The organism is Kordiimonas aquimaris, assembly GCF_025574485.1.
In the GTDB taxonomy this organism is placed as follows: domain Bacteria; phylum Pseudomonadota; class Alphaproteobacteria; order Sphingomonadales; family Kordiimonadaceae; genus Kordiimonas; species Kordiimonas aquimaris.
Genome location: NZ_JAOBPO010000001.1, coordinates 524,502 through 639,844, shown reverse-complemented (window position 1 = coordinate 639,844; position 115,343 = coordinate 524,502). Strand labels below are relative to the sequence as shown.

The 115,343-nt window shown below is 47.6% G+C and carries 99 protein-coding genes and 2 tRNA genes (2 of these 101 cut by a window edge); 40 read left to right on the top strand and 61 right to left on the bottom strand.

Going from position 1 to position 115,343, the window contains the following annotated elements; all coding sequences use genetic code 11:
- The 4 genes from OEU88_RS03015 to OEU88_RS03000 all read right to left on the bottom strand — a co-directional run.
- Window positions 1-2,609: the 5' portion of an error-prone DNA polymerase gene (locus tag OEU88_RS03015; RefSeq protein ID WP_262693619.1), read on the bottom strand. Its footprint begins 673 nt before the window's first position; only the first 2,609 of its 3,282 coding nucleotides appear in the window; the start codon lies at window positions 2,607-2,609; its stop codon lies beyond the left edge, outside the window.
- Window positions 2,606-4,183 (bottom strand): Y-family DNA polymerase, encoded by a 1,578-nt coding sequence (locus tag OEU88_RS03010; protein WP_262693618.1) that lies wholly within the window; start codon window positions 4,181-4,183, stop codon window positions 2,606-2,608. The genes OEU88_RS03015 and OEU88_RS03010 overlap by 4 nt, the downstream gene beginning before the upstream one ends.
- Window positions 4,092-4,871 carry an ImuA family protein gene (locus tag OEU88_RS03005; RefSeq protein WP_262693617.1) on the bottom strand — a complete coding sequence of 260 codons (780 nt, stop codon included), beginning with the start codon at window positions 4,869-4,871 and terminating at the stop codon, window positions 4,092-4,094. Before OEU88_RS03005 ends, OEU88_RS03010 begins: the two co-directional genes overlap by 92 nt.
- Before the next feature lie 234 nt (window positions 4,872-5,105).
- Window positions 5,106-6,335, bottom strand: coding sequence for a tyrosine-type recombinase/integrase (locus OEU88_RS03000; RefSeq protein WP_262693616.1), 1,230 nt, complete (start codon window positions 6,333-6,335; stop codon window positions 5,106-5,108).
- A gap of 200 nt (window positions 6,336-6,535) precedes the next feature.
- Here OEU88_RS03000 and OEU88_RS17660 point away from each other — a divergent pair, with 200 nt between their 5' ends.
- Complete coding sequence (locus tag OEU88_RS17660) at window positions 6,536-6,736, top strand: helix-turn-helix domain-containing protein (protein ID WP_394805206.1); 201 nt, start codon at window positions 6,536-6,538, stop codon at window positions 6,734-6,736.
- Between the two features lie 154 nt (window positions 6,737-6,890).
- Here OEU88_RS17660 and OEU88_RS02995 read toward each other — a convergent pair.
- Window positions 6,891-6,967: transfer RNA gene (locus OEU88_RS02995), tRNA-Arg, on the bottom strand.
- 327 nt (window positions 6,968-7,294) lie between these two features.
- Here OEU88_RS02995 and OEU88_RS02990 point away from each other — a divergent pair.
- Window positions 7,295-7,663, top strand: a complete 369-nt coding sequence (locus tag OEU88_RS02990) for an energy transducer TonB (protein ID WP_262693615.1) — start codon at window positions 7,295-7,297, stop codon at window positions 7,661-7,663.
- 149 nt (window positions 7,664-7,812) lie between these two features.
- On the opposite strand, the gene nadB is transcribed toward OEU88_RS02990, so the two are convergent.
- Entirely contained in the window at window positions 7,813-9,447 is a 1,635-nt protein-coding gene (gene nadB / locus OEU88_RS02985) for an L-aspartate oxidase (protein ID WP_262693614.1), read from the bottom strand.
- Between the two features lies 1 nt (window position 9,448).
- On the bottom strand, window positions 9,449-10,438 hold the full coding sequence (locus OEU88_RS02980) for an ABC transporter ATP-binding protein (RefSeq protein WP_394805205.1): 990 nt from the start codon (window positions 10,436-10,438) through the stop codon (window positions 9,449-9,451).
- A 121-nt stretch (window positions 10,439-10,559) separates the two neighbouring features.
- Here OEU88_RS02980 and OEU88_RS02975 point away from each other — a divergent pair, with 121 nt between their 5' ends.
- Together OEU88_RS02975 and polA are read left to right on the top strand one after the other, a co-directional pair.
- Window positions 10,560-10,745: a zinc-finger domain-containing protein gene (locus tag OEU88_RS02975; protein ID WP_262693612.1), complete on the top strand. Its 186-nt coding sequence runs from the start codon at window positions 10,560-10,562 to the stop codon at window positions 10,743-10,745.
- A gap of 42 nt (window positions 10,746-10,787) precedes the next feature.
- Window positions 10,788-13,583 (top strand): DNA polymerase I, encoded by a 2,796-nt coding sequence (gene polA, locus OEU88_RS02970; protein WP_262693611.1) that lies wholly within the window; start codon window positions 10,788-10,790, stop codon window positions 13,581-13,583.
- Here polA and OEU88_RS02965 read toward each other — a convergent pair.
- From OEU88_RS02965 to OEU88_RS02945, 5 genes are all read right to left on the bottom strand, one after another.
- On the bottom strand, window positions 13,580-14,014 hold the full coding sequence (locus OEU88_RS02965; protein WP_262693610.1) for a BLUF domain-containing protein: 435 nt from the start codon (window positions 14,012-14,014) through the stop codon (window positions 13,580-13,582). The two genes, polA and OEU88_RS02965, sit on opposite strands and share 4 nt — an antisense overlap.
- 151 nt (window positions 14,015-14,165) lie before the next feature.
- Window positions 14,166-16,685 carry a TonB-dependent receptor gene (locus OEU88_RS02960; RefSeq protein ID WP_262693609.1) on the bottom strand — a complete coding sequence of 840 codons (2,520 nt, stop codon included), beginning with the start codon at window positions 16,683-16,685 and terminating at the stop codon, window positions 14,166-14,168.
- A gap of 281 nt (window positions 16,686-16,966) precedes the next feature.
- Window positions 16,967-19,621, bottom strand: coding sequence for a TonB-dependent receptor domain-containing protein (locus OEU88_RS02955; RefSeq protein ID WP_262693608.1), 2,655 nt, complete (start codon window positions 19,619-19,621; stop codon window positions 16,967-16,969).
- Window positions 19,622-19,792: 171 nt separating this feature from the next.
- Complete coding sequence (locus OEU88_RS02950) at window positions 19,793-20,158, bottom strand: conjugal transfer protein TraC (protein ID WP_262693607.1); 366 nt, start codon at window positions 20,156-20,158, stop codon at window positions 19,793-19,795.
- A gap of 550 nt (window positions 20,159-20,708) precedes the next feature.
- Window positions 20,709-23,717, bottom strand: coding sequence for an SBBP repeat-containing protein (locus OEU88_RS02945; protein ID WP_262693606.1), 3,009 nt, complete (start codon window positions 23,715-23,717; stop codon window positions 20,709-20,711).
- A gap of 238 nt (window positions 23,718-23,955) precedes the next feature.
- On the opposite strand from OEU88_RS02945, the gene OEU88_RS02940 reads away from it, so the two are divergent.
- From OEU88_RS02940 to OEU88_RS02915, 6 genes are all read left to right on the top strand, one after another.
- Window positions 23,956-24,258 carry a YggT family protein gene (locus OEU88_RS02940; protein ID WP_262693605.1) on the top strand — a complete coding sequence of 101 codons (303 nt, stop codon included), beginning with the start codon at window positions 23,956-23,958 and terminating at the stop codon, window positions 24,256-24,258.
- Window positions 24,248-24,589: a DUF167 domain-containing protein gene (locus tag OEU88_RS02935; RefSeq protein ID WP_262693604.1), complete on the top strand. Its 342-nt coding sequence runs from the start codon at window positions 24,248-24,250 to the stop codon at window positions 24,587-24,589. Before OEU88_RS02940 ends, OEU88_RS02935 begins: the two co-directional genes overlap by 11 nt.
- A gap of 43 nt (window positions 24,590-24,632) precedes the next feature.
- Window positions 24,633-25,529, top strand: a complete 897-nt coding sequence (gene folD, locus OEU88_RS02930; RefSeq protein ID WP_262693603.1) for a bifunctional methylenetetrahydrofolate dehydrogenase/methenyltetrahydrofolate cyclohydrolase FolD — start codon at window positions 24,633-24,635, stop codon at window positions 25,527-25,529.
- A gap of 47 nt (window positions 25,530-25,576) precedes the next feature.
- Window positions 25,577-26,197, top strand: coding sequence for a MarC family protein (locus OEU88_RS02925; RefSeq protein WP_262693602.1), 621 nt, complete (start codon window positions 25,577-25,579; stop codon window positions 26,195-26,197).
- A 72-nt stretch (window positions 26,198-26,269) separates the two neighbouring features.
- Window positions 26,270-27,961: a histidine kinase gene (locus OEU88_RS02920; RefSeq protein ID WP_262693601.1), complete on the top strand. Its 1,692-nt coding sequence runs from the start codon at window positions 26,270-26,272 to the stop codon at window positions 27,959-27,961.
- A gap of 6 nt (window positions 27,962-27,967) precedes the next feature.
- Window positions 27,968-28,684: a LytR/AlgR family response regulator transcription factor gene (locus tag OEU88_RS02915; RefSeq protein ID WP_262693600.1), complete on the top strand. Its 717-nt coding sequence runs from the start codon at window positions 27,968-27,970 to the stop codon at window positions 28,682-28,684.
- A gap of 16 nt (window positions 28,685-28,700) precedes the next feature.
- Here the strand turns inward: OEU88_RS02915 and OEU88_RS02910 are convergent, their stop codons facing one another.
- Window positions 28,701-29,495 (bottom strand): hypothetical protein, encoded by a 795-nt coding sequence (locus OEU88_RS02910; protein ID WP_262693599.1) that lies wholly within the window; start codon window positions 29,493-29,495, stop codon window positions 28,701-28,703.
- Between the two features lie 179 nt (window positions 29,496-29,674).
- On the opposite strand from OEU88_RS02910, the gene OEU88_RS02905 reads away from it, so the two are divergent.
- Window positions 29,675-31,315: a M28 family metallopeptidase gene (locus OEU88_RS02905; protein ID WP_262693598.1), complete on the top strand. Its 1,641-nt coding sequence runs from the start codon at window positions 29,675-29,677 to the stop codon at window positions 31,313-31,315.
- A gap of 61 nt (window positions 31,316-31,376) precedes the next feature.
- Here OEU88_RS02905 and OEU88_RS02900 read toward each other — a convergent pair whose 3' ends face one another.
- Window positions 31,377-31,967: a glutathione S-transferase N-terminal domain-containing protein gene (locus OEU88_RS02900; RefSeq protein ID WP_262693597.1), complete on the bottom strand. Its 591-nt coding sequence runs from the start codon at window positions 31,965-31,967 to the stop codon at window positions 31,377-31,379.
- 244 nt (window positions 31,968-32,211) lie between these two features.
- Between OEU88_RS02900 and OEU88_RS02895 the strand changes: the two genes are divergently transcribed.
- Window positions 32,212-32,433: a hypothetical protein gene (locus OEU88_RS02895; RefSeq protein ID WP_262693596.1), complete on the top strand. Its 222-nt coding sequence runs from the start codon at window positions 32,212-32,214 to the stop codon at window positions 32,431-32,433.
- Between the two features lie 6 nt (window positions 32,434-32,439).
- Window positions 32,440-32,928 carry a DUF3108 domain-containing protein gene (locus OEU88_RS02890; RefSeq protein ID WP_449543911.1) on the top strand — a complete coding sequence of 163 codons (489 nt, stop codon included), beginning with the start codon at window positions 32,440-32,442 and terminating at the stop codon, window positions 32,926-32,928.
- A 2-nt stretch (window positions 32,929-32,930) separates the two neighbouring features.
- Here OEU88_RS02890 and OEU88_RS02885 read toward each other — a convergent pair whose 3' ends face one another.
- The 3 genes from OEU88_RS02885 to OEU88_RS02875 form a co-directional block, all read right to left on the bottom strand.
- Window positions 32,931-33,863 carry an AEC family transporter gene (locus OEU88_RS02885; RefSeq protein WP_262693594.1) on the bottom strand — a complete coding sequence of 311 codons (933 nt, stop codon included), beginning with the start codon at window positions 33,861-33,863 and terminating at the stop codon, window positions 32,931-32,933.
- 60 nt (window positions 33,864-33,923) lie between these two features.
- A complete protein-coding gene (locus OEU88_RS02880) occupies window positions 33,924-35,159 on the bottom strand; it encodes an argininosuccinate synthase (protein WP_262693593.1) in 1,236 nt (411 codons plus the stop codon).
- A 196-nt stretch (window positions 35,160-35,355) separates the two neighbouring features.
- Window positions 35,356-36,015, bottom strand: coding sequence for a glutathione S-transferase family protein (locus tag OEU88_RS02875; protein WP_262693592.1), 660 nt, complete (start codon window positions 36,013-36,015; stop codon window positions 35,356-35,358).
- 184 nt (window positions 36,016-36,199) lie between these two features.
- On the opposite strand from OEU88_RS02875, the gene OEU88_RS02870 reads away from it, so the two are divergent.
- The 4 genes from OEU88_RS02870 (at window position 36,200) to OEU88_RS02855 (ending at window position 38,766) form a co-directional block, all read left to right on the top strand.
- Window positions 36,200-36,733: a DUF2878 domain-containing protein gene (locus tag OEU88_RS02870; protein ID WP_262693591.1), complete on the top strand. Its 534-nt coding sequence runs from the start codon at window positions 36,200-36,202 to the stop codon at window positions 36,731-36,733.
- A gap of 9 nt (window positions 36,734-36,742) precedes the next feature.
- A complete protein-coding gene (locus tag OEU88_RS02865; protein WP_262693590.1) occupies window positions 36,743-37,270 on the top strand; it encodes a DUF3833 domain-containing protein in 528 nt (175 codons plus the stop codon).
- Window positions 37,271-37,417: 147 nt separating this feature from the next.
- Entirely contained in the window at window positions 37,418-38,173 is a 756-nt protein-coding gene (locus OEU88_RS02860) for a MerR family transcriptional regulator (RefSeq protein ID WP_262693589.1), read from the top strand.
- Window positions 38,174-38,277: 104 nt separating this feature from the next.
- The gene (locus OEU88_RS02855; RefSeq protein WP_262693588.1) at window positions 38,278-38,766 is read left to right on the top strand and encodes a YHS domain-containing (seleno)protein; all 489 of its coding nucleotides are present in this window, start codon (window positions 38,278-38,280) and stop codon (window positions 38,764-38,766) included.
- Window positions 38,767-38,786: 20 nt separating this feature from the next.
- Here OEU88_RS02855 and OEU88_RS02850 read toward each other — a convergent pair whose 3' ends face one another.
- Window positions 38,787-40,232 carry an agmatinase family protein gene (locus OEU88_RS02850; protein ID WP_262693587.1) on the bottom strand — a complete coding sequence of 482 codons (1,446 nt, stop codon included), beginning with the start codon at window positions 40,230-40,232 and terminating at the stop codon, window positions 38,787-38,789.
- Window positions 40,233-40,443: 211 nt separating this feature from the next.
- Between OEU88_RS02850 and OEU88_RS02845 the strand changes: the two genes are divergently transcribed.
- Window positions 40,444-41,028: a hypothetical protein gene (locus OEU88_RS02845; RefSeq protein WP_262693586.1), complete on the top strand. Its 585-nt coding sequence runs from the start codon at window positions 40,444-40,446 to the stop codon at window positions 41,026-41,028.
- Window positions 41,029-41,033: 5 nt separating this feature from the next.
- Here OEU88_RS02845 and OEU88_RS02840 read toward each other — a convergent pair whose 3' ends face one another.
- From OEU88_RS02840 to rlmN, 3 genes are read right to left on the bottom strand one after another with little or no spacing between them, the layout of a single operon-like run.
- The gene (locus OEU88_RS02840) at window positions 41,034-41,501 is read right to left on the bottom strand and encodes a GNAT family N-acetyltransferase (RefSeq protein WP_262693585.1); all 468 of its coding nucleotides are present in this window, start codon (window positions 41,499-41,501) and stop codon (window positions 41,034-41,036) included.
- Window positions 41,498-41,917 (bottom strand): hypothetical protein, encoded by a 420-nt coding sequence (locus tag OEU88_RS02835; protein WP_262693584.1) that lies wholly within the window; start codon window positions 41,915-41,917, stop codon window positions 41,498-41,500. The genes OEU88_RS02840 and OEU88_RS02835 overlap by 4 nt, the downstream gene beginning before the upstream one ends.
- 4 nt (window positions 41,918-41,921) lie before the next feature.
- Window positions 41,922-43,148: a 23S rRNA (adenine(2503)-C(2))-methyltransferase RlmN gene (rlmN, locus tag OEU88_RS02830; protein WP_262693583.1), complete on the bottom strand. Its 1,227-nt coding sequence runs from the start codon at window positions 43,146-43,148 to the stop codon at window positions 41,922-41,924.
- Window positions 43,149-43,371: 223 nt separating this feature from the next.
- Between rlmN and bla the strand changes: the two genes are divergently transcribed.
- Complete coding sequence (gene bla / locus OEU88_RS02825; protein ID WP_262693582.1) at window positions 43,372-44,283, top strand: subclass B3 metallo-beta-lactamase; 912 nt, start codon at window positions 43,372-43,374, stop codon at window positions 44,281-44,283.
- A 107-nt stretch (window positions 44,284-44,390) separates the two neighbouring features.
- Here the strand turns inward: bla and OEU88_RS02820 are convergent, their stop codons facing one another.
- From OEU88_RS02820 to OEU88_RS02805, 4 genes are all read right to left on the bottom strand, one after another.
- Window positions 44,391-45,338, bottom strand: a complete 948-nt coding sequence (locus tag OEU88_RS02820) for a glutaminase (protein WP_262693581.1) — start codon at window positions 45,336-45,338, stop codon at window positions 44,391-44,393.
- 79 nt (window positions 45,339-45,417) lie between these two features.
- Window positions 45,418-45,945, bottom strand: coding sequence for an invasion associated locus B family protein (locus tag OEU88_RS02815; RefSeq protein ID WP_262693580.1), 528 nt, complete (start codon window positions 45,943-45,945; stop codon window positions 45,418-45,420).
- 70 nt (window positions 45,946-46,015) lie between these two features.
- Window positions 46,016-46,627, bottom strand: a complete 612-nt coding sequence (locus OEU88_RS02810) for an RNA methyltransferase (protein WP_262693579.1) — start codon at window positions 46,625-46,627, stop codon at window positions 46,016-46,018.
- Entirely contained in the window at window positions 46,627-47,958 is a 1,332-nt protein-coding gene (locus OEU88_RS02805; protein WP_262693578.1) for an MFS transporter, read from the bottom strand. The genes OEU88_RS02810 and OEU88_RS02805 overlap by 1 nt, the downstream gene beginning before the upstream one ends.
- Window positions 47,959-48,061: 103 nt before the next feature.
- On the opposite strand from OEU88_RS02805, the gene ispZ reads away from it, so the two are divergent.
- Window positions 48,062-48,700 (top strand): septation protein IspZ, encoded by a 639-nt coding sequence (gene ispZ, locus OEU88_RS02800; protein ID WP_262693577.1) that lies wholly within the window; start codon window positions 48,062-48,064, stop codon window positions 48,698-48,700.
- A gap of 7 nt (window positions 48,701-48,707) precedes the next feature.
- Here the strand turns inward: ispZ and OEU88_RS02795 are convergent, their stop codons facing one another.
- The 12 genes from OEU88_RS02795 to ccmA all read right to left on the bottom strand — a co-directional run bounded on the left by OEU88_RS02795 (window position 48,708) and on the right by ccmA (window position 57,465).
- Window positions 48,708-49,481: an FkbM family methyltransferase gene (locus tag OEU88_RS02795; RefSeq protein ID WP_262693576.1), complete on the bottom strand. Its 774-nt coding sequence runs from the start codon at window positions 49,479-49,481 to the stop codon at window positions 48,708-48,710.
- The gene (locus tag OEU88_RS02790) at window positions 49,474-50,043 is read right to left on the bottom strand and encodes an NUDIX hydrolase (RefSeq protein WP_262694178.1); all 570 of its coding nucleotides are present in this window, start codon (window positions 50,041-50,043) and stop codon (window positions 49,474-49,476) included. The genes OEU88_RS02795 and OEU88_RS02790 overlap by 8 nt, the downstream gene beginning before the upstream one ends.
- A 29-nt stretch (window positions 50,044-50,072) precedes the next feature.
- Entirely contained in the window at window positions 50,073-50,435 is a 363-nt protein-coding gene (locus OEU88_RS02785) for a hypothetical protein (RefSeq protein WP_262693575.1), read from the bottom strand.
- Window positions 50,436-50,556: 121 nt separating this feature from the next.
- Window positions 50,557-51,660 (bottom strand): c-type cytochrome biogenesis protein CcmI, encoded by a 1,104-nt coding sequence (ccmI, locus tag OEU88_RS02780; RefSeq protein WP_262693574.1) that lies wholly within the window; start codon window positions 51,658-51,660, stop codon window positions 50,557-50,559.
- Window positions 51,657-52,127: a cytochrome c-type biogenesis protein gene (locus OEU88_RS02775; RefSeq protein ID WP_262693573.1), complete on the bottom strand. Its 471-nt coding sequence runs from the start codon at window positions 52,125-52,127 to the stop codon at window positions 51,657-51,659. Before OEU88_RS02775 ends, ccmI begins: the two co-directional genes overlap by 4 nt.
- Complete coding sequence (locus tag OEU88_RS02770; protein ID WP_262693572.1) at window positions 52,124-52,654, bottom strand: DsbE family thiol:disulfide interchange protein; 531 nt, start codon at window positions 52,652-52,654, stop codon at window positions 52,124-52,126. Before OEU88_RS02770 ends, OEU88_RS02775 begins: the two co-directional genes overlap by 4 nt.
- Complete coding sequence (locus OEU88_RS02765) at window positions 52,654-54,630, bottom strand: heme lyase CcmF/NrfE family subunit (RefSeq protein WP_262693571.1); 1,977 nt, start codon at window positions 54,628-54,630, stop codon at window positions 52,654-52,656. Before OEU88_RS02765 ends, OEU88_RS02770 begins: the two co-directional genes overlap by 1 nt.
- 1 nt (window position 54,631) lies before the next feature.
- A complete protein-coding gene (gene ccmE, locus OEU88_RS02760; RefSeq protein ID WP_262693570.1) occupies window positions 54,632-55,129 on the bottom strand; it encodes a cytochrome c maturation protein CcmE in 498 nt (165 codons plus the stop codon).
- Window positions 55,129-55,293, bottom strand: coding sequence for a heme exporter protein CcmD (gene ccmD / locus OEU88_RS02755; protein WP_262693569.1), 165 nt, complete (start codon window positions 55,291-55,293; stop codon window positions 55,129-55,131). Before ccmD ends, ccmE begins: the two co-directional genes overlap by 1 nt.
- Entirely contained in the window at window positions 55,290-56,012 is a 723-nt protein-coding gene (locus tag OEU88_RS02750) for a heme ABC transporter permease (RefSeq protein ID WP_262693568.1), read from the bottom strand. The genes ccmD and OEU88_RS02750 overlap by 4 nt, the downstream gene beginning before the upstream one ends.
- Window positions 56,013-56,083: 71 nt before the next feature.
- The gene (ccmB, locus tag OEU88_RS02745) at window positions 56,084-56,782 is read right to left on the bottom strand and encodes a heme exporter protein CcmB (protein WP_262693567.1); all 699 of its coding nucleotides are present in this window, start codon (window positions 56,780-56,782) and stop codon (window positions 56,084-56,086) included.
- Window positions 56,779-57,465: a heme ABC exporter ATP-binding protein CcmA gene (ccmA, locus tag OEU88_RS02740; RefSeq protein WP_262693566.1), complete on the bottom strand. Its 687-nt coding sequence runs from the start codon at window positions 57,463-57,465 to the stop codon at window positions 56,779-56,781. The genes ccmB and ccmA overlap by 4 nt, the downstream gene beginning before the upstream one ends.
- 130 nt (window positions 57,466-57,595) lie before the next feature.
- Here ccmA and OEU88_RS02735 point away from each other — a divergent pair, with 130 nt between their 5' ends.
- Window positions 57,596-59,053: a phospholipase D-like domain-containing protein gene (locus OEU88_RS02735; RefSeq protein ID WP_262693565.1), complete on the top strand. Its 1,458-nt coding sequence runs from the start codon at window positions 57,596-57,598 to the stop codon at window positions 59,051-59,053.
- A 121-nt stretch (window positions 59,054-59,174) separates the two neighbouring features.
- The gene (locus OEU88_RS02730; protein WP_262693564.1) at window positions 59,175-60,296 is read left to right on the top strand and encodes an MBL fold metallo-hydrolase; all 1,122 of its coding nucleotides are present in this window, start codon (window positions 59,175-59,177) and stop codon (window positions 60,294-60,296) included.
- A 40-nt stretch (window positions 60,297-60,336) separates the two neighbouring features.
- Here the strand turns inward: OEU88_RS02730 and OEU88_RS02725 are convergent, their stop codons facing one another.
- Window positions 60,337-60,861, bottom strand: a complete 525-nt coding sequence (locus OEU88_RS02725) for an Mpo1 family 2-hydroxy fatty acid dioxygenase (RefSeq protein WP_262693563.1) — start codon at window positions 60,859-60,861, stop codon at window positions 60,337-60,339.
- A gap of 145 nt (window positions 60,862-61,006) precedes the next feature.
- On the opposite strand from OEU88_RS02725, the gene OEU88_RS02720 reads away from it, so the two are divergent.
- The 8 genes from OEU88_RS02720 to OEU88_RS02685 all read left to right on the top strand — a co-directional run bounded on the left by OEU88_RS02720 (window position 61,007) and on the right by OEU88_RS02685 (window position 71,470).
- On the top strand, window positions 61,007-61,870 hold the full coding sequence (locus OEU88_RS02720) for a crotonase/enoyl-CoA hydratase family protein (RefSeq protein ID WP_262693562.1): 864 nt from the start codon (window positions 61,007-61,009) through the stop codon (window positions 61,868-61,870).
- A 109-nt stretch (window positions 61,871-61,979) separates the two neighbouring features.
- Entirely contained in the window at window positions 61,980-62,921 is a 942-nt protein-coding gene (locus tag OEU88_RS02715; protein WP_262693561.1) for a winged helix-turn-helix transcriptional regulator, read from the top strand.
- Between the two features lie 103 nt (window positions 62,922-63,024).
- Window positions 63,025-64,524 (top strand): carotenoid oxygenase family protein, encoded by a 1,500-nt coding sequence (locus OEU88_RS02710; RefSeq protein ID WP_262693560.1) that lies wholly within the window; start codon window positions 63,025-63,027, stop codon window positions 64,522-64,524.
- A gap of 40 nt (window positions 64,525-64,564) precedes the next feature.
- Window positions 64,565-65,791, top strand: coding sequence for an acetyl-CoA acetyltransferase (locus OEU88_RS02705; protein WP_262693559.1), 1,227 nt, complete (start codon window positions 64,565-64,567; stop codon window positions 65,789-65,791).
- A 70-nt stretch (window positions 65,792-65,861) separates the two neighbouring features.
- On the top strand, window positions 65,862-66,722 hold the full coding sequence (locus OEU88_RS02700; protein WP_262693558.1) for a DUF1295 domain-containing protein: 861 nt from the start codon (window positions 65,862-65,864) through the stop codon (window positions 66,720-66,722).
- A gap of 119 nt (window positions 66,723-66,841) precedes the next feature.
- Complete coding sequence (locus OEU88_RS02695; RefSeq protein ID WP_262693557.1) at window positions 66,842-67,435, top strand: RNA polymerase sigma factor; 594 nt, start codon at window positions 66,842-66,844, stop codon at window positions 67,433-67,435.
- Window positions 67,428-68,477, top strand: a complete 1,050-nt coding sequence (locus OEU88_RS02690) for a FecR family protein (protein WP_262693556.1) — start codon at window positions 67,428-67,430, stop codon at window positions 68,475-68,477. Before OEU88_RS02695 ends, OEU88_RS02690 begins: the two co-directional genes overlap by 8 nt.
- A gap of 260 nt (window positions 68,478-68,737) precedes the next feature.
- Window positions 68,738-71,470 carry a TonB-dependent receptor gene (locus tag OEU88_RS02685; RefSeq protein WP_262693555.1) on the top strand — a complete coding sequence of 911 codons (2,733 nt, stop codon included), beginning with the start codon at window positions 68,738-68,740 and terminating at the stop codon, window positions 71,468-71,470.
- A 327-nt stretch (window positions 71,471-71,797) separates the two neighbouring features.
- Here the strand turns inward: OEU88_RS02685 and OEU88_RS02680 are convergent, their stop codons facing one another.
- The 3 genes from OEU88_RS02680 to OEU88_RS02670 all read right to left on the bottom strand — a co-directional run bounded on the left by OEU88_RS02680 (window position 71,798) and on the right by OEU88_RS02670 (window position 76,106).
- Window positions 71,798-72,844, bottom strand: a complete 1,047-nt coding sequence (locus tag OEU88_RS02680) for an EF-hand domain-containing protein (RefSeq protein ID WP_262693554.1) — start codon at window positions 72,842-72,844, stop codon at window positions 71,798-71,800.
- Window positions 72,845-73,007: 163 nt separating this feature from the next.
- Window positions 73,008-73,805 (bottom strand): SDR family oxidoreductase, encoded by a 798-nt coding sequence (locus OEU88_RS02675; RefSeq protein ID WP_262693553.1) that lies wholly within the window; start codon window positions 73,803-73,805, stop codon window positions 73,008-73,010.
- A gap of 114 nt (window positions 73,806-73,919) precedes the next feature.
- The gene (locus OEU88_RS02670) at window positions 73,920-76,106 is read right to left on the bottom strand and encodes a penicillin acylase family protein (RefSeq protein WP_262693552.1); all 2,187 of its coding nucleotides are present in this window, start codon (window positions 76,104-76,106) and stop codon (window positions 73,920-73,922) included.
- Window positions 76,107-76,266: 160 nt separating this feature from the next.
- Between OEU88_RS02670 and OEU88_RS02665 the strand changes: the two genes are divergently transcribed.
- The gene (locus OEU88_RS02665) at window positions 76,267-77,142 is read left to right on the top strand and encodes an alpha/beta hydrolase (protein WP_262693551.1); all 876 of its coding nucleotides are present in this window, start codon (window positions 76,267-76,269) and stop codon (window positions 77,140-77,142) included.
- A 4-nt stretch (window positions 77,143-77,146) separates the two neighbouring features.
- On the opposite strand, the gene OEU88_RS02660 is transcribed toward OEU88_RS02665, so the two are convergent.
- Window positions 77,147-78,112 carry a tetratricopeptide repeat protein gene (locus tag OEU88_RS02660; protein ID WP_262693550.1) on the bottom strand — a complete coding sequence of 322 codons (966 nt, stop codon included), beginning with the start codon at window positions 78,110-78,112 and terminating at the stop codon, window positions 77,147-77,149.
- A 155-nt stretch (window positions 78,113-78,267) separates the two neighbouring features.
- On the opposite strand from OEU88_RS02660, the gene OEU88_RS02655 reads away from it, so the two are divergent.
- The gene (locus OEU88_RS02655) at window positions 78,268-79,890 is read left to right on the top strand and encodes an amidohydrolase (RefSeq protein ID WP_262693549.1); all 1,623 of its coding nucleotides are present in this window, start codon (window positions 78,268-78,270) and stop codon (window positions 79,888-79,890) included.
- An 84-nt stretch (window positions 79,891-79,974) separates the two neighbouring features.
- On the opposite strand, the gene OEU88_RS02650 is transcribed toward OEU88_RS02655, so the two are convergent.
- The 4 genes from OEU88_RS02650 to OEU88_RS02635 all read right to left on the bottom strand — a co-directional run bounded on the left by OEU88_RS02650 (window position 79,975) and on the right by OEU88_RS02635 (window position 86,700).
- Complete coding sequence (locus OEU88_RS02650; protein ID WP_262693548.1) at window positions 79,975-80,895, bottom strand: cyclase family protein; 921 nt, start codon at window positions 80,893-80,895, stop codon at window positions 79,975-79,977.
- A gap of 27 nt (window positions 80,896-80,922) precedes the next feature.
- Entirely contained in the window at window positions 80,923-82,968 is a 2,046-nt protein-coding gene (locus OEU88_RS02645) for a redoxin domain-containing protein (protein WP_262693547.1), read from the bottom strand.
- A gap of 113 nt (window positions 82,969-83,081) precedes the next feature.
- Window positions 83,082-83,762: a nitroreductase gene (locus OEU88_RS02640; protein ID WP_262693546.1), complete on the bottom strand. Its 681-nt coding sequence runs from the start codon at window positions 83,760-83,762 to the stop codon at window positions 83,082-83,084.
- Window positions 83,763-83,883: 121 nt separating this feature from the next.
- Window positions 83,884-86,700, bottom strand: coding sequence for a M14 family zinc carboxypeptidase (locus tag OEU88_RS02635; protein ID WP_262693545.1), 2,817 nt, complete (start codon window positions 86,698-86,700; stop codon window positions 83,884-83,886).
- 293 nt (window positions 86,701-86,993) lie between these two features.
- Here OEU88_RS02635 and OEU88_RS02630 point away from each other — a divergent pair, with 293 nt between their 5' ends.
- Window positions 86,994-90,248, top strand: a complete 3,255-nt coding sequence (locus OEU88_RS02630) for a VPS10 domain-containing protein (protein ID WP_262693544.1) — start codon at window positions 86,994-86,996, stop codon at window positions 90,246-90,248.
- Window positions 90,249-90,360: 112 nt separating this feature from the next.
- Entirely contained in the window at window positions 90,361-92,097 is a 1,737-nt protein-coding gene (locus tag OEU88_RS02625) for a DUF885 domain-containing protein (RefSeq protein WP_262693543.1), read from the top strand.
- Window positions 92,098-92,129: 32 nt separating this feature from the next.
- Here OEU88_RS02625 and OEU88_RS02620 read toward each other — a convergent pair whose 3' ends face one another.
- On the bottom strand, window positions 92,130-92,471 hold the full coding sequence (locus OEU88_RS02620; RefSeq protein ID WP_262693542.1) for a zinc ribbon domain-containing protein YjdM: 342 nt from the start codon (window positions 92,469-92,471) through the stop codon (window positions 92,130-92,132).
- 187 nt (window positions 92,472-92,658) lie between these two features.
- On the opposite strand from OEU88_RS02620, the gene OEU88_RS02615 reads away from it, so the two are divergent.
- Entirely contained in the window at window positions 92,659-93,132 is a 474-nt protein-coding gene (locus OEU88_RS02615) for a YybH family protein (RefSeq protein WP_262693541.1), read from the top strand.
- Window positions 93,133-93,224: 92 nt separating this feature from the next.
- On the opposite strand, the gene OEU88_RS02610 is transcribed toward OEU88_RS02615, so the two are convergent.
- The 4 genes from OEU88_RS02610 to yghU form a co-directional block, all read right to left on the bottom strand.
- Complete coding sequence (locus OEU88_RS02610; protein ID WP_262693540.1) at window positions 93,225-94,460, bottom strand: methyl-accepting chemotaxis protein; 1,236 nt, start codon at window positions 94,458-94,460, stop codon at window positions 93,225-93,227.
- Window positions 94,453-94,992 carry a PAS domain-containing protein gene (locus tag OEU88_RS02605; protein ID WP_262693539.1) on the bottom strand — a complete coding sequence of 180 codons (540 nt, stop codon included), beginning with the start codon at window positions 94,990-94,992 and terminating at the stop codon, window positions 94,453-94,455. Before OEU88_RS02605 ends, OEU88_RS02610 begins: the two co-directional genes overlap by 8 nt.
- A gap of 186 nt (window positions 94,993-95,178) precedes the next feature.
- Window positions 95,179-95,255: transfer RNA gene (locus OEU88_RS02600), tRNA-Arg, on the bottom strand.
- A 62-nt stretch (window positions 95,256-95,317) separates the two neighbouring features.
- A complete protein-coding gene (gene yghU / locus OEU88_RS02595) occupies window positions 95,318-96,202 on the bottom strand; it encodes a glutathione-dependent disulfide-bond oxidoreductase (RefSeq protein ID WP_262693538.1) in 885 nt (294 codons plus the stop codon).
- Between the two features lie 438 nt (window positions 96,203-96,640).
- On the opposite strand from yghU, the gene OEU88_RS02590 reads away from it, so the two are divergent.
- Window positions 96,641-98,176 carry a sensor histidine kinase gene (locus tag OEU88_RS02590; protein WP_262693537.1) on the top strand — a complete coding sequence of 512 codons (1,536 nt, stop codon included), beginning with the start codon at window positions 96,641-96,643 and terminating at the stop codon, window positions 98,174-98,176.
- Window positions 98,177-98,235: 59 nt separating this feature from the next.
- Window positions 98,236-99,024 carry a thermonuclease family protein gene (locus OEU88_RS02585; protein ID WP_262693536.1) on the top strand — a complete coding sequence of 263 codons (789 nt, stop codon included), beginning with the start codon at window positions 98,236-98,238 and terminating at the stop codon, window positions 99,022-99,024.
- Between the two features lie 7 nt (window positions 99,025-99,031).
- Here OEU88_RS02585 and OEU88_RS02580 read toward each other — a convergent pair whose 3' ends face one another.
- The 5 genes from OEU88_RS02580 to OEU88_RS02560 all read right to left on the bottom strand — a co-directional run bounded on the left by OEU88_RS02580 (window position 99,032) and on the right by OEU88_RS02560 (window position 104,898).
- Window positions 99,032-99,913: an RNA polymerase factor sigma-32 gene (locus OEU88_RS02580; protein WP_262693535.1), complete on the bottom strand. Its 882-nt coding sequence runs from the start codon at window positions 99,911-99,913 to the stop codon at window positions 99,032-99,034.
- A gap of 180 nt (window positions 99,914-100,093) precedes the next feature.
- Window positions 100,094-100,594, bottom strand: coding sequence for a CarD family transcriptional regulator (locus OEU88_RS02575; RefSeq protein WP_262693534.1), 501 nt, complete (start codon window positions 100,592-100,594; stop codon window positions 100,094-100,096).
- A 517-nt stretch (window positions 100,595-101,111) separates the two neighbouring features.
- Window positions 101,112-101,447 (bottom strand): ferredoxin FdxA, encoded by a 336-nt coding sequence (fdxA, locus tag OEU88_RS02570; RefSeq protein WP_262693533.1) that lies wholly within the window; start codon window positions 101,445-101,447, stop codon window positions 101,112-101,114.
- 119 nt (window positions 101,448-101,566) lie between these two features.
- Entirely contained in the window at window positions 101,567-101,953 is a 387-nt protein-coding gene (locus tag OEU88_RS02565; RefSeq protein WP_262693532.1) for an RNA-binding S4 domain-containing protein, read from the bottom strand.
- A gap of 17 nt (window positions 101,954-101,970) precedes the next feature.
- Window positions 101,971-104,898 carry a helicase-related protein gene (locus OEU88_RS02560; RefSeq protein WP_262693531.1) on the bottom strand — a complete coding sequence of 976 codons (2,928 nt, stop codon included), beginning with the start codon at window positions 104,896-104,898 and terminating at the stop codon, window positions 101,971-101,973.
- Window positions 104,899-105,140: 242 nt separating this feature from the next.
- Here OEU88_RS02560 and OEU88_RS02555 point away from each other — a divergent pair, with 242 nt between their 5' ends.
- Complete coding sequence (locus OEU88_RS02555) at window positions 105,141-106,868, top strand: amidase (protein WP_262693530.1); 1,728 nt, start codon at window positions 105,141-105,143, stop codon at window positions 106,866-106,868.
- A 192-nt stretch (window positions 106,869-107,060) separates the two neighbouring features.
- Complete coding sequence (gene rpmB / locus OEU88_RS02550; RefSeq protein ID WP_317279123.1) at window positions 107,061-107,351, top strand: 50S ribosomal protein L28; 291 nt, start codon at window positions 107,061-107,063, stop codon at window positions 107,349-107,351.
- 87 nt (window positions 107,352-107,438) lie between these two features.
- Here rpmB and OEU88_RS02545 read toward each other — a convergent pair whose 3' ends face one another.
- The 4 genes from OEU88_RS02545 to cobS all read right to left on the bottom strand — a co-directional run bounded on the left by OEU88_RS02545 (window position 107,439) and on the right by cobS (window position 112,494).
- Window positions 107,439-108,473, bottom strand: a complete 1,035-nt coding sequence (locus OEU88_RS02545; RefSeq protein WP_262693529.1) for a nuclear transport factor 2 family protein — start codon at window positions 108,471-108,473, stop codon at window positions 107,439-107,441.
- 128 nt (window positions 108,474-108,601) lie between these two features.
- Window positions 108,602-109,588: an esterase-like activity of phytase family protein gene (locus OEU88_RS02540; protein WP_262693528.1), complete on the bottom strand. Its 987-nt coding sequence runs from the start codon at window positions 109,586-109,588 to the stop codon at window positions 108,602-108,604.
- Window positions 109,589-109,621: 33 nt separating this feature from the next.
- On the bottom strand, window positions 109,622-111,478 hold the full coding sequence (gene cobT, locus OEU88_RS02535) for a cobaltochelatase subunit CobT (RefSeq protein WP_262693527.1): 1,857 nt from the start codon (window positions 111,476-111,478) through the stop codon (window positions 109,622-109,624).
- 17 nt (window positions 111,479-111,495) lie between these two features.
- Window positions 111,496-112,494: a cobaltochelatase subunit CobS gene (gene cobS / locus OEU88_RS02530; protein WP_262693526.1), complete on the bottom strand. Its 999-nt coding sequence runs from the start codon at window positions 112,492-112,494 to the stop codon at window positions 111,496-111,498.
- A gap of 140 nt (window positions 112,495-112,634) precedes the next feature.
- On the opposite strand from cobS, the gene OEU88_RS02525 reads away from it, so the two are divergent.
- Entirely contained in the window at window positions 112,635-112,913 is a 279-nt protein-coding gene (locus tag OEU88_RS02525; RefSeq protein WP_262693525.1) for a BolA family protein, read from the top strand.
- Between the two features lie 495 nt (window positions 112,914-113,408).
- Here the strand turns inward: OEU88_RS02525 and OEU88_RS02520 are convergent, their stop codons facing one another.
- Window positions 113,409-115,343, bottom strand: partial view of a bifunctional aconitate hydratase 2/2-methylisocitrate dehydratase gene (locus OEU88_RS02520; protein ID WP_262693524.1) — the 3' portion only. Its footprint extends 852 nt past the window's final position; 1,935 of the gene's 2,787 nt are visible here — the last part of the coding sequence; the start codon falls outside the window, past its right edge; its stop codon occupies window positions 113,409-113,411.

The following is a 115,343-nucleotide window of genomic DNA, read 5'->3' as shown; positions in this document are numbered from 1 at the left end:
CACAGCGCATCACGTCTGTCGAGGCCGATTGAGCGGAAGCAGTCAGCGCGAGCGAGTTTCTCAATCGTTGCGACTGACAGGCCTGTCCTGAAGTACAAATCCCGCACACTGTCAAAGCCTGAACCTCTCACGTTTGTAAGAACCTCCGCTTCATGCTCGCTGACACCTTTGATTTGCCGAAGGCCGAGCCTCAGTGCCATGACACCGCCACCCTCAGGTGTTTGTGCTGCCATATTGTCTACTTTTTCAAGCAAGTGATCCCAAGTGCTGTAGTTGACATCAACGGCACGTACTTCGCCTTTGTGATCGCGAAAGTCGTGCACAAGTGATGAACTGGAATAGAACCCCATCGGGAGTGAGTTTAAGAGTGAACAGGTGAAGGCATCAGGATAATAGCATTTAATCCAGGACGATATGTAAGCAAGCAATGCAAAACTGGCTGAATGGCTTTCTGGAAAGCCGTAATCAGAAAAGCCTTCGATTTGCTTGAAACAGCGCTCAGCAAAGTCAGGTTCATAGCCATTGCCCACCATACCGTTCAGGAATTTTTCCTTAAAATCACCGATCTGCCCTGTGCGTTTGAAGGTCGCCATGGCCTTACGGAGTTTGTCAGCTTCGCCCGGCGTGAAACCCGCCCCAACAATAGCGATCTTCATCGCCTGTTCCTGAAACAGCGGCACGCCTTTCGTTTTATCAAGCACCTCTTTCAGGGCTTCAGAAGGATATGTTACTTCTTCCAAGCCGTTACGGCGCTTGAGGTACGGGTGCACCATGTCGCCTTGAATGGGCCCCGGCCGTACAATCGCGACTTCAATTACCAAGTCATAAAAGTTGCGCGGCTTAAGGCGCGGTAGCATCGACATCTGCGCTCTGCTCTCTATCTGGAACACGCCGATGGTGTCCGCCTTGCAGATCATATCGTAAACGCCGCTATCCTCAATCGGCACAGTCGCGAGTTCGTAAGGCTTACCGTAATGCTGCTTGATGAGCGTAAAGGCTTTACGGATAGCTGACAGCATACCAAGGGCAAGCACATCAACCTTCAAGATACCAAGCGCGTCCAGGTCGTCCTTATCCCATTCCACATAAGTGCGGTCTTTCATTGCCGCATTGGCAATGGGTATCACTTCTTCAAGTGGCCCGTCTGTCATGACGAATCCGCCCACATGCTGCGACAGATGGCGCGGAAACCCCGCAATTTCGTGGGTGAGCTTGATCGCTTGCATCAAGGTTGGGTCACTGGCGTCGAGCCCTAGCTCTGTGACGCGCTCGACCGCAAGGCCGCCTCTGCTCCAGCCTGATGCATTAGCGGACAAGGCGCTGACGGTATCAAGTGACAAGCCCATAGCTTTACCGACTTCGCGGATTGCACTGCGCGCGCGGTAGGTGATGACGGTTGCAGCAATACCGGCACGATGCCGACCGTATTTCGTGTAGATATACTGGATCACTTCTTCGCGGCGTTCGTGCTCGAAGTCCACATCGATATCTGGCGGCTCGCCTCGATCTGCAGAAACGAACCGTTCAAACAACAGGTCTATCTGGGTGGGGTCAACCGAGGTAATGCCGAGGCAGTAGCAAACGGCAGAGTTGGCGGCAGAGCCGCGTCCCTGGCACAGGATATCTTGGCCACGCGCATAGCGGACAATGTCATCAACGGTCAGGAAATACGGTGCATATTCCAGCTCCGCGATTAGTTTAAGTTCATGTGCAATTGTCTTTTTTACTTTGGGTGTAACACCGTCAGGATAGCGGCGTTTTGCCCCGATCCATGTAAGGCGCTCTAGCTCCTCTTGCGGTGTTGCACTTTTACCGGTTGGTTCCTTGGGATATTCATACTTCAGCTCATCAAGTGAAAACCTACACTGCGCTGCAATCTCTAGCGTGCGCGCCACAGAATCCTCATAACCTTTAAAGACCCTCTCAATCTCGTTGACGCCCTTGAGGTGCCGCTCTGCGTTAATGTTGAGGCACAATCCAGCTTCAGCAATGGTCGTGTGCTCCCGGATACAGGTGAGAATATCCTGTAGAGGCCTTCTGTTGGGGATGTGATAGTGCACATCGCCGATAGCAACGAGCGGTGCCTGCTTTTGACTGGATATCAATGCGAGCTTTTCGAGCCGTGCATCATCGTTGCCGCGGTAGAGCCGTGTCGCGCTGAGATAGACTGACCCAGGGAATAGCTCGCTAAGCCAGCCAAGATCCTGCTCGAATGGGGTGCTGAGTTTATAAGGTGATACCGCAATGAAGAGATGGTCACCCGCCAACTCATGCATGTCTTCTTTAGCGAGAATACAACTGCCCTTCTCTGCGCAGCGATTGCCTTTAGTGAGCAGTTTGGTGAGTCTGCCATAAGCGGCACGGTTCTTCGGGAAACACAGCGCCTCAAAACCGCAGGTGAGCACCAATCTCACACCGACGATAAACTGGATGCCTGCTTCTTTGGCAGCTGTATGACCGCGTACAATACCAGCAAGACTGTTTCTGTCGGTGATGGTGACAGCCTTGTAACCAAGCTTGGCGGCTTGCTCGACCAGCTCGTCTGGATGCGATGCACCGCGCAGGAACGAGAAATTGCTGGTGACGGAAAGCTCTGCATATCCGCTCATGCGAAAAATCCATGCATAAACCAGTGTGGGTTTTCACCGCGCTCATAAAGGCCTTGCCGGTAAAGCCAGTAACGATAGCCGTCACCGTCTTCTACGCGGTAATAGTCACGTGTGGGTTCAACACCTTTGGCAGGCCTCGCCCACCATTCAGGAGCGATACGCTCCGGTCCTTCAGCGCATATGATGCGATGCTTGAGGCGTCGCCACTCAAACACAACAGGTGGTCCGTCCGGCACTTCAGCAATAGCCGTGATAGGTTCCGGGCGCGGCAACAGTGCGACCGGGCGCCCCAGATGCGTGTCACCCTGCAATTGCTCCAGGAAAACATGCCAATCCGGCGGTGTTTTTGGCGCGTCTGCAACAGGCACCAAGCGTTCTGAGCGTTCCGGGATATAGCTTGCCTGCGGGATGAAGCGCCCGACACTCTCGCGGCCAAAACGGTTACTATAGCGGTCGAGCAGTGTTTGCAGCGCAATCTCTTTGTCACCTTCACTTTTACCAGTCAGGTCTGATTGGTTTTGTCCAATGCGCTCGCATTCAAAAGCCGCGAGGTTAAGCTGATCAATACCAAAGCCAACATCATAGGTTTCTGCGAAAAGTTTCAGTTTCTCAGTGTACAGGCGTTTAATCAGGGCTGTGTTTGATGTCAGTGCACTGCTTCTGATCATCACGGTGTGGGCAATACCGTCGACACGGTAGAGTGTCAGGTCAAAGCGCCTAGCCCCAACGGATGCTTCTTCCAGTTGGGTCGCAAGTGAGGCTATCAGGTCACCGAGGTTGACCTCAACTGCACCCAAATGCTGGATCGGCTCCATAAAGCTTGCTGACACCCGGTATTCTGGTGGCGCTGTGATCGGTGACAAGGCTTCACTTTTCAAGCCTAGTGCTTGATCAAGGCGTGTCATCAACTGTCTACCGTAGCGCGCGGCCAGCGGCGCGCGCGGCTTCTCTGTAATCATGCCAATGGTTTTAAGGCCCACCTGTGTGACACGCGCAGTGATCGCTTCGTCAACCCGCAAGGCTGAGATGGGGTATGGCTTGAGCGCTTGTGCCGTTTTATCGCTTTTTATAATCGTGAGCATATCGGTGCTATGACGCGCGAAAGCCCAGGCGGCGCCGATGGTAGCGGCAATAGCAACACGGCTTGTGACACCAAAATGGTGCAATCGGTGTATCAGGTCTTCGGCTAAGGCCATTTCGCCGTCCAGCAAGTGCGCACAGCCTGTGATATCCATGAATAAACCATCGGTGGGGTCATCGCTAACCCATGGGCTATAACGGGTCAGCCAAAAAGTGAGCCTCGTTAAAGCCGCTGCATCACCCGATGGATCATGGTCGGCAGCCTTAAGGGTTGGGCTGAGCAAGCGCGCATCCGCCAGTGATTGGCCGACACTAATACCTTCATGCTTTGCTTGATGGTTGGCTGCCATGACCCGAATACCGCCCTGGGCGGGGGCGACAAGAACAAAAGGGCCAGTAGCCTTATCCTGTTTGATGCTGGCTGGCTGGCTGAGGCGGCGACTGTGGCATTCGATTGCCCAGTTTGGTAGCCATACCGAGATGTAACGTTTCATGGTGCCAACGCACGTGATCAGAGCGCGGCTTCATGCCTCTGCTCTTGGTGAGGCTAAGCTGCCATTCAGGGTTGCCAAGACGTGCAAAGGCGCGTTCTTTAGCAAGCACCGTATGGCTGGCGCGGCTTGTAACCGCAAAGCGCATATCAGCAGCCGTGGTCCCGTTTGCCCGGTGGGAGCGCACAAGCAATGCCGGTATGCCTGCTTCAGCTGCACGGACGCGCAGTCGCTTGCTAGCGGTAAAATCGTATAGTTTTTCAGACCAGAGCACACCAGCAACAGCGCTTGCTGCATTGGACGCAATTGCTTCTTCCATGGCCCACAGCAGATCTTTCTCTGTTGCTAGTGTAACTTTGGTGATTTGTAGTGGGTCTATACCAAAAGCTGCCAGCCCTGGTGCATGCAGATGCAAACGGTCTGGATCTCGTAGCTGGCACCAAATAATCGTACCTCTGTTTTGCTGCAATATTCCTGAGAGGAAGGCCATAGTCGCACCAAGAGCCGCGACCCTATCACGGTACGTCGCTGGCAGGATTTCGCTTAAAGCGTTTTCTTTGATCAATTCAAATGAAGAGCTTTGGTTATCATATTTTTTATAATTCAGTTTATTTATTATATTACAACCAGTTGATTGCGCACCTTGAAGTGCCAAATTGTCCTTTCTGTCGTGTTGATTTGTTGCTGTCATGACTCGGGCTTTTCTCAGGGGAGTTTATTTGTTCTTCTTTTGTTCTAATACTGCATCTATGAGAACAGAGTCAAGATTGAAACGATGTATTGATTTTTTTGACGGTATTTTACCTCTTTTATTATGGCCAGTAACTATCACTTATCGGATGATAAATTGCCACGTTTTTGCCTGCCTTTGGAGCTTTACCGCCAAGCAGTCAGGCAAGCGAGGGCGCCCCCTCAGGCGGTGTTCTTAAATGCCATTTAAATGCGTTTTAAGAAGGCTTTTATCTCTTAAAAAATCATGACGCTCTGACCCAGAACGCGAAAATCGTGCTGCAAGTAGCTTTTCAAATGCGGAGCCATCTTGTCTTGTGAGATTTGGCACATAGCGCGAGTATACCCGAAACAACATCTCGGTTGTAGTGTGCCCCATCTGACGTGCAATCCATTCTGGACTTTCACCTGATGCCAACCATAGCGTGGCAGCAGTATGGCGTGTTTGATATGGCCGCCTAGCTTTCAAGCCTAATTGCTTAAGCAGTGGATACCATATACACCGCGTGACGTAACGGTTTGAATACGGTTGACCTGTACTACTTGCAAATACATATTCGCTGCAACCTTCAGCTCCTCTCTTGTGGCGAGCAAGCGCATCTAACACCATTGAGTTCATATCAATGTCACGCATAGAACCATCCGTTTTGGTGGGTACCATACGGCGTTGTACTAACGCTTCTCTCACCAATATCTGTTTGCGGTCGAAGTCAACATATTCCCACTTAAGGCCGTCGACTTCGCTGGAACGAAGACCCGTCAAGAAACGTACAATATAATAGGTACGATAATCTTGCCGTACACGCCGTAGTATCTGTTTCACTTCATCAAAACTAAATGGCTCCACCTGTACACGCGGCTCTTTCAGCGGCTTGATGTTCTGCCAAGGAGACACAAAACCATAACGGTCTGCTGCTTCCACCATAATCATACGAAGCGGTGTCATAATATGATTAATCCGTGATGGAGACATTGTAGAGGCGGCGCTCTTCCCAGCCAATTGCGCGAGTGTCACACGAAATTCAAGTATCTGAGCCTTTGTGATTTCTTCTACGGGTGTTTCGCCAAAAGTAGGAATTAAATACTTATCAATCGTGCCTCTAATCGTTTTCATATATGAGTAGCGCCACTCTACACGCTTCTCTACAAACCACTGCTCCGCAAATGTCTCGAAGCTAATTGAGGGCTCAACTTCAGCGTCACAACTTTCTACACCAAATATTTTCCGTAGCTTCTTACTGTTTGGAAAATGATCCACAGGATCAAAAATACCTATATCAATCTCGGCGAGAATTTTACGAAGTTTAGCTTCGCACAAACGCTTATTTTCACGATTTGTTTTGAGGCCTGAACTTTCACGTATGCGAACACCATGATAGCGCAAATCATACTGCAATATTTCGTTTCGAGTCTTAATACTGGCCATCAAAGTACCTCCTCATCAATCCAAGGAAGATCATTGGTCGCTACCGCAATACCAGTAGCATTAAGGTCAGTTATTATGTAGTATCACAGTCTGCAAACTGATTATCTATAAGGCACAATGATCTTCTAAAGACCAATATGCACACATTATGTATTTTATCAAGGATAAAATGATCTACAAGAGATCATTATGAATATAAAATGGTCAAAATAAACCTCTCTCGCCTAATGGGTGAACGCAAGCTCAAGATTTCAGATGTTGCGCGCGACACTGGACTTAATAGAGGTACAATCACTCGGCTCTACCATGAAACGGCAGAGCGAGTTGAACTTGAGGCAATAGAGAAACTTTGTATTTACTTAGAATGTGATGTCGAAGACCTGATTGAAATCCAAGAATAAAGCCTAGCGCTTCCGCTCGGCTAGAGGCTATTACCCGCTATTAGGCGCTCATGATAATTGGCGCAAATGGCCACACTTTTGGCCACACTCTGACCGAAAGCAAAAACCTCATTAAGTTCCGTCATCATAAGTCATTGATTTGATATAAAGAAAATGGCGCACCCTAGAGGATTCGAACCTCTGGCCTCTGCCTTCGGAGGGCAGCGCTCTATCCAGCTGAGCTAAGGGTGCGCATATAAAATATAGACGGCGCGGAAAGTACACGCCCATTCCAAACGGTGCAAGACTCTTAAAAAGAAACTTCAATAAAAGCGTTAAATTTCAGCTCCATACAATAGCCCGCTTCACAGCTTCGTGACCATAGTGGAAATTTTATTAAAAAAATAATCCATTAAATACAATATGTTGCGGGTATTTGCGTGTGATGCATAAAATTTTATCCTTTTGATTACCAGAGATTAACAACGCATCCGTATAACTAGCTCCACAAGCCCAGGGGTTGAAGTCACACAGTTCAAGGTCCAACGGGTACACGCAAACATACGAGTGGATGAAATCATGTTGAAGAAAATCAATAAAGTATTTGCTATCGCAATCGCATTAACTTTCGCCGTTGGCGGCACCAGTATGTCAGCAAGCGCTGACGAAATGGGTGACTGGAAACGCGCCGTCGCTAAAAAGGTTGCTAAAAAACAAAAATACCCACGCGCAGCTTTAGCGCGCGAAATTGAAGGTAAGGCGAAAATCCGCCTAACAGTAATGGCTGATGGTTCTATTTCCACACATGAAGTTGTGCAAGAAACAGGCGAGTCAATTCTGGACAAAGAAATTCCAAAGCTCGTGAAACGCCTTAACCCGCTTCCAGCACTTCCAGACGCCAAAACTGAATTGTCATTTGTGCTACCACTAAGCTGGACACTTAATTAAAAGCATTTTTTGTACGGAATTCAGTATTGAGTTTTGAGTAAAAACACCACCGTACAATGTGTGACGGCCCTCTTTCAGGAGAGGGCCGTATTTTTATGGCCCATTGCTACAATACAAACCTCAAGCGGCCCGACACCCAAAAAAAACCTTTATTCAACGCGGTCCGTAACTGATCGATTGAACGGTATCAGCGTAGTTTCGCGCGCATCCTCACCTAACAAAGGATAGTCAGCGGTATAATGCAGGCCACGCGACTCGCTACGTTTTTGGGCAGAGCGCACTATAAGATCCGCCACTGTTACAAGATTACGCAGTTCAAGCAGGTCGCCCGTAACACGGAAATTACCATAATACTCCTGAATTTCGCTTAACAGGAGATCAACCCGTCGTTTGGCGCGCGCCAAACGCTTGTCCGTTCGCACAATACCAACATAATCCCACATAAACCGGCGAAGCTCACGCCAGTTATGGCTCACCACTACTTCTTCATCTGAATTGGTAACCTTACTTTCATCCCAATCGCGCGCAATTGCCGGTGGCGGCATATTATCTTCACGAGCAAGAATGTCATCGGCAGCAGCGTTACCCATAACCAAACATTCAAGCAGACTATTGGAGGCCATGCGGTTCGCACCATGCAATCCGGTATGCGCACATTCGCCAATAGCATACAGCCGGTCCAGATCGGTTGCGGCATCCAAATTCACATCTATCCCACCGCATGTGTAATGCGCAGCCGGAACAACAGGGATCATATCTTTTGTGATATCAATGCCTAAACCCAGACAGTGCCGGTAAATATTCGGAAAATGTGAAATGACAAAGTCTGCATTTTTGTGCGTGATATCCAGCCAAACATTATCAACACCTGTGCGTTTCATTTCGCTATCAATCGCTCGCGCAACAACATCACGCGGCGCCAGTTCTGCACGATCACTGTCATAACGCAGCATAAACCGTTCACCACCTACACCGCGCAGATATGCGCCTTCACCGCGCATTGCCTCAGTTATCAAAAACGTTTTAGCCTCAGGGTGATACAAACAGGTTGGATGGAACTGGTTAAATTCCATATTTGTCACCTTGCAACCGGCGCGCCATGCCATGGCAATGCCATCCCCTGTACTGGCATCCGGGTTTGAGCTATAAAGGTAAACACGGCTTGCGCCGCCTGTGGCAATAATGGTTGAACGTGCAGCAAATGTTTCAACCCTATCCTTATTCAGATTCATCACATAAACACCGTGGGCCTGGTCGGTGTATGATGCTTTATTTTTTAAATGCCTGTTGGTGATTACATCAATGGCAACATGGTTTTCAAACACATCAATATTAGGCTCTGCAAGTACGCGTTCATTCAATGTTTTTTGTACAGCCTTACCTGTTGCATCAGCGGCATGGATGATTCGCCGATGACTGTGCCCACCCTCACGGGTAAGGTGATAATCGTATCCATCTTCGTGCGCGTTTTCACCTGACTTATCAAACTCAACACCCAGTGAAATAAGGCTTTCAATAGCATCACGGCCACGCTCAACAACAAATTGAACCGCTTGCTTATCACACAAACCGGCACCAGCAACGAGCGTGTCATTAATATGCGACTCGATCGAATCAGTTGCTTCAAGAACAGCTGCAATACCACCTTGCGCCCAACGGGTTGAACCGCCAGAAATTTCACCTTTTGACAACACGGCAACACGCTGATGCGGAGCAAGTTTAAGCGCTGCCGTTAAGCCAGCAGCACCAGACCCGACAATCACAACATCATAGGTACGACGCATATCATGCAGCCTTGTTTTTTGCAGATGTCAATTGAAGGAAAATGTCTTCCAGGTCAGTTTCATCAGTTGCGATATCTGTGATTGTCAATCCGGCCTGCTGCACTGCCGCCAGCACCTGACCAACATTTGCATCCGTTTGATTGATCTGAACGGCAAGCTGGTAATCGCCTTTCATGTGGGATTTAAATGCATTTAATGCTGCCGGAATTTCCGACAATTTATCGCTAAGCGTAATGATAATTTCTTTCTCATCTATGCGCTTCAATAATTGCTCTGTTGGTTCACAGCAAACAACATCACCGTGATTAATTATGGCAATGGTATCGCACAATTCCTCAGCTTCTTCGAGGTAATGCGTGGTTAACACAATGGTCGTGCCGCGCGCATGTAATTCGCGTACATAATCCCATAGCTGTTGACGCAGTTCAATATCAACACCTGCTGTTGGCTCATCCAGAATCAGGACAGGTGGTGTATGCACCAATGCTTTGGCGACCAGTAACCGGCGTTTCATGCCGCCTGACAAAGAGCGCGAATACGCATCTGCTTTGTCTAGCAAATGCACAGCCGAAAGAAGTTCCTCGGTACGACGTTCCGCTTTTGGTACACCATAAAGACCGGCCTGTACTTCAAGCATCTCGCGCGGTGTGAAGAAAGCATCAAACATCAATTCTTGTGGCACAACACCAATGTTAGCGCGTGCATTACGAGGATTGGCATCAATATCAAAACCCCAAATGCTAGCTGCCCCTTCGGTTTTATTGACCAACCCTGCGAGAATATTAATCGTTGTTGATTTACCTGCACCGTTAGGACCAAGCAAACCAAACATAGACCCTTGCGGAATATTGAGGTCAATTCCTTTCAAGGCGAGTTTGTCTTCGCCTCCACCGCTGCCTTTATATATTTTCTTCAGGCCTTTGATTTCGATTGCATTTTTTGTCACGACATTGCCTTTCGATACGGCCTTCCTAAAGCTTACATGAAGCATAGTGACGATTATTGCATAGTGCCGCTTGTCCCATGCCTTTGCGTTAGTATATAGATCATATATCCATAATTTTGAGTGAAATTATGGAATTAAACAGTGTTTTCTTGAGCGAGAGTATTCAATGACCATCGACGCACCAGAAAAAATTACCGTTACAACCCGCAAAGTAAGCTGTGACGGTGACGAAGGACCACTTGGCCATCCACGCGTATATCTGACCATGGATGAAAACGGACAAGTAGAATGTCCATATTGTGACCGCCAGTATCTTTTGCAAGGCGGCCCTTCAGATAAAACTACTAATTAATCATCACGATATAATTTTATCGTACTTGGGAGAGCATTCCATATGGCACCGTCAAAATCAGACAGGCCTCATCTGTATCTAATCGATGGGTCCGGCTATATTTTTCGTGCCTATCATGCAATGGCTTATGGCGGCAAAGGCCGCGCACCAATGACCAGAAGCGATGGCACACCTATTGGGGCAGTGTTCGGCTTTTCGAACATGTTGATGAAGTTACTGCGTGATCTTGAAGACGGTGAACAACCAACACATCTGGCCGTTATCTTTGATGCGCCAGGTAAAACCTTTCGCAATAAGATTTATACCGAATATAAAGCCAACAGACCGCCAGCTCCTGAAGACCTCAGGCCGCAGTTCCCGATTATCAGAGAAGCTGTAGAAGCGTTTGGCTTGCCATCCATTGAAATGGATGGTTATGAAGCTGATGACCTGATCGCAACATATACACGGCACGCCCGCGAGAACGATTGGCAAGTTACCATTGTCAGCTCGGACAAAGACCTGATGCAGCTGGTCGACAACCATACTGATATGTTTGACACCATGAAAAACGTACGCAATTCAGCTGATGGGGTCATGGCAAAGTTCGGTGTTGGGCCTGACAAAGTCATTGATGTGCAATCTCTTGCGGGGGATAGCGTTGACAATGTCCCCGGTGTGCCTGGCATTGGTATCAAAACGGCAGCACAGCTGATTAATGAGTACGGTGATCTTGACAGTTTGCTTGCGCGTGCAACGGAAATCAAACAGCCAAAACGCCGTGAGAGTCTAATAGAATATGCAGAGCAAGCGCGTATCAGCCGCCAGTTGGTTACACTTGATCAGCATATTGATGTTGCACACACAATCGATGGATTTGCGTTAACTGCCCCCGACCCAGAGCCTCTGTTAAAGTTCTTTGACGCACAGGATTTTCGCTCACTCCAAGTAAAGGCCCGTCAAGCATGGGGCGGCGACCTACCAGCAGACACACTCAGCGAGACAGTCGAAAGCGCTGAGAAAAATTACGAGTGTGTGACTGACATTGCAGCGTTGAACAAATGGATCAACGCGTCATATGCAGCAGGTGTCATTGCTGTTGATACCGAAACAACCGGCCTTGATGCCAGTGCTGCTGACCTTGTCGGCATTTCAATTGCAACGGCGCCGGGGCAAGCTTGCTACATCCCTGTTGGGCACGGCGGTGCCGGTGGTGATTTGCTTTCCGAAAAACCGGACCAGCTAGAAAAAGCAGTCGTGATTGAAGCTCTACAAGGTTTATTCACTGACCCGGCGGTTCTTAAAGTTGGGCAAAACCTTAAATACGATATCTCTATTTTAGCGCGCGCTGGAATCGATCTCACGCCCATTGATGACACCATGCTGATGTCCTACACGCTGGAGGCAGGTCTGCATAATCACGGTATGGATGAACTTGCAGGCATTCATCTGGATATGACACCGATAGCATTTAAAGAGATTGCCGGAACCGGTAAAAACCAGCTAACCTTTGATCAAATCCCGCTCGATAAAGCAACGGAGTATGCAGCCGAAGACGCTGATATCACACTGCGCCTACATATGCTTTTAAAGCCACGCCTAGCGGCAGAAAAGGTTGCAACAGTGTATGAAACACTTGAGCGTCCTCTTTCTGCTGTGCTGTCACAAATGGAGCGCGAAGGCATTAGGGTTGACGTTGGCACGCTAACACGCCTCTCAAATGAATTTGCTGAAGGCATTAGCCGCCTTGACAAAGAGATTCAGGATCTTGTTGGTCGTCCGTTTAATGTTAATTCACCCAAACAACTCGGTGAAGTCTTGTTTGATGACATGGGCCTGCCTGGTGGTAAGAAGTCTGCTAAAACAGGCGCGTGGCAAACCAATGTTGATGTGCTTGAGAAACTGGCAGCGGAAGGCCATACAATACCTCAAAAGGTCATGCAGTACCGCCAGTTTTCCAAGCTTAAGAGCACATATACAGACAGCTTGGTCGCTCAGGTAAACCCAGCAACAAAGCGCGTGCACACCAGCTACCACATGGCATCCACCACAACCGGGCGCCTGTCATCCAATGATCCGAACCTGCAGAACATTCCTATCCGAACGGAGGAAGGCCGCAAGATAAGGCGTGCCTTTGTACCAGAAGATGGCAATATACTGATTGCAGCTGACTACAGCCAGATTGAACTACGCATCCTTGCACATATTGCAGATATCGGCGCTCTTAAAGACGCATTTGCGAACGGCACAGACATTCATGCCATGACAGCGTCCGAGGTGTTCGGCGTCCCCGTAGAGGGAATGGACCCGATGGTACGCCGGCAAGCCAAAGCAATTAACTTTGGCATTATTTACGGCATTTCCGCTTTTGGTCTGGCACGACAATTAGGTATCAGCCGCAAGGATGCGCAGGGGTATATTGATGCTTATTTCGAACGCTTCCCGGGCATTAGGGCTTACATGGATAAGACGATCGCGTTTGGTAAAGAACACGGATACGTGGAAACACTATTTGGTCGCAAATGTCATATCCGCGCATTGGTAGAGAAAAATCCTATGCAGCGTGGGTTTGGAGAGCGAGCCGCCATTAATGCGCCCATTCAAGGTACTGCTGCCGATATTATTCGCCGTGCCATGATACGTGTTCCGGCAGCATTAAGACAAAATGGCCTAGATGACCTGCGTATGCTGCTACAAGTACATGATGAACTGGTGTTTGAATGTCCGATTGGATGTGAAAGTGATGCGATCCCGGTTATTCAGCAAGTGATGGCTGACGCTGCCTCACCAGCACTAGATCTATCTGTACCGCTTGTTGTTGATTGTGGCACTGGTGCGAACTGGGACGAAGCACACTAGTGCTGCAGTTCGTCTAAAATACTCTCAAAGATCGTGGTCAGGGAATTTATCGAATGCTGATACGGGATAGTGTCTAGCAGTTTTTTTACGCTGTTATCCCAACCCACTTGAGCATGGAGGCGATCAGCAGTAAGGCCATCCATAGCCCTGTAGGCCATCGACCATGACGGAAATTGACGCTGCGTTATAGAACCACGAGCCAAGGCTATAACCGCACTATGCCGATCATCTAAAACGATACTACGCATCCTTTGGTCAAGATTTCGAGGATTACCCTCAAGAAGCTGAACAAAGAGGGTGCCTGTGAAAATAAGTGCGCCGGTCAGTTGATCAGCAAAATTATTACGCTTTGCCACTTCTAGGATGTCCTCAACATCCGAATCACTAATCTCTGGGTTGGCGGCGCTGACATAGACCAAAGCTTCAAGCATCACATAAACTTTCGGTTGCTGAAACGCCTACAGATTCCAGCGCACAGTTTTGTTCTCCCCCAACAGTGCTTTGTAATTGATGAATTTACAGTACAACTATTAAAAAAGGGTGACCAAAGCCACCCTTTTCCAATTTTTATATCGATTTGATTTAGAAATCGTAGGTTAAAGATACACCCCATAGACGCGGCGTATTTACATAACCATTAACCGTGCCTGCCTGAATAACACCCGGGAATGCACTCAGGAAATACTCATCATTGAAGAGGTTACGTGCGTAAATTTGAACGCCCCAACCATTTTCAAATGATACGCCTGCGCTGGCATTAAACGTATTCACTTCGCGGTTAACACCAGGAATATTATCAACCACCTGCACATCGCTTTCATGCAAATAGTCCGCACGGATAAAGCCAAGGGTACCTTCACCAAAGTCATGGTTGTAAGTCGCAGATGTCGTAATACTGAATTCGTGAATACCAGCAGGCCTCGCACCAGACAAGTCACCACCAGGACCGTTAACAAACGAGTCAAACACCGGATCCAGGTATGTACCAGCAAATGTCAGCGTTAACTCATCAATCGGCGTCCAAGTTGTATCAACTTCAACACCTTTTGTGGACTGTTTACCAGCATTCACAAGACTAAAGCCTGTACCCGTGAAGATATTTGACTGGAAACCATCAATGCTCTGATCAAAGACGGCCAAGTTAAATGCACCACGAGGGAATCTAGCTTTTAAGCCAAGCTCAAATACCTTTGATTCTTCAGGTCCAGCAAACAATGTACCGAATGCCTGGTTGGTCAGTGTTAAACCAGCCGACTCGAGTGCAGCCCGATTAGCAGCAAAAGGCCGTGCATCACGTGACAGGTTCCAAGACGTCGATTTATAACCTGTTCCATAACTCACATAGAGGTTTAGATTATCGTTTGCTTCAAATGACAAACGTGCTGTGTATGTCAGCTTATCATCAGATGAGCGCCCATCCTGAACGGAGTTCGGGAATGCAAGGAATTGTGGTTGGAACTGCAGTGCCTGCAAGCCAGTTATTGATGCGTTAACGCCGTTCTGGATTGCCGCAGTAGTTCCCGGTGCACCTGCTTCAACAGCTGCAATATTAGCAGGTGTTGGCGCAAGACCAGTCGCGCCTGTGAAAGCTTGACCAAAGAAAGCTTGCGGAATAAGCCCACCATTAACGTTGAACAAGTCAATGTTTGAGAACACATCACCGTTAACTGTGCTGCCGGTAACTCGTTTCTTATCATTGGTATAGTTAATGCCGCCTGTAAACGTCAGGCGATCATTGATATGAAAATCAAGTGTTGCAAACAGTGAGTATGCCTCGTTGTCTTGAGTGAATGTTTCACGCGTGATTGTATCACCATTGAAGAACGAACCCGGCACTGAACCCGAGAGAGCCTCAAGCGTACCAAGAATACCACCAGCCAGTGCGTCAATGTAAGGTCGCGCCGCATCACCGTACTCAAGACCTTGCACCTGCGTTACATCTTCATTGAAGTAGTAACCACCAAGCATCCAATCGACAGTATTATCACCCGTTGATGTTAGGCGAATTTCCTGCGTGTAAGTGTCAATGTTTGCTTCGTTGAAAGCACTATCAAGAATTTCAGCACCCGTATAATCAGGCTCGGTATCGTTTAACGAGTCGTTGCTACGATAAGCTGAAATCGACGTAAGGGTGAAGCCTTCAAAGTCAATATCGGCTTGTAGCGAGATACCACCGTCCTGAACTTCGTTGATAGGGATTTCATTAATTACAGACTCGTAGGCAAACGGATCAGAATCATCCAGAACTGCGCCACCTAACAAGCCAGAGATAACAGCCGCAGTTGGGCCATTGACAATGTTAGTCACGCCACAACATATTTCATCAAGCTCACTATAATCTGCGATCAAACGGAACGTCATGCTCTCGTTTGGCTCCCAAAGGGCCTGCCCGCGAACATTCCAACGATCTCTATCATTAAGGTCAGGGATGCCAGCTTCTAGTGCTTCTGTATAACCATCGCGCTTATTCCAGCCACCAGACAGACTAACGGCAAGAGTTTCAGACAAACCACCTGTCACATACGCCTTAACCAGCTTCTGGTCATAATTACCATACTGCACTTCAATACGGCCTTCTGTATCGAATGAAGGTGCCTCAGTTACAACGCTGATCACACCTGCTGACGCATTTTTACCAAACAGGGTACTTTGCGGTCCGCGCAGAACCTCAACACGCTGTAATCTTGGCAAGTCACCAATAGCAGCGGCAGAGCGGGAACGATAAACACCATCAATGAACACACCAACAGATGGCTCGATACCAGCATTGTTGGCACCGTTACCAAAACCACGGATCACAAAGTTAGTGTTGGTGGACGTTTGCAGCGTTGTTACACGCAGTGATGGCACGACAGATTGTAAGTCCGAGATATCTAACAGGCGCGCTTTCTCAAACGTTTCTGCACCCGTTACCGATACAGCAATAGGTGTTGCTTGCAGTGTTTGCTCACGCTTTGAAGATGTCACGACAATTTCTTCAATTGCGTAACCGTCAGAATCTGCATCCTGCGCTTGCACACCAATACTGCCAATTGCCGTGGCCGTAACTGCGGCAGATGCAAGGAGTTGAGTGCGCAACGAACGTCGCTTCATAGTGGTCATAAAGTCCTCCCCAGACTTGATATAAAAAAACAATACCGCGCTTGAACAACTTCTGAAGTGGCAGGTTCTGGCTAAAACCTATACAGACAGGTATGAATCAAACGCTTATTTTAAGCACTTCCATTAATATCTTCACGTGAGTTTGGGGAAAGGTCAAGTTCTTCGTCAAAAAGAACCCGTCGTGTTTTTACATAGTGTCGCTAATAAACCACACATAAAAACGCAAGAATGAGTATGAAAAACCCATTCTTGCGCAATTTTAGTACTTATTTTAACCCGAATTAGAAGCGGGCAGAAATCCTCGCATAGACACTACGGCCACGCGGATCATGCGTACGGCTTTCAAAACCACCGTTTGTAAATACTTGTGGTGGTGTTTTATCGAAAGCATTGATGACACCAATCTGAAGGCTTGTTCCATCAGCGCCGTCAATTACGCCGCCAAGGTTCAATGTGTATTGTGCATCAACTGTAGTGAAGGCACCAATACGCTGGCCTTGGTTTTCATCATCAGTGAGTGAACTGATATGACGCACATAAAAACGCGCATCATGAACACTATTGGTAAATGCGATACCTGTATTGAAACGTGTTTCCGCTGTTGGGCTACCAAAGTTAGAGAAGTTACGGCTACCTGCGCCTTCAATTTCACCGCCCTGCGGATCATCAATATCGTAGTTGAATACGCGCGTACCTTCAAAGAAAGGCTGAATAATGCCGTAATCTGTATCGATGTTATAGCGCAGGTTCACATCCAGACCATTTGTTGTCACAGATGACGCATTTACGAAATCCACCAGAACGATAAGAATGTTACCAGTATCACCGTTGGCGCGGATCACACGATCACCTTGTGGGTCTGCGTTTACAATTGCCTGGAAGTTTTCCTGAATGATTACGTTACTGAAATCATAGTGCCAGTAATCAATATCCAGTTCCCAACCAGCTGACTGATAAGACGCACCAAAGTTAAGTGCCTTACCTTGCTCAGGACCAATATCCCGACCAGCAGCAGGCAGCGAACGCACTGCGGCAAACGCTGTACCGCCAAGCGGATCAGTAACCTGGTTCAGTGATGTGTTCACGCCAGCTTCCTGGAATACACTTGGTGCACGGAAGCTTGTTGAATAACTACCACGCAGTGACCATTCGTCTGTCGGGCGCCAAAGCAAAGAGAACTTCGGATCAAGCGTATCGCCAATATTTCCTCCATAATCTTCATAGCGAACAGCGGCAGAAAAATCGAGCGTGTCACCAAGTGGCACGAACATTTCTGCAAAAATCGCTTTCGCATCACGGCTTCTAGAAAAGTCCTGCCCGCCAATCAGGAAGGCAAATCCGTCTGCTTCAGAAATAGGATCAAAATCCTGACTGAATGTTTCATCACGGTATTGAACACCAAGCGCTAATCCAATGTCGCCTGCTGTGCCAGAGATAACAGCATCAACAACGGTCAGTTCAGACTTGCTGTCCGTAACCTGCGTACCGATAACGAAATCGAGCACACTCTGACTGTTTGGTATAGTACTAAAGCTGGTGGCAAACGGGTTATAAAACTCACACGGGCCAACACCAGCTGTACCTGTTGATGCATCACAGCCTGCGCCGCCGAACCCACGCAGAGCAGCACTAAAGTTTGCTGTTACTGTATCTTCTGTACGCAGGAGTGCATTGGAAACACCGTGCGTAACAGCAACATCATATGTCCAGTCACCAGACAACGTGCCATCAACACTCGCACTTAAACGAAGTGTGTCACGGTCCGTTGTTTGCGGTGATACGTCACCGCCGTTACCAATGGCGCGACCAAAGAACAGAACGGGCCCAACAGCTGCCGGAAATATATTCCCCGGATTATTCGTTGGCACAACCGCGCTACTCAGTTGCAAGAATGGGAAAGTTGGAGAGTTACCGCGCTCAACCGTTTGGTCAGCATATGATACCTCAGCACGGAAAACATGATCCCCGCCAAGCTCCTGCGTTATCACACCGAAGGCTTGAATGCGCTCTTCGTCAGGCACTAAGTTGAAGAAATCACCAAAGTCAAAACGGCAAAAACCAGCAGTAAATGGCAGACCCGCATTGTCCAGCGTTGTTTGTGCACCGCCACCAATTGGCGTAGAGAAACCACCTTGCGCATCACAACCTGTTGGATCGATAACAGGAAGAGCGCCAAAAAGGAAGAAAGCGCCCGGATTACCAAGTGATGATGTATCATCTTGTCCGCGGCGGCTCAGGCGGCGCTCCGCTGTTGTAAGTGGTGTGCGGTTAAAATAGCTACCAGCAACCATTATGTTTGTGGTTTCACCGGCCCAACCAAACTTACCTTCAATCAGTGTATCAGACTGCGAGCCCTGATCTGTCAGCGTTTGGTATTTTGCGTTAACTTCAAATCCTTCAAAAGTGTCGTCTGTGATAAAATTAACCACACCGGCAACAGCGTCCGTACCATAAATGGCAGCAGCACCATCTTTTACGATTTCAATTCGCTGCGTAGCAATTTGTGGAACAAGTGCACTGGTATCAACAAAGGCGATACCATCGTTTGTTACGTTAGCGCTGGTTACCTGACGGCGACCGTTCATAAGAACAAGTGTTGACGACACGCCGAGACCACGCAGGTTAAAGTTTGATGTACCTGTTGTAGAACCCTGCGTAAAAGCGTCAGGATTATTTTGCGCGCCATTATTGATGGTTAATGTCTGCACCAGGTCGGCAACTGTGCTGGCACCAATTTCGCTTAAATTGTTTGCACCAATAACTGATATTGGTGACGGGCTGCTACTCTGCGTTTTACCTTTAATGTATGAACCCGTAACAACAACTTCCTCAATCTCAGCATTACTATCAGTTTGCGCTATTGCAGCAGAACTGATCGCCATTGTCAGGCAACCTGCCGTAAGTGCCGTTGCATATTTTAAGTATCCATGTCGCATTTTGCTCTCCCGATCGGATATTATTCATGTTCTTCCCGCAATCATTGGACATGTGAGGAGGGGTTATCGTCAAGTACAATATGAGCAATCAGGACCGGATAGGACAATCTGTTACAAAACCGCAACATATATGAAATGCGTGATACAGTATGCATATTGGTATGTATAAAATCAGCCGCCCGGTTTTATTTGTGCATGTTTCACATATACTTTTGCTTTGCCGTCACCAACGCGGTGATTAAGATATGGCATTAGAAATGCTGTAACAATGTCAGGATCAATTGGGCGATTTACATTAAATCTTTGCCGCGACAACGCAGTTAACCCATTGAGAAAATCCGAGCGGATTTGGGGCAATCGTTGGCGGATCATTTCCGAATCTCGCTGATTTTCTACTACAATTGTCAATGTAAGTGAAACTTTTCCCCTCAATCTCCCACGCTGGATTAAAGAGAAATCATAAGGCGCCATCTCAATAGCAAGCTTGCCCTCTTCCGGTAATGTCGCCGGCTCCTCTGCGTATAATTCTGAAGACACTCCAAATACAGCCGAAGTACATATGAGAAAAGCTGCAAATATAGAAAAGCACTTATTTTTGACGGTCGTGGAATACATTTCTAACGTGCCTCTCTCATTCAGAATCGCCGGGTTCGTCGATTATTGGCTAAGCGTAACCATCAGGCGTTAAAAAAATGTCACCAACATGTATTTCGCAATATTCAGGGCCTTTAGATGTGTTGCAATTATATACAAATGTTGCATTTTGCGTCACACTATTTTATCGCAAGTTGCGACATTATTGCAAAAACAAATATAAACTCTCTCGTTAAAACAACCAACATATTGATATATATATGTAATATTAAATGAACCAAAGTTGGCATGCCAATTGTAACTTATTAAGCACCTCTCGAGCAGGGGGGCGGGAGCGGGTTTAATTTACTCGACCCCCAATCGTGCACCTTCTCCCGCGTACTCTGCTCTCTTCATCATTATTTGCTAAAAAATAATAAGCAGCTGTAAAGCTTGTGCACTAGACACAGCGGTACACTGGCCAGCAATACGGCATTACTGCGATAATAATAAATTATGCGAACAAACTAAGAGTTGATGAGCTGGCACCACTTTGCAACCTGGCAAGGCCACTTTGGAAGTTAGCAATTTGCGCGGCCACCCGGGGCGGCACAGGGCCTTGTGTTGCCGCATTGTCCAAAAGCCGTTGTCTTATAGGGTTAAACGTAAGGGACCGGAAAGCACGCTGCGTTGTACCAATTGCATTATCAAGAAGACCAAGGACGAACCTTGCTGTTGCGCGGTCTCTAACATTCAGCGCACCCTCAAGACCCAACCCAAAAACACCTCCAAGATCTTCTTCAGGCGGAATATCTGCAAACTCACCAAGCCCAAAAACCTGATCGCGAGGCAAAAGGCGACCTGCCGACAACCCGATACGCTCGAGCAAATCAGACCCCTCGGCTCCAGGTATAAGATCAATAGGCACACCGTCATCAACTGTGCCAATCTGCAATCGATCACCTTCTGAGGTGCGTGATACGTCTACTTCCACGCGTCCAAATCCGGCAACACGAATTTGACGGGCGATGTCGTTAAAATCATCACCCTCATCCAATTCAATACGAATACGTCGTCCATCATCGATAGACAGGAAGAAATGATCTCCGACACGGGCCGTTGTCTGCGTTTCCAGATCAAGCGTTTGGTCACCATTAACAAGCCCCGCAGGCAAGCCCAACGTCTCAAGCACTGAATCGCCCTGACTTGTAAAAGCAATACCACCGACATTTGTATTGGCAAACTGCGCACCAAATTGTTCTGTGTTTTCAACAACACCCGTTGTGCCGTTTATGCGCGCCACAAAACCATCTGTTGGCCCAGCTTCGGTTTCACCTGAAAGACCACCACCTGTTGAACCCGCAACAAAAACGCTGCCGCCCTGAACGGTTAAATCATTAATTCTGTCAGTTGAAGACGTTGACACATACGTAGTAAAATCTGCATTCAACACAGATGTGCCCGAAAAACTCAACCCGGTCACAAAACCTTCTATACCGCCCGCGGCACTACCATTGATTGTTGCTGCACCCAATGCATCAAGTGCTGCATTTGTGGTAACTCCGGCAATAAACACTTGATTGTTTGCTGTATCAATAGCGATGCTTTCAATAGCGCCAGCTGACCCAAGATCGCCAAGGGATACAGAGGCTGTCTGGCTTGTCAGGCCCGAACCGGACACGCGCACAACAGATGCATTATCTTGCTGTTCAACAGCAATGATCAGGTCATCGTTCCCGTCAACGACAATGCCCTGGATCACTTCATTGTCCGATGTTCCAAAAACATTGGAATCAAGAAGTGCCCCGTCAGTGCCATTTAGTTTTAAAATCAAGGCGTCATTACCACCGGAAAACCCTGATGTTGCACTGATGGCTGACGAGGTTGACCCACCAACAAAAATATCATCATTACTGTCAATCGCGATCGAGTTCGCAGATGTCCGCCCAAAGGTATCCAGCTGATACCGGAAAACCTCATCACCCAGCTGATTATATTTAACCACAAAAGCATCCGAACTGCTTTCAACAACATCACTGTTGGATAAAGCGCCTTCAGTTGCACCAGCGATAATAACATTGTCCTGGCTGTCGACTTTAATATCAAAGGCTTCAGCAGATGACCCAGCCCCAAGAAGGCGGGAGAAAATAACATTGCCTTGCGTATCCAGTTTAGTCAGAAACACATCCTGCTCACTGGCAACATTCAACTGCAGGCCAAAACTTCCTGTAGATGTACCAACCACATAAATGCCACCCTGGCTATCTGTCGCCACACGGGTGCCAAATGTATCTGCATTTACTCGGTCTTCATCATTCACATTGGTGATAGACGCTGTATTATCAACCACTGTGCTCTCAGTTGTTGATGTACTATTTTCTGTCACTTCCGCTAGAGAATCTGCTAAAAACTGGTCGCGCCGCGCGGCAATGGCAGGATCAAGGTCATCATCCTCTTCTTCTGCCACCAACAATTGTACTGCCGTTTCCTCATAGTCAATCGCCGCGAAAGACGTGGTATCATCAAGGGCTATTTCGCCAGATATATTATTAAACTCGCTTAGCCGGCTTGTAACCGCAATACCATCATCAAGCTGCTCAAAAGACGAAACCGTGTATAGCGTTGGTTCCGCAGCAGCGGCAGACAGCGAGACTTTCTCGAGGAGCGTGCCATCAACCTGAAGACCAAAACGGCCTGTATCAACGTCGCGCTGGACACTAAAACGCGTTAAATGTCTCGCAACTGCTTCGCCTTCATCATTCAGGTCTGTCAAAGCTTCGATCTGGGTATTTATTTCAGCAGCAACATTATTTAAAGTCAGATCACCTGAAATCGCACTTAGATCAACTAAAATATCGTCAGTAACACCGTTCTTTGTGATAGAAACTGTTAAAGTTTCAGTACCCGTTAATTCTTCCAGAATCTGATCGCCACTGCTGGCAACCCCTGAACCGGAAAACCCTGTCGAGTTGCGCCCTGTACGTGTTGTGGCTTCAAACTCTGTCTCTCGCTCACCCAGTTGAATTTCAAGCCGGTTAAGTTCCGCTGAGGATATATAGTCCCGCACTTCAGCAAGGCCGGATTGAAACTGTTCGTCCAACCGGCCAAGCGATGTTTCCGGTGTAGCCTCTTCCGCAGCAAACTCAGCAAGCACACGTAAGTTACTCAGTGCATTAAAAAGTACAAACGTCGCTGTTTGGTCAACATTACCAGCAACATCTTCCAGGGATGGGTCATCCAGATCAACAAAGTTTGTAAGCTCGCGCACTTCTCGAATACGCTGATTAAGCGAGCGTGTGTCTTCAGCACCCTGACCAGGGGCAGTTACCGCTGGTGTCCGATCAAAACTGGAAAACGATGCACGCTGATCCGCGCTTAAGCTATTAACGGCTATACGGGCAAGCTGCGCCTGACTGCTGAGCGCAATAAGTGAGGTATCAATACCGACAATTTGTGGACGAAAACTCTGCTGCCCGGCCGAGCCGAACAATCCACCAGAATTTTGTACACCAAAGAACGCCATTTTTGCTCAGCTTTCTATATTACAGGCCCTGTCATCAACATACCGACTAGGTAAAATTTGCCTATGCGGCAGCAATTACCGATACGAATCACGAATCATCACAAAACGACTCGAAAAACAGGCAATAATTGCCGCCCAATTGCAAAATGGGCCTTAACGTCCTACATCTCTTGCAAACGCCGTGACAAATATGCGGTAACAACGGTATTTATGAACCAACGACGTTAAGGATTATCAAATGACAGCCATATTTTTCTTCATAGACGCATTACTTGGCGCATATGCGTTGGCAATCATCATATCAATCATCATCAGCTGGCTGGTTTCTTTTGGCATCATCAATAGCTACCAACCTTTTGTGCAAGCTGTGTCTCGAACACTGTATGCCATAACGGAACCTGCACTTAGTCGTATCCGTCGGTTTTTACCGGATTTGGGCGGCATCGATATTTCACCGTTGATATTATATTTTGCCGTTTATGCCGTGCGTATTCTGTTGCGTGCCGATATTGCACCGCTTTTCGGCGTTTATGGCTACTAAAGACCCACACCATGAACTACCAGTTGAGCGCGCTGAAGACGGCGTCAAAACACACGTCCACTTAACGCCCAATGCAGCACATACAAAGATTGACCGCATCGACAAAGGTGCTGACCACCACCCGCGACTGCGGTCAACCGTTGTAACACCGCCAGAAAAAGGCAAAGCCAACAAAGCTTTAATTACCTTGCTCGCTAAAAAACTCAGGTTGCCCAAATCCACTATTCAGATTATAGCGGGACACCAATCGCGAGACAAAATCATCTTCATTTCAGGAGAAGCTGACATACTCCTGCCGCGCGTCGAACAAATGATAATGTCTCTAGACTAAAATGTACGGCAACAGGGTATTCATTGTCATATAGGGGGATCAGATGACGGCATCAATTATCGACGGCAAAGCATTTGCGGAAAACATACGCGGTGCTGTCACTCGTGACGTTGCGTCTCTCAAGAACAAACACGACATTCAGCCGGGCCTCGCCGTGGTTATCGTTGGTGATGATCCTGCCAGTCAGGTTTATGTTCGTAACAAGGTCAAGCAAACAGCCGAAGTTGGCATGAACGGTTTTCATTTTCACATGGACGACACTGTTAGTGAGGCTGAACTGATTGCCAAAGTAACAGAGCTAAATAATGACCCTGCGGTGAACGGCATTCTCGTTCAACTTCCTTTACCGGATCACATCAATGAAGCAGCAGTGATTGAAACAATTGCACCCGCGAAAGACGTGGACGGTTTCCATGTTGTAAACTCAGGCCTGCTTGCCACAGGCGGCGGCGGTATGGTGCCCTGCACTCCGCTCGGCTGTTTGTTGATGCTGCAAGACAAGCACGGCGACCTGAGCGGCCTGAAAGCTGTTGTTGTGGGACGCTCAAATATTGTCGGCAAACCCATGGCGCAACTTTTACTCGATGCAAACTGCACAGTTACCATTGCACACAGCAGGACAAAGGATCTGGCAAATGAGGTTGCGGCAGCAGATATTGTCATTGCCGCTGTCGGACGACCAGAAATGATAAAAGGCGACTGGATCAAAAAAGGGGCAACGGTCATTGATGTGGGTATTAACCGCATCCCTGCACCGGAAAAAGGCGAGGGCAAAACACGCCTTGTTGGTGATGTGGCATATGCAGAAGCATCCCGCGTGGCAGGTGCTATAACACCTGTGCCAGGCGGCGTGGGCCCCATGACAATTGCGTGCTTGCTAAAAAATACAGTAACGGCTACATGCAAACAAAATCAGATTGACCCTGAAACGTTAGGATAATGCAGAGTCTGTAGACCTGCACATCCATAGCAGAGCATAACTTCATCATGTACGAGACATTTATATCAGCGTTTGTCGCACTATTTGTAATTATTGATCCACCAGGTATTGCCCCTGTTTTTGCAAGCCTGACCAATGGCACACCTGCGCAGCATCAACGCCGTATGGCGGTTAAAGGCACCATCATTGCTCTGTTTATCCTAATTTTCTTTGCTTTCTTTGGCAGAAGCTTTCTTGCTTTGCTCGGCATTTCAATTGATGCACTGCGTATTGCAGGTGGCCTGATGCTGTTTATCATTGCTCTTGAAATGGTCTTTGAGAAACGTCATGCACGCAAACAAGAATCTGCGGAAAAAATGGATGACTATTTCGAGGATATCTCGGTTTTTCCAATAGCCCTGCCACTGCTGGCTGGCCCTGGCGCAATTACTACTGTCATGCTGCAAGTTGCTGATGCAGGTGCCAACATGGCAGCACAGCTTGTTGTAACCGCAGCACTTGGTGCAGTTATGGTTGTGACACTTATAGTGTTCCTTGCTTCAGGCCCTGTAATGAAACTGATGGGTCCAACTGTGAACACCATTTTAACGCGCCTACTCGGCGTTATACTTGCGGCACTCGCCACCCAGTTTGTTCTGGATGGCTTGAGGAATTCATTTATCGGATAATTTGCGGTTCATTTTGAGGCGTTCACGCATTCCCGAATGATTTAGCATAACATTCGGGATATGTTCGCAGTCATGTTTAAAATACTGCAATTACTTTTTATCTGCTTTCTATTCCTTAGCCACTCTGTGAATGCATACGATATCATCAACATGCAAGGCAGCCTTCTTGAGTCAGCAGCAAAAAGCCCTGACACGCCAGACAAAGATTCTAGCTGGCAGCCATTCACTGGACTGGTTATTAACAGTGATACCTCTCAATGGTTTCACATGGAAATCATGTTAAAATTTGAAAAAGGCGAACAAGTTCACAACCCTCTTTCTCTCGGGGTTAAGGTATCAGGTGTCTATGATTTTTACTGGGATGGTGAGCTTATTGGCTCCAACCACTATAAGGGAACCACGGCTAACCAATATAGCCGCGTATTAATACCCTTAAGAAACCTAACACCCGGACATCATATCATTAAGATGCGCATCACACCTTACGGCATGAATACAGGTGACAGCCTTGGACTTGAAGTGCGCCCTGCAGCGGTTCAATCTGACTTCTTTGGTGTCCACTCATCCGTAATCAGCACTTTTTTTGTAGCAACTGCTGCTTTATTTACGGCGTGTTACTTATTGCTTATCCGGCAGACCGTCGGCGCCCAACCTGGCTTGTGGGCAGCTATTTTTGTTAGCATCTCGATAGCAGCAATCATTTTGTTACAAGAAGGGAGACAATTGTTTAGCTATCCATATGGGTGGCAACCCCGGCTCGATATGATGCTACCCATCTTTACAATAATTGTCTTTCTATCATTACCGTGGTTTGTGTTTGCACGTCTCGGCCTTAAAAGCCCACTCAAATGGATGACAATTATACCCGTAGTTGCTGCTCTGTCATTTGTTCAACTTAGCTCAATTGATCATGATATCCGCGCATTCGGTTTACTCTCAGTCACATTAATGCTGATAGCGTGTTATGGGTGGTGGCGCGGTTTAAAAACATCCCGGCTCTTTGTATTTGGGTTTGCACTGTCTCTTACCGCGTTATGGGCAGACCCAAACTTAAAGCATCTGTTTTTAATCGTTATTACACTTATGCTGGCCATCGATCTGGCCATCGACATTAAGCGCCGTACGGCAGACGCCATGCGACAAAAACTCATATCAGAGCGATTGCGAGCAGACCTTATCAAGCGGAACATTCGACCGCATTTTCTGATGAATTCTCTAACGGCACTCATGGAATGGGTCGAAACTGATCCCGATGAAGCTGTTGAATTTATTGACGGACTTGCAACCGAATTTCGAATGCTCGATCAATTTTCAGAAAAAACTACTGTCACTCTTGATCAAGAATTAACTCTTTGCCAAACCCATCTCGACCTGATGAGTCAGCGTCTAAACGGCACATTTATATTGAAAACAGAGAACATCGACAGAACTGCGCTTATCCCGCCGGGTGTTTTTCACACGCTGGTGGAAAATACTTTTAGCCACAATAATCTGGCAAAAATACAAGGCACTTTTAACCTGCGAAGCATCACATCCGGCGACAGCACTACGTATATTTTCAGCGCACCAATGGGAAACCTTGAGAGTGTGCCCAGAAGCCTTTCAACAACTGAACCAACAAACCGGCATATGGGAACAGGTGCAGGAACGCGCTATATTCTAGCTCGCCTCGAAGAATTTTGTGGCACTCGGTTTAGCTTTACATCCGAACAAGTAAGCGCCAATTGGCAAACCACTATCCAGATCAACCAAGCCAGACTATAAAATAGCATGCCTTATCAAACACTCATTGTTGAAGACGAACCGCAGGTTGCAAAGCGAATTGAGCGACTAACTCATCAAATCATGGGCGTGCAGCAAGAAAAGTCAATGTGCGCAGCATCAATCGCTCAAGCAGAAAATATTCTCAATACATATGACATTGACCTGATACTGCTAGATTTAAACCTTGCAGGCGAAAATGGCTTTGCCCTTCTTAAACATTTTACAGCAAAAGCAGCTCATACTATTGTCGTGTCAGCGCAAACCGAGCGAGCACTAGAGGCGTTTGAATTTGGTGTGCTTGATTTCGTACCAAAGCCTTTTACGAAACTCCGCCTGGAGAAAGCGTTAAATCGTCTGTGGAGCACACCAGAAAACAATAGCAGTCGAACCAAGCGGTTATCTTTCGAAAGCGGGCGCGGCATTGATGTTGTAGCGACCAGCGATATCCTGTTTTTCAAAGGTGCTGATAAATATTCAGAAGCAACGCTAAAGAACGGCGATACAAAATTTCACGGAAAACCACTTAACAGGTTAGAACACATCCTGTCCGAAGAGTTTGTAAGAGCGCACAAGTCTTATTTGGTGCATCAGTTTGCCATCCGCGACCTAAAGTCCCTAGAGGGTAGTCGCTACGAACTGCATCTCTCAAACGGTGCAAACATACCTGTGGGCCGAACACGAGTAAATCATGTTCGGCAATTGATTGAGAAACGCGCCTCATAGCAACATTAATTTGAAGTTAAAAACTAAGGCGTGCCACTAAGCGTAAACGGCCAGGCTTGGCAAATTCATAATCTGCGCCAAGAGAAATGCTGTTGTTAAAATGATAAAAGCCGCCCGCGCCTGCTTGTATTTTATGGGAAAAGTCGGCCCCGCCAGCACCGTCACTCACAATCTTACCGTTGCCGTTATACCGCGCGTATCCAGTAAACTCAAAATGGTCAGTTACCATCGCACGGAAACCTACTCGACCGTCTAACGCTTTTCGGCTGCCGCTTGCAGAACTAACATCCGCAACAACCGTACCGCCAGTACCTAAAACCAAGTCAGCCTCAGCAAAGGCAGTCTTGGTATTAACAAAGCCCAGCTCTGCAAACACACTTATGCTATCAGAAACCATCGTGTTCAGGCCGAGAGCAAATCTTAGTTCTTCTTGTTTTGTCGCTAGAATACCGCTTGCTGTTGCCCCAGCAAGGCTGACCACATCGATACGTAAATCATGATTGGTTTGCAGGTAATCACCCACGAAATGCAGACCTACTGAATCGCCGTTATACAATTCCACTGAAAAACGACCAGCACCGCCTTTACCTGTCGCACCAAAGAGAGTGCCAAGATTATCGTCTGTTGTATCACCCACACCGTCACTATCTGAAATGACTAAACCGTTTGGACTAAAGTCATTGTGCACATATGCACCTTCAATGAAGGAGTAACTGATAAAGCTATCCCTCTTTTCCTCATCTGCCGTCACTGGGGCCGCCACACTCAATGCCGATGCACATACCAAACTTTTTATTATTCTTTTATTCATTGTTTCCTCCTGAAAGCTGTTTGTTCGATTTTGGTGTCAGGATGATGCACATACATTCCTCATTTCCACATAAGCGGGCCGCGAACCGCTCATGCAATTTCGCAAACATCTCATGAAGATTGACAGGTAAGCGAGTGTTCGCCACTGTTGCACCTAGAGCTAATTTTTAGGGGTGAAATATGTTTAAACAGATTGCATGCATGAGTGTTGCAGCAATGGTTGCAACAGGCTGTAGCACAGAAGAGAACACCGCGTATCAACTGTCAAATGATGGACTGCGCAAACATGTTGAAGTGCTATCATCTGATGCTTTTGGTGGGCGGGCCCCAGGCACACGCGGTGAAGAACTGACAATCCAGTATCTAGAGAATGCTTTCCGGAGTATGGGGTTAGAACCTGCAAACGGGAACAGTTATATACAAAATGTTCCCCTTGCTTCCATTGAAACAATGGACAGCCCTGCACTGACCATTTTGGGCGGTGAAGACGCACTTTCCTTTGATTATCGGACGGACCAAGTCATTTGGACACGCCGCGAGCAAACGGAAACATCTCTAAGCGATAGCGACCTTGTTTTTGTGGGCTACGGCATCAACGCACCAGAGCGTGGATGGAACGACTATGAAGGGATCGACGTTACCGGCAAAACTGTTGTGATGCTGATAAACGATCCCGGGTTTGCAACACAGGATGATGCCGTTTTTAATGGTAACAGCATGACTTATTATGGGCGTTGGGGTTACAAGTTTGATGAAGCAGCCAAGCAAGGCGCCGCTGGTGCATTGATCATTCACCAGACAAAACCGGCGGCATACCCATGGGAAACAGTTGATAGCAGCTGGACAGGGCCACAGTTCGACACTGTGCGCACCAACAAAGGCGCAAATCTGGCGGCTGTTGAAGGATGGATTACAGTTGAAGCTGCAGACCAGCTGTTTACAAGCGCCGGGCTAGACCGGGCCGCTCTAACACAAGCTGCTCAATTGCCCGGCTTTAAGGCAGTTCCAATGAACCTTAAGGCCTCAACCAGCTTCAATAGCCAGGTTAATCATGTCACATCGCGTAATGTGGCCGCCATGATAAAGGGTAGCGAAGCGCCCGATGAAACCTTTATTTATATGGCACACTGGGATCACTTGGGAACGGATCCAACCATTGATGGCGATGGTATTTATAACGGCGCCCTTGATAATGCTACCGGTACAGGTGGTCTGCTGGAACTGGCAAACCTTTATGTTACTGCACCTAACCCACCCAAGCGTTCTGTGATGTTTCTGGCTGTTACGGCAGAAGAGCAAGGCTTGCTTGGCTCCGCATATTATGCGGCAAACCCGCTACATCCACTTGCCCAGACTGTTGCAGGCTTGAACATGGACGGACTGAATTATTACGGGCCGACGAGCGACATCACCATTGTTGGTTACGGCAACTCGGAACTGGATGACATAATTGCTGAAGCAGCATCTGAGCAAGGCCGCACACTCGTAGCTGATACGGAGCCAGAGAAAGGTTATTTTTACCGTTCAGATCATTTTGAACTCGCCAAATTTGGTGTTCCGATGCTGTACCCCAACACAGGCGTTACCCACAAAGAATTTGGACGAGCCTATATCGAGCAGAAAAATGCAGAGTATCTGGCCAACAATTACCACAAACCATCAGATGAAATCACCGATGATTGGGACTTTACAGGTGCCGTAGAGGACTTGCAGTTATACTACAACATGGGCCGCATGATTGTTGACAGTGATATATGGCCAAACTGGCGCGAAGGTACTGAATTTAAAGCCAACCGCGACAAACAACGAGCTGGTAAATAACTCTTACTTCAATAGACATTAGGCGCTAGAGCGGCGCCTGATGCCTGTCACGTTTTAGCATTTAACCGCGCGGGTTCGTGTTTTGCATATCTTCACGCGCTATTACACGCTCATACCAAGCAGCTGTGTTCGGGTATTTCGCTTGCCATGCCACCTCAGGTAACCGGAAGCAGATATAGTCCAACGCACAAGCAATAGCGATACTGTCCAGCCCCCAACTTTCAAGGGCGTTAACCGTACCGTCTTCAAGACAAGCAATTGAGCGATCCAGTGCACTGTGCCATCGCTCCATCCAGTAAGCAGATTGCTCGGCGTCAACACGCTTGCTCTCCATAACTGCTGCGACAGCTGCGTCCATCATACCATCAGCTAGAGCTTGACGTTTCAGAATCTCGGTTTTGTTGCGACCAGTGTCATTCATGCCTGCGCGGTCCAGCAAAAACTCGGCGATGACACGACTATCGAACAGAGGCGTTTCCCCTGCCTGTGAAAGCGCCGGCACCTTGGAAAGCGGATTAACTGTCAAAAACGCGTCGTCGGCCTCAAGCGGGATTGTTGAAACAACCTCAATGTCATTGTCCAAATCTAGATGCTTGGCCAAAAGCAGAACCTTGCGCGCATAGGGAGATGTCTTTGAATAATACAGCTTCATCAGCATTCCTTTGTTTTAAAACACAGCCTGCCAAGATATAGCCCGTTAGTACGTCATCGCCAGTTAAACCTTAAGCATTGCACAAAGACAATGTCATAATCGTATCAATATACATGCAATGATATTCGATCACCTGTTCGCAAAAAATAAACTAAAGTTAGATATCCTTGAGATGAGTAGCGACGTTATGGTGATTTTGAACCACCATAACCTACGGCACTTTAATGCCGCTATGGAGCTCACAATGAAACACCTACCTCTTCTTGTTGCTTTCAGCACAGCAATTTTTTCAGCAAGTAGTTTTGCTGCCAATACTGATTGGCGCACCAGCGTTGACTTTTCCCGTGCTGACTTGCGGCCCTTTTCGATGGTACTGATCAAAGACGGCTCTGCTGCTGGCAGCATGGCATACAGTATGCGCCGTGACGGTGATATATATGTCATCGAAGACCGAACAGAAATGTAGCCAAACATTCTGGAAACGGCAACTGGTATACTTGATGCCGCAACGCTAATGCCAAGAACTGTAGATATTGATTTTGCAATCGGCAAAAACCGCACCGTTTTTGATTTTGAATGGAATGACAGTGTGCTCTCAGGCAAAGTAACCATCAATCAATCCGACAAGCCAGAACGCATTGTACCCATTAACAGCAATGATAATGCCGTGTTACGCATGGCTGTGTTTGGTATCATTAGTGCGCTGCCATTAGACGACGGTTTTCAAATGGAGTTGCCTTGGTTTAATACGATGTCGAATAAAACAGAGTCCATACAGATCATTCATGCTGGGCAAGAGACGGTAAAAACACCTGCGGGCACCTTTGAAGCGCACAAGGTAAACCTTAAAGGCGGTACACCTGAAAATATTATATATGTCTCTAAGGCATTACCGCAAAAAATCGTTCGTATTGATGTTGTAGGTCAACCACTCCATTTTGAACGCAAGGCAACTCCCTAATACTAGGTCAGCACATAAAGCAGGAATGACAAGGTAAAGAACGAGATAGCAGTTGAAATAAGCACTGTACTTGCCGCACGCCGGGAGCCCACGCCTCCGTATTGTGCAGAAAAACTGTATGCAACCATCCCTGTAGGCAAGGCTGCTGTCAACGTTGCGACCGCTACCCAAAGCGGCTGCAACTCCACAACATAATGTGTGATAATGAATACCGCTGCGGGGATAGCTACCGCTTTCCATAAAACTGAAATTGAGGCATGTCGCAGATCACCTGCAATAGCAACTCCGGAAAGCGCCATGCCTGCCGCAAACAAACCAACAGGTGATGCTGATTGTGCTGGCAAGGCAAGTACACGGTCTAACCAGTGAGGGAACGGAATACCAAGCCCAGCCCATATCAGGCTGCTCATCAAAGCAATAAGAAGTGGGTTATGGAAAATACGATTGAGCGTTTTTTTGATAATTCCAAGAACACTTGCAGCTTTATCCGTACTTTCAATCAATATTGTTGTTGTCGTCAGCAACAGAATGCTCTGGAAACTGAGGATCACCAACAACAGCCGCACTCCTTCTTTGCCAAAAGCACCATCGAGCAACGGAATACCAATGAAGCCACCATTGGAGAAACACGCAGACAAAGCAAAAATGCCTTGCTCTGCCGCAGAGAGTTTGAAAACAAACCGGGCAATCAAGACAGCACAAAAATAAAGCAAAACTACCGGTGTATAGTAAGAAGCAACCAACAGCAGTTCATGTGTTTGAGGCAAGTCACGGGACGCTATTTCCCGAAACATCAGGGATGGAATAGCAATATACCAGACAAATGTAATAAGAACATCGCTGGCACCTTCAGGAAACAGTTTGGTTTTCCCAAGCGCATAACCCAGCAACAAAACAAGGAAAACAGGCGCGATAATTATGAGAATGTCGGCCATAATTTTCCTTGTTAATTTGTCTGTCTAGCTACTCAATTTCTTAAGCGAGTATATGTATGATCAATCATAAGCTGGCGGTTCGGTGACCTTGCCTCGGCGTTTAAGAAGTTGCAGGCGCAGCGCATTAAGCTTGATAAAGCCTTCAGCATCACGCTGGTCGTAAACGCTGTCTTCCTCGAACGTAACGTGCTCCATCGAATAAAGACTGTACTGGCTTTTCCGTCCAACAACATGCGCAGCACCCTTATAAAGCATGAGGCGCACCGTACCGGCGACAAACTCCTGACTTTGGTCAATCAAGGCCTGCATCATTTCACGTTCAGGGCTAAACCAGAAGCCATTATATATGGCCTCGGCATACTTCGGCATAATCTCGTCCTTGAGATGCATCGCACCCTTATCAAGCGTGATTTGCTCAATGCCTCGATGTGCTGCAAGCAATATCGTGCCGCCAGGGGTTTCATAAATACCTCGAGATTTCATGCCAACAAACCGGTTTTCAAGCAGATCAAGTCGACCAATACCGTGTTTGCGGCCATGATCATTAAGTGCCGTCAGCATCGTCGCAGGCGTCATGGCAACGCCGTTTATCGCGACAGCGTCACCTTTCTCAAACTCAATCTCGATATACTCAGGCTCAACTGGTGCATCTGCAACAGGATCATCTGTGCGGCTGTAAACATGCCCTTCAGCTTCCATCCACGGATCTTCAAGAGCTTTGCCTTCGCTTGACGTGTGGAGCAAGTTCGCATCAACACTAAACGGGCTTTCGCCGCGTTTATCTTTTGGTACAGGTATCTGGTGTTGCTCTGCAAAATTGATCAGGTCGGTACGAGAATGCAAATCCCATTCACGCCATGGTGCTATCACTTTGATATCAGGGTTTAAAGCATAGTATCCAAGTTCAAAACGCACCTGATCATTACCCTTGCCTGTGGCACCGTGGCAAACAGCGTCAGCACCAACTGCTTTGGCAATTTCGATCTGACGTTTGGCAATCAGTGGCCGCGCAATAGCAGTGCCGAGCAGATACTGCCCTTCGTAAACTGTGTTGGCACGAAACATCGGGAACACATAGTCCGCTACAAACTCTTCACGCAGATCGTCAATGAATATCTCTTTGATACCAAGCATTTCCGCTTTTCGTCGTGCTGGCTCAAGCTCCTCGCCCTGACCAAGGTCAGCAGTGAAAGTCACCACTTCACAGTCATAAGTTACCTGCAACCATTTCAAAATGATCGACGTATCGAGGCCGCCTGAGTAGGCAAGCACAACTTTATTAATTTTTTCAGCCATCTGAAAACTCCGGAAATACTTGAAACGCCGCGAGTATAGGCGCAACCAGTACGGCGTCAACGCTAGTGTTAGCTGAAATAATAGTCCGCTTAGTCAGAAAAACTAATCCACCCGTATCTACAAGGAATAGGTGGAACCATGTGACAATAGAGGACAACGACCATGTTGCCCTCTATCCTACATTGATCGCTTTACTTTAGCGCCAATGAGGAGGGTAAGCAGCGTCATAACCCGGCAATGCTTCAATACGTTTCATCCACGCCACCAAAGCAGGAAGCTCGGATGTATAATCAGGCAAGTTTGGCGTTATACCTGGTACATCAATAGCCGAACCGACACGTGCCAGCATCGCAAGTGCCGGATACAGTGTAATATCTGCAGCGGTTGGTGTGTTACCTACTATAAAGTCATTGTCACCAAGCCACTGATTAGCGGTAGTAATTTCTGCACGAATAGTAGCGAAACTCTCGTTAATCTCGCTTTCTTTGCCCTCGTATGCACCAGTGAAAACAGGACGCACAGCGCCAACCATAGCGGCACCAAGATAAGCATCAACCTCAGCAACACGTTGCCATATAAGCGCCGCATCAGCTGGCGTGTGGCCAAAAATTTGTTTTTCAGGATAAGCGCGGTCCAGATAAGCCAGTATAGCCAGAGACTCGTAAACCGTCACATCACCGTCGACCAAAACCGGCACTTTGCCACGCGGGTTCAATTGTAAATATTCCGGGGTTTTCAGGTCACCTTTGCTGCCATGCAGCTCTACTGCCTCATATTCCAAGCCCTTCAGGCCCATTGCCAGCATTACGCGCCACGCAAACGGGCTGCCAGAAACAAAATATACTGTCCGTGTCATGAAACCATTCCTATGTTGATTAAAGTATGAGCTATAAATTGGCAGCAATTTAATGAATTGAAGTGCGCTTTTTTGCATACCGGCACATGCAGTTATGAACCACTGTGGCTGTTTTTATTGTGTGACAGGCATACCAAAAACAGAAAAAATACTCCAAACGCAGTTGCCGCACGTATGAAGTGTCATGTTAGGCATTAAATATAATAACCTGGTCAATATCGTCTGGTATCAGGCTCTTTGGTTCACGGCCATTCTTGGCCAAGAACGCTACGAATGGCTGCTTGCCCTCCTTTTAATTTTGCATCTCTTGTTGGTGCCGCAGTGGCGAGACGACCTGAAGGTGATCGTAACATGTGGTGGCATCGGTATTCTTACAGACAGTTTACTGGCGAAATTTGGTTTGTATATTTTTGACCCCAACCCCGCACCGCTACCTATTCCGTTCTGGCTAATGAGCATATGGTTGGGTTTTGCAGGCACGTTTCTACACAGCTTCACATTCTTCATGACCCGCCCAATTATTGGAACATTCGTCATCGGGATTGCCGCACCCTTCAGTTACTTGGCAGGCGTGCGCTTCGAGGCTGTTAGCTTTGGGCCAGAAACAATTTTGGCAATGGCCATCATTGGTGCAGCTTGGTTGATCATGATGCCGATATTTATGCAGATCAGCAGCTTGTTCCGCACACAGTTAAACCCAAAAAAACTGATTAAATGAGGTAATTTCATGAAACGTATTATTGGCCTGTTAGGCGCTCTGGCGGTTTCTGCCTGTTCAATTTCAGTTGACGGTGAAAAATATCTGGATGCTGGTGCCCCGTTCAATCTTTTCAATTTCTTTGAGGGAGATGTGCGCGGCTGGGGCATTGTTCAGGACCGTGATGGCAACCTGTTACAGCGCTTTATTGTCGATATTGATGGCAAAGTCCGCGGCGATACCATCACACTGGACGAAACATTTAATTACAGCATCGGTGACGGCGTTACCAAACGCCTTTGGACAATAACGGACACCGGCGATAATACATTTGAAGGTGGTGCCGCCGACATTGCCGGCCCGGCCAAAGGAACATCATTTGGCAACGCATTTTACTGGCGTTATGAAATGGACCTGCCCGTTGATAACACAACATACCGCGTAAACTTTCAGGATTGGATGTGGGCGTTTGACGAGAATACCATCATGAACCGGTCTTACATCAAGAAATTCGGTATTGTGTTTGCTGAGGTAACAATCTTTATGCAGAAGCAATAGTTAATAAATTATTTGGCAAAGCATCAAGGCACTTAATACGTATTTTCGCATTCAATCTTTCGATAAAGTGTAAGACACTTGAAAAAAGTTCTTGCACCTGACGTTACGTCAGGCCCCACACGGTGATTTGTGGAAAGGAATGCGGCCATGAAACTATTATCGATAGGCGAATTATCAACACGATCAGGTGTTACTGTTCGCGCCCTCAGGCATTACGAAAAGTTAGGGCTTATTGAGCCCGGACGCACTGAGTCACGACAGCGCGTTTATGCCTACAAAGACATAGCCCGCCTGCAACAAATCCAGATGCTGAAACGCACCGGCCTAACACTGGCAAAGATCAAGGATATGATCAGCACAAGTGACTGGAGCGCCGCTCAAATACTGGAAATGCAAAAGGATATTGCGCTCAAACAGCTCACAGAAGCTGAAGCAACGCTTCGCCTTATTGACGAATCTCTCGCCTGTGTCGAAGCCGGCGAACCCGCAGACCTCTCCACACTTTGTCACATTATCAAAATGGGAGAAAATGTAATGACACATGAGAAATGGCAAAAAGTGTGGGATAAATTTTACACAGCCGAAGAACAGGAACGATGGGCGGCGGCAAAGTCAGCCATGCCGGAAGAAGCCATTAAAGCCAACGAGCAAGCATGGCCTGCCTTAATTGCACGAGCAGAAGCATTGGTGGGCACTGACCCAACTAGCCCAGAGGCGCAAGCCATCGCTCGCGAATGGAATGCGATGATGCAGCCTTTACTTGATATGGACCCAGCACTCGCAGCAGGAGCGGCCAAGCTTTATGACAATATGGATGACTGGCCGGAAGACGGTCCCAAGCCACCATTTTCAAAAGAGGTTTGGGCCTTTATTCAAGCAGCCAGTGCAGAAATAAAAACATAACCATAAAATAGCGCCAAGCCACTCACCGAACAGTGACCATAGTTTATGTGGCTTGGTGCAAACTATATATTAGCATTCTAGGCACTGAAGCGATGGTGATAGAAATGTTAAAACTTAATATATTAGTCAAATGGCAAAAAGTGCTGGCATGCTGTGCATTGCTGATGCTTACCGCATGCGGCAAAAGCTACATCACGCCAGACACTACCGTGAATGCACCAACAGGCATCGGCGTTATGGGCTATGATGTTGTCGCCTATCATACCCAACAAAAAGCTATCGCGGGCAGCGCAAACATTCGCGCCGAACATAATGGCACAGCTTACTTTTTTGCATCCGATGAAAACCTGCAATCGTTTAGGGCAAGCCCTGAACAGTATCTACCTGCTTATGGTGGTTACTGTGCCTATGCCATGTCACAGGGCAATGTAGTTGACATAAACCCACGCAATTGGGCAGTTGAAGACGGACAGCTTTATCTTAATGCCAACATCTTCGCTCAAGGCCTTTGGTCACTTGACAAACAGGGTCATATCAAAAGCGCAAATAATAAATGGACACACCTTCAAGAGAGCGTTCTTGAGCAAAAATAATTTCCAGACCGCACACCAGGTTATTTATCGTGTCCGTGATCAATGGTTAACGGGCTAAGATAATGCGGTGAAGTCAGGCCATTTTTGCGCATCGCCATGCCGGTCAGGCATTCACGCAGTATACGGTCCGCATTTTGCGAGGTTGTATACCCCGGATCCACAAGCGGGTTTACTTCAACCAGTTCAAAACCCACCACATTCTTCTCAGCGCACAAGCGCCTTACAATTGGAAACACTTCACGGGTCGTCAGGCCTCCAGGCTCAGGCGTGCCAGTTCCGGGTGCATAAGCTGGGTCAAGCACATCGATATCAAACGAAATATAGATATACTCCGGCCCTTCCAGCACTTCTTTCATGGCACGCTCCATTACAGCGTCCCAGCCATCTTTCTCAATCTCGGCCATGGTGTGATAACGCAAACCGTTTTCCTGCATCCACTCAAAGCCTTTTTTGCCAGGCCAATACCCACGCAAGCCGATCTGGATAAAGTTTTTACCCGGCACCAGCTTTTCCTCAAATAAACGTTGCACTGGCTTCCCATGCGACAACAGGTGTGTACCGCCCTTGCCAGCATCATAGTGTGCATCAAAATGCACAATGCCAACCTTGCCTGCACCGTACACATCCACAACACCCGCAGCGTCTGGATACATCAATGAATGATCACCCCCTACAATCATGGGAATAGTGCCGGCAGCAGCCACATCACGCACCATTTTACGAATATGTTCAAGGCTACGTTCGGTACTAAGCTGGTCAACTGCGATATCACCGTAATCAACAATCGTTAGCTCGTTTGTCGGTGACACCATCGTATGCATATGCGGCGGTTCAACAAAGCTATTGCCTTTATATATCGGGCCTGTACGCACAGCGCGCGGGCCGTATGCGGCACCCCTGTAACCACTACCCATGTCCATTGGAATACCCATGATAGCCACTTCTACTTCACCGGCGACAAGGTCTTCAGGTGTTATGGCAATAGGCATGTTCATGAAAGTTGGGATGCCAAGTTTGGGCTCTGCGTATAGGTAACGATTGACATTAATCGGACCCGGTGCGCGCGGAGTATCCAACGCGGAAGGCCGCAGCACTTTCCAGCCGTTAAAACCATCAGACTCTGTGTTAAGCGGAATGGATGCCATATCTGTTTCAGGGTTAAACTTTGATGCCTGCACCACACGCATCATGGCGCGTACATAGGCAGCTATGGCTTCCGGTGATTTACCTTCAATGCGTGCAAACAATATGTCGTGACGCTCTGCAAAGCCTAAAACATCATCACTAAACAGAAAATCCAGTTCTTCGGATGAGAGGCTTTCAAGCTTGGGGGACAGCGTTTCCGAAACTTCGGCACGCGGCGATGGTTGACTGTCTTCTTGTGCATAGCCGCTTGAAAAAGCGTAAGTGACCATAACACTCAAACAAACAGACATGCGCAAAACTGGCTTAAAAATAGACTTCATACATCGCCCCCTATATTTCCCTGACACAATAGTATCAGCTTTTTTTCAAAGGGGAAATGTTACACGCAGATGATTGATCAGTCCTTAATGACTCTTCTCAGCGCTATTTACTGCTGCACAATGGGATAAATGGCGAGCCCTTAGGGCCGAGGAGCATTAGGCAAAACACATCACAGACTCTAGAATTGATAAAGCTCTCGGGGAGGTAATGATGACTAGTCTTCTTTCGCGGTTAATTCGCGCTTTTTCTTTAACACTAATAGCCTGGTCCACATGGGCACAAGACACCCCTGAAGATCTATATGGTCGCCCGGATTTATCCAGGCCAGAATACGGGCAATTCGATTTCCTACGCGGGGAATGGCTGTCTTCCATTACCATCATTGATGCGAACGGAACGCGCAAACCCCTTGAAGGTACCTCCGACATTACCGCTTTTTATTTAGCCGATGGACGCACAATACAAACGTGCTTTCGTGCTGCTGGCTTCTATTCCACAGACGTACGCGCTTATGATGAAACTAAAGGTGTTTGGCGCGCTCATTTTCTAAATGCCACAGCACAGCGATGGAGTGGGTTTGAAGTTCAATACATTGATAGTGCAATGCACACAATTGTACTTGGTGGCTTTTCAGGCACAGAAGACTTTGATGTAAAGACCGTACAACACAACATCACGCAGGATAGTTTTCAAACTGATGTCTTTCGCCGCGTCAAGGGCAGCAATGATTGGGTGCAAACATACGAAATGAATTATAAGCGAAAGCTTTATAAAGCTTCAGGCCCGCGCTGCTAGCTTGACTATAGCTCCAGCCACATTTCAACGAGATCAATACCACAGACAATACCGTCTTTCTCGCGGCGCGTTACGGTAAATCCATACGGTAGGAAAAACGATTCTGTCGCGGGGCTGGTTGTCACCCGAATACGCTTTGCATCACCCATACAGCGAACGGCGTCTAAGCGGGCTTCCAATAACCCTTTACCAAGGCCGTAACCTTTATAATCAGGATGTACCATCCCCCAACTGGTGTGGACATCATTTGTATCTGGAACAGGAATATAGCCACCGCAACCAACAACCTTTTTAGCCACTTCCACCACTAAATATGTACCCGGAATATCATCCAGAAATTTCTCAAAAAGAGCGCGTTCTTGTGGAGCAAAGTAGTCGGGTGTATTAGCGTCGAGTGCAGCAAGGCAACTCTCGCGGTCTGTCGTTTGGTACGGGCGTATAACCGGTGTGTTTTTTTGGCTTAAATCGGTCATGTTTGTACTTCGATGCCGCATTTGCCAACAATAATTTTCCGAACGCTGTATGCGTCCATCGCCATAAAACGAGGTTGATCAGGATAATTTATGGCGATCATAAACATCGTGGCATCAGATAGTGAAGGCCAGCGCATCTCGGCGCTTACATAACCAGGCACCAGTTCATAATGACGAACAGCAATATTGCCAGAGTAACCTGCTAAGAAAGCCTGTTTATCGCTAAACCACCCTGCACCTCCTGCAGAATGAAGCATTGCACCAACGGCATTATCGCTCACAGCAATAAGGTCAATTTGAAGCGCTGTTTCATTGTCATCTTCGACATGCATTGTAAACGGATCAAGTTGCTGCCCACATCCAGTTAAGGTCAAAAACAAGAGCAGGAAAACAGCAATGTATCTAATCCGCACCATCAGGTTACGTTAGCCCAGTGGATGTGTGATGCACCTCATCCACACCACTACCTGCTCCGGCTGCCGCCGCTTGCTCGCGCAGTAATTCTGCTTTGGACTTTTTCTCAGATGCTGATTTAAGCTGACCACACGCCGCCATAATATCACGCCCGCGCGGGGTACGAATTGGAGCTGATATACCACCTTCATAAACGATGTCTGAAAAGCGCTGGATCTGATCCCATTCACTACATTCATAGTCTGTACCTGGCCATGGGTTGAACGGTATAAGGTTAACTTTAGCAGGCAATTTATAACGGCGGATAAGCTGCACCAGTTCGCGCGCATCTTTGTCGCTATCGTTCACGCCTTTCAGCATGGCATACTCAAACGTAATACGCCGCGCATTGTGCGCACCCGGGTAATTTGCACAGGCCTGCAGTACTTCATGTAAGTTATATTTTTTGTTAATTGGCATAATCTCTGTGCGTGCATCATCGCGCACTGCATGCAATGACACCGCAAGATTAACTCCGATCTCTTTGCCAGCCCGCTCCATGTGCGGCACAACACCAGACGTGGAAAGCGTAATACGACGACGCGACAATTGAATGCCTTCCTCGTCCATCACAATTTCAAGTGCCTTCTTCACATTATCAAAGTTATAAAGCGGTTCACCCATGCCCATCATCACGATATTGGTTACGCGGCGTCCTTCGGTCGGGTTTTCCCATTCGCCCAAATCATCGCGTGCGATCATCAACTGCGCCACAATTTCAGCAGCGGTCAGGTTGCGCACAAGACGCATGGTGCCTGTGTGACAGAATTTGCAATTCAAGGTACAGCCAACTTGACTTGAGATACACAGCGTGCCTCGATCTTCCTCGGGAATATATACCGCCTCAGCCTCGTTACCATCAGCGAAACGGATAAGATATTTACGCGTACCGTCCTCCGAATATTGTGCTTCAACAATCTCTGGGCGTTCAATAATAAAATGCGCTGCAAGCTTGGCGCGCACATCTTTTGAAACATTCAGCATATCGTCAAAACTGGATACACCGCGGTGATACACCCAGTGCCATACTTGGCTGGTGCGCATTTTCACCTGCTTTTCGGGCACACCTATATTGGCAATAGCGTCCTTAAGCTCGATACGATCAAGACCAAGAATATTAAGGCGGCCATCAACCGCGTCAGGGTTAGCGCGCGGAGATACAACAACGGGTTCACCGGTTGGGGTCACTTGCATGATAATTCACCTTGCCTTTTGCAAATATTATTTGCGCCAGGGCGTTTAAGGCTCGTTTGCGTTCCACAAATCGAGCGGTTACTGATGGCGCGGCTTATACGCAGAAACAGGGTGCCTTGTAAAGCAGAACAAAAGGGTGACACATTGCCTTGATGCAGTCATTTTGGCGATATACTTATATTCAAAATTCTCTTTGTAGCTATTATAACGGACAATATTTCCCATGATAAAATCACACAGCATATTCAGCGTTTTCCTTGCCATCATCTGTAGCTCGAACGTTTTGAGTATTCAAAACGGTGAATCTGCCACAACACCTTGGGATCAATGGGGCGACGCCAACCCATCCTGGGTAGAAAACACAGAGCCATTTCGTATCATCGGCAACATCTATTTTGTCGGAACAAAAGGTTTATCAAGCTTTCTGATTTCATCAAGTGAAGGGCATATCTTGATTGATGGTGGCTTGCCACAAAACGCACCCATTATTGCAGGAAACATCACCGCACTTGGTTTCAATATTAAAGACGTAAAAATACTGTTGAATTCACATGCACACTTTGATCACTCCGGCGGTTTGCGTGACTTGAAAGAAATGAGTGGCGCAAAGTTACTAGCGAGCACAGGCGACCGCTCCGCTTTGGAGGGGGGCTTCTATCTTGGCTATGAAGATAATATTAATTACAGCGCCCCTCCGGTTGAAGTTGATGAAATTATCAATGACGGCGACCTGGTCACACTCGGCGATATCGCACTCAAAACAAGTCTTACACCTGGTCACACACGCGGGTGCACATCGTGGACCACAAACATCGTTGAAGCTGAAGTTTCATATGAAGTATTGTTCTTCTGCGGAGCAACCGTCGCTGGCAACACACTAGTACCAGAACAATATGCCGGTATCGTTGATGATTATCGCCGGACGTTCGAGAAAACCGCAGCATGGCAACCAGATGTGATGTTGGTTAATCATCCATTCTTTTTTGATATGGATGCTAAACGCGAAAAACAGAAGAGCGGCGACCCGCTCGCCTTCGTTGACCCTGAAGACTTCCCCAAATTCATGGAAAATCTAAGCCAAGCTTTTGAACAGTCGCTCGCTCAGGCCACAGCAGAGAAAACGAATTCAAAATAAACCAGTGTTCGGGCTCAACAACAGGCCGCATTAATAGCGTGACTTAATATGCCGCAAATATCAATTTGTTAGCACGAGGGATTATATAGCTCTACCAGCTATACCGTCTAGAAAATGCTGGCGTGTGTCATACTGGTAAACATTTCAAGCGCGGCGGTGCCTACATAAGAATTGCCAGACTTATCTAACTCCGGGGACCATACAGCCACACTTAATTCACCAGGTACAACGGCCAGAATACCACCGCCAACACCACTTTTTGCAGGTAATCCAACACGATACGCAAAACTTCCAACACTGTCGTACATACCGCATGTTAACATAACCGCATTGATACGCTTGTTTTGCTTGCCGGACAAAACCGTATCGCCGTGCAACGGTGAATAGCCATCCATTGCCAGCGGCAACCCAGCCGTAGCCAAGTCCATACAACTCATCTCCAGTGCACACTGATAACAATATGTCGCGATCAACTCTTCCGGGTCACTGTCAATACAGCCGTATGTTTTCATAAGATGAATCATGGCGCGGTTAATATGGGCGTGCTCAAGTTCAGAATTTACAACGGTAGCATTAGAGCTAATCGTTTTATTTAGCCCCAAGTATCGCATATAATTAAGGATGCGTTCTCGGGTGTCGCCGCTCAAACTCATTAACAAATCAAGAGTTGCCAGCGCACCCGCATTAATGAATGGATTGCGCGGCACACCATGTTCGAGCTCAAGCTTCATCAGGCTGTTAAAACGATCTCCAGATGGTTCCTTACCAACACGCTCCCATACCACGTCACCAAGTTGAGACATGACCAATTGCAGCACAAAAAGTTTGGAAATACTTTGAATAGAAAAGGGCTCATTTGCATCCCCTACACTGAAGCACTCGCCGCGTGCGGTACGAACAGTCATACCAAACTTGTTAGGTGATACTTGTCCAAGTGCTGGGATATAATTCGCAACTCTACCTTTACCAAAGCAGGGCTGCACGGCTTCCTCTATACTCTCAAGGATGGCCTGATAATCCTGAACATCTTCTTGTTTATGCTGATCTGTTTTCATAATACCCAGCGTAACATGCGGAATATCTTATCCAACCACAAACTAGACCACTATTTTCTAGTATAAAGCCTAAAGTAAATCACCTGCAAGCCGCAGTGATGGCATTGTATGCCGCGGTAAAACCGGACAGGCTGTATGTATCTGTTGTGTTGGTGCCGCGCTGGCTGGAACCATTAACCACCATCCGGCTACCAGCACGCATCGCTGCAACAGCAGCAGCATCATCCTTGGGGTCATATGCCCACGCACCCGAACCTTCAGTAAAAAATTCAAATCGCTTGCGGCCATCAACGCGCACAACCGCGTCTGAACCTTGGCGTAGCGGATAACCCATGATGATGTTTACCTCGCCTTTCACACCATATTCTGGCCGATGAGAAACCATGGCATATATATCGCCGCGTCGTGCGCCTTGGCGACTAATCTGAGATGACTTGGGACTTGAAATCATATGGCAGGTTTTTTTACCGCCGGGGTATGTATACACAAAAGCGTCCCAATCGCGGTATGCACCCAAATGACGACGTTTTTCATTTTGGGCCTCAGCAGCAATGCTCATAAGCATGGCACACAAGCTAAGTGTCAGTGTTAAAAAACCAGATTTCATTTCTCAAAACTCTCCGTCTTCAATCCTGCCGCGTTTACACCGTAGTGGTTAGCACACGCGCGTATCAAACTTAACCACCTTTAGGTGTTCGTGGCAATATACCAACCCGTTTTGCCTCGCGGGCAACACGTTTGGCTTTGCTGTCTCGGCGATTACGCACTGGCCCATGAACATGTGTAGGCCTTGGTTCAGGTTTAGTGCCTGTCATCAATGGCCGGTCAGGGTATCCACCAAGCAGTCGATGTCTATCATACATAACAATCGCGCCAGCTGTCGCAACGTTAAGGCTGAACTTTGTCGGTATTTTGATTGTCAGGTCACAGCGCGCCAACATGTCAGAGCTTAAACTGGAGCGTTCACCACCGAGCACATAAATAGCCTGTGTTGGATGCTTGAAACTGGGCAATTCAACAGCATCCTCTGTTAACTCGATACCAACAACTTTACACCCCTGAGGCACATCCAGATCAGCAGCACTCATATAATTAAAGAACGGCATTTGCAGATGGCTTTTGCTGGTATCAACGAAATCCTTGGTCACCAGCTCACCTGTATGGCTGACAACCTTGGGGTTAATTGCAAAAACAAAACTGGCACCGAAGGCATGAGCCGTGCGCATCAGGTTGCCAACATTCCCTGCCTTGGATGCCTGATCAATTCCAATGGCAAAATAACCGCGCATCAGGCATTTACTCCTGCATCACCTTTGTCTGATTGCAAGTCAACTATAGGAACTTTTTTGCTGTCAGGGTGCATGGCCGCCACAAGGCAGCTAACTACAATTATTATAGATGCAATCATAAGCGATGCTTCCAAATTCCATTCAAACGCAATCCCCATAATAATGCTGGCAATCGGTATCAACCCAACCGACATAAACATGAAAATACTCATTACACGGCCAAGCAGCTTCTCAGGCGTGGCCTTTTGTACAAGTGTTGTGAAGTGCACCCAGATATAACTGTCCGCAAACCCTGAAAAAAGAAACAACGTCATGGCAAACCAATAAGGTGGATATATGACCATCAAGCCAATGGCGGCACCTGATCCGATAAAAATAAAGAACATGATCTGTACAAGGTTTTCAGGCTTGGGCCCTTTGGTGGCACCGCCGACCACAGAACCGAGAACAGCCCCTACACCGTAGGCGGCGATAATCAAACCATATACGTATGCAGGTTCAAGAAAGCGTGTTTTCGCAAGCGCTGGAAGACCGACAAAAATAGGCGTTTGGAAGAAAAATTCCAATATCGCTATACCAATGAAACCCAGTCTAAGGGCCGGAACAGACCACACCCACCGCACTGCCTCTTTGACTTCAGCTAAAACGCTTGTAGCACTTTCTTTTCCGGTTTCGGCTTCGTCATCTGCCGCCGACAAAGAACGTGCCTTTACAAACAATAATGTAATGAACGACATCGCAAACGTTAGGCCATCAATAAAAAAGGCACGCGCAAAACCAGGTCGATTAGATTGATACGTTGCCGCCTCCAAACCAACATCATGCCCTAGCGTGGTTACATGCCCCGCAATGACAAGCCCCGCGATCGCAGGGCCAATAATAACCCCCACAAAAATGGAGCTTTGGATAATGGCATTACCTTCTTTCAAATTATCTTTGGCTACAATTGTTGGCACCATTGATGTACTGGCTGGGTAAAAGAAGGCATCCGCTAAACCAAACAACAGTGCGATAATAAAAATGATCTGTATGCTGACTTGATCAACATGAACCAAATAGGCAAGCAGCATAACAAGCACACAGCGCGCAAGATTTGACAAAATCATAACAAGCCTTGGGCTCGTACGGTCGACCACTGCACCACCAACCAGCATCATGACCGCGCGCGGCAAACCTTGCGCCGCAAAAACAAAAGCCGTTAGCGCGGGACTGCCTGTCATTTGCAACACGAGAAACGGAAAGGCAATCAAACTGATATGATCACCTATCACAGAGATGAACTCTCCGATCCAGAACGTGAAGAAATTGCGATCTTTAAAAAGCTTAAGCATGCTATGCACCGGTTAAATATTGTTTGTCACCCTAACGAGGTCTTTTCACGGACGACAAGAGACGATAGGGTCTGCACAACTCAGTAAAAACAAGAGAAACAGCGTGATTGATAAAAAAGCAACAGATGATGCACAAAATCCACAAGCATCAGTAAATAAAAATACAGGCGAGCCCATCCAGACAAAACCAGCAGGTTGGATCAAACCTCTCATTGAATTTGGTTCGCTCATCAGCTTTTTTATTGCCTTCAAAATTGGCGGCATATATGCAGCAACTGCAACCTTCATGGTGGCACACCCACTGTCCATGCTGGCCGCGAAAAAGTGGCTGGGCCATATCGCAAAAATGCAGTGGTTCACCCTTGTTATTGTTACGGTAATGGGCGGATTAACGCTTTACCTGCAAGACGAAACATTTGTGAAGATGAAGTTGACAGTCATTAATGGCTTATTTGCATCCATCCTGTTTTTCGGACTGTTAACCAACCGGTTATTCATGAAAACGCTGATGGAATCTGCTTTTGAAATGCCTGATGCAGGGTGGCGCATGATGACTCGCAATTATGCGGCGTTCCTGGCTGTAATGGCTGTGGTAAATGAGCTGATATGGCGTAACTATTCAACAGACACCTGGGTTGATTTCAAAACGTTCGGCTATATGGGTGCAATGATTGTTTTCACGATCATTCAAATGCCGTTTCTGGCAAAATACATACCGCAGGAAGAATCTGAAGAGAGCTAACAGACCATTAGCTTAATACAGACCGACACAAATCCGGCAATTGCGCCGCAAATCCGGTATGCTCTTTTGGCAGAGCAACAAACTCCCAGCATTGAATTCTTTTAGACCATTGCTCAGGCAAAAAGGGCTCACCTGTCAGCCAAAAAACTTCCATGTCCATGTCGTTGAAAAACTGGAAAAAATCATCAGCCGTGTAGCCGTAAACTTTTGCTGATGCCTGCCTGCCGTTTTCAAAAACAACCAGTGGTCTGGATTTTTTCAGGCACTTTTGTGCCCCCATCAATGCATGAAGTTCGCCGCCTTCAATATCTAATTTAATCGCTGACACTTTGCGGAAAAAGGGCAGCTTACTGTCCAGCATAACCTGCTTAACAACAACTTCCTTCAATCCCCCTTCGTCATCATCAAACGGGGTGCTTCGGCGCTGCAAACCGCTGAAAGCGGGGCGGTTCTCAAAGTAGCTAAAGGCCGCATCTGTTGCCTCGCGCCCAAGGGCTAGCTGGTGCAGTTTAACGTTTCTGATACCTGCTTTTTTCAGTTTGCGCTTCAGGTTATCATGCATGGATACAATCGGTTCAAACGCATAAATCTGCCCTTTGACACCAACCGCTTCGATAACTGGAAATAGATGAGCCCCCTTGTGGGCCCCGACATCAACGGCCAAATCTCCAGGCTTTAACCACGCCTCATAAATCTTCTGCACAGCGCCTTCAAACAGCTCACCGACATCAGTGCCGGAAGCGGCTGCATGATCATGAAATTTCTGCAAAAGCTCAAACATGCTCCCACCCTGCCGGATTTGTATAAGGGGCAAAGCCTGTCTTGCCTTCGGCGTCTTTATAGTGCTTCAACACCCAATGCACGCTAGGGAATGCAAGATCGTCCCAAGGAATATCGGCCCACTCAAACAACTGCACGTCTGTGCTCTCAATGCCAGGAGCAAATGCTGGTTTTGGCAACGTGGCACGGTACATCATATGTATCTGGCTAATACGCCGCACTGAATATACCGCCAGCAAGTCAATAATCTTGATAGATGCGCACGCTTCCTCAAAAGCTTCACGCATTGCGCCTTCGTGCGGCGCTTCGCCCATCTCAAGAAACCCTGCAGGAATTGTCCAGAAACCTTTGCGCGGCTCAATCGCGCGGCGACACAGCATCACTTTATCCTGATAAGTAACAACTGCACCTGCTATAATTTTGGGGTTTTCATAGGCAACAAAGCCACAGTCACCACAAACAAGGCGCTCATGGTCATCCCCTTCAGGAATGGTGCGGTGAAAATGATCTGGTATAAACGGTGGATTCGACATAGCCACAATGTGGCGCGCCGCACGCTCCACGTCCAGCAAACTTTACCCGTAAATTTGAATTAAACCAAAATATTAACGATCTGTCCGAGAGGTTGCGGGCGCGCACTCTCTGGCGCGTTGGAAAACCGGCCCGTCGGTGCCTCACGAGAAACTGAAAACTCCTCGGCACGGCGTGTTGCGTCTTCAATTTCTGATGTTGTAGACAGGCTATTTCCTGAAGCCGTTTGCCTAACCGGTGCACGGCGATCTGCTGTCGGTATATCCTGCCGCGCTTCTACACGCTGGTTTACAACATCCTGCGGCGAAGGCGCACGATTTGCACCGTTATCGCTAACTGGTGGTCTTGCACTTAATCGAGAGGACTGCCGGCCTGCTTGCAACTGCGCTTGCAAGGCTGCGTTACTGGTATTTATATCAACCATGATCTTTGAACCTTAATCAAATCATGTTGCCCATTCAGCAGTGTAGGAAGGCATGCGTTTTCTACTTGCCTAATCGGATACTTTCCGCGCCACATCATAATGGCCAAACGTAAAAGCGTTATTAAGGATCAATATTTACCAGCAAATTGTCAAGAAACGCTTGTAATTCTGCTGCATTTTGATCTGAAACGGCCAAAATTCCACTTTTTAGTGTGGAAATTGCACCTTCTCTGTCACCCATAGCGAGCTGTGAACGTGCAAGCATCGCCCATCCATTGGGATCATCAGGTGATGATTCGAGGCGTTCTTGTAGGCGCCCCATCATCGACTGGATAAACACTTCACGTTCTTCTGTGCTCATCGCATTAACCGCGTCGATGTCTGCACTGCTCAATTGCGGCGGGGCAACGCCCAGCGCTGCAAGCTGCCGGTTTATAAGCGGTAGCCATGGTGCATCCGGCGAAGAACGGTCTGCCAGTGCAAGCCATGTAGATTTAGCACCAGCTTCGTTACCAGCCTGCAATTGGGTTAAACCAACATAAAATTGTCCTGCTGGGTGGTTTGGTTCAATGTCCATTAATGCGGCAAGCACCAACCGTGCCGCAGGCGTGATCTGACCATTTGCATGTGCGACAAAAGCTTCAAATTCTTCTAGCCGCCAATCAGGGTTTTGTGGGTTCATGCGCGCTAATTCACCGAAGGCTTCCGCTGCTAATGCATAGTCACCAACGGCACCCGCAGATTTTCCAAGCACCTCCCAACCACGCATATCACGCGGATTAAGTACCAGATGCGCTTGCACCTGTGCAATTGCTTCACCAAATGTTGGACCGCCTTCTTCGATTGATCGCTCTTCGGATTGCTCCCGCTCACTCTTGGCCGCAGAAGGCGTGTCAGGAGAACCTAACACTGTATACACACCGAAAACCGACACAACCATAAATGCCGCCAAACCAGCTAATGCACCTTTGGAAAGATAGTCACCTGATAAAACTACTGAGGCAGTCTTACTTTGTCCTGCACGCAACATGCGCCGTTGAATTTCGATACGTGCCGCATCAGCAGCAGCGCCTTCAATGACACCTGTTGCAACATCTGCATCAATTTCAGCCAGCTGTGCACGGAAATGATCAATTGGATCAATGGTATTCTGCTTCCTCTTGCCACCAACCAGCAAAAGCAACAAAGCAACAATCGTCAGGTTAACAAAGACAAGCCAAATCATTGCTCGCCCTCCAGCAATTTATCCAGTTCTGCTTTTTCACTATCTGACAACGGCGCCATTGCAGCTTGACGGGTTTCATTTTTTTGTTGCCGACGAAACAATAACAAAGCAAGCGCAACAAGTGCCAACAACGGCGACGCCCACAGCAAATATGTTGATGGATTAAAAGGTGGCTTTAACAACACCCAATCACCGTAACGATCCACAAGATATGCCCGAACATTGTCAGGTGTATCGCCCAAGGCGACACGCTCTCTTACAATGGCGCGCAAATCACGTGCTAAATCTGCGTTCGAATCCTCAATAGATTGGTTTTGACATACCAAGCAGCGTATCTCTTTCATTAATGAACGCGCCTGCGCCTCCAATACCGGGTCAGGCAACGGCTTTTCATCAACAGCAACCGCAAAAGCGGCACCTGCAACCAAAAAGGCTGTCACTATAACAACTACAAACTGCCGGATCATCGCAGTTTCTCCAGCTCAGGCACTAAACGTTTCCGCAATCCATCACCAACTATAGGCCCCCAATGCCGGTAGCGTACAATACCATCACCATCGACAAGAAAAGTTTCCGGCACACCTGTCACACCCCAGTCAATGGCCACACGGCCATTTTGATCGATACCCGTTTTACTGAACGGATTACCCAACTCGGTCAAAAAGGCACGTGACCGATCCGGACTGTCCTTATATGCAATGCCGTATATCGGTACACGGTACTGACCCGCCAGCACCATCAGGCTTTCGTGTTCTGCGCGGCAAGGTACACACCAGCTGGCAAAAAAGTTCACAAGTACAGGCTTGCCTATTTTCAAATCAGCTGTTGTTAGCGGCGGGTTACCACCCTGCAAGCTTGCAAGTTCAAATTGCGGCGCAGCACGTCCAATAAGAACACTATCGAGCTCTTTTGGGTTTTCACCAGAATTCATACGCGCAAGAAATAGTGCAAAAAGCCCAAGTACAATAATAAGCGGGATAAAACGATTGATCATCACACACTCTCTTTCACAGCAATTTTTTTCCGGCCTGTCGGCAAACCAAGCCGCAAACGGCGATCAGAAAGAGAAAGCAACCCGCCGATCATCATCATCAAAGCTCCTGCCCACAAAGCCGAAATCATAGGCTTGAAGTACAGTCGAACCGACCAGCGGTTCCCGCCTGCCGCCTCGCCTATCACGGCGTAAAGGTCACCTGTGAATAGCGGATAGATTGCGGCTTCTGTTGTATTCATAACAGGGTTTGAATAAACACGGTCTTCAGGCAGCAAAGTTGTCACAAAATCATCGCCTTCAGCGACGGTAAAGAAACCGCGCACAGCACTATAGTTTGGACCTGCAACAGGGGCAACGCCGTCAAAAGTAAATGTGTGCCCAGCGACCATTGTACTATCGCCCGGTGCCATCACGAGCAATTGCTCATCGGTAAATGCTTCGCTAACGGTCACTCCCAAAATAATAACGGCAAGGCCTGCATGCGCTATGCTCATGCCCCATTGTGCACGTGTGATTTTCCGCAGCCGACCAAAAGCATTTCCTGGCGATTGCCAAAGTTTAATGCGGCTAGCAATTTCAGCAAACACGGCGGTCAATAACCAAACAGCTAACCCAAGACCAAAAGCGGTCATAACCACCCCGCCAGACTGTGACCATACGAGCGCCAAGCCTGCAATCAGAGCAACGACAAGTGCCGGCAACACAATCTGCATTGCTTTTGGAAGCTTGCCGCGTTTCCAGGCTAGTAAAGGCCCAATCCCGAGTGCCACAACAAGTGGGCTCATGAGCACGGCAGCAGCGTATTCAAAAAATGGCGGCCCTACTGTTATTTGGCCAGCGCCCGATGCTTCAACAAACAGCGGATACAATGTACCAATCAACACAACAGCCGCAAATGTGGACAGGAATATATTATTAACAACCAAGGCACTTTCACGGCTAACAATACCGAACAAACCGCTGGGCACCATTTTGGGGGCGCGCCACGCATAAAGCGCCATCGACCCACCAATGACAATTGCAAGAAATGCCAGAATAAAAACGCCGCGCTCAGGATCAACAGCGAAAGCGTGCACACTGGTAAGAATGCCGGACCGCACAAGAAAGGTACCAAGCAGGCTGAATGAAAAAGCAATGATTGCAAGCAACACAGTCCAGCTTTTCAACGCATCACGCTTTTCAACAACAATTGCTGAATGCAGAAGCGCAGTCGCGGCGAGCCACGGCATAAAGCTTGCGTTTTCAACTGGATCCCAAAACCACCAACCGCCCCAACCGAGCTCATAGTATGCCCACCATGACCCTAGCGCGATACCACCTGTCAGAAACACCCATGCCAGCAGCGTCCATGGGCGAACCCAGCGCGCCCACAATGGCGTCACTTCGCCTTCAAGCAATGCTGCAATCGCAAACGAAAACGATACACTTAGTCCAACATAACCAAGGTAAAGCATGGGGGGGTGAAATGCGAGACCAGGGTCCTGTAAAAGCGGATTAAGACCGTTGCCTTCAAACGGCGCTGGGTCAAACCGCAAAAACGGATTGCTGGTGAGCAAAATGAAGCTGACGAAACCAAAAACAAGAAGGCTCTGGACAGAAAGCACACGTGCCCGGAAGCGTAGCGGCAATTTGGCACCACGCCACGAAACCAATGTGGCAAAAAGCGTTAAGATGAGCACCCATAAAAGCAAACTACCCTCATGATTGCCCCATACGCCTGATATTTTATAAAGGAGGGGTTTTAGCGTATGCGAATTTGCGGCCACATTGGATACTGAGAAGTCGGACACCAGAAACGCATAGGTTAACGCAGCAAACGCAGCAAGGGCCATCAGGAATTGGACATAAGCCGTGCGGTCTGCCAGTTGCATCAATCGGGTATCACCCTTAACAGCCCCAATCTGCGGCAGTACGGCACCTATTGCTGCTGCAACAAGTACCCAGATAAGTGAGAAGTGACCAATTTCACCAGCCATATTAGCCGCTTACCAGATAAGAGGCTGTACCATATGTGCTTGCCGCAGCTTCAGGGTGTACACATTGTTCTTCAGACTTAGGTAAAGTTCCGGGCGGTGCATAATTTTCATCATGTTTGGCTAAAACGGTCGACGCTACAAAAACACCGTTTGCGTTTAACGCCCCCTCGGTAACCACCCCTTGTCCTTCCCGAAACAGGTCTGGCAATAATCCTTTGAACTGAACATCTTGTGAAGCAGCACAATCCGTGACAATAAAGTGGTAAGTCAAACCATCATCTTCTTTAAAGAATGAGCCACTTTCCACCAAACCACCCAGCCTAAAGTGTTTGCCCTGCTCGATACCACGCGCCTTTATTTCTGACGGCTGTAAAAACAAGCTCAGGCTATCACCGCCAAGCGCAAACAACACCAAAAGCGTTGCGCCTATCAAACTCGTTAGTCCTATGGAGACAACCAGCAAGCGTTGTTTTTTCCGTGTTTTCAATCCCGCTGCCATCAGCCCTCTTCCTTGCGGCGGCGGCGCATGGCATCCACTTGCAATAATACTGCATTTGCTCGCGCACGTGACCGCAAAACAAGCGTGACAAGCGAAATGGCGCTTAGCCCGTATGCGGTCCAAACAAACGCACCGTATCCGCCCATATTTAAAAATTCAGTCATCCACCTGCTACCTCATTCATACGCATCACCGAAAGCTTGCGCAGGTTAATTTCCAGTCGCATCCGCCAAATAAATGCGACAACAAAGTAAGCTTGATAACCAACAGCCACCAACAGTAAAGGCCACAACATATCACTATGAATGGTAGGGCCATCAAGGCGCATCACACTGGCTGGTTGATGCAATGTGTTCCACCAATCAACTGAAAATTTAATGATTGGAATATTTACCACACCAACAAGCGCAAGAATGGAAGCGGCGCGACCAGCCTTTTCATCGTCTTCAACCGCCTGCCAAAGAGCCATGTAGCCAAGATATAGAAAAAACTGGACTAGCACAGAGGTTAGCCTGCCATCCCATACCCAATATGTGCCCCACATGGGCTTGCCCCAAAGTGCACCAGTAATCAGCGCAAGTGCCGTGAACATTGCACCAATCGGTGCTGCTGCTTTACCGGCAATTAATGCAAGCGGGTGCCGCCAAACAAGCGCCGTAAAGCTAGCTACCGCCATTACCATGTACACAAACATGCCCATCCATGCGGCGGGCACATGCATATACATGATGCGCACACTTTCACCCTGCTGATAATCTGCGGGGCTATCAAAGAGCGCAAAATACAAGCCTGACGCCAACGTCAATACCATAACAGAAAACGCCCACGGCATGACGCTGTCAGCGAGACGGTTAAATTGAGCTGGGTTGGCGAATCTATGCATGGCTACTACCTAAACTGATCCGAGGCTGGCGACAAGTGCGACGCACTGTCCCACATATACTTTTTCATTGTTTATTCCATTGCCAGCTTAAGCGCCATAACTGATGCCCAGATGCCGGCAACAATCGCCATCAATGAAACAGCGCCCAAAAGGGCCAAGTGCGGCAACGGGTCAACAAGGTTAACGGCTGCATCCACGGCGCCTACACCGAATATGAGTGTTGGCACATAAAGCGGCAGCACAATCAGTGACATCAACACACCACCACGGCGCACGGCAACGGTTAACGCAGCACCTACACTACCAATAAGACTGAGGGCGGGCGTGCCTATTAAAAGCGAAACAATTAGTACAACAAACCCATCTGCATTGAGGTTCATCATAACACCTAAAAACGGCGCAAGAACCGCAAGCGGCAAGGTAGTTGAAAGCCAATGAGCCAGCACCTTTGCACACACAACACCGAGAAAGCCGACAGGTGACAGCACAAGATCGTCCAGTGAGCCATCTTCGAAATCTGCTTGATAAAGCCTGTCCAGACTTATCACGCAGGCGAGCAACGCAATGACCCACAACACACCCGGCGCAATACGTGCCAGTACCTGCGGTTCTGGTCCTACACCAAACGGGAACAATGAAACAGCAATCAGAAAAAAGCCAATCGTTAGCGTGCTTGCACCGCCTTGAGCCCATGCAAGATGGACATCACGACGAACAAGAGCCCAAAAAGCACCAGCAGACGAAACATTAATCTTGGGTAAATGCGTCATAACCATTCGCTCTCAAGGCTATTTTGCCCAATCTGTTTCGGCGCAAAGTCATCCAAATTAAGTTCTATACCTTCAACATCTATCGGATCATGTGTCGCACTAATAATAATGCCACCTCGCTCGAGATGCGATTGCATCATAACCGCAAGTGCTTGCCGGTTATCACTATCAAGACCCACGGTTGGCTCATCCATCAACCATATTTGCCGCGACACTAATTCAAAGCGCATCAACGCACTGCGGTGTCGTTGCCCACTTGAGAAATATTGAACAGGCTGATCAAGAAGGTGCGCAAGCGCAAATCGTTTTGCAGCAGCCTGTAAAACTGCTTGATCAAGATTTTGCCCAGTCATTACCTTCTGGAACATTGCCGCATTATCACGCAACGTCAAAGCTGGCTTCAGGCCATTCAGATGCCCAACCATTAACAGGCTGCTTTTGATATCCAAAGCTTGACCGCCTGCCTGCACCACAAATTTACCGTCACTTTGCGGCACTAATCCGGCGATTAAACGTAGCAGTGTTGACTTGCCGGCACCGTTGCGCCCACGCAAACACAAGTAGCTGCCCGCACTTAATGTAAATGACATATTGGCAAAAACAGTACGGCCACCGCGCCGGCACGTTAATGCTTCCGCCATAATTTGTGTGTCATCACTATATCTAAGCACTGCTTTATTCATGCACGCAAGCTAGCGAATGCAACGGATATGAACAAGGGCGATCATATTTATTTAGACGCTTAAAGAATGCGCTCTTCCCGCACACAAAAATATACCTATATATTAAAGCAGTTTCAAAGCGGGGAATCTCATGGATTTCGAGGCAATGGTTTGGCCGGATGGTGTTGCAATTGCATTCAGTGTGCTCGCAATACAAATATTGGTTAGCATCCATATCTTGAATACTAAGGACGAAGTCAGGTCTGCCATTGCGTGGTGTGCTGTTGTTTGGCTTGCACCGGTGTTTGGTCTTATCTTTTACGGACTATTCGGCATAAGCCGCATTAAAAGGCGCGCTGTTGCTGCGCGTGAAAAACGTGGCCTTGCGCCACGCATAACACCCTCTGGCGCTATGTCAGGGCCAACGATTACAGATATTAATGCAAACGCAGCAAATCGCTGGGTGTCACACGACCTTTTAGCGCGGCGTGTTACTGCAAGTGAATTAACGGCAGGGAATAGTGTTGAACCACTTAATGGTGGCCGTGAAGCATATGATGCAATGATCTGTGCAATTGACGGGGCAGAAAAAACTGTAGCACTCAGCACATACATTTTTCAGGCAGACCAAGCCGGGCGCAGATTTGTTGCAGCACTATTTAGAGCCAAAGAACGCGGCGTTGATGTAAAGGTGCTTGTTGATGCAGTCGGTAATCTATACGGCCTAAAACCAGTTACCAATCTGCTGCGACGTCACGGCATTGATGTAGCCACCTTTAACCCTGCCCGCGTTTCGTGGCGACTGGCATTTTTTAATCTACGCACACACCGCAAGATGCTGATGATTGATGGCAGCATTGCATTTACCGGCGGTATGAACATCCGCAAACATCACCTTGAAGACAAGCATGGCAATCAACGCGTTCGTGACACGCATTTCAAGCTTGCCGGACCGATTGTTCAACAAATGATAGAGACATTTGCTGATGATTGGCTGTTTTCAAATCAGCCAATGTTAGACGATGAAGTCTGGGCTGACACAAACGTAAAAGCTGGCGGCAAAATTGCTGCACGCGCTATTTCTGACGGACCCGATGAGCCATTCCAGAAAACAGCTATGTTAATGGAAAGCGCGCTTTCATCTGCAAGGGAACGGGTGCAGATCATAAGTCCTTATTTTTTACCGGAACAAGAGTTAGTCGCAGAACTAAAACAAGCTGCGCTGCGCGGTGTTAAAATCGATATATTGATACCGGAAAAAAATAACCTGCCATTTTTCTCTGTTGCAGCTATGTCAGGTATGCGCCAACTCGTAAGTGCTGGCTGCAATCTATATTTATCGCCACCTCCATTTGACCATACCAAACTGATGATTGTTGATGGTGTATGGACGCTTTTTGGCTCATCTAATTGGGATGCCCGTTCACTGAAGCTAAACTTTGAATTCAACGTAGAATGTTATGACCCCGATCTTGGTCAGCAAATGTGTAATTGGGTTAAACCCCGGTTTGATAAAGCCCGACAAGTAACCGTAAACGATTTGAAAAATCGCCCGCGCAGTCATCGTATTTTTGGGCGTATCATGTGGCTTGCAAGCCCTTACCTATAGGTACTGTTGTAATCAACCTAAGAACACGGTTTATCGTGCCCAGGAAACCATCTGGCGTTCTTAATTGTTGTTAAGGACGAGCAAGCCCCCCTCTTGAACCAAACAAACAAGAGGATCACCCATGACTGTTATCACTTTATGCCAAAAAATAGCGAGCAAATGGCTTCTTATTAGCCTGAACGTGCTTGTGTTTATGACGCCTCCAACATCAGCAGACCCTTTTATCCCGACATTCGAAGAGCTAGCACCTGGCGTATGGGTTGGTATAAGAGAAGACAATCCACGTAATCCCGTTATGGGCACAGCAACCTTTGTCATCTCAGACACAGGTGTTGTGGTATATGATGGTGGCGGCTTACCGCTTTTTGCAGAGCGTGTGATTAAAAAAATCCGCAGCCTAACAGATAAGCCTGTCACTCATGTTGCTATCAGCCATTGGCACGGCGACCACAACTTTGGCATTCACCCATATCTTGAAGCATTTCCTAATGTGCAGGTGATTAGCCATAAATTCACGCACGAAGTGTTCAACAGCAAACGCATTCGCTATATCGACAATTACGGAACAGACACACCAAACTATAAAAAAACTGTAGAGGGGTATCTCGAAACCGGCAAAGACCGGGACGGTGATCCGCTCACACCTGCGCACAGAAAATACTATCAGACCTTCATTGATGATGCCGACATCATTCATGCAGACTCGCAGCGCGTAAAAATAACGCAACCAACAATCACGTTTGAAGACAAGCTGTCCATTATTTCAGGCAACCGCACAATCGAGTTTTTATATTTAGGTGATGGTAACACCGCAGGAGACATTGTCATGTGGTTACCAAAAGATAAAATAGTGGCAACAGGTGATATTGTTGTTCACCCCGTGCCGTACCTGTTCAACGTACCCCCACGCAAGTGGGCAGCCACTATGGCTAACATTAATGCACTAGGGTACGAGATACTGGTTCCCGGCCACGGCGATATTCAGCGCGACACATCATATGTGGATTTGCTGATTGAGTTATCCAACTCAATTGCTGATCAACGCGATACATTATTAGCTGAAGGCCTAAGCGAAGACGAAGCAAAGGAAAAACTTGATTTTTCAGCGTTTGAAAATCGTTTCACAGGCGGCGACCCCTACCTGAAAATTTTCTTTGAGGGTTGGGCAAAACAACCATTCTCAAGCGCAGTTTTCAAAGCTTTGAAAGGCATTCCAATGGTTGAAATTATCCCTGAGGAATAGCGTGAAAGACAATCAAAGGTTGAAGGTGTGACACATGCCTTCAACCTGCCTCGTTTTCTGGCAAATAACGTCCCATTCTGCTTTGCATTTCACTGCGCAAGCCACCCAGCATACCAAGTGAAAACAGTATTTCTGCAACGAGGAAAGACGGTGCCATAAATATTTGTAAGGCATTATCGAATAAAGCTGGCTTTCGTCCTTCAAAAGCATGCCCCCAAAACTGAATAATCCAGCCAAGCACAAATAATACTGCAAAGGCAGTAAGAGCTATCTCAGTACCTACGCCTGCAATTTGCTGCGCTAAAACCAATAAAACCCCGTAGATAACTGCACACAATATACCTACCAACGGCACAGAAATAGTATAAACGACCAACAACGCCGCAATCAAAACACCCGACAATGTCACACTACCAAAGTCTGTATTTCCAAGAGATACTTGAGCACCCAAAACCATAAGAGAAAACACAATCATCGGCACACCTACATGGTGGGTCATCTGGTTGCGCTTATCCCGGTGGTACGCCGAGTACATCGCCATTTGCTCATAAAACCAATTACGCATAATTTTCCCCTGACCTTATCGCTATGACACATTCTGCCATGCATATCGCTGCAAATGCAAACGACGCCAATGCCAGCTCAACAGATTGCTCGACAAAGCTTCCATGTGTCCTATCATAAACTTTATGAAATGCAGGGAGCTTCACATGACATTTGAAACGATTGAGACTGAGATTGCCGAGGGTATTTATACTATACTATTAAACCGGCCTGACCGCATGAATGCCTTCACCGTTCAGATGGCACGCGAACTGATCACTGCTCTTGATATAGCAGACAATGATGATGCCGTACGTAGCGTCATTGTCTCAGGTAATGGCCGTGCATTTTGTGCAGGTATGGACCTGTCAACCGAAGGCAATGTATTTGGCCTTGATGAAACGATTGCTCCCGAAAGCCCGGACATGGTCAGAAACAGGGATGTCGGCGGTGAGGTCGTGCTACGGTTATACCGTATGAAAAAACCTGTTATCGGGGCCATTAATGGTGCTTCGGTTGGTGTTGGCTCTACCATGCAACTACCAATGGATATCAGGATTGGCTCACCGTTTTCTAAATTTGGATTTGTATTTTCGCAGCGCGGCATCACCCTTGAGAGTTGTTCAAGCTGGTTTCTGCCCAGACTTGTTGGTATTCAAAAGGCTCTCGAATGGTCTTTCCGGGGCAATGTCTTCGGTGCTGAGGAAGCGCTCGCTAATGGATTGATCTCTGAAATTGTTGATAGCGAAGGCCTTATAAAGCGCGCACGTGAGATCGCTCATGAGATAACTGAAAATACAAGCGCCGTTTCTGTCGCATTCAACCGGCAATTATTGTGGCGCATGATGGGTGCATCTCACCCGATGGAAGCCCATGCAGCTGAAAGCCGCACGATGTACCACACCAGTACGAGGGACGGTAAAGAAGGTGTGCAGTCATTCTTGGATAAAAGGCCCCCTGAATTTACCGACAGCATTAGCCAGGGCGCTCCCAGAGGTTTCAACTGGGACGAAGAGCCGCCATTCATCTAATTTCGCACAACCTGCGTATATTGATTATACATGCTTGAATAGGTAGGGTTAATCTCTCTGTTTGGCGCGTAATGTACGTAAACGCTATAGTCCAAGATGAATAAACCTCATGGCCGAAAACTTGAACCCGGTACTGCAAGCAGAAAACATGGTGAAAACCTGCTCTATTTGGCGGGCATTGGAGGTTATTGGCGATGCACCTATTTTACTTATCCTCGAGTCTATATGGATGGGGTCAGCAAGGTTTGGTAAAATTCAGGAAACAACAGGCCTGCTTAAGGCGCTTTTATCTGATCGGCTAAAAAAGCTGACCCACAAAGATATTCTGACAAAACGCAATGTGCCCGGTCTCGCGAAAACAACAGAATATGCATTAACGCCAAAAGGCGCCGGTCTGTTCTCAACAGTATTGATGCTTTATTGGTGGGAACGCAAATGGGGTATAGCACCCGCACGCAAGGACTTGCTCGTTCGCCATGAGAATTGCGGTTCCATACTGGAACCACAAACAGTTTGCGGTTCATGCAACAAAGCTTTTGAGCTCACAGACGTGGACTGGAAACCCGGCCCCGGTGTTGGCTGGATGTCTCCGTCTTATAGCAGACGCAGAAATCAAACCAAGGTACAGACAGACCAACCTTCCTTGCTTCGTGGTTCGGTTGAGATTATGGGAGACCGCTGGTCTGCTCTGGTAATGCGTGCGGTATTCACCGGCATTCGCAGGTTCGATCAAATCCAGAAAGACACCGGCGCTGTACCCAACACGCTCTCGTCTCGCCTTAAGGCACTTACTGACAGCGGCGTGCTAAAAGCAGAAACATACCAACATGCTCCAATACGAAATGAATATTTTCTCACCCAAAAAGGGTATGATTATTATTATATAATCATGATGTTGATGATTTGGGGAGATCAGCATTTTGCTGCACCCGAAGGCCCGCCCGTCTTACTGCGGCACAAATCATGTGGGGGTGATCTGAACCCATACGTATCTTGCCATTCATGCACGAAAGCCGTTACCCCGGGCGGTGTATCCATCATTACAGAATAGCTCTCTCATCTATCTTCCATATTGACTTTTCATCAAAATAGTCTCATATCACAGTAACTATTATAACCATACCAAATAGCCTTATAATAAACTGGGATAAATAATGCCAAAGCTTGTGAACAAAGTGAAAGCAACGCTCTCACCATCTGATCATCCGTATTTAAACGGCGCATGGACACCAAACTTCGAAGAGTATGATGCTGATGATATGGAAATTATTGGTACTATCCCCGACGACATTGATGGCATTTATGTCCGCAACACGGAAAACCCGGTGCATGACAGCATTGGCCGGTATCACCCGTTTGACGGTGATGGCATGCTGCATATGATGAAAATATCAGGTGGCAAGGCAGAATATAAAAACCGCTTCATTCGCACGCGTGGTTTTGAAGCGGAGGCGGAAGCAGGTGGCCCATTATGGATTGGTTGTATGGGCAACCCAAACAAGTCAAAACGCAATGGTTGGGGCGCGCACGGTCACGTGAAAGATAGTTCGTCCACGGACGTTGTTGTTCATGCCGGAGAAATTCTTTCCACATTCTGGCAGTGCGGCGAAGGTTACCGCCTTGACCCAAAATCACTTGAAACCCTTGGCATTCAAACCTGGACACCCATTGACGGTATTTCCGCCCACCCAAAAGTGGATGTGAACACAGGTGAGATGATGTTCTTCAACTATTCCACACACACACCATTTATGCATTACGGTGTGGTTGATGCGGATAACAAGCTGCAACATTACATTCCGGTTGAACTACCCGGGCCACGCTTGCCGCATGACATGTGTTTCTCGAAGAATTATTCGATCCTGAATGATTTTCCGCAATTCTGGTTAGAAGAAGCAATCAAGCAAAAGCTATACATTCCCGTATACGATGAAACCATGCCAGCACGCTTTGCGGTCTTGCCGCGTTACGGCAACCCAACAGACATCAAATGGTTTGAAGCTTCGTCAACCTACGTGCTGCATTTCGTGAATGCCTATGAAGAAGGCGACGAAGTGGTTATGGATGGGTACTTCCAAAACAATCCACGTCCTGATCCACTGCAGAGCATGCCGGAAAAATACCAGATGCTCGGCTCTAATGTAGATTTACATTCACTGGATACCCACTTGCATCGCTGGCGCTTCAATCTCGCAACAGGTGAGACTGTAGAAGAAAAGTTATACGACGATGAGATCGTAGAATTTGGCACGATGAACCAACAGATCGCTGGCGAAAAACACCGCTATATATACAGTGTTGTCGGCGAAGATGGGTGGTTCCTGTTTACCGGGCTGATTAAACATGACCTCGAAACCGGAGAGGCACAACGATACAATTTCGGCGAAAACCGCTTTGGTTCCGAAGCGCCGTTCATACCACGCATCGGTACGGTAGATGAAGACGATGGCTATATCATCAGCTTCATAACAGACATGAACCTGAACAGATCAGAATGTGTTATTCTTGATGCCAAGAATATTGAAGCAGGCCCTGTTTGTCAGATCATTTTGCCCCACCGTATTTGCAGTGGCACACATGCCGTTTGGGCAAACGCAGATGAGCTGGTGATGAGTGCTGGCGCTGAGCTTGATCAACTGAAAGCTGCGGAATAATCACAGCAACCGCAGCATAGTGGTCAAAGAAAGAAAAACCATGAGCGACGTTTATATCCTTGGTGGTCATCAAACTGATTTCTCTTTGAATTGGTCGCGGCAAAACAAAACTATTTTTGATGTTTTCTCGTCCGCACTTCTTGGAGCGCTGGAGAAAACCAAACTAGACGCCAAGGATATTCAAGTCGGGCATGTTGGCAACTTCGTTGCTGAACTGTTTGCAGGACAGGGTATGCTGGGCGGCTTTTTCGGCCACGTACACCCCGACCTTGCAGGCATGCCCGCCTCGCGCCATGAAGGGGCGTGCGCATCAGGCTCTCTGGCAATTTTAGCCGCCATGAGTGACATTGAAAGTGGCCGCTATGACTTGGCTTGTGTGGCAGGTGTTGAGCTAATGCGCAATGTCACCGGTCAACAGGCTGCGGACAATCTAGGTGCCGCCATTTGGGTTGGTGAAGAAGGTGAGGAAGCCACATACATCTGGCCCGCCATGTTTTCCAATCTGGCAGAAGAATATGACCGCCGCTACGGCCTGAAATACGACCACCTTGCGGAAATCTCTCGCATCAACTTTGCTAACGCACGCCGTAATCCAAACGCACAGGCAAGGGAATGGAATTTCACGGACGAGAGCTTTACGGCACATGATGGCGCCAATCCGGTAATTGAAGGCTGGATGCGACGTCAGGATTGCAGTCAAATCTCCGACGGGGCTGCGGTTATCTTCCTTGCAAGCCCTGAGCGTGCCAAACAGTATGCTGATGAACGTGGTATTCCGTTGGAAAGCCTTGCACGCATTCGTGGTTGGGGACACACAACAGCACCAATGTTGATGCAGCGTAAGCTGGATGATAGCGCAGGAGCGGATTACATCTTGCCCTGGACCCGCAAGGCCATTACTGACGCCTATGCGCGTGCCGGTATTTCTGGCCCAGAGCAGCTGGATGCTATTGAAACACACGACTGCTTTTCTGTTACCGAATATATGGCGATTGACCATTTTGGCCTAACCGCACCCGGCGAGTCGTGGAAAGCAATCGAAGAAGGCCGAATTGGTCCAAAAGGCGCGCTTCCAATTAACCCGTCTGGGGGTTTAATCGGCCTCGGGCATCCGGTAGGCGCTACAGGAGTTCGCATGATGCTTGATGCCTTTAAACAAGTCACTCATACTGCTGGTGAATATCAGGTAGCGGGAGCAAAAACGGTAGCCACATACAATGTTGGCGGATCCGGAACCACCAATTGCTCATTTATAGTTGAGCGCTAAAGCGCACATAGTGCAATCCTAAACAGTGTTTTATCCGTATAGTGGTTAACCAACAGGGGAGGACCAACCAATGAAGACAATTATTACAATAATTATCAGCACACTTATCGGCCTTGCTGTCGCTTGGGCTGGTGGCCAAGGCGGCACGATGCTGGGTGCAACATCCCTGTTTTTCGCATGCGGCGTTCTGGCATTTCTCATTAACTGGGCGGTCTATATTCCTGCTAATATTTTCAAGACAGAAAAATACTATGACTTGACTGGGTCCATCACTTATCTCAGCGTCACAAGCTATGCAGTCTTTATGTCACCCGGGTTAGATTTACGCGGTAAAATCGTTGCAATATTGGTAGTTGTATGGGCCTTGCGTCTAGGAAGTTTCTTGTTCGCACGCATAATACGCGACGGTAAAGACAGCCGATTTGACAAGATCAAGATAAATCCTCTTCGCTTCCTCGTCGCCTGGACACTCCAAGGTCTCTGGGTCGTGCTAACGGCTGCATGCGCCCTCGCGGTCATCACATCTGCAAACCGTGTTCCTCTGGACATGTTCGCATACACAGGCCTCGCTGTTTGGGTGATTGGCTTCGCGTTTGAAGCCATTTCTGATCAACAAAAGAAAGCATTCAAAAGTGATCCCGCCAATAAGGGTAAATTTATCTCTACCGGTTTGTGGGCCTGGTCACGCCATCCCAATTACTTCGGTGAAATCACACTTTGGCTCGGCATCGCGATTATCGCTGTTCCTGTATTATCCGGTTGGCAATGGGTAACGCTGATTTCACCGGTGTTTGTAACGGTTCTTTTAACTCGCATAAGCGGCATACCCATGCTTGAAGACCGCGCAGACAAAGAATGGGGCAATGACCCTGCGTATCAAGCATACAAAGAGAACACGCCGACCCTTATCCCAAGCCCACCAAAAGGATAAAGCAGGCACGATCAGTTCGCCGCCAGCAACCCCGAGATTGATTATGAGTGCTCAAATAGCTAGTGTGCACTCATAATTATAACTCTACGTGCAACCGGGGTTGCTTCAGAAAGCGATAAATGGCTGACCTGCTGGAAAATTTCTTGCGAAATGAAGTTGCGTTGAAGAAATATCTAAGGCGTTTTTTTTCGAAGCAACAAGATATAGAAGATGCCGTCCAGGAAACTTTTCTCAAGACTTTTGCAGCCTCAACAAAATCAGAAATCCAGAACCCCAAATCATTTCTTTTTCGGGTCGCAAAAAATACTGCGTTGAATGAGTTAGCGAAAAAAACTAACACAACAACAGAATATTTTGAGGATTCGCAAAACTCACATGTCTTAATAGATAGTGAGCAGCTTAGTGCAGAAGACCAGTTAGATGGTCGGAGAAAACTGTTCGTTTTCTCACAGGCTGTTGCGCAGCTTTCGCCAAACTGTCGTAAAGTATTGATACTAAGAAAAATAGAAGGATTGAAAGTAAAGGAAATCGCAAGACACTTGGACATGTCTGTTAGTGGTGTGGAAAAACATATTGCTGGCGGTTTAGTTCAGTGTAGTCAATTTTTCAGAGAACGCGGGTATGATCCAGCCGAGTTTGGTGGTCGTATCAAAAAAACTGGAAACGACGCTAACACAGCGATTTCAAATCTGTTAAGAGCAAACGATGAGTGATTCTGAGAAAATAGTGTTGTTTCCCGACCTCAAGACAATTGAGGAAGAGGCTGCGCTATGGATAGCGCGCATTGACGCTCGCGGAGAACTGTCTGAATCAGAAGAACATGCCCTAAAGGATTGGGTGGCAACCAGCAATCATCATAGAGAAGCCCTTGAGCGCATGGCCGCGTTATGGGGCGGCCTCAACATATTGGATGATGTCAATTATATCGACAACGATGCCAGCCAAGATGGCCACTCACCAGCAACGAGAAGAAGGCCATGGTGGATAGGCTTGGCTGTCGCAGCATCATTGACACTTGCAGTTTGGACAAGCTTCGGCCCGCAAGAAACCAGGCAAGACTTACTCTCCAATGGTCAGTTCGCTACCAAAATTGGCGGCCAAAAAACGCTGCTTCTATCAGACGGTTCGACAATTTTTCTGAACACCAATAGTGAAGTCACTGTCGCCCTATCCGACAGCAAACGTGAAATAAACCTGATGAAAGGTGAGGCTCACTTTGAAGTCGCCCATGATCCCGAAAGGCCCTTTCTAGTTCGCGCGCGTGGCAGAATCGTTAAAGCTGTTGGCACAGCGTTTACAGTGTTTTTGCACACTGAGGCTGTGGAGGTAACCGTAACCGAAGGTGTTGTTGCACTCATACCTCAATCTAATGACAGCGATGAAATTGAAATCGACATTGCGTCTCTGGATGAGCTGATACCCCTGGCTGCCCTGACCGCAGGACAAAGTGCTGTGTTCGGAGAAGAAGTGGAAAGTCTGTCACGCATCAGTGCTGACGTACTAGATAGAAAGCTCTTGTGGCGTGAAGGGTTTATCGCTTTCGCAGGCGAACCACTTTCAACTGTTGTGGCAGACGTCAGTCGTTACACAGATATTACCATTGAAATTGATGACACGGCCCTCGAGGCACTGCCAATTGGCGGCTACTTCAAGGTAGGAGAGGTTGAAGGTATGCTCGATTCTCTGGAAGCATCATTTGGTGTACGCGTTGACCGCATTAATGAATCTCTCGTTCGTCTGTCACTGGCGCAATAACCTACCAATCAATTCCCAAGACTATTTTCAGGCATCAAGGTGCACTGGTTTGTTGTGTGAATGCAACGATACCGCGCTTAAAACAATCCAAGGGACACACTTGTTTCCTTATTCTCTGTGCTGGCCTTTATAGAAAGTTGATAAATGTACTGAGGATTTTCACTGCCCACCTGTCTTACAGGTAAGGCCGGTGAAAAAACATGGGGAGCATACTAATCACCGAGTCAAAACATAAGGGAGGACTGCGTCTGGGGAGGCGTTTGGCGCTGCATTTAGTATTAATACTATTAATGTTGTGCCGTGTAGATATCGTTAAAGCCGATATCCATACGGAAAAATATGATTTCAACATCTCCGAAGAAACACTGGGCGCTGCATTAACTGCATTTACACTGCAAGCCGGTGTACAGCTTTTATACCCTTACGAATTGGCAAGCACCAAAGGCATTAAACCCGTCTCTGGTCGGTATACTCTCCAGGAAGCGCTAGATATTATGCTGCGCGACACCTTGTTTTCCGGCGGCCTAACTGAACGCGGTATCGTGACTATTACGCGTTTGGAACAGAAACAAAAGCAAGCTCGGGAGGACTCCGTGTCTACAAGCAAAACAAAACGGTCGTTATTAGCCGGTATTTCAGCACTTGTTTTTGGCGCATCCGGCGCCACGACAGTGCAAGCACAAAATAGCGACAGCGACAGTTTGGAAGAAATTGTTGTAACAGCAACAAAACGCGCATCATCTATTCAAGATGTTGCTTTCTCAATCAATGCACAAAGCCAACTTGATATCCAGCGCTCTGGTGCAAACAACTTGGAAGACCTTTCACGCAATGTTGCCGGATTAACCATACAAAACTTAGGCCCAGGACAAAGTCAGGTGTCTATCCGCGGCGTATCTGCAGGCCAGATTGTGCGCGACCAACCGGGTGTAAAAGAACAGGTGGGTGTATATCTTGACGAGTCAGTGATTTCACTCTCACTGTTTACACCAGACCTTGACCTTTTTGACCTTAACAGGGTTGAAACACTACGCGGCCCGCAAGGTACATTGTTTGGTTCTGGTTCAATTGGCGGCACCATTCGCTACATCACGAACGCACCAAACTTTGAAGGCTTCGAAGGCTCCGTGCAAGGTGAACTAAACGCCATCGACGGTGGCAGTGTTGGCGGCAATGTAAAAGCCGCGGCCAACTTTGTGCTGGCTGAAGACGTTGCGGCACTGCGTGTCGTTGCCTACCACACAGAATACGGCGGGTTTATTGATGCCATCCGTGAGGGCGGTTCCATTGACGAAAACGTAAACACTGGCACGCGCACAGGTGGGCGTATAGCCCTTGCTTTCAAACCATCTGAAAGCCTTACCATCACACCGCGCCTGATTTATCAGGAAATTGAAACTGATGGTTTTAACCGTCAGGAGATATTCAATGTTTTCGCCAATCCATTCACGACAACACGCCCGGCTGTTACCTTCGAAGAACGCCAGCAATTCCTGCAGTTACGTGAAGGCTTTGAAGATGAAACGCTGATTGCTGATTTAACAATTGAATCAAGCTTTGATGGCTTCGACTTAACGGCTGTTTCCAGTTACACAGACCGCGAAATTCTGGTCAGCCGCGACGCTAGTGCCCTGACAGGCAGTGTATCGATTGATTTGGGCTACCCTGACAGTGCAGTACTGATCCCGTCAAACCTGCGCGACGTAACCGAAGTTGAGCAGTTCACACAGGAAGTTCGTTTTTCTTCCAATGGTGATGGCCCATTCCAGTGGTTAGTGGGTGGTTTTTATTCTGATACAGATCGCTTTTATCAGCAAACACTGCCTACACCCGGTTATGACGCTGTGACTGACGCTGTTCTTGGTGCAGGCACATCAGAAGCTGTGGCGTTGGGTGTTGGACCGACAGATTCGCCGTTCTTCTCGGAACTACCATACAGCCTAGAGCAGTATGCAGCGTTCGCAGAGCTTACGTATGACCTGACAGACAGGCTGCAAATTACCGCCGGCGGTCGCTATTATGATTACAGCGAAACACGGTCAGTGACACAGGTTGGTCTCTTTGGTAACGGTGTTGTAAATCAAGTGGATGAAACAGCGTCGGATGGCTTCACGCCGCGCATTCTAGCTCGTTACGACGTTAGCGAAGAAGTGTCCATCAATGCGCAAGTATCCAAAGGCTTCAGGCTTGGCGGTGTAAACGACCCGCTTAACACAGCGCTCTGTAATGCTAATGATCTGGCGATCTTTGGTGGTTTCCAGGACTATGATGACGAAACGCTTGTCAACTATGAAGCAGGTATCAAGGTTAATACAGGCAAGGTGCAATTCAATGCTGCTGCATTCTACACTGACATCTCTGATCTGCAGGTAACACTGGATGCTGGTTCATGTTCATCACGGATTTCATTCAATGTGCCTGAAGCACATACGCTAGGCGTCGAGTTTGAATTGAAGGCCAAACCAACAAAAGGGTTAGACCTTTCCATCGCAGGTAGTGTGATTGAAGCTGAGTTTGACACCACTGTTCTCGACAGTACAGGCGCTGTACTTGGTGGTGTAGAAGATGGCAACAGACTACCAACTGTGCCGCAATTCCAGATTGCTGCAACAGGTAGCTACAGCTTTCCTGTCGAGTTTATTGGCAACGGCGTCGAAGCTTATATTGCCGGTAACATCCAGCATGTAGGCAGCCGGTTCACGCAACCCAGTGACCAAACTGCTGGCGCGGGTGACTTTGTTTCCGGTCTGGCATTCGGCGGCGCACCAGGTACTGATGTGACCAGTGCTGACCTTGAACTTGATGCGTATCAGACACTTAATCTCAGTGCCGGTATCTACCGCGATAACTGGGAAGTTGTTGCTTACGTCAATAACGTGACAGATGAAAATGCAAACCTGTCGTTTGACCGCGAACGCGGCGGACGAGCACGTCTTGGTTTCCGCACCAATCAGCCGCGTACATTTGGATTGATCCTGCGCACTAACTTCTAAGCTGAATACTATGGGTTGGAAGCTTCGCTGAGCTTCCAACTCCTCCCACTGTCCGAGTGCCTTGTTGTGCTCGGGCAGATTATACAAGCATAAAGTTTCTGGTCTAAGGCATTAATAAATTAACGCGTTTAATGCCCCATAGAAGACATACCCTTGCTGAAGGCACGCTCAGGCAAAAAATGAGGCCAAGGTACCGCTTCGCGAAAGCTACAAAACACCCTCATTCTTCTTCAAAGTACCCGCAAGCTATGCGTAAACAAGTTGCGTCCATTCAAAAGCCACTCAGGCCTACACTTGAGTGGAGCGATGTTACCTGAATTATCCGCTCTATATTTTCGATAAAATTCGATTGATGAATTCCTGAAGAACAATGCGTTTATCATCGTTAAGGTCGATGCTATCAAACAGTTCTTCTATATGTTTTTTCTGTCTACGCGCGCCATAATTCAGATCATAACTATTCCATAGAGAGAGTCTCGCCCCTTCACCAAGCGCCTTATGACACTCAGGTGGTAATTTTACAGTTTGCTGGAAGCTATAATTTTCTACAAAGAATACTTCTGCGTTACCGCTAAATGCAGAATTGAATTCTTCAAAACTAACATCTCCATTACCATCAATATCAAAGAGGTTATGCTCCGCGGTAATCCGCAGAATATCTGGGAGTAGTTGCGATTGACTAAATTCTTCCATCGACAACGCTTGATTATTATCTAAGTCCAATAACGCATGCTCATACGTATGCTGTGCGATCGCAATATCATTAATTGCGCTTTGACATACTGTGTCAAAACTCTGGACTGTGAAAGCCTTTTCAGAGCTCATAATAACTGCGTCACTCTCAAGCAGTGGCATATTATTCGTTTTAAATTCAGCGTTATGTAAATAATAATTGCCAACGCTTGCTTGCGGTAATATCTGACTAGCGCTGGATGCCTTACCCACATTACCAATGTATTCGGGCAACGAAATTTCTCCGTTACCATCCTGATCAATCTTTGCAAAATAGGCACTCACGAAGGGCCCATAATCTCTTTCTGCTTCATCAAAAACTGTAAAGGCGGCTGCAACAGTTAACCCGCCTGCGAAAAATCCTGTCAGTATCATTTTTAGGCTTCCTTTCATATCAGCACGCCTATTGGCATTGCTGGATTGTGGAAACACAAAATGTCCATGTTGAAGATGCAGATTAATGGCGCCCCGCAAGACTGCACTTACTGTCTTACCCTCTGCCTTACATGCCAGAACAAAGGCCTGCTTGTCTTTATGTGGCAACCTGATTTCGATGGTCTCCGACTTTTTCAGCGGCACACCTTCGTCGTTTAATGCAGAAGCATCATCGCAGTTTTCAAGGGAACGTTCCTTATCCGTCACGTGAACCATGCTCCATGAACATCATGTGTTTCAATAAGGTTTTCAAGCCTATGCACATAAAGACAATCTACAACAGAAAGGTCGCCCTGATCCTGTAAAAATGTGTCCCGAAAAATGGAATACTTTTGTCAGGACACGCTAAAAGGTACCGAAAGCATGAAACTTAATGCCCCATAGAAGACATACCCATGCCAGCCGACCCCGCTGCAACAGCGCCGCCATCCGCAGGCAGAATAACACCGGTTACATACCGCGCAGCGTCAGAGCCAAGGAACAGACACACATCGGCCACATCTGATGGCAGGCCCATACGTTGCAGAGGCACTGCTTTCTCAACGGCATCGCGCATCTTCTGGGTTGGAGCGAGACGGGCCATACCTTCTGTGCCATCAATTGGCCCCGGGATAACAGAGTTAACACGAACACCCATTGGACCCCACTCTATTGCAAGTGTACGCGTGATCATATCAACACCTGCTTTAGCTGCACACACATGCGACTGCAATGGCATAGCAATCATGGCTTGAGGCGCTGAAATATTCATTACACTGGCGCCGGGTACATTTAGATATTCAAATCCTGCACGCAGAACATGGAAAGTGCCAAGCAGATCAATTTCAACAACAGACTTAAATCCGTTCGGGCTCATGCCCAAGGCCGGTGCAGGAAAATTACCGGCAGCGCCAGACACAAGAATGTCAATTTTATCAGCATCACGGACAAAAGCTTTATACACTTCTGTTACAGCCTCAAAGTCGCGCACATCAGCCGTATAACAAAATGCCTTACCGCCGTGTGCAGCGATGGCCTCCCGCGCAACTTCGGCTTTTTCAGCGTTCCGGCCAACAACACCAACAATGGCGCCGCACGCCGCATATGCTTCCGCGATACCCAAATTAATGCCACTCGTGCCACCAAAAATCAGGACATTTTTACCGTTATAGTCAAATGATACATTCATTGCTGCTTATCCTTATCTAGGCCAACGGTGTATATCGTTGGCTACCTTATGCCTCATAAATTATGCCGAAATTCCCAACATACAAACACTCTCCAGAATACATTTGTTAGGCACTTATTCTTCACCTGGATGGTACGCACGCACTGCATGCTTTTTCACATCATCCAGGTATAGCCATGCTGGTTTATATTGCTTCTGCGCGAGAAGAGCGGCCTGATCCATGTGGTGCTGTGAATTTGCATCAACACTTGCGCCGAATACATGCACGGACCGTGAAACAATTCTCTTACTGCGATCACGCGGAAAATCAATAATTGCCGTGTAGGAATTACCACCACGTTTGTAACGCTTCTTCAGGTCAGGTAAACGCGTATTACCGCTAATAAGACTGCCGCCGGACCAATGCGGCACACCTGGTGTTGCAAGGCTTTCGCAATCATCACAAAACTGCGGTACACCCTTGCTGTCAACAGCTGGTCTTTGAGCACGATTAATATCACCCCATGACACACGCCAATCACCCCAGTCAGACTGCAATCGGGCAACCACTGTCTCCAGTGCGGTAATTATTTCTTCTGGTTGTTGCTCGGATAATAATCCTCGCTTACGACACTCCTCGTACCAGTCCACATAGAGTGTGGGTGCATTTTCATCCATGCGAGCTACACCGTCCCAGCCGACCAAAACATCAATGATTGGCGCCAATGCTTCGCCGCGCGCATGGTCAGTGAAGTTAACGGCCTCGTAAGCACCAAGCAGGACAAGTTTGTGAGGCTGCCACGACATCATGGTCGTGTCGAAGCTTTCTCGCTCCCATGTTGCAAAATCAAACCGCTCAATACCCTGCAAGATACGCCGTGCATTGCGGCTGCGTGCGTTGTCGCTTTCACGCACCATATAGGGCGGAAAACCTTCCTCTCTAGGGTCGCTTGCACTCATGCTGGTCATAAACGGGGTGGTGTTTGTGTTTTGCACAAAATGCGACACGGCGTCTAACACTTGTGGTATTTCCTCAAGCGAATGATACCCCTGCCATTCGGTCGCAGGGTTGCTGCCATCGACAGGATTGTTCCAATCAAATGACGCATCTTTTTTAGGAAAGGCGCCATTATAAACATAGTAAATATGGCCGTCCCGATCCGCGTACATATAGTTGCCAAATTGCATTTTAAGTGGTGTCACCGCGGCTTTAAATTCATCAAAGTTTTGCGCACGTGACATAGCGTGCCACTGATCCAGCCAGCCCGGTTCATCAAATGTTGCAAATCGTGCTGATAACAATTGACCGTCCCGCATAGCAAGCACAGGGCCGTGGTGTGTTTTACGAAACTTTACAGGTACCGGTGCAGCATCCCGCACCTTAATTTCATCGCTCCACTCGCTGGCTATCCGGAAATCGCCATCATAGCGATAGGCAAGCGGATTTTCACTTTCGCCAAAATGCTCAATCCACGCGTCTTCCTGGTCACCGTTATTATCCGTACTGGCCCACCCCAGATTTTCACCAAACCCAACATAAGGGAGCGGAAAACCAAACCTGCTATAGCCCGTGAAATTCCAACCTTCATCGGAAATAACATGCGCTTCATAAACCTGCCCCATACCAAAAGACGGCAAGTGAGGATTGATGAATAGATAAGAACCTGTGCCCTCAATCTTGGGGCCATTCGCCGCCCAGGAATTTGAACCAAAAGCATTAGCAAGTTCTGTATCAGTTTGTGGTATTTGAGTTTGAACAGTAGTCAACGCTGACCCGTTAATGGCTTCAAAAGCAGCGCGGCGCTCTTCGTTTGTGAAATCAAGGCGCCCCAGAAAACCACCCATATAATACATACGGCGAATAAGAGCGAGCGGATACCAAGGTTCAAACTTTGTGAAAAGCCGCGGCTTCACATCAGGGTTTTGTGCCAAAAAATAATTAAGACCCGCAGCGTAACCATCCAATAATGCTTTCGTGGAAGGTATCGCCGTTTCATAATCCCGGCGTGACAATCTCTCTATCTCTAGTGAGCGTGCGATCCAATCAGATAACACCGCTTCTTCACCAAACACTTCAGCCGAACGCCCCGATGCCAGAATAAAATTAAGCTCTAGCTGAGCAAAATTATCCTCAGCTTGTGCGTATGCCATACCAAACGCAGCGTCACCGTCTGTCCTGCCATAAATATGAGGTACACCGTATGTATCACGGTAAATCGTTACGTTTTTTGCCGGATCATCCGACACAGTTTGTTCGGCGCTGCATGCGGCAAGCAAAGCCATTGCTGTCAGGCCGAATAAAACTTTAGCAAAACACTTCATCCCAAGCTCCCCACCACAAAGGCTATTCCCACTCGCTACACTAACCTTTCTGAGTGTATTATCAAACGAAGAACCTGTGCATGCATGATACATACGTGACGATTGCCAAAAAGCCGTGTTAGTGTGCAAGAAAGCAATCATGCACCGCAGGGGATTTATCGTGCATCAACTTTCAGTTTCTATCGCATTCTTATTTATTGTTTTCTCATTAAGCGCACACGCGGCAGATTATGACCCCGTGACACAAGACCCTGTCGTTGATCCAGAAAATCCACCGCATGTTGTTGAACTGCAAATTGAGAGCGATGGCTATATGATGAACGGACACCTGTATGTGGCAAACGGTGCAGGGCCGCATCCCACTATTGTCTTCCTGCACGGTTTTCCCGGCAATGAAAAAAATCTGGACCTTGCACAAACCATGCGGCGCGCAGGCTTCAATACATTATATTTTCATTACCGTGGCGCATGGGGTAGCGAAGGAGAATATAGCGCCACTCATCTGATTGAGGATGCAGCAGCGGCAGTGAAATATTTGGAAGACGAAGGGCGTGCTGGCAAAAACCGCATTGATCCAAACCGTATTAGCCTGATTGGTCACAGCCTTGGTGGTTTCACAGCACTTGTTGCCAGCATCGAGAACCCGCAGATACAATGTACTGTTGCTCTAGCACCAGCAAACTCTTACCCGCGCGCAGCGCAGATAACCGATTTGGATGCATTACCAGACACTTTTGTACCTGGCCTTAAAAATTATTCATATGCTGACCTAGTCCGCCAAATTCTAGCAGATAAAGCGCGCTTTGATTTTGTACCGCGCATGGGCGCCTATAAAAGTAGGCCTTTACTCTTAATTTCAGGACTGCAAGACACCGTCTTGCCAATGGAAACACAGGTTCCTATTGCAGAGGCTGCTCAAAAAGCCAAGGCTGCACATTTCGAGCATGTGACATTTGATGCCGGGCATTCATTTTCAAGCCACCGCATTGGGTTAATGAAACATGTTTCAAGCTGGATGGGCGCGCATTGCAAGTAAGCTATTAATTGTCACTCAAGCGTTTAATTGCCTCTTCGGCGCGAGCCACCGAGCCCGCAAGGTCAATAGACATAGCCGTTTTCCGCGCACGACCATAAGCCTTCATTGCGGCTTCCTTATTTCCTTCCACTTCGGAAATCTTAGCTTCTACAAAGAGAACGCGTACTAACCCGTTTGGTGAGTTAATTTCCTCTGCCACATCTAGAGCAAACGCAACTGTTTCTTTTGCACTCGGTATATTTCCCTGATCCGCATACGCTGATGCAAGTGTTATAGCTGCGAACATAGCCGCGTCAGTTAAACCACCTGTTCTACGGTGCATTAAGGACTGCTCGAAAAAGGGAACTGCTGCACCCACTTGCTCAGAAATCAAATGAATAAAACCTACATGCCGCCCATAATCCGCAAGCATAACAGCTCGTGCATTACCACTTCGGTTTTCTAATTCAAGGGAGCGATCAAAATAGATACGTGCTTTCTCAAGCTCACGGCGTTGAAAAAATACAAGCCCTAATGCATGGGTAGCATCGGCTTGACCATATACATTATCAAGCGCTGTATATACTGCAAGGGCCTGCTCACCATACCTCTCCGCTTGCGGAAATTTTCGTTCTACCATCTCGGCGCGGTAAAAGTATTTTGCCCGCGCAAGTAAAACAGCTGCTTGAGAATGCTCATTTGCCATGCTGCTTAATAAAGCGGCTTTATTGATATGATCCAGACTAGCAGCAACAGGCCGTGTATTCTGGTGCAGTCCGATGCGATCATTAATTGCCGCCAGCTGCAAATGCAGCTCAACTTTTTGATCAACATTAGTATTTTTGCACGCAAGAATACTCTCTGCCTGATCAATCGCTTGTGCCAATTGCCCACTATAATATGTTTTTTGAATAATGCTTTTTGCCGCGTGACTCTGCGAACAATCAAGCGGTGTCGAAACAATCAAAAGCCCTAATATCAGCGACAGCATATTATCTTCCTATCCAACTTAGTAACAAAATAACATTACATAACCCGATAACCAAGACCTCTTCTGTTTTATAATCTACTGCCCAAGGTTTTATTATTGGGTTCCCCAATACCAAAACTTGAAGTAGATTTGCCAAAACCTTGGGGAGGGTCATCATGAAGAAAGTTAAATCTACCAGTTTATACCGTGCGACAGCATTTGCTTTAATGTGCGCATCAGCACCGTTTGTTGCTGCGCAAGAAAAACCGGAAGAACCAGCGCCTGTATTGTCCGGGTTGTCGGCACAAGCCGCAGCGAATATTGATAACCATAAAAAACAAATTCAAGAAATTATCGATAGCCTGTTTTCGTTCTCCGAACTTGGTTTTCAGGAGTTTGAGACGCAAAAATACATGACCAACCTTCTAGAAAAAGAAGGCTTCAGCGTTGAACAGGATATTTCAGGTCTGCCATCAGGTTGGTGGGCTAAATGGGGTAGTGGCAAACCTGTTATCGCGCTGGGCTCCGACGTTGATGGCATTCCAAAATCTTCACAAATGCCTGGCGTTGCCTACCGTCAGCCTATGGTAGAAGGAGCACCGGGACACGGCGAAGGACACAATTCAGGGCACGCCGTTACCGTTGCCGCCGCGCTCGCTGTTAAAGAAATCATGGAACGTGAAAACCTGCCTGGCACAATCATGATCTGGCCCGGCATTGCTGAAGAACTTGTCGCGGCCAAAGCATACTATGCTCGTGATGGTCGCTTTAAGGATGTGGACGCCGTTATGTTCACACATGTGGGTCGCAATCTTTCTACATCATGGGGCGGTGACCGCGGCACGGGCCTTGTGTCTGTCGAGTATCAGTTTGATGGTATAGCCGCGCACGCAGCAGGCGACCCGTGGCGCGGTAAAAGCGCTCTTGATGCTGTCGAATTAATGAACATCGCATGGAACTTTAAACGTGAACATCTGCGGCCATTACAGCGATCACACTATGTGGTGGTTGATGGTGGCGACCAACCCAACGTCGTGCCTTCCAAAGCAAGTGTTTGGTATTTCATTCGTGAAATTACCGCAAAGCATATTCAAGACAATTTTGCGTCTTTGCAACAGATTGCAGAAGGCGCTGCAATGATGACAGGCACCACAGTGAAGCGCCGCATTATTGGCTCCGCGTGGCCACGACACTTTAACAAAGTTATCGCTGAGCGCATGTACAGCAACATTCAAGCTATCGGCCTTCCTGAATGGTCCGAAGACGACCAGATATATGCGCGTGCTGTACAAAAGCTGATGGAAGCAGAAAACCTTGAAGAAGAAGGCATGCCAACCGAACTGGAAGAATTACAAGGCCCGCCGGAAAAACCAATCAGCGGTGGTTCAGATGATATTGGTGATGTATCATGGAACGTACCGACAGTAACACTTCGCTACCCCTCCAACATTAATGGCACAATTGGCCATCACTGGTCCTCAGCAATGGCCATGGCAACGCCGATTGCACACAAAGGTGCAGCCGCTGGAGCGAAGGTATTAGCAGCAACCATGATGGACTTGATCACACAGCCACAGTTGCTTGAAGATGCCTGGACTTACTTCCGCGAAGAACAGTCAAAAGATATTGAGTACAAGCCGTTTATTGGACCGGAAGACAAGCCCGCCATTGAGAAAAATCAAGCCATCATGGCACAGTTCAAAGACAGACTTAAGCCGTTCTACTATGATCCATCCAAGTACGACACATATCTTGAACAGCTTGGCGTAAACTATCCTCAGTTAGAACCCAAAAAGTAACTGGTTAATCAAACAGATACTGTGAGCACACACTGCAAAGAGTTGTGCTCCAGTTATCTTCTAGCCGTAGGAAATGGCCCTACATTAACGGATTGCAATTGGGTTAATCACCGCTTGCACGGACCCTTCAAACTTGGGCTGTCCCAGCACAAACATAAACTCGTGAGCATCATCCGCTGCAAGCGGCCCGGTGTTCATGTTCTCCAAAATATAAACACCGTTTTTCGGAATAAGGACAGCATGAACCGGAAATGCCATTGAACCATTTTCGGCAGGAACAACTTCCACGCTCGGCGAGTCTGCACCAACAGCAACAACACCAAGGTCAGCCAAATACTGCGCACCTTCAACACCCAAACCTGGACCTACAGTTTTGAAGCGCTCAGGGTCATCTTCCATGATACTGAGCCAGCCTGTATGAAACAACACAACATCGCCGCGCTTAATTACAATACCTTGCGCTTCAGCTGCTGCTTTAATCTCTTTATTATTAAAAACTGTGCCCTCTTTGAGAACAGATTGGCCAAAGTGTTTTGCCATATCAAGTAGTACACCGCGCGTGACAATAGGCGGGATATTCTCTGTACCAAGCTTGGTTAAGCCTGCTTGTGTTTTTATATCTGCTGACGTGTGACCACCATAAAAAACACCATCAACGCCAATATGACCAAGGCCATCAATTTGTGACCCAATCCCAAGGTATGTCATCAAAAGATCATCGTGCCCTGTCAGCTTATTGTTGCCATATGGGCCTAAATCAAAAATACCCATTTTATACCAGCGGGTTCCCCACGCAGGTGTATCAGGGCCGGTAACAATGCCCAAAGAATAAGTCTTTCCTGTTTTTACAAGTTTTGATGCTGCCTGCACACCTTCAGCGCTCAGGTTATTCGCAGCACCTATCGTGTCGCCTTCGCCGTAATCGGTTTGCGCTTGAGCGACATTGACGCTGATGCCACCAAAGAGCGCCGCTCCCATTAACCAGTATCTGTTTGGTAATTTCATGGTCGGCACTCCTATATGTTGTTTGCTTTAACGCGATTGTTGGCGTTGCATCTGAGCGCGGCGCATACCGTAAAATTCAGCGAAAGAAAGTGCGCCGTCACCGTCTCTGTCAACATTCTTTAATCGCCCGGCATCCCAAGACTTTGCAAGGCCACCGCTCATCTCGGACCGAGCCAGCTTACCGTCCATATCTTTGTCTGCAAACCCATAGAACTGCCGCACGCCAAACTGCAACGGATCATGAACAGGATTATCAGCCGTCTCTTCTGTCCAGCGGAACATAAAGCTACCATAAAGCATTTCATCACTTGACTGCAGGCCCCACGGCACAACTCTATCAGGATCAGGGTTGGCTAGGTTTCTGCCAGTATTATCATAAGCTGTACGGTGAATCAGGCGCGCTCCGGCAGGCACTTCGAGCGGCTCTTCAAGGCTATATGTATGCTGCCAGTTAAAATCATACTTCGGCACAGACAATATGGTTTCAGACCTGCCATCAGGATATTCCACATCAAATTGTGAGGCTGTACCCCTAAAGTGTGCATGCGGGAAAAGCATGTAGATAGTTGCAGGGTTATCAAACTCAAAATATGCTTGCTCATAATGCGACGCCTCATTCGCTGGAATACCAAGGCGTGGATTAAGTGCAACTTGTTGGCGCAGCTTATAATCCGGCGCATCTTTGTAGAAATACAAACCTAACTTTGTTCGATCCGTTGTTTCTCGGCCAGAAGGCGTATAGTGCATCTGGAAGCGAAACTCGCCGCCAGCCTTCACTTCAACACCCGTACCTTCCGGATAAATATAACTCTCCGCACCTGGTACAAAGCCAATCAGATAGTTATCAAAAACATCGTCATAGTTACCCTCACCAGGCTTGGTAACCTCTTCGGATGACCCCACAAGCGCATGATGCACAACTGTTTTGTCGCCCGGAACAACAGTAACTGCACGCACCCAAACATCTTTATCAAGCGGGTTTAGAACTGTCGGAAACTGGTAATCCACAACACCTGAACGCGGCACATCGAAACCTGGTGCTTCAATAATCAGATCCGGCTCGCCAAGCGGCCATTCTGTTGCCGCAGTTTGTCGCTCCGCAAGCGGATCAGAGCCTTCACCGCGTGGCGCTCCAGCCTCGATCCAGTGCACTAGTGTTCGTTTTTCTTCAGTGGTTAAACCACGACCATTAGAGAATTTACCAATATGAGGGTCTGCGGACCACGGCGGCATCCGTTTTGTGCGAACAACCTCTCGGATCATCGGCGCAAAACCTTCGATCATGCTATAGTCCGTCATAGCCCAGGGGCCAATACCACCTTCTTCATGACAGCTTGCGCAGTTTTCAGCAAGCATCGGGGCGATCGTTTCACTATAACTAATCTGTGCATGCTCAGCACGCTTCGCCGCCTCCGGCAGGTTAACGATACAGCCTTTTGAGGCACGAATACGTTTCTCAACTGCCTCACCGGCAAGCGTTGCTGATAATGCATCTGCAAGATAATTCTCTCCGGCAGTACTGCGCTGTTGACCGTATCCAATACGGTCATTAACAGGCCCGCGGTAAACGATGCTCCAATCATCTGGCGAGATAACCAACACCTCAGCTGTTCGCTTAACACCGAGCGCTTCGGCAACAAGCTGTGTTTCATCTTTCAAGATCGGCATATCATAGCCAAAGTCTTCTGCTTCGCCGTTAAGCTTGGCGCGGCTATCCTGACGATTTGCATTCAACATATAAAACTGAACACCCTGGCCCAAAAACTGGTCGCGCACAGCTTGATAATCTGACCATGCATTGCGCACGATCGGGCAACCATTTCCCTGAATCATGAGAACAATCGCTGGCGCATCACTATAATAATACAGCTCATGCGAGCGACCTTTATGGTCCAGCAACGTAAAATTATCGACATAGTCATTAGGGTTAATGCTCGAGGTATCATAGGCAACCTGTTGAGCCGCACTATCCTCAATTGAAGATTGTGCATCTGCGCTTGTTTGCTGATCCGTGTTCGTTTCACTACTACACGCGGCCAGTGTCGCCGCCAACATTACCGCCAATAACCGCATGACCTATTTCCTTTAAACTTTATATATAGCAAACCCTAGTTTTCATCTTGTGTACACGCAAGTGACAATATTATCAAAAAGATGCTCTCAATTAAGCGTAAGCGCAAAAATTCTTAATCGTCAAAACCAACAAATGTAACAGCATCTTCAATTGACTTACGGTTTGTTACAACTGCATTTGCAGGAAAACTTTCGTCTGGATATCCCATGGCGATACAGATCATAATGACCTGATCTTCATCAACTTTCGCATGCTCACGTACGACAGGCGTTTGCATAATACCCTGACTATTGATCACACAACCAAGGCCGCGTGACCATGCTGCATTAACAATGGCATTTGACAGACCACCGCAATCAAACGGCGCCACATCATCTCCGTGAACCGAACGATCATAAGTAATAACGATCGAAACAGGCGCATCAAATTGGCGAAAGCCGCGCAACACCCAGTCATGCCGACCTTCTTTGTCGTGCCGTTCAATACCCATCACGCCGAACAATTGTTTGGCAACTTCAATCTGCCGTGTGCGATGATCGCCGTCGTCATATGAATGACGAACACGTATTTCGCGTGAATGAGGCACGCCGCCAACATTCCGCTCTACATTACCCTTGCGGATTTCATCAAGCGCATCGCCGGTTACTACCGTCATGTTCCAAGGCTGAGTATTAAAGGAAGATGGTGCTCTCATGGCGAGGCCAATCACCTCTTTGATGACGTCTTTAGGTACTGGCTTTTTCAAGAAACCACGCGTACTGCGCCGCCCCATGATAACGTCATCATATTCCATTCCGTGCTCCCCTTACGTAATTAATTAAGATGTGAACTAGGGTGACAGAAGCAACTGGCAAGCATCGTTGATTAAAAATCACACGCAGAAAAAAGGGTCGCCGCAGCGACCCTTTTCAGCATTATTTCAAATCATTCCAGAACATCAACGCATTATAAACAAATGCATGGTCATGGTGATTAAGGTGCCGGTGCAAAGGGTTCCAGCCAAACAGAATAGCCTGACCTTCACCGACAGTCGTTTCGATAATGGCCGGTGCACCGTTAAGCTGTTTCTTGCCGCTTAATACTCCACCGGAAAGAATAAGCGGGCCACTTTTGCTCTTCTTCTTATCACCGTCAGATTCCCCACGCTTCCACGGACGCACACTAGCTTTCTTGCTACCAAACTGTGCCACCATGAGGTCGCGGTCATCTTTACCGACACTATAAAACGGTGTGTTACCACGGAATGCATACGAAATTTCGTCGTACCCGAATGTAAGCGGTGACGTAGTATCGTTGATTTGCAGACGTACAAACGAACCCGGCGTATTAACACGCGGGCGGTTCATGCTTACATCAGATGTGATCCCGCTTTCGGCAACCAAACTACCGCCTGAAGCAAGGCCAATGAAAGTCCCTCCTTCACTGATAAACGATTGAAGCGCAGCCATACCGTCAAAGCCAAACCCGCCAGTAACATCCGGTGAGCTAACAATACGGCCATGGCTTGGCGTTTCAGGTGTTGTTTCATATGCTAGCGGTGACCATTTTTTATCCACACCGTTCACAAGCGCCTTTAAGCTACCGCGTCTACCAAAGCTTGGTGCAACAATCACATCATATTTGGCCAGCAAATTGCCTGCTTTAAGTTCAGCTTTTTCAATGATGCTGTACGGCACCTGTGATTGATCAAATGTGTAACGGACCCAACCTGGATCCTGTGTTGAAATCCAGCTATGCAATAAACCGATGCGCGGCACATCCAGCTCAATCATTTCGCCTTTTGGCAAGCTGTTCAAACCAACAACATCAAGAAGTGTGTTTTCCACGACACGTTCCAGCGCATCCTTATCAACGGTTGAAGCATCAATAAAGATACTGCCCGCAGGGAAGATATTTCTGCCTGACTTCACTTCAGCCTTCGCGGCATGCATTGTCGCACTTGCTAAAGCAAAGCGGAGCTCACCGAGGCCTTCTTGACCTCTGTGTGCTACAGCATAATATCTGGAGCGTCCAGGCAAGTCTTCCGCTTCATAAAACGCGGCACCGCTATCTGCTTTACTTGACTTCAATTCCAGCACATCAACGTCTTCCACAAACTCGACATCAACACCGCGCATTAAACCCAGCGTCCATGCAACATCGTCGTATGGTGGCACATCAACATCTTCAGGAAATTCCTGCTCTTCAAATAAGGCTTTAGCAAACGGCCCGTAAGGCTGGTTGAGCTTGATCAAGGCATCACCTCGCTCAATTTCAACATCACCAAACTCACCGTCAGCACCCGCGATACTAACCTCTATGCCCTGTTCCATAACAAGGTCGATAAGTTCACGCGCTGCGCCGCTATCACGTTGATCGTTGGGAATAAGGATAGCCTTCACATCACCCGAAGCACCTTCAGCAATTGATGCTTTCGATTTACTATAAAAACCGGCAACCAGTTGCTGCGCATTTTTAGATGCATACTCAAGAGATGCGTATACACCGCTCGACATAAAGTTCACATTGTTGCGCATGGACCAAAGTGTTTCTTCGGACGGCGGGCTTGGGCGATACCATGTTTTATCTGTAGTTTTATCCCCGGCAAACCGACTGTCGCCGAGATCGCGCAGCATTGTCTCTGAACCACCATTACCAAACGTCTCATAGAAACGACCGTTTGAGTTACGATTGTTGGTCACCCAAAGCATATATCCGGGCCACCAACCTGTGTAGAACCCCCATGTCCACACACCGGGCATGCCCATTGTTGTCAGGCGGTTAACTTCATAGTTGGCAATAGATGCCCACTCCGTAACTGTTGTTGCACTAACGCCCGGGTTATACGGGCCAGTACCTGTTGCCACATACAAATACGGCACACTTTCATGCAGATCGAGCGACAAGGTTGGCTTGTATTCATTGAACCCGCGCAAGAAGTTTTTGGTCATGGGCTGCGTCAAACCAATACCATCCCGGTTATTGTCATGGAATGTATATTTACCCCAGAAAGGCGGACCACTCGGTGGCCGGTCATAATAGTCTGTGCGGCCTTTATTATGCTTGAGAAACCATTCTGTTGAACGGTTGCGACCATCCACCTCAAATACAGGCGTAATCATCGTAATGACGTTGCTGCGAATATCTTTAAACAATTCGCGGTCTTCTGCCGCCACCCGGTATGCAATTTCAAGCGCCGTTTCAGGTGGGCCGTATTCCGTAGAGTGCAAACCAGCCGTAATCCAATATATTGGTTTCGCGGCATCGATAGTTGCTTCAGCATCTGCATCGCTCATACCCCGCGGATCAGCGAGCGCATTCAGCCGTGCTTTATAATCATCAAGGTTAGTAAGCGTTTCAGGGTCAGCAATAATGATCGCGATCATCTCGCGACCTTCAGCCGTCTGACCAAGGCTAACAATCTCGGCGCGGTCTGTTGCATCAGCGATGGCGCGCATATAGGCGTGAATTTCGGCGACATTAGTCATCTCGCCAGGTGCACCTGCAATATGACCCAAGAAATCCCGCGGACTGGGTATAGTGGGATGATCAGGGATAACAGACACCCAATCATTCATAAACCGTTCTTCAGTGGTTGCCGCGCGAATTGCCTCGCTTGATACTTTATCAACCGGTAATCCACCAACAGATGCTGGCATCGTGCTCTCATCGGCAAATACCATTTGCATCGATAAACTACTGACCAGTAAAGATGCACCTGCCAGCATACGCAGTTTCATTTTATAACTCATAAGACCCCTCCCTCTTTTGATTTCATCAAACGTAGAGGAAAGGCAGGCCCGTGAAAAGCTTGAATCTAAACCATAGTATGCCTTCGCTCATATTATAGCCTTCATTTTCCAAGAATTGTTGTCAGCAAACAGTGATTGTGCAAAGCTAATCAGGCTTGATATGGGGGAGCGTACAATAATCTTTATTTTCTATCGTTTAATGAAACGTTTGGCTGAACGTTTTGATGGCAAGTATAGATGATCATGTGACCAAAACCCCTGATAATTTGACGTTTAGACAAAGGAAGCGAACGATGAAATTCACGGCCATTTTGGGCGCAGCACTTATGGTGTCGCAGGCTACATATGCGCAGTCCTCGGACGACAAAGATTTAATGACAAGCGACACCTTCAAAGGTATGGCGCTTAGAAATATTGGACCCTCTTTCATGTCTGGCCGCATTGCCGACATCGAGATTGACCAGACAGATCCGGCCACATGGTATGTTGGTGTTGCGTCCGGTGGCGTCTGGAAAACAGAAAATGCAGGAACAACATGGACGCCTCTGTTCGACGGCGAAAGCGTATATTCCATCGGCACTGTTACTATCGACCCATCGAACAAAAATGTCATATGGGTAGGTACAGGTGAGAACGACGGCGGTCGCCACATCAGTTTCGGTGATGGTGTTTATCGTTCACCGGATGGCGGTAAAACATGGACAAACATGGGCCTATCAAAGTCCGAACATATCTCTGAAATTATCGTGCACCCTGAAGACCCAAACACAATCTGGGTAGCGTCTCAAGGACCATTGTGGTCAAGCGGCGGCGAGCGCGGCGTGTTCAAGTCTACCGATGGCGGTAAAACGTGGGAAAACAAACTGTCTGCTGATGAATGGACAGGCGTGACCGATATGATTATCGATCCGCGCAACCCTGACCGCTTATACGCAGCAACATGGCAGCGCCAGCGCACAGTTGCAGCCTATGTTGGTGCTGGCCCTGAAAGCGGCCTTCACATGTCAGATGATGGCGGTGAAACATGGACCAAACTGACAACTGGCCTGCCTAAAGGAAACCTCGGTAAAACCGGTATGGCAATTTCACCGCAAAACCCTGATGTTTTATATGCGGCAATCGAACTTGATCAACGCACGGGCGGTGTGTGGCGTAGTAGCGATCGCGGTGCTAGCTGGACCAAAATGTCTGATATGATATCAGGTGGTACAGGACCACATTATTATCAGGAACTGTTCGCTAACCCACATAAGTTTGACCAGATTTACCTTGCAAACAACCGCACACAAGTGTCGGACGACGGCGGGGCTACATGGCGTGTTCTTAAGCAAGAATACAAGCATGTGGACGATCATGCGATTGCATTTCACCCCACTGACCCTGATTATATAATGGTTGGTTCCGATGGTGGTATATATGAAAGCCACGACGGCGAAGCTAGCTGGCGTTATATTTCAAATCTGCCGATTACACAGTTCTATAAAGTAGCCGTCGATGACGCTGCGCCGTTTTATTACATTTACGGTGGTACGCAGGATAACTCCACGCAAGGCGCACCTTCACGGACAAATAACAGGCACGGGATTCAAAACTCAGATTGGTTCATCACGCTATTTGCTGATGGTCACCAACCAGCAACAGAACCCGGTAACCCGGACATTATTTATTCGCACTGGCAACAAGGTAACTTGGTAAGAGCTGACCGCACTAACGGTGAGGTTGTGCATATTCAGCCTCAGCCAAAACCGGGGGAGCCTGCAGAGCGGTTTAACTGGGATGCGCCTATATACGTTAGCCGTCACGACCCTAAACGTATCTACCATGCATCGCAGCGCCTGTGGCGTTCTGACGACCGCGGCGATAGCTGGACAGCTATCTCACCAGACCTAACACGCAACCAAGACCGGATGAAGCTGCCTGTTATGGGGCGTCAATGGTCATGGGAAGCAGGCTGGGACCTGCTCGCTATGTCCAACTACAACAGCATTACGTCCGTAGGCGAGTCGCCACTTGATGAAAATATCCTGTATGTAGGAACCGATGACGGCCTTGTACAAATCACGGCAGACGGCGGCGCAACTTGGCGCAAAGTTGAAGTAGGTGACATGCCGGGCGTACCGGACACCGCGTTTGTAAACGACATCCGCGCTGATCTTTTTGATGCAGATACTGTTTACGTCGCACTCGACAACCACAAATACGGCGACTACAAACCATATTTGCTCAAAAGTACCAACCGCGGCCGCACATGGAAATCCATGACCAGCGACCTGCCTGAAAAACACCTGGTATGGCGCATTGTTCAGGATCATGTGGACCGTAACCTGTTCTTCCTTGCAACAGAATTTGGTGTGTTTTTCACACCTGATGCCGGCGAAAAATGGATTGAGCTTACAGGCGGATCACCAACCATTTCTTACCGCGATGTTGTGATCCAGCGCCGTGAAAATGATCTGGTTGCTGGTAGCTTTGGGCGCGGTATTTTCATCCTTGATGACTATTCGGCTCTCAGGAACATGGATGAAGATACACTCAATAACGAAGCACTGTTGTTTGGTGGCCGGACAGCCTGGTGGTACGTGGAACGTCACCCACTTGGGTTTAGCGAAGGTGCATCACAAGGTCACAACTTATACCGCGCACCTAACCCGCCGTTTGGTGCCAACTTCACATATTACCTGAAAGATGATCTGAAAACAGCGCGTCAGGAACGTCAGGACCGCGAAAAGCCATTGATTAAAGACGGGAAGGATACACCATTCCCGGGGTTTGATGTTGTCGAGTCAGAACGTCGTGAAACAGCACCTGAAGTTTGGCTCACGGTTCGTGACACAGACGGTAATGTGGTTCGCCGCATTGAGGGCAGCACTAAAAAAGGCTTCCACAGAGCCGCGTGGGATTTACGTTACCCATCACAGCAAGCTGTTTCTGGTGGCAATGAACCACAAGGCTTCCTTGCTGCACCGGGTACGTATTCTGTAACGCTTTCCAAGCGTGTGCGCGGTGTAACTACAGTTATGGCTGGCCCTGATAACTTTGAAGTGAAACCACTTTCGAGCGGTGCACTCAAAGGCGCAGACCCGGCGGATGCAGTTGCCTTCTGGGAACGTACCTCAAAGCTTCAACGCAGCGTTAGTGCCGCAATTTCTTCATTGCGCGGCCTAGATACTCGCCTTGGTAACTTGAAAACAGCAATTACCCGCTCTCGTACTGCACCAAGCAGTCTTGACGACGAATGGCAAGCAATTCGTACGGAAGTGTATGCAATTGACGAAGCATTAAGCGGCAACAGGACGCAAAATGCAGGCTTTGGCGCAACACCGCAAACGATCCAAAGCCGCCTTGGCAAAGTGCTGACCGGTACAGGTAGCTCGACATATGGCCCAACCAAAACGCACCGTGATGTGCTTGGCTATGCTGAAGCTGACTTTGAAGCAGTGCGCACGCGCCTTAACACGCTCTTGGGCACAACTTTGCCAGCGTTTGAAGCACGACTGATTGAAGCGGGAGCTCCTTGGGTTGCAGGAGCTGCAATACCAGCAACTTAAGGAACGCAGACAATCAAAACAATCAGCGGCGTGCCATATGGCACGCCGTTTCCTTATGTAAAATAAACCCACATCGTTGACACAGACCTGATGCCTGTCGATACTCCCCTACATGAAAATAAAACACCTGATATCGGCCACAGTTTTGCTGTGTGCGTTTGCTGGCCGCGGAACCTTCGCGGATACGCCTTCACCGTTTGATACCCTCTTGAAAGATCATTGGGAAAACGTGCTGAGCGAACAAGTGTTTTTCAGGCGCGATCCAGATGTGTTCCGTATGGATGGCCCTTTACCTGACTTCAGCGCCGCAGGCCGCTTACGCCGCGAAAAATTCAATGAAACAGTTATCAAACGCCTTGAGGTGATTGATCCGGAAACGCTTTCTGCCACTGGCAAAATTAACTACAAGCTCTTTAAATACGAACGCCTGGCAGAGCGCGAGAGCTACAGGCAGCCTGATCATTTATTCCCACTGAATATATATGCCGGTTTTCATACATACTTTGCAGAAGCACCTGCAAAAATGTCATTCCTCAGCACACATGATTATGACAAATATATCGTTAGCCTTGCAGACTTTCCTCGCTATAGCAGTGATTTCACAGCATCGCTGCGTGAAGCTATTAGCAAAGGGTGGACACATTATTGTAAAAGCTTTGAAAGTTATGAAACCACTATAAGCCGCTCAATATTTGATGACATTACACAAAGCGAATTTTACGCACCAATTGCCAATTTTCCCTCTGCTATACCTGCCGACAAGCAAGCAGAGTATAAAGAGAAGATATCTATTTTAATTCGTGATGTTGTCATTCCCGAATACCGGAAATTCTACGCCTTCTTCACAGAAGAATACATGCCAAGCTGCCGCAATGAAGTGGGGATAACAGCTTTAAACGGTGGTTCAGACTATTATAAATATCTGATCAATTTCCACACCACGACCGGCATGTCTGCACAGGAAATCCACGATTTAGGCTTATCCGAGGTCGCGCGCATTCGTGCTGAAATGGATAAAATCATTGAGAAAGTCGGCTTTATCGGCAGTTTTAAAGAGTTTTTGGACAGTTTGCGCAACAACCCGAAATCATATGCATCCAGCCCGCGCGACCTGCTAGAAAAAGCAGCCTTTATTGCACAGCGTATGGAAGGTGAACTGCCAAAATGGTTTACGGTTCTGCCACGCGGTACATATAGCATTAAAGCAAGCCCGGGCGGCGGTGCGTATTATGTAGCACCCGCTGGCGACGGCAAGACATCCGGCACATATTATATTGGGGCTAATAATTACCTAAGCGAACCACTGTATAACCTTGAAGCGCTGACATATCACGAAGCAGTGCCGGGCCATCATTTTCAGGGCGCCATTGCGCAAGAACTGGATATGCCAGAGTTTCGAAAGACACTGTATCACTCTGCCTACGGCGAAGGGTGGGGACTGTATGCAGAAAGCCTTGGTGTTGACGCCGGTTTTTACGAAGATCCCTACAGTGATTTCGGCCGCTTAACATACGAAATGTGGCGCGCATGCCGCTTGGTCGTGGACACAGGCATGCACGCATTTGGCTGGTCACGACAAAAAGCGATAAACTATTTGCTGGAGAATACAGCACTTAGTGAACCTGATTCTATCAATCAAATTGATCGCTACATCACATGGCCTGCACAAGCACTGTCATACAAAATTGGTGAACTTCGCATCCAAGCGTTACGCGACAAAGCCGAGCACGAACTTGGCGATAAGTTCGATATACGCCGTTTTCACGATACAGTTGTTGGCCAAGGTTCATTACCTATTGCCGTGCTTGAAGAAATTGTTGGTGAGTGGATAAACGCTGAAAAAAGTTAAGCTGCCATAGCGCCCGTGCGATAGTGTGGGTGCTATATTTTCTTAACAAATCCAGATTTAAGTTTCATCGCACCAATCCCGTCTATTTTGCAATCAATGTCATGATCACCGTCCACAAGTCGAATATTCTTGACCTTGGTGCCCACTTTAACAACGAGCGATGAACCTTTCACCTTCAAGTCTTTAATGACTGTGACCGTATCACCGTCATTTAAGGCATTACCATTTACATCTTTAAAAGAACTGCTGTCATTTTCGTTCGCGTTCTCGGCACCTAACATCCACTCATGTGCACATTCCGGACACACCAACATACCCCGGTCTTCATAGGTATAGATAGAGCTACATTTCGGGCAGGCTGGCAATTCGTTCATAAGGCTTCCTTAAACATTTTTCAGCGGTATAGAAGATGTTTGCAACAATCACAATAAGGCTATCGCGAAGCCTTCATAAGGAATGCATATTCTCTCAACATATCGCTATTTCAACTCAACTAGACTAAGCTCATCAAGACTATATCCATGATTTTAACGCGGCCCTAACTTCACTTAGGAGGCACCGATGACACATATCTTTAAAGTATGGAAAATCTTTATTCCGCTCGTAGCACTGATCACCACAACTTCCGCTCAAGCAGATGACGCAAACCTTGCTGCTCATATTCAGTTGCAAAATGACAAATTTATGAGTGCATTTAATAGTCAAGACTCTGCTGCGTTAGCAAAATTATATACCACTGATGGTGTATTTATAGGCAACAACGCCAGCCCCGTACGCGGACAAATGGAAATCGCCAGATTGATGTCAGCTATTTTTAGCGGACCGTCTGTACAGATATCGCTTGTAACCAACTCGCTTGATCAAAACCGCGGCACCGTCAGTGAGATTGGTACATGGGAAATGGAATTTAACCCAGATAACGCCGAAAAATTCAGCCAAACAGGCAACTATGTTGTCGTATGGGAAAAGCAAAAATCTGGTGAGTGGTTGATGGCGATCGACATGGTCAACAGTAATGTACCTGCCGGACAATAAACCGCGTCTGTGATCAGCTGTTATCAAGAAACATTAGTCAGCCTTACTTGATGGGCTGACTATATCCAATGTTTTCGGCTCCGTAAGCGCTACTAAATATCGCGGATTTCCTCCAGGAAAGATTCGGACTGCTCTTTTAGCATCATAACGGTGCGCGCGAGTTCTGTTGCCGCACCATCCAATTCTTTGGCGCTGTTCATTGTTTTATCTGCCGTCACATGAACACTCTTTATATTGCCAGCTACCTGCTGTGTACCTTCTGACGCTTGCTGTATGTTACGACTAATTTCCGATGTTGCCGCCGATTGCTCTTCTGTTGCTGCAGCAATGGCTGCCGCTATTTCATTCAGTTCAGCGATTGTTGTGCCAATGCCTGAAACAACTTCAACCGTTGTCCCGGTATTATTTTGAATCGAACTAACCTGAGAACCTATTTCACCGGTTGCATTAGCTGTTTGCTGTGCAAGAGATTTCACTTCGGAAGCAACAACAGCAAATCCGCGGCCGGCATCACCCGCACGAGCTGCCTCAATTGTTGCATTAAGCGCGAGCAGATTCGTTTGTTCGGCAATATCATTAATAAGGCTAACAACACGGCCAATCGTATCACTGGCATTCTTCAAAGCTTCAATAGTAGTAGAAGCATCGTTTGCTTTTCCTGACGCTTCCGTCGATTTTGCAGCAGACGTGTTGACCTGCCGCGAAATTTCTTCAACTGAAGCCGAAAGCTCTTCAGCTGCAGATGCAACGGTTTGTACATTGCTCGTTGCCTGCTCTGCAGCTGCAGCAACAGTGGCTGCGAGGCTTTGGTTTTCAGATGCATCGGTCATTAAAGACATTGCCGTTGTCTTCACCTGCTCGACAGCCGTTGTCAGTGTAGCAATAACCTCCATCACTGACTGCTCAAACTTGCCAGAAACCTTGGTTCGCTGTTCTACTTGTTCAGCAACCATCTGTTCCATACGCCCCGTTGCCCGGTTGATAACCTCTGCACCGCGACCAAAGGTGCCCGCCATACCTTCAACCAGAAATTTTCGGTAAAACTCACCTTCAGATGCCGCGTCCAATGACGCTGTTGCTTCACGAATGAAAGCATCTGTTAAGTCAAGCATGTGGTTCACATTGGACAGCGTACTGGATTGATCCGCATACTGGTCCCAGTCAACGATTCGTGCTTCCAGGTCACCCGCCTTAATCGCTAGCGCAACACTATTAATTGCTGCGAATGCGCGAGTGTAATGCGCGTTTTTCTCTTGCTCTATGGCAAGCGCATTTTCCAGTTCTGTCACACGTAAAGAAGCATCATTTTTTTTGCTGAGATTAAACATGGCTTGATCCTGTGTTCCAGATATACTCATCATAGCTCTGGCCAATATCTCTGTACGTTGCCTGTAAAAAAGCCATGCTCTCATCAAGCGACGCTTTACGGTCAGCATGAGCACGTTCAATGCGTATCAAATCCTTATACAGTGGCACAATGTCAGCGATGCCTTTGGCGCTGGGTGCCCTGCGGTTAGAATGGTAACCAACAACCTGTCCATCCTGATCATAAGACGGACTAACATGCGCGATAACCCAGTAATACTTACCTGTTGCTGACATGTTTTTAACATATGCGAAAATTTCTTTTCGCGATTGCAGGCGCTGCCAAAGTAATTTGAAGACCGCCCGCGGCATATCAGGATGCCGGATAATATTATGCGGTTTGCCAATAACGGCATTTGTAGGCATTTCAGCTACACGGCAGAACACGTCATTTGCGTAAACTATGTTGCCTTTAAGATCAGTTTTAGAGACGATGATTTCATCTTTTTCAAAATGAATACGCTCATCTAACGGAATAACATTTGTTTTTTTCATTTGCTCGAACCCCAATTCAATGCAGTTCAAGTAAATACGAAAACAGTTAATGTGTTATTAACACGTATACTAATAAGCCATATAATAGCTATGAAAAAGGTTTAGTTACTGCTTATTTTAAAACAATTCACGCCTAGATTTATTATCATAATGAAATAAAAGCCAACCCATTATAGGCTGGCTTTTTGGTGATCCCGGGTGGATTCGAACCACCGGCCCCCAGATTAGGAATCTGGTGCTCTATCCAACTGAGCTACGGGACCACTGGCGTTTTCTGAGCGATAAGCTTCTTACTGTCAAGCCTCAAGCGCGACGTGACTGTTTGTTATTTATCGTTGTTATCAGGCTCTAGTTTATCTTGAGTCTTTGTTTCAAAGTCATCAGCATCATGACGCTCACGAAGCTGGCTGCTTGGATCGCCCCAAGCACGGTTAACCATACGACCACGCTTTACGGCTGCACGCTCCGAGATATCTTTGGTCCAACGAATCACATGTGTGTATTCATGTGTGCTCAGGAATTCCGCAGCTTCATAAACTGTGTTTGATACTACTGCACCGTACCAAGGCCATATTGCCATATCAGCAATTGTGTATTCATCACCGCACATATATTTCTTGTCAGCCAGATGGCGATTCAGCACATCCAATTGTCGCTTAACTTCCATCGCAAAACGGTCAATACAGTATTCTATTTTTACCGGCGCATAGCTATAGAAATGCCCAAAACCACCACCTAGATAAGGGGCACTACCCATTTGCCAAAACAGCCATGACAAGCATTCCGTTCGCGCAGCTGGTTCTTTAGGTAGGAACGCATCAAATTTTTCGGCAAGGTATAAAAGGATCGCGCCAGACTCAAAAACACGTGTTGGCTTGTCTGTGCTGTGGTCCACAAGAGCCGGTATTTTTGAGTTGGGATTAGCATCCACAAAACCACTACCAAACTGATCGCCTTCACCGATATTAACCAGGTATGCATCATATTCAGCACCTGTATGACCGAGTGCCAAAAGCTCCTCGAGCATAACCGTTACTTTCACCCCATTCGGCGTTGCCAACGAGTAAAGCTGCATAGGGTGCTTGCCAACGGGTAACTCTTTATCGTGCGTAGCGCCAGCTATAGGGCGATTGATCTTGGCAAAAGCGCCGCCATTTTCTGCATCCCACTTCCAGACTTTTGGCGGCGTATACTCATTGTTTTCACTCATGGAAATGACCCTTTATATTAAAATTAAAACCGCAATGCTTGCATACAAACAACGGAGCAGCCCTCTAGCAGACAATGAATATAGGTTGAGGCAGTAATTTCTCAATGCCTTGACCCTCAATAAAACGTGACACGCGGTGGTGCATAAAAAAACCAACGCATAGAGAAGCTACGACGCTACAGAGTCGCAAAAGTCAGGGAAGTTACCTCAGAGTCCGAATCTCGAACAATTGAAACGCATCAACTAAATCCCATTCAATTGTACGGTGATCACCCAACTGGCCTAATATTCAATTATTGCGCTACTTTGGACAATTATTGTGCGAATTATGTCATTTAAAAACGTTGTAACTATCATGTAGAGATTGAATACCTTAAGGTTTGGTGCACACCTCAACGTTATAATTAGAAACTTACTCAACCTGAGGAGCCTTCTTTTATGCAGCTTATCAGACTTATATGGCCGGTTATCCTAGTTGTCGTGATAAGCTTGTTCGCCTTAATTGCTGTTGCTGGTTTTTTTGCTAACCAATATGACCAAGCCGCAGAAACCACGCAGCGCACCATTATCAAAACCGCAACTGGTAAGATAAGCCATAATCTTACTGTTTTGGCCGAAGATAACTCATGGTGGGATGATGCAGTTGATAACGTCGTTCTTGAACAAAATACAAACTGGATGCACCGCATCTTTGGTGATGTATCTTCTTCCAGAAACTATGTAGATGGCACCATTGTCATTCATCCTGACAGTTCCGTTGTCTACCATTCTGGATCCGATGATGATTTGCGCGCTTTACCAAACTGGCTAGACGCAGGTTTACAAGAAGCCATAAACAATATGGACTTTGTGAATGGGAACATAGGGGCCACAGCGCAGGGTTTTCTCAAATACAATGATAACTTGATAGCGTTAGGCATAAGTATGGTGCAGCCTTCAGGTTATAAGGTTTATGATCCACCCTTAAGCGCTAACCGGCGTCCTGTTCTCGTTCTTTATCAACACATGGGGCGCGAAGAATATGCTGAACTAGCAAACGCCACCGGTGTGTCTAGTCTACAATTTTCACCCGCAGAACTTGAGAACAAACGATCAGCATTAAGGATTATGGATATAAATGGTGACGTTGTAGGTTCTATTATGTGGCGTCAACGTTTGCCTGGTAACGACCTCTTGCGTGACCTCGCTGTGCCTGCAAGTATACTACTTGTCATTGTCATGCTGACAGCTGCTTATTTCATGTATCAAGCCCGCACCCTGATTAAAGATCTTGAACATGCGAACAATGCAAAAATGTCATTTCTGGCCTCGATGAGTCACGAAGTGCGAACACCACTTAATACAATTATCGGATTTGCTGAAATTGTCGGGATGGAGTTATACGGCAAACTTGAAGGCACAAAGAACAAGGAATATATGAAGATAATACGTAACAGCGGCGAACACCTCCTCTCCATTGTTAACGACATTCTGGACATATCTAAATTAGAGGCTGACAGGTTTGAACTGCATGTTGAGCCGGTTGACGCTCAAGACATTATAGAGCAATGCCTCAACATTGTTGCCGTTCCCGCCGATGAAAAATCTATTCGGATAGTATCTGACATAGCATCAGTTACGATAGAGAGCGATGCACGCATCATGCGTCAAACCCTGATTAATGTTTTATCAAATGCTATCAAGTTTACCCCAAAAGGTGGTCAGGTTTCGGTTTTATCCGAGCAAAAAGGTAAGTATTTTGTAATAACGGTTTCAGATAATGGACCTGGTATGACACAAGAAGAAATTCACGTAGCACTTGAACCTTTTGGCCAAATTACCCCGAATAATATCAAAGCTGGCACTGGCACAGGGTTAGGTTTACCTATTGTAGAGCGCTTTATGAAGCTGATTGGTGGGAAGCTAACCATTCGCTCAGCCCCTGGTTATGGTACTAGTGTGTCGCTTGAATTTCCCAACAAGGACGTTACATAGCGAGCTCTCGCTTCTCCATACAGTCTTGCCATTGCCTCAATAATAGCGACACTATTGCTATGACTAAATGGGCATCAAATATAATTGCAACGATCTTTCTTCTGTCCTACTCAGCTTTGGCTGACAACAGTGCCGTTCCGTCAGGTTTAAAATTTTGTGGCAAGATAAGTGCTTCACAAGCCAAAGACGGTGAAACCATAATCACTGTAGACGGTAAAACAATCAAACTTGCTGGCATAAAGGCGCCTGAACTATGGCCAGAAGATGCGCCATACCAAAGTTGGCCACATGCACACCAATCTCGTAAATTATTGGATATCCAAACGGCTTCCAAAACACTGGAGATGTTCTGTGAAGGAGAAAGGTCAGATTATACCGGTGCCATGATCGCGCATATTAAACTACCAAATGGTCAATGGTTGCAACACAGCATGATCGCGGCTGGAGGTGCCTATGTATACCCAAGGCGCACGCATACCACTGGCATGATGCTTCTCTATGCGGCAGAGCAAAAAGCGCGCAAAGAAGAGAAAGGTATATGGGCACAAAGCGAACAAACAATCACAACAGCGGATGGCACCATACGCACTGGCTGGTTTCAAATTATCAGTGGCAAAATATTATCTGCTAAAAATGTGAGAAAAACGATATTTCTTAATTTCGGTGAAAATTGGCGCACAGATTTCACAGTGGAGATAACACCCAAAGTAAACAAAGCTTTTAAAAAAAACCAAATAGACCTTTTGTCCTTTGAAGGCAGGAATGTTGAAGTGCGCGGGTGGGTCACATGGAAAAGTGGACCGCACATTATGCTGGAAAGCCCCGGACAAATACAAATACTGGAATAGTGCTGGTCTAACCGTTAGCAAGCCCGGCTGCAATAGGGTCACCAACACGGCGAACTAGTGCATCGCGCAATTTACCAAGAGCCTGCGCCTCTAGCTGGCGCACACGTTCCTTGGAGATTCCAAGCTGCGAACCAAGTACAGCAAGCGTAACGCCTTCTTCCTTGAGTTGGCGCTCACGAATAATGAAGCTCTCGCGATCAGTTAAATCATTCATCGCATCATGCAGCAAAACGGTCTTCTTATTGTGGTCATGTTCTGCGATATAAAGTGTGTCAGGCTGAGGTGTATCAGCTACGAGCAAGTCCTGCCATTCCTGAGCAGACTCGTCAGCGACCGGCGCATTAAGCGAGCGATCTACGCCCGATAAGCGGCCTTCCATCGCCTCAACGTCACGTAACTTAACACCCATTTCATCTGCGATTTGATTACGCGCCTGAAATGTGAGAGGTCGATCTGCATCAACGCCCATTTTAGCTTTGAGGCGCTTTAAATTGAAAAACAATGCCTTGTGGGCTGACGTTGTGCCCGTACGCACAATCGACCAGTTCCTTAGAACATAATCCTGCACGGCAGCACGTACCCACCATGATGCATATGTTGAAAATCGTACATCTCGTGATGATTCGAAACGGTAGGCTGCTTCCATTAAGCCGACCGTTCCTTCTTGGATAAGGTCAGAAACAGGAAGACCGTAGTGGCGGTAACGACTCGCTGCAGCAACTGCAAGCCTGAGGTGGGCTTCAGTCAGCTTTTTAAGCGCACGCTCATCGCGCTCTTCTTGCCAAGCAACCGCGAGGTCAAGTTCCTCATCACGGTCTAGCATTGGTGCTTTCATTGCATGCCTAATAACACGCCTATCATCGCCTGTTGCCCAGTTGCTAATTGCCACTTCCCTCTCCGAAACGAAATTAATGCATCTGATTAATGATGTGCATTATCACTATTTTAGAGCAAATTAACAGGCTTTTTTTTCAAAGATGTTTCATTGGCCCCAAAAACAAGAAAACCCGCCAGAAATTGGCGGGTTCTCCTAAAAAATATAGTATAAAATTTAAGTGATCAGATCAGCTTATGCTGCTAATTCACTCTCCAATTTTACCATTGCTGCAGCTTCATCAATTTCTTCCACTGCCGCCAATTCACGTGCGAGCCTGCCAAGAGCTGATTCGTATATCTGGCGCTCACTGTATGATTGCTCAGGTTGATCGTCACCACGGTGCAAATCGCGCACAACTTCCGCAATAGAAACCAGATCACCAGAATTTATCTTTGCTTCATATTCTTGAGCTCGACGACTCCACATTGTGCGCTTGATGCGCGCACGGCCTTTAAGTGTTGTGAATGCTTCCTGAAGAGTTGCATCAGAAGACAGGCGTCGCATGCCGCTTGCTTCTGCCTTATTAATTGGTACACGCAACGTCATACGTTCTTTTTCAAACCTAATGACATAAAGCTCCAGCGTCATTCCGGCGACTTCTTGCTTTTCCATTTCGGTTATACGGCCTACGCCGTGTTTCGGGTAAACAACATAATCACCCACTGAATAAAGCTGATTTTTAGATTTTGCCATTGCTCAATATATCCTTTTTACTCAATACACACGGTTCGATCACGAAATTCAAAACTAGACTTTGCCTGACACAAATACAGAACATAACAAAGTACACATTCCATCGCCTATTTCAGCGACAATGCTAATTATTTTGACTACTTATTTACTTAAAATCGAATCGGCGCACCCAGCCTTTACTAATAAACATGCTGCAGACAAACACACTCAGGCATAAGGCCTATTTGCTTTTGGGCACTGTTAACCTTCTATAAAGATTAAGACCATAGTGTCGAGATATTCAATATGATCTCGAACCACATGGCTTCAGCCTGAATACCCAGCATCAGCAGCAATTGACACTATTGTAACATAAAATACATCTGTTTTGTAGCCCCTAAGAAAACGCAGGGTAAAACCGCTATATATCCCGAGCATGTCTAGCCGATCACACTGCATATATTTGCTCACCGTAAATTAAAAAAGCCGGCAAAGCCGGCTTTTAAAAACTAGACAACTTAACGGCTTTAATTTCCGGCTAGTCGCCAGCGCCAGGCTTCGCGGAAAAGTGCTCCATCTTGCCTTCTTTGCCTTGCCAGTCATCAGCATCAGCAGGTGCGTCACCTTTTGCCGTAATGTTAGGCCATTCTTCAGAATACTTGCTATTCAGCTCTAACATAGCCTCAAGGCCATCTTCTGTGTCTGGTAAAATAGCTTCTGCTGGGCATTCTGGTTCACAAACGCCGCAGTCGATACACTCGTTGGGATTAATCACCAACATGTTTTCACCTTCGTAGAAGCAATCCACCGGACAAACTTCTACGCAGTCCATATATTTACATTTGATACATGCTTCCGTGACGATGTATGTCATCGGTGTCTCCTTTGTTTCCTGACGTTCCAGCGACTTAACACTGGATTATGGCCCTTTGTTATGAAGTTTATGCCGAAAAGCGTGCGGCTCGGCAACGCCTTTTCGCATAATCAGTTAAATCATTCGTGATCGCGCAAGCGGTCCAGTGCACGACGATCCGATTTTGTCGGTCGCCCCATGCCTTTTTCACGGCTTGGGTTTTCAAGGGGTTTTTCTTCATTACGAGTCGCAGACTCTACCGGAGACAGGTCTTTGTATAGTAGCGCTGCTTCTGTAGCCGGCCCGCGGCGCGTACCAAGCGCAACGATCTCAATAACTTTAATTGCATTGGCTTGTGGAAAAGTCAGCACATCACCAACTATAATAGTGGCGCTTGCCTTTTTACAATGAACACCATTGATACGGACTTTATGCGCGCGGCAAAGATCGCTGGCAATGGCGCGCGATTTGAAAAATCGCGCATACCATAACCATTTATCAAGACGAAGTTTGCCGCTGCCGGTCATTACATTCAGCTATGCATTTATTTTTTACTGGAAAGTGCATCCTTAAGGCCTGCAAGTGCTGCAAACGGCGAATCAGGGTCCATTTTCTGTTCACGCTTGGGTGGCCGTGCACTATGAACACGCGGCCCTTGCGAGCGCCCTTTACCACGAGGTTTCTGATTGCGCGTATTTCGGTTTGCCGGTTTACCGCCAGGTTTTGCTTCGCCTTGCTTTCCAGCTTTAGAGCGTGACTGCTCTGGCCTTGCGCGCTGTTGTCGGGCGAGACGGGCTGGTGCCCACATGAAAAAGTACCGCTCTACCTTTGCTGGCTCATCCGATTCGGCAGATTCGACCTTGTCCACCGCTTCAGTGTCAGGCTTTTCTATTATTTCTGCAGTACCGGCTTTATCATCCGCAACAGCTTTACTGCCTTCAGGTTCAGAAGCGGCAATTGTTTCTTCTTCAGCGCTCGCCGCCTTTTCATCACTTGAAAGCGGATCACTTGTGGAAGATTCCGCAGGTGCTTCAGTTGCTGATACAGGATCAATTTCACGTAATTCGTTTTTGTACCCAATGCCGCGCATCGTATCCGCAAATGCTTCACCGGAAAGACCAACAAGACCCATAATTTCAGGCGTTACTTCAAACCAGTTGCGCTCACTACCAAGTGGTCGCACCGCATCAGCCAGCCGTTCAAGCATATCCATGCGAACAGCTTTTTTGCCAACAACCTGAAAACCAGACATCTGATAAAACTCAGCAGGCGCAGCTTCTTCTGTATCAACCCATACCATTCCAGGTGTTGGAATACTTGGCAGCGCTGTACGATCACCGGCCATGGCCCACATCATCAGGCGCATCTCATTGGCGTGCGGCTTCAGTACAAGAGGCATGTATAAGCTGGTTGCACCAATGCGAATACCAAATCGGCGTAAGCCACGCCGCGCATCCTGATCAATCTGGCGTAATTCGCTGTCTACGTCCTTGCGTGCCAGCACGCCAAAGTTTTCCATTAACCGGAAAGCAACACCGCGCACAAGGCCAGATAGAGGCTCAGCGCCTTCAGGTGGTTCGATTTCGCCGTTTAACTCTTGTGCTAATTTAACAAGCGGCTCCAGCTTTTCAGCAATACGCTGATCAAGCCAATCTTGTGCTTTCATGCGTACAAGTTCAGCCATTTCATCGTTCAACAGCGTTGTCGACAATAGCTTAACCCGCGGTGCCATAAACGCGCCTGTACCATACACAGTTGCAATCGGCGCACCTTCCCATAATAATTTGGGAGAAGCCAACCCGTCAGCAAAGTCAAAAGTGACAGCTTTCCAGCCCACGTTGGCAAACAATTTTGCCTTCCGCGTTAATTCTGATTGCAGCGCAGTTTCCGCAGCCGCTTTCAGCATTTTGGCGTCATCGCGTGCTGCCCCAGGCTCTACACGGAAAGAAAAACCATTTAATTCGCCGATCTCATGTCCTTCGACAGAAACCTGATTTGTATCATTATCAATGCTCACGCTAAGCGCACCCCTTTGCCTGAGCGAGCGCATGAGGACGGCGGTACGCCTATCAACAAAACGCTGGGTTAATTTTTCATGCAGTGCATCCGATAATCGGTCTTCAACACTGCGCGTAACATGTGCCCAATGGGCAGCATCATCGAGCCAGTTTTTCCGATGAGACACATAGGTCCACACACGAATACTGGCGATTCGACCGGCCAAGGTATCTATATCGCCGTGGACGTTGTCAAGGCGCTTAACTTGGCGGGCAATCCAATCATGCGGAATTGAACCTGATGGTCCCATCAAATCTATATAAATCCGCTTCAAAACACCAAAATGATCTTCAGGTGACAGTTTGCGGAAATCCGGAATTTGGCAAACATTCCAAAGCCTTTCGACAGCCTCCTTGTTTGTGGTCAGCGCCTCAACAGCTTCATCAGCACTTAAAGACTTTAAGGCCTGCATATCAATCGCTTCGCGAGCGCGGTGCAGGCCTTCTGTAGTGGTTGGTGCCTCCAAAGAACGTAAAAGACGGGGAATCGATGTAAAATCAAGTCGGTGATTCCTCCAATATATGGCTTTGACTGGCTCAAATTGATGATCTTCGATTTGCGCAACCATCATCGGGTCCATCGCCTCGCTCTCGCCGCCAACTGTCGAGAAAGTACCATCACGCTTGTAGCGCCCAGCACGCCCTGCAATTTGTGCAGCCTCAGACGCCCTCAAATCACGAAAGCGCCGACCATCAAACTTACCAAGGCCTGAAAAAGCGACATGCGTAATATCCATATTCAGGCCCATACCGATAGCATCTGTTGCAACCAGATGATCAACTTCTCCTGACTGATAAAGCTCAACCTGTGCATTACGGGTTCGCGGACTTAAAGCGCCCATCACAATGGCCGCACCGCCTTTTTGACGGCGCATTAGCTCAGCCATTGCATAAACATTGTTGGCCGAGAAACCAACGACAACACTACGCCGCGGCAACCGCGAAAGCTTAACTGGCTGCGTATGTGTTAACAGTGAAAAACGCTCACGTCGTATAATCTCTGCTTCTGGAATCAATCGCCGGATGAGTGGCGCCATGGTCTCTGCGCCTAGCAAAAGCGTTTCATGGCGCCCACGCGAATGAAGCAAGTGCTCTGTAAAGATATGACCCCGCTGAGGGTCTGCAGCCATTTGTATTTCGTCAATAGCGACAAAGTCAGTATTGGCAATGCGTGGCATTGCTTCTGCCGTACACATGAAATACCGCGCGCCTTCAGGTACAATGCGCTCTTCTCCGGTGATCAGTGCAACTTGATTTTTCCCTTTAATCGCAACGACTTTATCATATACCTCGCGCGCCAAGAGCCTGAGCGGAAACCCCATCATGCCAGAAGCATAACCAATCATCCGGTCTACAGCATAATGGGTCTTGCCAGTGTTAGTGGGACCGAGAACAGCCTTGATGATACCGGTCATTTTATTAAGTGCCCAAACTAATCAAACAGCGTATGAAAACGCCAACACGGATGCTTTACTTAAATAAACCGCAACGACAAATGATACAATCGCATAATATGCGTCAATGACCATTGGTTTATGTATCCTGCACTAATTTGTGATTGAAAACCGATGCGGACTTATTGCGCCGCCCCACTCCTTCGTCATAGGCTACCAGCAGCGTTTGGGTAATTCGAGATAGCATCAGGAAGAATTTCGTTATGGAAAAGAAAATTGACAGACGGCACTTTTTAAAAGCAACCGGTGCCGCTAGTACAGCTGCCATAACAATTGGTGCCGCAGCGCAGCAATCAAGCAATACTATCAATTCTGCCAGTGAGTTAAGCATTGCCGAAAAACTGGCCGGTGTTAACTTCACGGACACGGAACGTGCCATGGTTTACGATCGCATTGAAGGCATGATGGACCGCACTCGTCTGCGCCGAGCTGGCACGACAATCAATAATGACGATGCGCCTGCGATGGTGTTTGATCCTCGGTTAGCAGGCGAAAACTATAAAACACAATCAAACACTGTACGCTTAAACGGCGAACAGCCCAGAGCGCTACCATCAGACGAGGATGTTGCTTTTGCCTCCATCAGCGAGCAAGGCCACTGGTTACGTTCAGGGCAGTTAACTGCGAGCCGCTTACTTGATATTTACCTAACACGTATCCGGAAACATGGTCCCAAACTCGAGTGCTTTATTACATTGATGGAAGATAGCGCACGCGCTGAAGCGTATAGTGCCGACAGCGAGCTGCGTGCTGGACGTGATCGCGGACCACTTCACGGCATTCCATACGGCATGAAAGACTTGGCAGATGCGGCAGGCGTGCCGTCTACTTGGGGGGCAGAACCATACAAAGGCCGCGTACCAAGTGAAGACGCTGTTATCGTAAAACGTCTACGCGATGCTGGCGCGGTTTTGATCGGGAAAACATCACTTGGTGCTTTGGCATACGGTGATCGATGGTTTGGTGGCACAACACGCAACCCTTGGAACACAGACGAAGGCTCCAGTGGCTCCAGCGCTGGGTCTGCGTCATCTACGGCGGCGGCCCTTGTCAGTTTTTCCATTGGTACAGAAACTCTAGGGTCTATCGTTTCACCGTCAAACCGCTGCGGAACCACAGGTCTGCGCCCCACGTTTGGCCGCGTACCGCGCACAGGTGCAATGGCGCTTTGCTGGTCACTTGATAAGTTTGGTCCTATTTGCCGCCATGTTGATGATACGGCGCTGGTCTTGGCTGCCATTAACGGCGCAGATGACGGCGACCCAAGCTCTATAGATTGGGGCTTTGAATATGATGCAGCTTCCGCAGTGGCACAGGATATTGTCCTTGGGTATGACCCGGCATGGTTTGAAGGAAGCGATGTAACAACAAGTGAGAAGCAGGCCTTCACCTACGCTAAAGAACTGGGCTTCAAGACCAAAGAGATATCCATACCCGAGCTGCCGTACGGGTCTTTGATCTCCATACTGGAAGTGGAAGCAGCGGCGGCTTTTGAAGAACTAACGCTATCTGACCGCGATGACCTGATGAAATGGCAAGAGCCACGCGCATGGCCAAATACTTTCAGGGCAGCACACCTTCTGTCTGCTGTTGAGGTCATGCAGGTAGACCGTTTCCGCCGACAGGTCATGCAAGTGTATGCAGATCTGTTTAAGCAAGTGGATGTAGTACTGTGCCCGCATTACCGCGGCAGTATGCTGCTGAATACGAATTACACGGGCAACCCCTGTTTGATTATTCCTGCCGGCTTGGAACAACGCGTCACAACACCGCTTAACGATGGCTCGCCCGTTGAAGCAGAACGCCCAACCAGAGCTGTTCCACATGGGTTTACTTTGTGGGGCAACATGTTCCGTGAGGATCAATTAATCGCAGTTGGAAGTTTGCTTGAACGCCAGATTGGCTTCAAGGCTCACCGGCCAAAGCTCTAAAGCTAAAGAAAGACCGTCTGTGTACCACTATGATCGCAAGCGACCATGGCACATATTAACTTGACCAGTCGCGCCGAATCGCATAGAGACGCGCGGTGTTGAAGGCAATAATGCCTTGAGCACATAACGATCAAAAGATTCTCGGGACACTATAATTGCAGTGATCACCGATAGAAAAACAAGGATAAGATCATGGCTCGTGTATGCGAACTTACTGGTAAACGCGTGATGTCAGGCAACAATGTCTCGCACGCAAACAACAAAACCCGCCGTCGTTTTCTACCAAATCTGACTAAATCAACATTGATGTCAGAAACACTTGGCCGCTCCGTTAGCCTGCGCATCTCAACTCATGCGCTGCGTTCCGTTGAGCACAACGATGGTCTTGATAACTTTCTTCTGAAAGCGCGTGATGTAAATCTTTCTTCTGCTGCATTGAAGCTGAAAAAAGAGATCAAGAAAAAACAAGCTGCTGCAAAGTAAGCAGCCACTTAGCTACATATAGCTGCAAGAATTCAAGCGCCGCATCTTAGTTGATGTGGCGTTTTCTTGTTGCGTACACCTATGTTTTTATTGACGATTAGACGTGTTTCCAACCATTAACCATTGATTATCAATTTTTTTGGCAAGCATTGTCCACGCCCAATGTTCGTTAAAAGGTTCACCTGTATCAGGATGACGGCCTTCTGTGTGTAGCTGCACGACTGCCCAACCAAGATCACCTGATGCCGCAACTTCTATGGCTGGGTATTTTGTATCAATGTATGTTGCATATTGTCGGCGTTTAAAAACATTGTTTTCAAACACATCCCGTGTTTGATCAGGCGATGTGTTAACAACCTGCCCTCCATTGGCCATCACAACGTTGGGCGCAAGCGTTGAAGCCAACATGTCAGCATCAGCCAGACAATGTGCAATCAACTGCTTACGATGAAGACGATATATACCGATGGCATCAATATCGGGTGCTGTTACATTGTCATAAAACCACATCAAAGGCTTTTGGCTAGTGTCAACAAACTGGTATCGATAATTGAAAATACGCTGCTGATCATCAATACGCAGGGTAAAAGGAACCTGTACTCCGTCTTGTTCGCGCCAATCAGACAAGGTGATATCGATCAAATATTCCCCCAGTTCAAACCGAAGACCTGCAGGCTGTTGTGCATTGGGATTCATCAAGGAAACATAACCGCCTGTATCCAAAACGCCGCGAGCTGCTTGATAGGACTTATCATTAAACGCTGTGTCTTCAATAACTTCAATGTCACTCACAATGTCATTGAAGTGCAAAAGAAACGCATGGAACTGATGGCCAAGTGCATAATCTCGCAAGAAATTTCCGCCAAGCTCAGCTTGGTCTTTGGTCGCTACCCATGAAAATGGCCCTTCAACCACATTGGTTGAGCCGTTCTCTTGGATAAATACAGATGCAGCCTGATGCCTGGAGCGAAACAGGCTTTCCACACTGTAGGTTTTACCGTCTGAAACCGTAACATCCGCTAATGCGTGGACCGCATCTGTTGAACATGCGTCCTGCGCAGAAACAGCTGTGCTCAATAAAAGCGTTATCGGTAATAACTTGAATATGTTTTTTGCCAGCATAACTCTCTCCCACCAAGGTGTTATACTGTAGCATTTTTTGATATAGCGCTACTTAAACTAAAGTTATATTTATTGAAATAGGTTTATCTTAATATAATAACAGACCAAACGTTCGGTAATTAATAGTTCTATTGGTAAATATAATCAAACATCATCAACAATATGCGCTGAAGTGGGTTAAAGTTATCGTCTGAAATCATCACCAAACGCACCGTATCTTCATCAAGGGCAACAACATCCAGACCCTCCATGTTATCCACACTTAGTTTGGGAGTAATATGTAAAACCTCAACACCTTCCAAAATAGCGCCGGGCAAAATATCGCCACGACGAATATGGTGAACCTTAATCGCAACACCGTCTATAGCCGAGTATTGCCGTAAAAGAACAAGCACATCACCATTAGGCAATGTTGCTGCATCTGTCGGCGCAAAATTTACAGGCGGCTTAAATGAAAGTGCTTCCGTCACTGCTCCGTTGGATAACCAAGCCTTCAGCCTGCCTAGCTGATCAAGGCCGCGTTCTGCAAAAGCGAGTAATTGACCATTAGCCAATACCGCTATGGCTTCCATACCACCGTTGTTACTAACACCGTCAAAAGTGACATCGAGCATAAAAGACGATAAGCGCGCTTCCTCGCCCGGCACAGACACCTGTTCCAGACGGTGGCGTTGCTCGAATGAGACAAGAATATCTGAACCAAACGAAACAATGCTTTCAGCATCCAGATCAATTTTGGAAACAGCGTCTGCATCATTTTCATATGGCAGCATGACACTGTCAGAAGGCGGCGTGTTTGAGCGCGCATCAAACGCTGCTTGCCACCACTCACCCTTGTCGCTGATAGCCAGCAGGCGCTGCGCTTCAGCATCCACCATAAGACCGGAAAACCCACCAAAACTCTCTGCCGTTGACGACAAAACCCAGCCACCAGCGTAACGCATTTCTCCAAGGTTGTTTTGCTGCGCATCTTCAGGATTTAGAAGCAGCGGCTTTGCCATTATCTCTATAGAGATAGCCGCGCCAGAAAGGCGCGGGTGGCCACTAATCTGCGCCGCCGCAACAACAGCAATCAACACGATAGCAGCACCAGCAACCAGCCATTTTTTCGCCATTTTACTCTCCGCTGCTTTAACGCTTAAAATTACTTAAATACGCCTTGGTCTTGGCATTGTTTCTTCAAACAATGAGGCAAGTTGCTCTGTCATGACACCACCAAGCTGCTCGGCATCAAGGATCGTGACCGCACGCTGATAATAGCGCGTGACATCATGCCCAATCCCGATAGCAATTAATTCCACAGGCGACTTGTCTTCAATCCAGCGGATAACCTGTCGCAAGTGATTCTCCAGATATGTGCCGCTATTAACCGAAAGTGTACTATCATCCACTGGCGCACCGTCCGATATTACCATCAAAATACGGCGCTCATCAGGCCGCGCAATCAGCCGGTTGTGTGCCCACATCAAAGCTTCGCCATCGATATTTTCTTTGAGCAATCCCTCACGCATCATGAGACCCAGGTTTCTACGTGCACGGCGCCACGGACTATCCGCAGTTTTATAGACTATGTGCCGCAAATCATTGAGGCGGCCAGGCTTGACAGGTCGACCAGCTTCCAACCATTTCTCGCGCGACTTCCCGCCTTTCCAGGCTTTGGTTGTAAACCCCAGAATTTCCACTTTAACACCACACCGTTCAAGCGTACGCGCTAGAATATCAGCAGAAATGGCCGCAATAGAAATAGGGCGCCCTCTCATGGAGCCAGAATTATCAAGCAACAGTGTGACGACGGTGTCCTTAAATTCTGTGTCAGATTCGAGCTTGTAAGAAAGCGGCCTGAGCGGGTTGGTCACCACACGCGATAGGCGTCCTGCATCCAGCATTCCTTCTTCAAGGTCAAACTTCCAATGGCGGCGCTGCTGCGCCAGCAAACGACGCTGAAGGCGGTTAGCAAGCTTTGACACCGCGCCAGACAAATGCGCCATTTGCTGATCCAGGTATTTACGGAGGCGCTCCAACTCTTCAGTGTCACACAGTTCTTCAGCCTTAATCGTTTCATCAAATTCTTCAGAAAACACTTTATAAAAGTCTGTATCCGGCATTTGATCAAGCGGCCGATTAGGCCGCCAAGGTATGTTGCCTTCTTGTGTGCCTTCGCTGGTTTCACCGTTAATGTCTTCAGACTCGTCTAGCGCTGCTTCAGACGAGCTATCGTCTTCACTGCTTTCACCGTCACCGTCTTCACTACCCTCAGCACCTTCAGCATCACCGTCTTCATCTTCACTTGGATCGCCATCAGGCGACGACGGCGCATCCGAATCAGCATCATCGGGTTGCTGGTCCTCATTGTCCTTGTCCGAAGCATTCCCTTCGCCAGCACCCACAAGTTCCTCGATAATACTGCGGGTTAAAACAGCCAAACTTCGCTGGTCTTCTATTTTATCTTCAAGGCCGTCCAGCAAATGCCCAACCGATTCCTCAAGCCATTTGCGCTGACCCTCGACTGCAAGAGCAGCCACGTCGGGCGGTGCCTCACCGGTTAGGCGCTCACGTACCAATAGCCCGAGAACATCAGCCAACCGGCCTGTGTCATTATCGCTGGGACGCGCCAATCCATTTTCCTGCACGCGCCGCGCAATGTGCGCAGACAGGTTGGCTTTTACACCATCCATTTGCCGTGCACCAATTGCCTCTACTCGCGCCGTTTCAATGGCGTCAAAAATATCGCGCGCAACAGCACCTGATGGCGCCAATTTTTGGTGCACATTCACACTGTGATGTTTGTGCTTTAATGCTAAAGCATCCGCCATACCGCGCACTTCAGCCACATCATGAGCCGTTGCTTTATGCGGCAGGTGCTGAACCCTTAGCTCGTTACCGGAAAGAACAGGCCGGTCAGCCGTAAAAGAAACTTCCAGGTCATGGTTGCCCGACACAGCACGTGTCGCAGCAGCCAGCGCTTGCTCGAAAGCCTCTTTCCTTTTTTGATGGCTGTCTGTCACTACAATAAGCCTTGGGTTTACGAATGCGCCACCAAGTTGGCAGGTGATTCTTTAAGGTCTTCACCAAAGCAGCGCTGATAATACTCAGCAACAATCGGGCGCTCTGCTTCATCACATTTGTTCAGAAAACTTACTTTAAAGCTAAAACCAACATCACCAAAAATCTGAGCATTTTGCGCCCATGTCAGCACCGTACGCGGCGACATAACAGTAGAAATATCACCAGCCATAAAGCCCGTGCGCGTCAAGTCAGCCACACGCACCATAGCACTAATAACCTTTTGCCCTGCTGCATTTGCATACTCGGGCTGCTTGGCAAGCATAATTTCGGCCTCAACATCGTGCGGTAGATAATTCAGTGTCGCAACAATATTCCAGCGGTCCATCTGGCCTTGGTTGATCTGCTGCGTGCCATGATACAAACCCGTTGTATCCCCGAGGCCCACTGTGTTCGCCGTTGAGAATATGCGGAAAGCTGGATGGGGTCGAATTACCCGGTTCTGATCCAAAAGCGTCAGCTTGCCTTCAACCTCAAGCACACGCTGGATAACAAACATCACATCTGGCCGACCAGCGTCATACTCGTCAAACACAATAGCGGTTGGTGACTGCAAAGCCCACGGCAGGATACCTTCCTGAAACTGTGTTACCTGCTTGCCGTCCTTCAGGACGATTGCGTCTTTACCCACGAGGTCGATGCGGCTGATATGGCTATCAAGATTAATACGCACCGTTGGCCAGTTCAAACGTGCGGCAACTTGCTCGATGTGCGTCGATTTACCTGTGCCGTGATAGCCTTGGATCATCACACGCCTGTTGTGGGCAAAGCCTGCCAGCACCGCAAGCGTAGTGTCACGATCGAAAACATAAGCTTCATCGATATCCGGCACATGCTCTGTGCGCACACCAAATGCAGGCACCTGCATATCAACGTCGATACCAAACATTTCTCGAACAGATACTTTTTGATCAGGCATATCGATACCCGGCAATTTTTCAGCCGCATTTGCGGTCATGACAAATCCTCTTGTCTTAAAAACTCGTTTTACTCGTTCTAACACCGGCACTATAGACACGCAGGCCTACTTGACCAGTGCTATCTCAGGCGCATACAACAGCATTTCTCACCTAAGTTTCAATAGAAAGTAAGTCAAAAATGGGCGAAGTCAGCAAACTGATCGAAAAAAAGCTAAAAGCAGCACTGAAACCCACACATATAGAGGTGATTGACGACTCGGCATCTCACGCCGGCCATATGGGAAATCCAAACGGGGACCGCGAAAGCCATTTTCATCTGAACATCGTTTCATCTGCTTTTGAAGGCAAAAGCCGTTTGGCGCGGCAACGATTAGTAAACGCACCTCTGCGCGACGAGCTTAAAGAACAAATTCATGCACTCAGCATGAAATGTATGACACCTTCAGAAATAGCCTGAACATGCATGTTTGTTTTTTAGGGGAGCGTTTTAATTGCACAAGATACCTTGAAACTAGCAAGAAATATTAGCGCGTCATCTGCTTGTGGCTATGGAAAAGGCCTGCAGCGGCAACAATAGGCAAAACCAGCGTCATAATTATTTCTATTGTTATGTATTCACCCATCGTCTTTTCCGTCCTCAATTCTCTGTCGTTATTTGTTTGTTTTATTTTCAAGCGAGTATACGCCTGATTCGCTTTCGATTAGGTTAAGATCGCTCCGATTTGAGGCAAAACCATGAAGGAAGTGAGGTAAGATTGTTACAATTGTGGCCTTTTCTTGCACCCGCGGAAGGGGAATTCATATAAGCCGTTTAGGCAATGCATGGTGTTCAGGTATACGCCGCGCAGCCTTTCGATAGTGTGTTCACAGGTAAAACAGGTAAAAAAAGCGGCGCACAAATGTGCACCGCTCAATAGCTTATAGTTAAAAAGAGCTAAGCTCTCATTTTCTTCTAAGAAGCAAATGTTGCGTTTACCGGCGCTTTACCAAGCGGCGGCGCAAACTTGGTAAGGTTAATGCCGTCCACCGCAGCTTTATATTCATCTATATTAGGCGTGCGGCCAAGGATTGTTGAAAGCACTACAACAGGTGTTGAAGCCAACAATGACTCGCCTTTTTTCTCATCAGAATCCTCAACGACACGGCCCTGGAACAAACGCGTGGAGGTCGCCATAACAGTGTCGCCTTTTGCAGCTTTTTCCTGGTTACCCATACAAAGGTTACAGCCAGGCCGCTCAAGATACAGAATGTTTTCATACTCAGTACGCGCATTGTTCTTTGGCGCATCATCATCAAACTCAAAGCCCGCATACTTTTGCAATACAGCCCAGTCACCCTCTGCTTTCAACTCGTCAACAATGTTGTAAGTTGGCGGCGCAACCACAAGCGGTGCATTAAATTTAACCTCGCCATCCTTCTCCAGATTTTTGAGCATTTGCGCGATGATTTTCATATCGCCCTTGTGAACCATACAGGAGCCAACAAAGCCCAAGTCTACAGTCTTATCGCCGCCGTAGTATGAAACAGGGCGTATGGTATCGTGCGTGTAACGCTTGGATACATCCGCGTTGTTCACATCAGGGTCAGCGATCATAGGCTCGGCTATTTCGTCCAGATCCACCACAAATTCTGCAAAATACTTGGCGTCATCATCAGGCGTAAGTGCAGGCGTTTCACCAGATCTAATCCCGGCAATACGCTTATCTGCAATATCGATCAGACCCTGAAGCGTTTTCGCTTCATTTTCCATGCCTTTATCAATCATGATCTGAATGCGGCTTTTGGCAATCTCAAGCGATTCAATCAAGGTCGCATCCTCTGAAATACAGATTGAGGCTTTTGCCTTCATTTCTGCTGTCCAATCCGTGAAGGTAAAGGCTTGGTCTGCTAGAAGTGTCCCGATATGCACTTCAATAATTCGGCCTTGGAAGACATTGTCACCAAACTTCTTCAGCATCTGCGCTTGGGTGGCGTGCACTACATCGCGGAAATCCATGTGGTCCTTCAGCGTTCCCTTAAACGTCACCTTCACTGATTCAGGGATAGGCATCGTTGCTTCACCTGTTGCCAAGGCAAGCGCCACAGTTCCAGAGTCAGCACCAAAGGCAACGCCCTTAGACATTCTCGTATGGCTGTCACCGCCAATAATAACGGCACGGTCATCAACCGTAATGTCATTCAATACTTTATGGATCACATCCGTCATGGCGTGATATTTACCCTTGGGGTCACGCGCCGTGATAAGGCCGAACTTGTTCATAAAGCTCATAAGCTTAGGAATGTTTTGCTGCGCTTTTACATCCCAAACTGATGCTGTGTGACACCCTGACTGGTAAGCGCCGTCAACTGTCGGCGAAATAACTGTAGCAGCCATCGCCTCTAGCTCCTGCGAGGTCATCAAACCTGTTGTGTCTTGCGAACCAACAATGTTTACTTTCACACGAACATCTGAACCAGCATGCAGTGCACTCTCGGAAGAAACTCCAACGGCGTTTCTGTTAAAGATTTTCTCTACAGCCGTGAGGCCCTGACCTTCGTGGGAGATTTCTTTTGAAGCTGCATACACCGCCGGCATATCAGTGCCGAGTGTTGCTGCCGCAAAGTTTTGCAGCTTTTTACCGAATACGATCGCGTATGATCCGCCTGCCTTGATGAACTCAACCTTTTGCGGCGTAAGCGCCGTCGAGATATCAACGAGCTCATCGCCTGCCGCGTTATAAAGTCTCTGTGTTTTTGTATTGATGGTAAGCACAGTACCGTTCGCTACCGAGTATGTTTGCTCCAGCACTGGGTCACCGTTTTCGTCCATAACCGTATTGCCATCAGCATCCAGCTTTTTAACCCAGTTTTTAAGGTCGATACCGATACCACCTGTCACACCAACTGT

Bases quoted from the DNA above. Each gene is read 5' to 3' on its own strand.
- OEU88_RS03010 (WP_262693618.1), bottom strand. From the start codon at position 4,183: ATGAAACGTTACATCTCGGTATGGCTACCAAACTGGGCAATCGAATGC.
- OEU88_RS03005 (WP_262693617.1), bottom strand. From the start codon at position 4,871: ATGACAGCAACAAATCAACACGACAGAAAGGACAATTTGGCACTTCAA.
- OEU88_RS03000 (WP_262693616.1), bottom strand. From the start codon at position 6,335: ATGGCCAGTATTAAGACTCGAAACGAAATATTGCAGTATGATTTGCGC.
- OEU88_RS17660 (WP_394805206.1), top strand. From the start codon at position 6,536: ATGGTCAAAATAAACCTCTCTCGCCTAATGGGTGAACGCAAGCTCAAG.
- OEU88_RS02990 (WP_262693615.1), top strand. From the start codon at position 7,295: ATGTTGAAGAAAATCAATAAAGTATTTGCTATCGCAATCGCATTAACT.
- nadB (WP_262693614.1), bottom strand. From the start codon at position 9,447: ATGCGTCGTACCTATGATGTTGTGATTGTCGGGTCTGGTGCTGCTGGC.
- OEU88_RS02980 (WP_394805205.1), bottom strand. From the start codon at position 10,438: ATGCTTCATGTAAGCTTTAGGAAGGCCGTATCGAAAGGCAATGTCGTG.
- OEU88_RS02975 (WP_262693612.1), top strand. From the start codon at position 10,560: ATGACCATCGACGCACCAGAAAAAATTACCGTTACAACCCGCAAAGTA.
- polA (WP_262693611.1), top strand. From the start codon at position 10,788: ATGGCACCGTCAAAATCAGACAGGCCTCATCTGTATCTAATCGATGGG.
- OEU88_RS02965 (WP_262693610.1), bottom strand. From the start codon at position 14,014: ATGCTTGAAGCTTTGGTCTATGTCAGCGCCGCCAACCCAGAGATTAGT.
- OEU88_RS02960 (WP_262693609.1), bottom strand. From the start codon at position 16,685: ATGACCACTATGAAGCGACGTTCGTTGCGCACTCAACTCCTTGCATCT.
- OEU88_RS02955 (WP_262693608.1), bottom strand. From the start codon at position 19,621: ATGCGACATGGATACTTAAAATATGCAACGGCACTTACGGCAGGTTGC.
- OEU88_RS02945 (WP_262693606.1), bottom strand. From the start codon at position 23,717: ATGGCGTTCTTTGGTGTACAAAATTCTGGTGGATTGTTCGGCTCGGCC.
- OEU88_RS02940 (WP_262693605.1), top strand. From the start codon at position 23,956: ATGACAGCCATATTTTTCTTCATAGACGCATTACTTGGCGCATATGCG.
- OEU88_RS02935 (WP_262693604.1), top strand. From the start codon at position 24,248: ATGGCTACTAAAGACCCACACCATGAACTACCAGTTGAGCGCGCTGAA.
- folD (WP_262693603.1), top strand. From the start codon at position 24,633: ATGACGGCATCAATTATCGACGGCAAAGCATTTGCGGAAAACATACGC.
- OEU88_RS02925 (WP_262693602.1), top strand. From the start codon at position 25,577: ATGTACGAGACATTTATATCAGCGTTTGTCGCACTATTTGTAATTATT.
- OEU88_RS02920 (WP_262693601.1), top strand. From the start codon at position 26,270: ATGTTTAAAATACTGCAATTACTTTTTATCTGCTTTCTATTCCTTAGC.
- OEU88_RS02915 (WP_262693600.1), top strand. From the start codon at position 27,968: ATGCCTTATCAAACACTCATTGTTGAAGACGAACCGCAGGTTGCAAAG.
- OEU88_RS02910 (WP_262693599.1), bottom strand. From the start codon at position 29,495: ATGAATAAAAGAATAATAAAAAGTTTGGTATGTGCATCGGCATTGAGT.
- OEU88_RS02905 (WP_262693598.1), top strand. From the start codon at position 29,675: ATGTTTAAACAGATTGCATGCATGAGTGTTGCAGCAATGGTTGCAACA.
- OEU88_RS02900 (WP_262693597.1), bottom strand. From the start codon at position 31,967: ATGAAGCTGTATTATTCAAAGACATCTCCCTATGCGCGCAAGGTTCTG.
- OEU88_RS02895 (WP_262693596.1), top strand. From the start codon at position 32,212: ATGAAACACCTACCTCTTCTTGTTGCTTTCAGCACAGCAATTTTTTCA.
- OEU88_RS02885 (WP_262693594.1), bottom strand. From the start codon at position 33,863: ATGGCCGACATTCTCATAATTATCGCGCCTGTTTTCCTTGTTTTGTTG.
- OEU88_RS02880 (WP_262693593.1), bottom strand. From the start codon at position 35,159: ATGGCTGAAAAAATTAATAAAGTTGTGCTTGCCTACTCAGGCGGCCTC.
- OEU88_RS02875 (WP_262693592.1), bottom strand. From the start codon at position 36,015: ATGACACGGACAGTATATTTTGTTTCTGGCAGCCCGTTTGCGTGGCGC.
- OEU88_RS02870 (WP_262693591.1), top strand. From the start codon at position 36,200: ATGTTAGGCATTAAATATAATAACCTGGTCAATATCGTCTGGTATCAG.
- OEU88_RS02865 (WP_262693590.1), top strand. From the start codon at position 36,743: ATGAAACGTATTATTGGCCTGTTAGGCGCTCTGGCGGTTTCTGCCTGT.
- OEU88_RS02860 (WP_262693589.1), top strand. From the start codon at position 37,418: ATGAAACTATTATCGATAGGCGAATTATCAACACGATCAGGTGTTACT.
- OEU88_RS02855 (WP_262693588.1), top strand. From the start codon at position 38,278: ATGTTAAAACTTAATATATTAGTCAAATGGCAAAAAGTGCTGGCATGC.
- OEU88_RS02850 (WP_262693587.1), bottom strand. From the start codon at position 40,232: ATGAAGTCTATTTTTAAGCCAGTTTTGCGCATGTCTGTTTGTTTGAGT.
- OEU88_RS02845 (WP_262693586.1), top strand. From the start codon at position 40,444: ATGACTAGTCTTCTTTCGCGGTTAATTCGCGCTTTTTCTTTAACACTA.
- OEU88_RS02840 (WP_262693585.1), bottom strand. From the start codon at position 41,501: ATGACCGATTTAAGCCAAAAAAACACACCGGTTATACGCCCGTACCAA.
- OEU88_RS02835 (WP_262693584.1), bottom strand. From the start codon at position 41,917: ATGGTGCGGATTAGATACATTGCTGTTTTCCTGCTCTTGTTTTTGACC.
- rlmN (WP_262693583.1), bottom strand. From the start codon at position 43,148: ATGCAAGTGACCCCAACCGGTGAACCCGTTGTTGTATCTCCGCGCGCT.
- bla (WP_262693582.1), top strand. From the start codon at position 43,372: ATGATAAAATCACACAGCATATTCAGCGTTTTCCTTGCCATCATCTGT.
- OEU88_RS02820 (WP_262693581.1), bottom strand. From the start codon at position 45,338: ATGAAAACAGATCAGCATAAACAAGAAGATGTTCAGGATTATCAGGCC.
- OEU88_RS02815 (WP_262693580.1), bottom strand. From the start codon at position 45,945: ATGAAATCTGGTTTTTTAACACTGACACTTAGCTTGTGTGCCATGCTT.
- OEU88_RS02810 (WP_262693579.1), bottom strand. From the start codon at position 46,627: ATGCGCGGTTATTTTGCCATTGGAATTGATCAGGCATCCAAGGCAGGG.
- OEU88_RS02805 (WP_262693578.1), bottom strand. From the start codon at position 47,958: ATGCTTAAGCTTTTTAAAGATCGCAATTTCTTCACGTTCTGGATCGGA.
- OEU88_RS02795 (WP_262693576.1), bottom strand. From the start codon at position 49,481: ATGTTTGAGCTTTTGCAGAAATTTCATGATCATGCAGCCGCTTCCGGC.
- OEU88_RS02785 (WP_262693575.1), bottom strand. From the start codon at position 50,435: ATGGTTGATATAAATACCAGTAACGCAGCCTTGCAAGCGCAGTTGCAA.
- ccmI (WP_262693574.1), bottom strand. From the start codon at position 51,660: ATGATTTGGCTTGTCTTTGTTAACCTGACGATTGTTGCTTTGTTGCTT.
- OEU88_RS02775 (WP_262693573.1), bottom strand. From the start codon at position 52,127: ATGATCCGGCAGTTTGTAGTTGTTATAGTGACAGCCTTTTTGGTTGCA.
- OEU88_RS02770 (WP_262693572.1), bottom strand. From the start codon at position 52,654: ATGATCAATCGTTTTATCCCGCTTATTATTGTACTTGGGCTTTTTGCA.
- OEU88_RS02765 (WP_262693571.1), bottom strand. From the start codon at position 54,630: ATGGCTGGTGAAATTGGTCACTTCTCACTTATCTGGGTACTTGTTGCA.
- ccmE (WP_262693570.1), bottom strand. From the start codon at position 55,129: ATGGCAGCGGGATTGAAAACACGGAAAAAACAACGCTTGCTGGTTGTC.
- ccmD (WP_262693569.1), bottom strand. From the start codon at position 55,293: ATGACTGAATTTTTAAATATGGGCGGATACGGTGCGTTTGTTTGGACC.
- OEU88_RS02750 (WP_262693568.1), bottom strand. From the start codon at position 56,012: ATGCATAGATTCGCCAACCCAGCTCAATTTAACCGTCTCGCTGACAGC.
- ccmB (WP_262693567.1), bottom strand. From the start codon at position 56,782: ATGACGCATTTACCCAAGATTAATGTTTCGTCTGCTGGTGCTTTTTGG.
- ccmA (WP_262693566.1), bottom strand. From the start codon at position 57,465: ATGAATAAAGCAGTGCTTAGATATAGTGATGACACACAAATTATGGCG.
- OEU88_RS02735 (WP_262693565.1), top strand. From the start codon at position 57,596: ATGGATTTCGAGGCAATGGTTTGGCCGGATGGTGTTGCAATTGCATTC.
- OEU88_RS02730 (WP_262693564.1), top strand. From the start codon at position 59,175: ATGACTGTTATCACTTTATGCCAAAAAATAGCGAGCAAATGGCTTCTT.
- OEU88_RS02725 (WP_262693563.1), bottom strand. From the start codon at position 60,861: ATGCGTAATTGGTTTTATGAGCAAATGGCGATGTACTCGGCGTACCAC.
- OEU88_RS02720 (WP_262693562.1), top strand. From the start codon at position 61,007: ATGACATTTGAAACGATTGAGACTGAGATTGCCGAGGGTATTTATACT.
- OEU88_RS02715 (WP_262693561.1), top strand. From the start codon at position 61,980: ATGGCCGAAAACTTGAACCCGGTACTGCAAGCAGAAAACATGGTGAAA.
- OEU88_RS02710 (WP_262693560.1), top strand. From the start codon at position 63,025: ATGCCAAAGCTTGTGAACAAAGTGAAAGCAACGCTCTCACCATCTGAT.
- OEU88_RS02705 (WP_262693559.1), top strand. From the start codon at position 64,565: ATGAGCGACGTTTATATCCTTGGTGGTCATCAAACTGATTTCTCTTTG.
- OEU88_RS02700 (WP_262693558.1), top strand. From the start codon at position 65,862: ATGAAGACAATTATTACAATAATTATCAGCACACTTATCGGCCTTGCT.
- OEU88_RS02695 (WP_262693557.1), top strand. From the start codon at position 66,842: ATGGCTGACCTGCTGGAAAATTTCTTGCGAAATGAAGTTGCGTTGAAG.
- OEU88_RS02690 (WP_262693556.1), top strand. From the start codon at position 67,428: ATGAGTGATTCTGAGAAAATAGTGTTGTTTCCCGACCTCAAGACAATT.
- OEU88_RS02675 (WP_262693553.1), bottom strand. From the start codon at position 73,805: ATGAATGTATCATTTGACTATAACGGTAAAAATGTCCTGATTTTTGGT.
- OEU88_RS02670 (WP_262693552.1), bottom strand. From the start codon at position 76,106: ATGAAGTGTTTTGCTAAAGTTTTATTCGGCCTGACAGCAATGGCTTTG.
- OEU88_RS02660 (WP_262693550.1), bottom strand. From the start codon at position 78,112: ATGCTGTCGCTGATATTAGGGCTTTTGATTGTTTCGACACCGCTTGAT.
- OEU88_RS02655 (WP_262693549.1), top strand. From the start codon at position 78,268: ATGAAGAAAGTTAAATCTACCAGTTTATACCGTGCGACAGCATTTGCT.
- OEU88_RS02650 (WP_262693548.1), bottom strand. From the start codon at position 80,895: ATGAAATTACCAAACAGATACTGGTTAATGGGAGCGGCGCTCTTTGGT.
- OEU88_RS02645 (WP_262693547.1), bottom strand. From the start codon at position 82,968: ATGCGGTTATTGGCGGTAATGTTGGCGGCGACACTGGCCGCGTGTAGT.
- OEU88_RS02640 (WP_262693546.1), bottom strand. From the start codon at position 83,762: ATGGAATATGATGACGTTATCATGGGGCGGCGCAGTACGCGTGGTTTC.
- OEU88_RS02635 (WP_262693545.1), bottom strand. From the start codon at position 86,700: ATGAGTTATAAAATGAAACTGCGTATGCTGGCAGGTGCATCTTTACTG.
- OEU88_RS02630 (WP_262693544.1), top strand. From the start codon at position 86,994: ATGAAATTCACGGCCATTTTGGGCGCAGCACTTATGGTGTCGCAGGCT.
- OEU88_RS02625 (WP_262693543.1), top strand. From the start codon at position 90,361: ATGAAAATAAAACACCTGATATCGGCCACAGTTTTGCTGTGTGCGTTT.
- OEU88_RS02620 (WP_262693542.1), bottom strand. From the start codon at position 92,471: ATGAACGAATTGCCAGCCTGCCCGAAATGTAGCTCTATCTATACCTAT.
- OEU88_RS02615 (WP_262693541.1), top strand. From the start codon at position 92,659: ATGACACATATCTTTAAAGTATGGAAAATCTTTATTCCGCTCGTAGCA.
- OEU88_RS02610 (WP_262693540.1), bottom strand. From the start codon at position 94,460: ATGTTTAATCTCAGCAAAAAAAATGATGCTTCTTTACGTGTGACAGAA.
- OEU88_RS02605 (WP_262693539.1), bottom strand. From the start codon at position 94,992: ATGAAAAAAACAAATGTTATTCCGTTAGATGAGCGTATTCATTTTGAA.
- yghU (WP_262693538.1), bottom strand. From the start codon at position 96,202: ATGAGTGAAAACAATGAGTATACGCCGCCAAAAGTCTGGAAGTGGGAT.
- OEU88_RS02590 (WP_262693537.1), top strand. From the start codon at position 96,641: ATGCAGCTTATCAGACTTATATGGCCGGTTATCCTAGTTGTCGTGATA.
- OEU88_RS02585 (WP_262693536.1), top strand. From the start codon at position 98,236: ATGACTAAATGGGCATCAAATATAATTGCAACGATCTTTCTTCTGTCC.
- OEU88_RS02575 (WP_262693534.1), bottom strand. From the start codon at position 100,594: ATGGCAAAATCTAAAAATCAGCTTTATTCAGTGGGTGATTATGTTGTT.
- fdxA (WP_262693533.1), bottom strand. From the start codon at position 101,447: ATGACATACATCGTCACGGAAGCATGTATCAAATGTAAATATATGGAC.
- OEU88_RS02565 (WP_262693532.1), bottom strand. From the start codon at position 101,953: ATGACCGGCAGCGGCAAACTTCGTCTTGATAAATGGTTATGGTATGCG.
- OEU88_RS02560 (WP_262693531.1), bottom strand. From the start codon at position 104,898: ATGACCGGTATCATCAAGGCTGTTCTCGGTCCCACTAACACTGGCAAG.
- OEU88_RS02555 (WP_262693530.1), top strand. From the start codon at position 105,141: ATGGAAAAGAAAATTGACAGACGGCACTTTTTAAAAGCAACCGGTGCC.
- rpmB (WP_317279123.1), top strand. From the start codon at position 107,061: ATGGCTCGTGTATGCGAACTTACTGGTAAACGCGTGATGTCAGGCAAC.
- OEU88_RS02545 (WP_262693529.1), bottom strand. From the start codon at position 108,473: ATGCTGGCAAAAAACATATTCAAGTTATTACCGATAACGCTTTTATTG.
- OEU88_RS02540 (WP_262693528.1), bottom strand. From the start codon at position 109,588: ATGGCGAAAAAATGGCTGGTTGCTGGTGCTGCTATCGTGTTGATTGCT.
- cobS (WP_262693526.1), bottom strand. From the start codon at position 112,494: ATGACCGCAAATGCGGCTGAAAAATTGCCGGGTATCGATATGCCTGAT.
- OEU88_RS02525 (WP_262693525.1), top strand. From the start codon at position 112,635: ATGGGCGAAGTCAGCAAACTGATCGAAAAAAAGCTAAAAGCAGCACTG.